We start from the raw sequence: 115,343 nt of genomic DNA on the forward strand, positions 1-115,343 counted from the left end.
CGGGCCGGTGTTCGCCGGACTGCATCGCGTCTGGCAGGTGGATGACCGGCTCGCGGCCGAGGTGGCCGTACCAGAGCACGCGAACGCCGAGGCCTTCGGCTTGCACCCCGCGTTGCTGGACGCCGCGTTGCACACGATCGGCCTCGCCGGGCCGACGGAGGACAGGCCGGTGCTGCCGTTCGCGTGGTCCGGGGTGTCGCTGCACGCCGGTGGCGCGTCGAGCCTGCGGGTGCTGATCTCCTCCGACGTCGAGAACACGGTGTCGCTGACGGCGACCGACCCGAGCGGTTCGCCGGTGCTGAGCGTCGAAGCGCTGGCGCTGCGGCCGATCGCCGACGACGCGTTCGCGCCGGCCGAGCGCTCTGCGGTGGACGACTCGCTGTTCCGTGTCGAATGGCCGGCCTGGTCCGGTGAGCCGGCCGCCGCCGTGACGTCGGCGGTGCTCGGTGAGGACGTCTTCGGTCTCGGTGGACAGTCTTTCGCGGACCTCGAATCACTGGTCGCCGGGATCCGTGGTGGCGACGCGGTCCCGGACGTGGTGTTCGTGCCGTTTGCCGAGCCCGAGGAGGCCACGCCGGCAGGAGCACGCGAAGCCGTGTACCGGCTGCTGGCGCTGGCGCAGGCGTGGGTCGGGGAAGAAATGCTGGGTGCGTCGCGGCTGGTCGTCGTGGCGCGCCGCGCGATCGGCACCCGCCCGGACGAGGCCGTGGCCGACCTGACGCACGCGGCGCTCTGGGGTGTCGTGCGGACCTCGCAGCTGGAGTACCCGGACCGGTTCATGGTCGTGGACCTGGACGACGGACCGGTGCCGGTCGCCGAGGCCCTCGGGGCGATGTACGCCGACGAGCCCGGTGTGGCCGTGCGCGACGGCCAGGTGCTCGTGCACCGGCTGGCCAAGTTCGTGCCGGCCGAAAAGCCGGTGCACCTCGACGGAACCGTGCTGGTCACCGGGGCGACGGGCGTGCTGGGCAAGCTGATCGCGCGGCACCTGGTGACGTCGTACGGCGTGCAGGACCTGCTCCTGACCAGCCGACGGGGACTCGATGCGCCTGGAGCGCGGGAGTTCGTGGCTTCGCTGGAGGAGCTGGGAGCTTCCGTCTCGCTGGTCGCGTGCGATCTGGCTTCGCGGGCCGCGGTGGTTTCGCTGCTGGACGGCGTTTCCCTGTCCGCGGTGATCCACACGGCCGGTGTGGTCGACGACGGCGTGCTGCTGTCACTGACTCCGGAGCGGATGGACGCGGTGCTGCGGCCCAAGGTCGACGCCGCGTGGCACCTGTCGGAGCTGACGGCGTCGATGGACCTGGCGGCCTTCGTGCTGTACTCGTCGGCCGGCGGCACGCTGGGCGCGGCCGGTCAGGCGAACTACTCGGCGGCGAACGTGTTCCTGGACGCGCTGGCGCAACACCGCGTCGCGGCCGGGCTGCCGGGCGTTTCCCTGGCCTGGGGCCTGTGGTCCGAGGGCGGCATGTCCGGCGAGCTCGGCGACACCGACCTCATCCGCATGGCCCGCTCCGGCGTGTTCGGTCTGTCCTTTGCGGACGGTCTGGAGCTGTTCGACGCCGTCTTCGGGACGACGGAACCGGCGTTGGTGCCGGTGCGGCTGGACATGTCCGGGCTGCGAGCCGACGCGCACAGCGTGCCGGCGATGCTGCGGGGGCTGGTCAAACGGTCGACGCGGCGTCGGGTCGAGGTGGTCGACGACTCATGGGGCCGCATTTCCTCGCTGCCCGCCGGAGAACGTCCGCGGGCCGTCGTGGAGCTGGTCTGCGGGACCGCCGCGGTGGTGCTCGGACATGACAACGCCGGTGCCGTCGACCCGCGCAAGGGCTTCATCGAGCTCGGCTTCGACTCGTTGACGGCGATCGAGCTGCGCAACCGCCTCGATGTGGTGACCGGGCTGCGGCTGCCGGCCACGCTGATCTTCGACTACCCCTCGGTGGAGGTGCTGGCCGAGTTCCTCGCGGAGTCCGTGGAGGACGGCCCGTCCGACGTCGAGGTGCGGGTGGAGGAGCTGGTGGCGGCGCTGCGGAATGCGGACGCCGACGTGCGGGGCAAGGTTCTGGAGCGGCTGAAGACCGTCGTGGGGGAGTTCTCCGAGGACGACGAGGTCGAAGACGCCAGCGCCGACGAGCTGTTCGCGATGCTGGACGAGGAGCTCGGCGCGCGGTAATCAGCCCAGAGAAGCGGGCCGTCCACAGTGGATGCTGTGGACGGCCCGTTTCGTGTGTCCGGGGAGCGGAGCGGCAAGCGCTCGACGCTCGGGGAAGGACGCGGATCGCGGGCCTGGGACCGTGGTGTCCCAGGGCGTTCTGACGCGTCCGGAGGGTGCGGCTTGGAGAAGTGCGACGGCAGCCGCGGCCGCCCTGGTGCTGAGGCCTCGGTGATCAGGCCTCGGTGAGCAGGCCGAGGGAGCACAGCGAGCCGGCCAGCGCGATGATGTCGTAGCGCGTGTCCTCCTCGTCGGTGCCCCACAGGGCGGACAGGACGGCCGCGGCGCGGTCGACGTCACCGTTCTGCTGCTTCAGCGCGATCCACATCGCCGCGGCGACGGGCTCGCACTCGATCTGGCGGCGGGTGGCGCGGCAGGTGAGCTCGAGGTGGCCGTTGGGGAGCATCCGCTGGGTGACGCCGGGAGCGGTCTGGATGGCCATCATGACTACCTCCGAGGGAAGTGGTTCCGGGTGTTTTCTTGATGTACCTAGTTTCGCGGAACCGGGCCTGCCGGACCATGGGGTCGGCACCTGAACGTCAGGTGGGGTTTACCCACCCCTACCGCGGCGCCCGATCCGGGGTTGCGCGCTGCCACCGAGCCAAGGTCGTGGCGACCGAGCCCACGACGCCGTCGAGCTGGCTGTTGAGGTAGAAGTGCCCGCCCGGGAACACGGCGACGTCGCAGCTCGCGGTGGTGTGGGCGCGCCAGGCGCCGGCCTCGTCGAGGTCGGTCACCGGGTCGGTGTCGCCGACGAGAACGTGGATGGGGCATCGCAGCTCGGCACCGGCGTCGTGGCGGTAGGTCTCCACGGCCGTGTAGTCGCCGCGGACGGCGGGCAGCACCATGCGGAGCAGCTCGTCGTCGCCCAGCACCGCGGTGTCGGTGCCGCTGAGCTCCTTCAATGCGGCGATGAGGCCGTCGTCGTCGCGCTGGTGCACGTACTCGATGCGCTGGGCCGAAGGGGCGCGGCAGGCCGAGGCGAACAGGCCGATCAGCTCCGCGCCGCGGGCCTCGAGCCGCCGGGCGACCTCGTAGCCCAGCGTCGCGCCCATGCTGTGGCCGAACAGCGCCACGGGCCGGTCGAACCACGGGCCGAGGTCGTCGGCGAGCGCGTCGGCCATGGCGGCCAGGTCGTCGAAACAGCGTTCGCCACGGCGGTCCTGGCGGCCGGGGTACTGCACGGCGACGACATCGGCGGGCAGCCCGGCCGCGATGGCCGCGCGGGAGAACGGGAAGTAGGCGGTCGCCGAGCCGCCGGCGTGCGGCAGGCACACCAGCCGCACCCGAGCGTCCTCGACCGGGTGGAAGCGCCGGACCCAACGACTGGTTCTTTCGTTCACGGCAGTCACAGTTCAGGAAGTGTTCGGGCCGGTGCGCGCGCGGGCAACCCCTACCGCCCCGGGAAGTGGTTGGGGGGCAAGGAAACCCGCAGCAACAGAACGTGACGTGATCACCCCTTCGGGTGACTTTAGATCGGGGTTGGTTGCCCTTAGGGGGTCACTGCGAGTCTCGGAGTCGCAGGAAGATGACCAGTGGGTCGAGGAGCTTGCGATGGGCGTGAACTGGGGGCAGAACCGCCGAACCGATCCGCAGGAGGCAGTGGGGTTTCTGGAAGGCCTGCTGATCGAATGCGACGCCGGTGCGGGGGAGACCGTGCTGGTGGGCGGCGGTCCGGCCAGCGGCAAGACACAGGTGCTGAACCAGGTGGTGGCACGGGCGAAGGAGCTGGGCATCCTCACGCTCACCGCGACCGGCGCGGCCGACGAGCGTGAGGTGGACGGCGGCGTGATCGACCAGCTGCTGGCCGGTCCCGCGCTGCCGAAAGCCGTGGCACGACAACAAGACAAGATCACCGAGCTGTGCGGCGCGCTGCACAGCGTGGCCCGCGAACGGCCGGTGCTGGTGGCCGTCGACGACCTCCACCACGTGGACGAGACGTCGGCACGGCTGCTGCTGAGGTTGCAGCGGCGCACCCGTTCGGCCGCTTTGCTGCTGGTGCTGACGCAGCCGGACACGTGGTACGCCGACGGCGGCCTCGAGTTCGCGTCGCAACCGCACCGCCACGTGCAGCTGACACCGCTGTCGATCGCGGCGATCGCGGAACTCGTGTCGGAAGACGGACCCCGTGCGCATGACGGGCTGCCCGAGCAGATCCACGAGCTCAGCGCGGGCAACCCGTTGCTGGTCACCGCGCTCGTGGACGCGTTCCGCAGCAGCACCGACTCCGGCTCGGCCTACTCCGAGGCCGTGCAACGGCTGCTGCACCGCTACGGCTCACCGATGCGTGAGGTCGCGACCGCGATCGCGGTGCTGGACACCGACGTCACCACCGAAGCCGTGGCCACCGTCGCCGGCGTGGACCCGCTCGACGCCGAGACGTCAGCAGGGCTGCTGGCCGAATCGGGCCTGGTCGCCGGTGTGCGGTTCCGGCAGCAGCCGGCCGCGGCCGCCGTGGTCGGCGGGCTGCGCGGCTCGGAGAAGGTGCGGCTGCATGCCCGCGCCGCCGAGGTGAAGCACGCCCGGGGCCTGCCGGCCGCCGACGTCGCCCGCCACCTCGTGGCCGCCGACGAGGCGAAACCCGAGTGGGCGCTGCCGGTGCTGGTGGAAGCGGCGGAGCAGGTGATGCTCGGCGACGACGTCGAGTTCGCGACCCGCTGCCTCAAGCTCGCGGCGTCCGTGACCACCGCCGCGTGGGAGCAGCAGACGATTTCCCAGCTGCTCGCGAAGATCACCTGGCGCGTCAACCCGGCCGCGGCGGCGCCGCATCTGGCTTCACTGCGCGCGGCGGGCGACGCGCTCGACCTGTCCGACCGGATCGCGCTCGCGCGGCAGTCGCTGTGGTTCGGTGAGCGGGACACCTTCGAGGGCGCCTTCGCGGCCCTCGACGCCGACGTCGAACCGCTCGACCCGCGCACGGCCGCCGAGCTGACGTTGGCCGGGCACTGGCACTACGGCGTCGCCCCGGCGGCCCCGAGCGCCGACGACCCGTGGCTGCACACCGCGAACACGCTCGCCTCCGTGTGGCACACGGGCGCGACCGAGGCGACGTCGGCGTGCGCGGAGCAGATCTTGCAGAACTGCCGGCTTTCGGACACTTCGCTCGAAGCGCTGGGCACCGCGATCGTCGCGCTCGCCTATGCCGACAAAGCCGACCGCGCCGAAGGCTGGTGCACGTCGCTGAGCGAAGAGGCCGAATACCGCGGTGCGGTGACGTGGAAGGCGATGCTCGACGCGCTCGGCGCGAGCCTGGTGCTGCGCCGGGGTGACGTCGCCGCGGCGACGGACCGGGCGAACCGGGCGCTGGCCCTGCTCGACGCGCCCAACTGGGGCGTCGCGATCAGCTACCCGCTCGCCACGCTGCTCTCGGCGCACACCGCGGCCGGCGCGTTCAAGGCCGCTGCGGCCGTGCTTCGGCAGCCGTTGCCGGAGGCGGTGTTCACCACGCTCGGCGGCGTGCGTTACCTGCGGGCCCGTGGCCAGTTCCACCTGGCCACCAACCGCGGTCTGGCCGCGGTCAGTGATTTCCAGCAGTGCCAACGGATCCTGCGTGAGCAGGAGCTCGACCTGCCGACGGTCGTGCCGTGGCGCACCGACCTCGCCGAGGCCAACCTGAAGCTGGGCAACCCGACGCTCGCCGTCGAGCTTGCCATGCAGCAGCTCGCGAGCGCGGCGCCGACCGACGCGTACTCGCGCGGTTCGGCCTTGCGGGTACTGGCTTTCGCCGGTGATTCCGCCGGCCGGGCGGGGCTGCTCAACCGGGCCGCCGAAGCGTTCAAGGCTTCGGGCGACCGGCTGGAGCTGGCCCGCACCACGCGGGCGCTCAACCAGCTCGGCCAGCGCGCGGAACGCTCCGCGGGCCTGGTCAAGCCGGTGCACGTGCCGCGCCAGGCCACGCGGGCGGTGACGTCGAGACCCGTGCCGCCCCGGCCCGTCGCCCCGCGCACGGAGGTGACGCCCGCGCAGACGACGCTCAGCGAAGCCGAGCTGCGCGTTGCCGAGCTGGCGGCCCACGGGCGCACCAACCGGCAGATCGCGGAGACGCTCTACATCACCGTGAGCACGGTCGAGCAGCACCTGACCCGGGTCTACCGCAAACTGGGCGTCGCCGGGCGCGCCGCACTGGCCGGCGAGCTCGCCGGCGCCGACAGCGGGCAGTGAGGGATCCGGTGGTGCTGACCGAGATCGAGCTGCTGGTGGCGGACCTTGCCGCGCACGGCACGAGTGTCCCCGCGATCGCCCAGCTGCTGGGAGTCTCCGCGAACGCGGTGGCCGACCACCTCACGGCCGTGTACCTCAAGCTCGGGCCGGCGGTGGCCTGAACTTCACGTGGGGGTGAGCGGGCCTCGGCCGGATAGGGTGAGGCGGTGCTGGGAGTGGTCGAGCGGCTGTGGCGGTATCCGATCAAGTCCACCGGAGGGGAGCGGCTGGACCACGTCGTGGTCGAGTCACGAGGATTCGCGGGTGACCGCGGGTGGGCCGTGCGGGACGCCGACGGGAAGTTCGGGTCGGGCAAGAACACCCGCCGGTTCCGCCGCATGCCGGGGCTGCTCCTGCTGGGTTCCCGTTGTCCGGAGGGGCTGGGCGAACCGCGCCCGCTCGACCCGGCCGGACAGCCGGTGACCGACAGCGAAGCGTTTCTGCGGGCGTACCTGCGCCGTGACGACGTGGTGCTGGCACGGGAGGGGGAAGTGTCGCATTTCGATGAGTTGCCGCTGAGCGTGCTGACGACGGCGACCCTCGACTGGGCCCGACGGGCTCTGCCGGGTGTGGCCGTCGACGAGCGCAGGTTCAGGCCGAACATCCTGGTGCGCACTCCGCCCGGTACCGCGCCCTTCGTCGAGGACGAGTGGCTCGGCAAAACCGCCGTGCTCGGCGGAGGAACGCTGATCGAGTTCGTCCGCTCCAGCGAACGCTGCGTCATGGTCGACGAGGCCCAGCCCGACCTGCCGCGATCCTCCCAGGTGCTCAAGACGATCGCCGCCGTGCACGACAACCGCCTCGGCGCGCTCGCCCGGGTACTCACCTCGGGCCGGGTGGCGCTCGGCGCCCCGCTCGCGTTTGCCTGACGTCGCGCACGTGAACGCGACGAAGGCCACCAGGTGCGGAACCTGGTGGCCTTCGGTGCTGGTGAGTGGCGTGACGACGTGGGTCAAGCAGTGCGGTCGGCGACAACCGCGGCGATGATGTCGTCCAGCGTGCGGGTGGGGACGAAACCGATCTGGTTGTACGCGCGGGTGCAGTCGGGGATGCGGCGCTGCATGTCCTCGTAACCCTCGCCGTAGGCCTGCTCGTACGGGACCTTCGCGATGGTGCTCGTCGAGCCCGTCGCGGAGATCACGCGTTCGGCCAGCTGCGCGATGGTGGTCTGCTCGTTGCTGCCGAGGTTGAACACCTTGCCGTACGCGGTCTCGTCGGCGAGCAGGTCGATCAGGGCGGGCACGACGTCGTGCACGTGGCAGAAGCAGCGGGTCTGCTGGCCGTCGCCGAAGACGGTGATGGGCTCGCCGGCCAGGGCCTGCGTGACGAAGCGCGGGATGACCATGCCGTAGCGGCCGGTCTGGCGCGGGCCGACGGTGTTGAACGGGCGCACGATCACCGTGCGCAGGCCGTGCTCCTTGGCGTACAGGTACGCGAACGTCTCGTCCAGCGCCTTGGCTTCGGCGTAGGACCAGCGGTTCTTCAGCGGCGAGCCGATGATGCGGTCGTCCTCTTCGGACAGTCCGTCGGCGGTGTTCTTGCCGTAGATCTCGCTCGTGGACGTCACGAGGATCGGGACGTCGTGGCGCAGCGCGGCGTCGAGCAGGTTCTCGGTGCCGTGCAGGTTGGTGCGCAGGCTCTCGAGCGTCTTGTCGAGGATGGTGAACACGCCGACCGCGGCGGCGAGGTGGAACACCGCGTCGACGCCGGCCATGCACGATTCGACGGCCGACGGGTCGGTCACGGAGCCGCGGACGAAGCGGAAGCCGGGGTGCCCGGCCACGGCGGTGAGGTTGTCGAGGGTGCCGGTGCTGAGGTTGTCCAGGGCGACGACCTCGTCGCCGCGGGCCAGCAGGTGCTCGGTGAGGTGGGAGCCGATGAAGCCGGCGCCGCCGGTGATCAGGTAACGCACGTCAGGAGTCCTCTCAGTTCGCGAACAGCGTGCGGTCGAAGCGGTAGGTGGCGTCGATTACGGTGCCGCACTGGGCGAGCCACTCGTAGGAGTGCCCGGGCTGGATCGTGTGGATCAGGGCGACGTCCCAGTCGCCGCCGTTCGGGTCGATGACGTTGTCGAGCGACCCGCCCGTCACGCGGACGTTCGGAACGAGCGGGTCGTGGTAGCCGACCTTGGCGCCCTTCGCGGCCAGCAGGTCCAGGATGTCGAGCGCGGACGACGAGCGCACGTCCTGCACACCCGGCTTGTAGGTCACGCCGACGACGAGCACGCGGGTGCCGGACATGCCCTTGCCGTCGCGGGAAAGCGTGTTGAGCACGCGGTCCACGACCTGCTTCGGGCGCTCGGCGATCGCGTGCATGGCCTGCGTGACGAGCGGCGCGTTGCTCTGCGTCGCGCGCAGCTGCCACAGCAGGTAGTGCGGGTCGCACGGGATGCAGTGGCCGCCGACGCCGGGGCCGGGGTGGAAGGCCATGAACCCGTAGGGCTTGCTGGCGGCCGCGTCGATGACCTCGATGGGGTCGATGGCGAAGCCGTCGCTGATCTCCGCGAACTCGTTGGCCAGCGCGATGTTCACCGCGCGGAAGGTGTTCTCGAACAGCTTGGTCATCTCGGCCGTCTCCGGCGAGCTGACGCAGTGCACGGCCGGGGTCAGCACGTTGATCACGCGCTGCGCCATCGCGGTGCACACCGGCGTGACCCCGCCCAGCACGCGCGGCGTCTCGGCCTGCGTGTGCGTGACGTTGCCGGGGTCGATGCGCTCGGGGCTGGACGCGACGAAGATGTCACGACCGACCGTGAAGCCCTTGGCGGTCAACGGCTTCACCAGCAGCCGCTCCGCCGTGCCGACGTAGCTGGTCGAGGTGAGGATCAGCGTCTGGCCGGGCCGCGCGTGGGAGATCAGGGCGGCGCACGCGCTCTCCAGCGGGCCAAGGTCGGGCATCAGGTACTCGTCGAGCCCGGTCGGCACGCACACCAGCACCGCGTCGGCCTCCGCCATGCGCGCGGAGTCGGCGGTGAGCTGGAAGTCCTCCTGGTGCACGGCCTTCTCGAGCCGGCGGTGGTCGGACTCGATGAGGTCGACCTCGCACGAGCGGATGGCGTCGAGGCGGTTCTGCGACAGGTCGATGCCGATCACCTCGACGCCGCCGGCGTGCAGGCCGAGCGCCGTCGGCAGCCCGACGTAACCCATGCCGATCACGGCGACCGACGTCAGTTTGGTGAGATCGGAGGTGGTCCGGAATTCAGCGACAGTTGTGGTCATTTCTCGTCACCCGTTTCTTGCAGGGCAGGGTAAAGGCAGGAAAGAAAGCTGGGGAAAACGCGCTCAATGCACGATCCGCACGATTTCGAACGCCTCGGCGAGCCCCGCCGAGACCTGCGAGCCGCGGTATTCGGCCAGGGCGCGTACGCCGCGTTCGCTGCGGGGGCTGGGCCACGGCTCGAGCTCCTTGCCGTAGGCGCGCAGCGCGTCGATCTTGCGGTCGAGGTGCGACTCGTCGAGTAGCTGCCAGTAGTTCGGGCGGAACGCGTTGGGCAGCCCCGAAGCTTCTCCGACATCGGTGGCGGAGCGGATCTCGAACGTGCGGACCTCCTTGACCGGGCCGCGGCCCGGCCGGCCCGCGACGCGAGCCGCGCGGCTGACCAGCGCGTGGTCGGTGGACAGGTCGCACATGCTGGTGGCGAACACCGTGTCCGGCTCGAACTCCCGGACCTCCTGCTCGACGACGCGGTTGAGGTCCAGGTGCCGTTCGGTGTCGAGGCGGTTGTCGCCGAACTCGTGGATGCTCACGCGCTCGATGCCGAGCGTCTTCGCGGCCAGCTCGATCGCGGCGGTGCGGTCGACGACACCGGTGCCGCTCACCGACCGCGAACCGTCGTCGTTGGTCAGGATGCAGAGCGACACGACGACGCCTTCGTCGGCGAGGCGGGCGATGGTGCCGCCGGCGCCGAGCGTCTCGTCGTCGCCGTGGGCCCCCACGACCAGAAGCTTCCGAATCTTCCTGTGCATAACCGATCCCCAGTCTCAGTCCAGCGGGCGAACCTCGGGCGAAAACGAGCGAGAGAATTGCTGTGAACGTGGGGAAATCTGTCACCCGGCCGCCGCGACCGACAACCCCTAAAGACCGTCTAAAGCGGACCTTGGTGCCCGGCGGAGAGCCTGGTGCAGGGGCTCTTAGGGGTGGGTCCGGCCGCGCTGGCGCTTCTATCGTCGGCCTGTCTGGCCTTACCGATCCGGCCAAAAGTGGGCGGGGACTCGGCCGGGCGTTGCCGCATCGGGCAACTGTTCCCGCTGTGACTGTGGCCGGATCGGTACCAAACAACACAGCGTCACCGGGAAGGAACGAGGACACGTGGGCAACTCCGAAGAAAAACTGGTCGGTGCGCTCCGAGCCTCGGTGAAGGAAACCGAGCGGCTGCGCGAGAAGAACCGCCGGCTCACCGAGGCCGCGCGCGAGCCGATCGCGATCATCGGCATGACCTGCCGGCTCCCGGGCGGCGCCGACACCCCGGAGGAGTTGTGGCGGCTGCTGGCCGGCGGCGTCGACGCCATCGGCGAGTTCCCGGCCGACCGCGGCTGGGACCTCGAGCGCCTCTACGACCCCAGCGGCGAACGCCCGGGCTCCAGCTACGTGCGCGAAGGCGGATTCCTGCACGACGCGCTGGACTTCGACGCCGATCTCTTCGGCATCAGCCCGCGTGAGGCCCTGCTGATGGACCCGCAGCAGCGGCTGCTGCTCGAGACGTCGTGGGAGGCCTTCGAACGCGCCGGCATCGCGCCGCACTCGGTGAAGGGCAGCCCCACGGGCGTGTTCGCCGGCACGATGTACCACAACTACCAGGGCAGCTACGGCTCGTCGGGCGTGATCTCCGGGCGCTTGGCCTACACCTTCGGGCTCGAAGGACCCGCGGTCACGATCGACACCGCGTGCTCGTCCTCGCTCGTCGCGCTGCACCTCGCGGTTCAGGCCCTGCGCAGCGGCGAGTGCTCGCTCGCGCTGGCCGGCGGCGTTTCGGTGATGTCGACGCCGCGCACCTTCGTGGAGTTCTCGCTCGACGGCACGCTCGCCCGCAGCGCGCGCTGCCGCACGTTCGCCGACTCCGCCGACGGCACCGGCTGGTCCGAGGGCTGCGGCATGCTGCTCGTCGAGAAGCTCTCCGACGCGCGCCGCAACGGCCACCCCGTGCTTGCCATCGTGCGCGGCACCGCGATCAACCAGGACGGCGCCTCCAATGGCATGACCGCGCCCAACGGCCCGGCCCAGCAGCGCGTGATCCGCCAGGCTCTGGCCAACGCGCGGGTGAGCCCCGACGAGGTCGACGTGGTCGAGGCGCATGGCACGGCCACCAAGCTCGGTGACCCCATCGAGGCGCAGGCGCTGCTCGCGACCTACGGCCAGGACCGCTCCGAGCCGCTGTGGCTGGGATCGATCAAGTCGAACGTCGGGCACACGCAGGCCGCTTCCGGTGTCGCCGGGGTGCTGAAGCTGGTGCTGGCGATGAACAACGGCGTGCTGCCGAAGACGCTGCACGTCGACAAACCGACCCGGCACGTCGACTGGAGTGCCGGGCGCGTCGAGCTGCTGACCGAATCTCGGCCGTGGGAGCGAGGGGACCGGCCGCGTCGGGGTGCGGTGTCGTGCTTCGGACTGAGTGGCACCAACGCACACGTGATCCTCGAAGAGGCGCCGGAGCCCGAAGCCGCCGACGGGCCTTCGCGTGATGACGCGGCGGTGCCGTTCGTGCTGTCTGGGCGCACGCCGCAGTCGCTGCGGGATCAGGCCACGCGGCTGGCGGAGCACCTCGTGGAGAACCTCGCGTTGCCGTTAGATGCGGCGCGCACGCTGGCCGTCGGCCGGACGCACCTCGACCACCGCGCCGCTGTGATCGGGCACACGGCCGACGAGCTGCTGGCGGCGTTGACCGCGCTGGCGAACGGCGAGCTCGGTGGCGTCAGCGGTCTGGCGCGGGGTGAGGCGACGCTCGGGTTCCTGTTCTCAGGTCAGGGTTCGCAGCGCGTCGGCATGGGCGCTGAGCTTGCCGCGAAGTTCCCCGTGTTCGCCGAGGCTTACGCCGCCGCGTGCGAGGAGCTGGACCGGCACCTGAACCGGCCGATCCGCGAGGTCGTGGCCGGTGACGCGGACGCGTTGGCACAGACGGGGTACACGCAGGCCGCGCTGTTCGCGTTCGAGGTCGCGTTGTTCCGGCTGGTCGAGTCGTGGGGTCTGGCGCCGTACGCGGTGTGCGGGCACTCGATCGGCGAGCTGGCGGCCGCCCACTGCGCCGGCGTGTTCTCGCTGGCCGACGCGGCGAAGCTCGTCGCCGCACGGGGCAAGCTGATGCAGGCGCTGCCCGCCGGCGGCGCGATGGTGGCGATCGAAGGCACGGCCGACGAGGTCGCGGAGCACGATCCCGAAGGGGCGGTCGACGTCGCCGCGGTGAACGGGCCGCGGTCCGTGGTCATCTCCGGGGCGGAGGATGCCGTGCTCGCCGTGGCGGAGAAGTTCGCCGGGCGTCGCACGACGAAGCTGAAGGTGTCGCACGCGTTCCACTCGCGGCTGATGGAGCCGATGCTGGCCGAGTTCCGCGCGGTGGCCCGGAGCATCACCTACACCGAGCCCACGCTGTCGGTCATTTCCAGCGTCACCGGCGGTGAGGTCTTCGCCGAGCTGACGGATCCCGAGTACTGGGTGCGTAACGTGCGCCGGCCGGTGCTGTTCGCCGACGCCGTGCGCGCGCTGTCGGCCGAGGGCGTGAACCGGTTCCTGGAGCTGGGCCCGGACGCGCCGCTGACGGCCGTCGTGCCGCAGTCCTCTTCGGACAGTTCCGTCGCGGTGGCCGCGCAGCGTCGGGACGTCGCCGAGGACGTCGCGTTGGTCACGGCGCTCGCGACCCTGCACGTCCGCGGGATCTCGCTCGACTGGGCTGCACACTTCGCCGCTCGCGGCGCGGAGCGCGCCGACCTGCCCACCTACGTCTTCCAGCACCAGCGCTACTGGCTGGAGGTCTCGTCCGACTCCGGTGACGTGACGTCGATGGGCCTCGACCCGGTCGACCACCCGCTGCTGGGCGCGGCGACGCTGCTCGCCGACGCCGAAGGCCTCGTCCTGTCCGGCCGGATCTCGGCGACCACCCACCCGTGGCTGAACGACCACGTCGTCGGCGGCGCGATCCTGTTGCCCGGCACGGCTTTCGTGGAGCTCGCCGTGCGCGCGGGCGACGAGGTCGGCTGCGGCCGTGTCCGGGACCTCACGCTGCACGCGCCGCTCGTCCTGCCGGAGAAGGGCGCCGCTCGGATCCAGATCCGCGTCGGCGCTCCTGACGCCGACGGTACGCGCCCGATCAGTGTCCACTCGCGACCCGACGACCTGTCCACGGCCAGCGCGTGGACCCGCCACGCCGACGGCACGCTCGCTCCGAGTTCCGCAGGCGCCGCGTTCGATCTCAGCGCGTGGCCGCCGGCCGGCGCCGAGGTGATCGACCTCGACGGGATGTACGACCTGCTCGCCGACCACGGCATGGCCTACGGCCCCGTCTTCCGTGGCCTGCGTGCCGCGTGGCGCAGTGGTGACGACGTCTTCGCCGAGGTCGCGCTGCCCGAGCAGGACCGCATGAGCGCGGAGGCGTTCGGCCTGCACCCCGCGGCGTTCGACGCGACCCTGCACGCCGTGGGCCTCAGCAGCGCGGCCGGTGAAGGCACGACGCTGCCGTACGCGTGGTCCGATGTGGAGCTTCACGCCGCCGGCGCCTCGGCGCTGCGGGTGCAGGTCCACCCGACGGGCGAGCAGACCGTGGAGCTCCGGCTCGCGGACACCAGCGGCGCGCCGGTCGCCCGCGTCGGCGGCCTGACGCTGCGCAGGATCAGCGAGGAGCAGCTCGCGGCCGCGCGCTCGACGCCGAGCAGCACCGACTCGCTGTACGCGCTCGACTGGGTCTCCACAACGCTGCCCGAAGCGAGCAGCACCGACTACACCGTGTACGAAGCCGGCACCGGCAACGACGCGGAGAGCGCCCGGACGGCTGTCCACAATGCACTGATGGCGCTGCAGTCGACGGCCGAGGACAAGCTGGTCGTGGTGACTCGCGGCGACCTCGCTGGTGCCGCGGTCGCCGGCCTCGTCCGCTCGGCGCAGGTCGAGAACCCCGGCCGGATCGTGCTGGTCGAAGGCGAGCCCACCCCGGAGCAGCTCGCCGCGATCGCGGTGGCCGACGAGACGGCCGTGCGCGTGTCCGGCGACGACGTGCGCGTGCCGCGGCTGGCCCGCGCGGTGCCGGAGCCGGCCGAACCCGTGGACTGGGCAGCCGGGACGGTGCTGCTCACCGGCGGCACCGGCGCGCTGGGCCGGATCGTCGCGACGCACCTGGCTCAACAGGGCGCGAAGAAGCTCCTGCTGGTCAGCCGCCGCGGCAAGAAGGCGCCGGGTGTTGCCGAGCTGGTCGCGCGGCTGGCCGAGCTCGGTGCCGAGGCCACCGTGGCCGCGTGCGACCTCGCCAGCGCGGCCGCCGTGAAGCGGCTGCTGAAGAAGCACCCGGTCCACGCCGTGGTCCACGCGGCCGGCGTCCTCGACGACGGCGTGCTGCCCTCGCTCACGCCCGAGCGCATCGACGGTGTCTTCGACCCCAAGGCTCTCGCCGCCTGGCACCTGCACGAGCTGGCCGGCGACGTCGCCGCGTTCATCACGTTCTCCTCGGCCGCCGGCGTGCTCGGCGCACCCGGCCAGGCCAACTACGCCGCCGCCAACGCCTTCCTCGACGCCCTCGCCGCCCACCGCCGCGCCGAAGGCAAGCCGGCACACTCGCTGGCCTGGGGCATGTGGGAGTCGGCCGCGGGCATGGCCGGCGAGACGCACGGCAAGCAGGGCAGACACGGCCTCGGCGCGTTCACGGCGGCCGACGGCCTCGCGCTCTTCGACGCGGCCGTCGGCTCGGCCGGCGACGTGTTCGTGCCGATCAAGCTCGACCTGCCCGCGTGGCGCGAAGCCGGCGGCGTGCCCGACCTCCTGCGCGGCCTCGTCCCGGCGGCGCGGCGCACGGTCTCCGACCGCGAGGCGGGCGCGGACTCCCTGCTGGGCAAGCTGATCCGGCTGCCCGCGGACAAGCGGCTCGACCACCTGCGTGAGCTGGTCATCGCCCACGCGGCCGCGGTGCTCGGGCACGGTTCGGCCGACGTCGTCGACGCCGACCGCGCGTTCAAGGACCTCGGGTTCGACTCGCTCACCGCGGTCGAGCTGCGCAACACACTCAACGAAGCCACCGGGCTGAGCCTCACGGCCACGCTCGTCTTCGACTACCCGACCGCGGGCGATCTGGCCGCGCACCTGCACGAATCACTGCTCGGCGACCTCAGCGACGCTGCCGAGTCCGAGCAGACCGTAGTCGCCGTCGGTGCCGACGAACCCATCGCCATCGTCGGCATGGCCTGCCGCTTCCCCGGCGGCGTGCGCACACCCGAGGACTTCTGGCAGCTCGTCGCGAACGGTGGCGACGGCACGTCGCGCTTCCCCGAGGACCGCGCGTGGGACCTCGACTACTGGCTCGGGATGTCGGCGGCCGCGGGCAAGGAGCCCAACGGCGGCTTCGTCACCGACGCCACCGACTTCGACGCCGGCTTCTTCGGCATCAGCCCCAACGAAGCCGTGATGATGGACCCGCAGCAGCGCATGCTGCTCGAGGCCGTGTGGGAAGCGTGCGAGTCGGCGGGCATCAACCCGTTGGCGCTCAAGGGAACCGACACCGGCGTGTTCGCCGGCGTGATGCAGTCGGACTACGACCCGGGCCCGCTCGGCACGCTCGCGCACAACGGCCTGTTCCGCGGCTCCGGCGCACTCGGCAGCGTGGTCTCGGGCCGCGTCGCCTACACCTACGGGCTGGAGGGCCCGGCCGTCTCGGTCGACACCGCGTGCTCGTCTTCGCTGGTGGCCCTGCACCTCGCGATCCAGGCGCTGCGCCAGGGCGACTGCTCACTCGCCCTCGCCGGCGGCGTGTCCGCGCTCGTCTCACCGGAACCGTTCGTGCACTTCGACAACAGCGGTACGGCCTCCGACGGGCGCACGAAGGCGTTCTCGGCCGCGGCCGACGGCGTGGGCTGGGCCGAGGGTGTGGGCCTGCTCGTGGTCGAGCGCCTCGCCGACGCGCAGCGCAACGGCCACGAGGTCCTGGCGGTGGTCCGCGCGAGCGCGGTCAACCAGGACGGCGCGTCCAACGGCCTCACCGCGCCCAACGGTCCTTCTCAGGAACGCGTGATCCGCCGCGCGCTCAAGCTCGCGGGGCTGACCGGCGCGGACGTCGACGTCGTGGAGGGCCACGGCACCGGCACCACGCTGGGCGACCCGATCGAGGCCAACGCGCTGCTCGCCACCTACGGCCGCGAGCGCTCGGCCGACGACCCGCTGTGGCTCGGCTCGGTGAAGTCGAACATCGGGCACACGCAGGCCGCCGCGGGTGCGGCCGGGGTCATCAAGATGATCCTGGCCATGCGTCACGGCGAGCTGCCGATGACCCGCCACGGCGACGACCCGTCGCCGCACGTCGACTGGTCGCCGGGCACCGTGCGGCTGCTCGCCGAGACGATCCCGTGGCCCGAGCGCGACCGTCCGCGCCGCGCCGCCGTTTCGGCCTTCGGGTACAGCGGCACCAACGCCCACGTGATCGTGGAGCAGGCGCCGCCCGTCGCCGAGCCCGAGCCGGTGCGGGCCGCCGGTGAGCGTGGCTCGGCTCTTCCGCCGTGGCTGCTCACCGCGCGCACGCAGGAAGCCTTGCCGCTGCAGGCTGCCGCTCTGCTGGCACACCTTGAAGAGTGTCCGGACCTGGACCCGCTCGACGTCGGGTTCTCGCTGGCCGTGCGCGAACCGGCGCTGTCCTACCGCGCGGCCGTGGCCGGCGACAATCGGGCCGACCTGGTGGCGGGCCTCGCCGCGCTCGCCGCGGGGGAGGACTCGGCGGCCGTCGTGCGCGGCATCGCCCGCGGTGGGGCGACCGCGTTCCTCTTCCCGGGGCAGGGCACGCAACGGCCGGGGATGGGCCGTGAGCTGTGCGCCGCGTTCCCGGTGTTCGAGCATGCGTTCAGCCAGGCGAGCGTGCTGTTCGACGACCACCTCGGCCGCTCGCTGCGTGAGGTGATGTTCGCCGAAGAGGGTTCCGTCGACGCGCAGCTGCTCGACCGCACGGCGTTCACGCAGGCCGCGCTGTTCACCATGCAGGTGGCGCTCTACCGGCTGGTCGAGTCGTGGGGCCTGCGGCCAGGGGTATTGCTGGGCCACTCCGTCGGCGAGATCGCCGCCGCGCACGTGGCCGGCGTGCTGTCGCTCAAGGACGCGGCGAAGCTCGTCGCGCACCGGGGGCAGCTCATGCAGGAGCTCTCCGGCGGTGCGGTGTTCGCGGTCGAAGCCGACGAAGCCGAGGTGACGCCGCTGCTCACCCCGGCGTGCGGGATCGCCGCGATCAACGGCCCGCGCTCGCTCGTGGTCTCCGGTGCCGAAACCGACGTGCTGGCCATCGCCGAGCACTTCCAGGCGGAAGGCCGGCGCACCAAGCGGCTCGCGATCAGCCAGGCCATCCACTCGCCGCTGCTCGACGAGATCCTCGACGAGCTGCGCGAGATCGCCGAAGAGCTCACCTACGAGCCGGCCCGGCTCCCCGTGGTGTCCACCGTGGACGGTGCGGTCGTGGACCCGGAGCGCTGGTGCGACCCGGAGTACTGGGTGGCGAACTGCCGCCGGTCCGTGCGGTTCCTCGACGGCGTGCGGGCACTGGAGGAGTTCGGTGCCGCGCGGTACGTGGAGCTGGGCACCGACGGCACGCTCGCCGCGATGACTCAGACCTGCCTCGCCGGCGACCCGCGTGACGTCGTGGTGATCCCGCTGCGCGCCAAGGCCCAGGGCGAGCTGCGCGGTGCGCAGCTGGCCGCCGGCCGGTTCTTCGCGCACGGCCTCGGTCTCGCGCCCGCCAAGCTGTTCCGCGGCGCCGAGCAGGTGCAGCTGCCGCCGTACGCCTTCTGCCGCACGCGGTTCTGGCCCGAGGTGGACATGGAGGCCCTGCACGCCACCGGTGACCTCGTGACGACCGGGCTCGACGCGACGGAGCACCCGCTCGTGGCCGCGTCGCTGACGGTGGCCGGTTCCGCGCAGGTGGTGCTGACCGGCCAGGTGTCGGTGCACACGCACCCGTGGCTGGCCGACCACACCGTCGGCGGCGCGATCCTGTTCCCGGGCGCGGCTTTCGTCGAGCTGGCCGTGCGGGCCGGAGACGAAGCCGGCTGTCCGCGGATCGACGAGCTCACGCTGGAGGCGCCGCTCGTGCTGCCCGAGCTCGGCAAGGTGCGGCTGCAGGTGGTGGTGGACGAGCCGGACGGCTCGGGTCGCCGCCCTGCGTCGGTGTTCTCGCAGGCCGACGCCGCCCAGCCGTGGGTGCGCCACGCCGCCGGGGTGCTCGCTCCCGAGACGGGGGCTGAGCCCGCCGGGCTGTCCGTCTGGCCGCCGGCGGGTGCGGAACCCGTTGAGCTGGACGGGTTCTACGAAGGCTTCGCGGCCGCGGGCCTGGGTTACGGACCGGCGTTCCAGGGGCTCACGGCCGCCTGGGTGTCGGGTGACGAGGTCTTCGCGGAGGTTGTGCTGGAGGACCCGGCCGCCGAGCGGTTCGGGTTGCACCCGGCCGCGCTCGACGCGTCGCTGCACGCCATCGGGCTCGCCGAGAGCGTGACGGTCGAGGGCGGGCTGCCGTTCGCGTGGACCGGCGTGCGGCTGCACGCGGTGGGCGCGAGCCGGCTGCGGGTGCGGATCACACCGCTGGGCGCGGACTCCGTGGCGATCGAGCTCGCCGACCAGACCGGGCGTCCGGTCGCGTCGGTGGACTCGCTGGTGCTGCGGGCGGGTGCCGGTGGCACGACGGTCGCGCGGGCGCCGGAGTCGTTGTTCGGCTGGGCTTGGCTGCCCGTGCCGGTGGCCGGTGGTGCGGACGTGCCCGTGCTGTTCCCGAGCCTGGACGCGGTGCTCGCCACCGGGCCGGTGCCGGACGTCGTGGTGCTCGATCGCCGTGCCTCGGCTGTTGTCGGCGACGCGCTGGAGGATGTGCAGAACTGGCTTTCCCGGCCGGAGTTCGCGGCGGCCACGCTGGTGGTGCTCACGAGGGGCGCGGTGGCGCGCGAAGGTGAGGACGTCACGGATCTCGCCGGGTCCGCGCTGTGGGGCCTGGTGCGCGTGGCGCAGTCGGAGAACCCGGGCCGGTTCGTGCTCGTCGACTCCGACGAGGCTTCGCTGGCGCTGCTACCGGGTCTTCCCGGCTCCGGAGAACCGCAGTTCGTGCTCCGCTCGGGCGTTGCGTACGCAGGGCGGCTCACGCGGCCGGCACCGTCGGCCGAGCCGGAGGCCGCGTTCGGTCCTGAGGGGACGACGCTCGTCACCGGGGCGACCGGTGCGATCGGTTCGCAGCTCGTGCGGCACCTGGTGACCGAACACGGCGTGCGGCGGCTGGTGCTCGTGAGCCGGCGAGGCTCGGCTACCGGCCTGGTCGACGAGCTGACCGAGCTGGGTGCTTCGGTGACCGTCGCGGCCTGCGACGCCGCCGACGAAACCGCGCTGGCCGACGTGCTCGCCGCGATCCCGGCCGAGCACCCGCTGACCGCAGTGGTGCACCTGGCCGCCGTCGTCGACGACGCGACACTGCCGTCGCTGACCCGCGAGCGGCTCTCGGCGGTGCTGCGGCCGAAGGCCGACGCGGCGCTGAACCTGCACCGGCTCACCGAAGGCCTGGATCTCTCGGCGTTCGTGCTCTTTTCCTCCGTCGCCGGGCTGCTCGGCAACGCGGGCCAGGGCAGCTATGCCGCGGCCAACACGTTCCTCGACGGCCTCGCCGCGCACCGGCGGTTCCGCGGGCTGCCCGCGCAGTCGCTCGCGTGGGGTCTGTGGGAGGACGCGGGACTCTCCGAAGCAGACCGGGACCGGTTGGTGCGCAACGGAATCTCGCCTCTGTCCACCGAGGAAGGAATGGCGCTGTTCGACGCCGCCCTCGCGCGGCCGGAGGCACTGCTCGTGCCGATGAAGGTGCTCGCCGGCGAATCCGAGGACGTGCCGCCGGTGTTCCGCGCGCTCGTCACGCCTTCACGGCGCACGGCGTCGCGGGTCGCGAGCGACGCGGAGGGGCTGAAGCGGCGGCTCGCCGGACTCGAACCGCTGCAGCGCGAACGGGCCGTGCTGGACCTGATCCTGGACCGGACGGCGGCGCTGCTCGGGTACGCCGGCGGCACCGCGATCGACGCGTCGCGGCACTTCCTGGAGTCGGGTCTCGACTCGCTCACGGCCGTCGAATTGCGCAACGGCCTCAACGACGACACGGGGCTGCGCCTGCCGGCCACGGTGGTGTTCGACCACCAGACCCCGGCCGGCCTGGCCACGCACCTGCTGTCCGAACTGGACACCACGGTCGCGGCTCCGGCGCAGGACGACTCCCTGCAGGAGCTCTTCGCCGACGCGGTCCGGGCCGGCCGGGTGCAGGACGGGCTGAGCATGCTGGGCGCGGTCGCGAACCTGCGTCCCGCGTTCACCTCGCCCGCCGACGTCGACCGGCTGCCCGCACCGGTGCGGCTGAAGGAGGGTTCGGCGGCCACGCAGCTGTTCTGCTTCGCGACGCCGGTCGCGACGGGCGGGGTGTACCAGTACGCGAAGCTCGCCGCCGGCTTCCCCGGCGACCACGAGCTGCACGCGGTGCCGATGCCGGGCTTCCTGCCCGGCGAGGCGCTGCCGTCGACCCCGGAGGCGATCGTCGAGGTCCTCGCGGAGAGTCTGCGCAAGGCGGCGGGCGATCGTCCGTTCGCGCTGCTGGGCTACTCGTCGGCGGGCATCCTCGTCCACGCTGTCGCGGAAACTCTGGAACGCACGGGCACCCCGGCCTCGGGCGCCGTGCTCCTGGACACCTACGTGATCCACGAAGGTGCGGGTGAAGACGTCCGCGCCAGCGAGGAGGCCGCCGCGGACCTCGCGAAGGGCATGCTGCGCCACGAATCGCAGTACGGTTCCTTCGACCGCACGAAGCTCACGGCGATGGCCCGCTACATGGACCTGCTGCCGCAGATCACCGTCGCGGACCTCGCCACGCCGTCTCTGCTCGTGCGGCCCACGGATCCCTTCGACCCGGCCGCCACGACGTGGCAGACCACCTGGTCCCACGCGGGCACCACCCGCACCGTCCCGGGCCACCACTTCACCCTCATCGACACCGACGCCCCGACCACCGCCCACGCCGTCTCGGCCTGGCTCACCGACCTCGCCTGACCCCCTGCTGAAAGCACCCCAATGCGGCGTTGGTTGCGCTGAGCGCACCGAACGCCGCATTGGGTGCGTTGAGCGCAACCAACGCCACATTGGGGTGGTCAGCGGGTCTGGGCGAAGCCCGCCACGCCGGCGACGACGTGGTCGAGGCCGGCCTCGAGGAAAGCTTCCGCCTCCGGTTGTGTTGCGGGGTACTGGCCTTCCTCGACCAGGCCGGCCAGGTGCGTCGAGCCGAGGCGGTCGAGGTGGGGCAGCAGGTGATCGCGCACAGCGGCGGCCTCCCCCGGGCCCGCCGGGGTCGCGAGGCGCGCGGCGGCGGCGTGGGCGAAGCCCGTCACCATCGTGACGCAACCGAGGAGGTGTCCTTTGTGGACGCCGGCGCGGGTGAGGGCGGCCAGGAGGAGCTCGGTCCACGCCAGGCGGTTGGGCGTGATCGCGTCGCCGCTGCGCGGCAGGTCCAGCAGCCACGGGCGGGTCAGCAACCGGTCGACGACGGCGCGAGCCCAGGCCCGTACGTCGGCGTGCCAGTCGTCGGAGGCGACCAAAGCCGGCGGCGGTGGGCCCCAGCCGGCGTCGGCGAGCAGCACCGTCAGCTCCTCTTTCGAGCTGACGTAGCGGTACAGCGCGTTGGTCGTCACGCCGATCTCGTGCGCTATGTTCGGCAGGGAGGCGCCCGCGGCGCCCTCGGCGTCGGCGAGCTCCACGGCCGCCGCGACGATCTGTTCGACGGTGTGCGCGGGCCGCGGTCCGCGCCGCGGCGGCGGGGCGCCGCCCCAGGCGAGTGTGAGCCCCGGGGGCCGTTCGGGTGTCGTGTCCCTGTCCAGCATGGTCCGCATCTTCCCTGGCGAGTACTCCGGCAGTAAACTGTGAGAGTCTTGCACTGATTCGGGCGGAGGGCGAGCGGACGTGATCGAGACCAAGCCGGTGGCTTCGGCCATCGGCAGGCTGCTGTGGCCGGAGCGTACGCAGGTCACCGAGCTGGACCGCAAGCTCGCGGTCACGCGGATCGAGCACGCACGAGATGAGGGGCAGTACGACGAAGCCGAGGCGGCGCAACGGCTCGCCCGGGTCGAATCGGCTGGTGACCACGCCGCGTTGACCGCCGGGGTGGCCGGCCGCGCGGAGGCTGCGGTGCCGGCGATCCTGCAGGCCGCGCCGCGGGTCGCTGCTGCCGTGTGGGCCGTGGCGAGCGTGGTCAACGTGCTGGTCTACCTGATCCTCGGCCTGGTCAGCGGCCACTGGGACGGCCCGTGGCCGATCTGGCCCGTGCTCGGCGGCGGCCTGATCGTGCTCGGCCTGTGGTCCACCCGTGAGCGCGACCGCCGGATGCGCCTCGCCGGCGAGTGACGCGCAACCCCTGACCTGGTGAAAAGGGTCCTGGGTTCCCCTTGGCGAACTGGTCCGCTAAACTGTGCAAGCCATACACAGTTCAACGATCGGGGGCCGAGATGGCCGAAACGACAGACAGTTCGACGGCCGGGGGGCGCACCACCGCTCTGAAGGTGGTGGCGATCGTGTGGCTGGTAGCCACCGGTGTGCACCTGCTGATCTGGCTGATCATGTGTGCCGTCACGCTGAGCCTGAACCACTCGCCGTTCTTCATCTGGCCGCTCATCGGCGGCGCCGTGATCGTGGTGCCCTGGTGGCTCGCGGTCCGCGGCCGGTCGAAGGAGAGGGCCACTCGGTCATGACGACGATGACGGCCACCGGGTCGCCCGTCCGGCTCGACTCGGTGAAGAAGACCTACGGGCGCGGGGAGAACGAGGTCGTCGCGCTCGCCGGCGTCAGCGTCGACTTCCCGCGCGGCAGCTTCACCGCGGTGATGGGCCCGTCGGGCTCCGGCAAGAGCACGCTGCTGCACTGCGCGGCGGGCCTCGACCGGCCCGACTCGGGCAGCGTCACGCTCGTCGGCACCGACCTCAAGGGCAAGAGCGAGACGCAGCTGACGGAGCTGCGGCGCGAGCACGTCGCGTTCGTGTTCCAGTCGTTCAACCTCATGCCGGCGCTCAACGTCGAGGAGAACATCACGCTGCCGATGCTGCTCGCCGGTCGTGAGCCGGACCGGGCGTGGATCGCGCAGGTCGTGGGGCGGGTCGGGCTCACGCACCGCGTGAAGCACCGTCCCGGTGAGCTTTCCGGCGGCCAGCAGCAGCGCGTGGCGATCGCCCGCGCGCTCGCGGGCCGGTCGGAGGTGACGTTCGCCGACGAGCCGACCGGCGCGCTCGACACGAGCACCGCGCTCGAGGTGCTCGGCCTGCTGCGTGAGCTCGCCGACGCCGGCCAGACCATCGTGATGGTCACCCACGATCCGGTCGCGGCTTCCTTCGCCGACACGGTTCTGTTCCTTGTGGACGGTCAGATCGTGACGCGTATGGCCGCCCCGGCCGTGGAAGCCGTGGCCGGCGAGCTGGCGCGCCTCGGCGCCCAGGCCAAGCTGGCGAGGGGGCAGCAGTGAGCCCGCGGCGCGTGGTGCTCCGGATGGCGCTGGCCAGCCTGCGGTTCCGCGCCGCCGCCTCGCTGGCGACGTTCGTCGCGATCCTCGTCGGCTGCTCGCTGCTCATCGCGTGTGGCGGCCTGTTCGAAACCGCGCTGACGCTCGACGCGCAGCCTCAGCGCCTCGCCGCGGCGCCCGTGGTGGTCGGCGGTTCGGCCGGGTTCAAGCTGCCCGACGAAGAGTCGCAGGTCGTGCCCTACAGCGAACGCGCCGGGGTGCCCGCGGACCAGCTGACGCGGCTGGCCGGCGTGCCCGGGGTGCGCCAGGTCGTGCCCGACGTCTCGTTCCCGGCAGTCCTCGTGACCGCGGCCGGGCCGCAGGCGGGCGGCGACGCGCTCGCCGGGCACGGCTGGGAGTCGGCCGCGCTGGCGCCGTACACGCTGGCGAGCGGCACGCCGCCGCAGAACACCGGACAGGTCGTGCTGGACGCGACTTCCGCCGCCGGGGTCCAGGTCGGCGGCCAGGTGGCCATCGCCGTGGACGGCGCGCAGCCGCGTGATTTCGTGGTCACGGGCATCGCGCACTCCGACGTTTCGGGGCCCGCGCTGTTCTTCTCGGCCGGTGACGTTCAGCAGTTCGCCACGCACCCGGGCACCGTCGACCTCGCCGGCGTGTTCCCGGCGCCCGGCGTCGACGCCGACGACCTGGCCGGGCGCCTCGCCGAGCAGGTCCCGGGGCTGACCGTGCTGACCGGCGCCGACCGCGGTTCCGCGGAGTTCCCCGGCATCGAGGCCGCCCAGCTGCCGCTGATCCTGCTCGCCGGCGTCTTCGGCGGCATGGTGCTGGTCGTGATGGCGCTCGTGGTGTCGGCGACGATCAGTCTCACTGTGCGGCAGCGCCAGCAGGAGCTCGCGTTGCTGCGGGCCACCGGCGCGACGCCGAAACAGGTGCACCGCATGGTGCTCTCCGAGACGATGGTGGTCGCGGTGCTGGCCGCGATCGCGGGGGTGTTCCTCGGCCGGTTCGTGGGCACGCGGATCTTCGCGATCACCACCGAGGACGGCGTTCTGCCGCCGCAGCTGGAGTTCAGCCAGGGGATCATCGCGTTCGCGGGCGGCTTGCTGCTGGCGCTCGGGATCTCGTTCGCCGCCGCGTGGTTCGCCGCGCTGCCGGCCGCGCGGTCCCGTCCGCTGCAGGCGCTCGCGGAGGCCTCGATCCCGTCGGCGAAGGTCAACGACGTGCGCAAGTTCGGCGCGAAGATCTTCGCCGGGTTCACGGTCCTGCTGGCCGTGGCGACGCTGTTCCTGCCCGTGGACATCGCCTCGGCCGCGTGCGGTCCGGCGGTGCTCACCGGTTCGATCGCCGTCGCGCTGATAGGCCCGGAGCTGATGGCCTACGTCGCCACGCGCTTCGGCCCGCTGATCCGGCGGGTCGGCGGCCGCGACGCGACGCTGGCCGTGATCAACTCGCGCACGCGCGCCGTGGCGTTCGCCGCGGTGCTCACGCCGATCACCCTCGCGACCGCGGTCGCGCTGGGCAACGTGTACGCGGAAACCACACAGCAGCACGCGATTGTCGGCGCGTACGCCGAGCAGCTGCAGGCCGACGCGGTGGTCGACAGCGGCACCGGGGCGGTCTCGGCCGACCTGGTGCGCGCCGTGCAGCAGGTGCCGGGCGTGGGCACGGTTTCGCCGCTGGTCACGAGCCAGGGCTGGATCGAGGAGCCCTACGACGGCAACGGCAGCGACCCGGGCCGGCTGCTCGGCGTCGACGCGGGTGACACCAGCGTGCTCGCCACTCCGGTCACGTCGGGGACGCTGCGCGACCTCACCGGCGACACCGTGGCGCTGCCCGAGGACATCGCGGACGACCTGGACCTCAAGCTCGGCGACACCATCACCATGCGCCTGGGTGACGGTGGCCAGGCGCACGTGCGGATCGTCGCGCTGCTGGACAGCCCTTCGGGGTACCCGAGCATCGTGCTGCCGGCGGCGTTGCTCGCGCAGCACACGACGTCCGGGGTCGCGAGCCGGCTGCTGGTGCGCGCGGCGGACGGGCAAGACGCCTCGGCCGTCGTCTCGGCCGTGACCGCGGCCACGCACAACTGGCCCGGGGTCGTGGTCGGCGACTCGGACACGCTGACGGAGAGCTTCGCCGCCAGCGCCGACGTCGAGGCGATGATCCACTACCTGCTGGCCGTGCTGGCGATCGCGTACGCGGCCATCGCTGCGGTGAACACCCTTGCGGTGGCGGTGCTTTCGCGGCGGCGGGAGTTCGGCGTGCAGCGGCTGGCGGGCGCGGGGAGGCGTCAGGTCCGGTCGATGCTCATGATCGAGGGCGGGATCCTGGCGGTGCTCGGGGTTGTGCTCGGCACGGTGATCTCGTTGTTCACCATGGTGCCCATGGCGATCTCGTCCGGGACCATCGTGCCGGTCGGGCCGATCTGGGTGTTCTTCGCGGTGATCGCGGCGGTGTTCGTGATCGTGTGGCCGGTCACCGCGCTTTCGGCCCGGCTCGCCATGCGGCGCAGCCCGATCGAGGCGGTGTCGCTGCCCGGGCAGTGACGTTTGTAGGGGTACGCGGGCCGGTTCCGGGTGGATAGTCTCGAATTCGACTATCCGCACCGGGCCGGCCCGGTTTCCCTTTTCTGGAGTGGATTTCCATGCGAGTACTCCTGGCCGCGCCGTCGTCGCCCGCCCGTCTGCGCACGCTCGTCCCGCTCGCGTGGGCGCTGCGCACCGCGGGGCACGATGTGAAGATCGCCGGACGGCCCTCGTTCGTCGAGGAGATCCTCAGCACCGGCTGCGTCGCCGTGGACCTCGAAGAGAGCGACGGGGAAACGCTCGCCGAATCGGCCGCGCTGGTCGAGTTCGTGAAGCTCTGGCGGCCCGAGGTCGTGGTCTCCGACGCGCTGGCTCCCGCCGGCACCGCCGCCGCCCGCGCGGGCGAGGCCGTGGCGGTGCGGCTGCTCGGCGCCGGTGACGAACCGTCCACTTCCGACGCGGACACCACGTTCGACGTTGTGCCTCCTTCGTTGCGGGACAACAGTTCGGGCGTGCGAGCCGTGCGGCACGTGCCGCACTTCGGCCCCGTCGTGGTGCCGAACTGGTTGCGCCGCAAGGCCCGGCGGGCCCGGATCCTGCTTTCACTCGACGACACCTCGCTGTTCGGCCCGGTCTTCGACGCCGTCGCCGCCGTGGACGTCGAGCTGCTGTGCGCGGCGGGCGCCGACGCGTTCGGCCCGGGGACCACGGTTCCCGCCAACGTGAAGCTCGTCGACGTGGCCCCGCCCGCCGCTGTGCTGCCCACCTGCGCCGCGGTCGTCCACGACGGCGATCCGGCCCTCGCGCTCGCGGCGGTGGCCCACGGCCTGCCGCAGCTTTCCCTGACCGGCACGGCTTTCACGACTCGCGTGGCCGAAGCCGGCGCCGGGTTCGTCGGGGCCGCAGGCCGGCTGGCCGACGTGATGGCCGACGACGCGGTGCGGGCCAAAGCCGTGGCGCTGCGCGAAGAAATCGCCGCGCTGCCGGCCGCGCACGCCGTGCTCGCCGAGCTGACGCGGTGATTGTGGGGCCGCCCCGGCCCCGTTAGGGGTGGGGCGGCCACCAGGGCCTCGGTAGCGTTTTCGACGTGGCACCTTCCACCCCTTTCCGCGGTTAGGTGGGTCGAATCCGTGAGTACCGAAAGCCCGTCCGGTGAGAACGAGCGCAAACTGCTCGGTTATCTCAAACGCGCGACGACGGAACTGCGCGAGACCAAACGCGCCCTGCAGGAATCGCGCGACCGCGACAGCGAACCCCTGGCGATCGTCGGCACGGCCTGCCGCTACCCGGGCGGGGTCCGGACGCCGGAAGACCTGTGGCAGCTGGTCGACACCGGCACCGACGCCATCGGCGAGTTCCCGGCGGACCGCGGCTGGCCGCTCGACACCCTGCACGACCCGACCGGCGAACGCCCCGGCACCACGAACACACGCGAGGCCGGTTTCCTCTACGACGCGGCCGAATTCGACCCGGAATTCTTCGGCATTTCCCCGCGCGAGGCGCTTTCCATGGACGCGCAGCAGCGGCTCATGCTGGAAACGGCTTGGGAAGCGCTGGAACGCGCAGGAATCGTGCCGGAAACCCTGCGCGGCAGCAGCACCGGCGTGTTCGCCGGCGTGATGTACCACGACTACGCGGGCCACGCGGCCGCCGGCAGCGTGGTGTCCGGCCGGGTCGCCTACACGCTCGGGCTGGAAGGTCCCGCGCTCAGCGTGGACACCGCGTGTTCCTCCTCGCTCGTCGCCCTGCACTGGGCCGGCCAAGCGCTGCGCCGCGGCGACTGCTCGCTCGCGCTCGTCGGCGGCGTCACGGTGATGGCGACGCCCGAGACGTTCGTGTACTTCACCGAGCAGCGCGGGCTGTCCGACGACGGGCGCTGCAAGGCGTTCGCCGCCGCGGCCGACGGCACAGGCTGGGGCGAGGGCGCGGGAATGCTCGTGCTGGAACGCCTTTCCGACGCGGTTCGGCTGGGCCACCCCGTGCTCGCCGTGGTCCGCGGCAGCGCGGTGAACTCCGACGGCGCGTCGAGCGGCTTGACCGTCCCCAATGGACCGGCACAGCAGCGGGTGATCCGCAGCGCGCTCGCGTCGGCCGGCCTCACGCCCGCCGACGTCGACCTCGTCGAGGGCCACGGCACCGGCACTAAGCTGGGCGACCCGATCGAGGCGCAGGCCCTGCTGGCCACCTACGGCCAGGACCGCACGGAACCGCTGTGGCTGGGTTCGCTCAAGTCCAACATCGGCCACACCCAGGCCGCGGCGGGCGTCGGCGGCATCATCAAGGTCGTCGAGGCCATCCGGCACGGAGTGCTACCGAAGACGCTGCACGTGGACGCTCCTTCGCCTCACGTCGACTGGGCTTCGGGCGCGGTCGAGCTGCTTACCGAAGCGCGCGAGTGGCCCGAGACCGGGCGGCCGCGGCGGGCGGCGGTGTCGTCGTTCGGGATCAGCGGCACCAACGCGCACGTGATCATCGAGCAGGCGGAAGAGCCGTCGTCAGTGTCGGAACTGACGGAGCCCGAGGTGACGGTGCCGGTGGTGGCATGGCCGCTGTCGGCCGATTCCTCGGACGCACTGGACGCCCAGGTACGGCACCTCGCCGAGCACCTCGACCCCGCGCTGTCGATCACCGACGTCGGCTTTTCCCTGGCCACAACCCGGTCCGCGCTGGACCACCGTGCCGTTGTCGTCGGCGCGAACCGCGAGGAACTTCTGGCCGGCGGTGGTGTGCGTGGCGTCCGGGGCACGGGCCGCACGGCGTTCGTCTTCACCGGCCAGGGCGCGCAGCACGCGGGCATGGGCCGGGAGCTCGCAGCCGCCTATCCGGTGTTCGCCGAAGCCTTCGACCAGGTGTGTGCGCTGCTCGACGCCGACGTGAAGGCCGCTCTGGACGACGGGGACCTGCTGGAGCAGACCGGATACACCCAGCCCGCGTTGTTCGCGTTCGAGGTGGCGCTGGCCCGGTTGCTCGAACACTGGGGCGTGCGGCCGGACTACGTGCTGGGCCACTCGATCGGTGAGCTGGCCGCGGCACACGTCGCCGGGATCCTGTCCCTTGAGGACGCTGCCACGCTCGTCTCGGCCCGCGCCAAGCTCATGCAGGCGTTGGCGTCCGGAGGCGCGATGGTGGCGGTGCAGGCGACCGAGGACGAGGTCACGCCGCACCTCACCGACGGGGTGAGCATCGCCGCGATCAACGGCCCCGGCTCAGTCGTGCTTTCCGGAACCGAAGACGCGGTCACCGCAGCCGTCGCGAACTTCGCCGACCGCAAGTCCACGAGGCTCAAGGTCTCGCACGCGTTCCACTCGCCGCTGATGGAGCCGATGCTGGCCGAGTTCGCCACCGTGGCGAAAAGCCTCACCTACACGAAGCCGCGGATCCCGATCGTCGCCACGGCCGGCGGCGATCCGTCCACTCCGGACTACTGGGTCCACCAGGTCCGCGCCGCCGTACGCTTCCACGACGGCGTGCAGACGCTGACCGGCCACGGCGCCACCACGTTACTCGAAGTCGGCCCCGCCGCGGTCCTCAGCGCGCTCGACGACACCTTCGTCCCCGCACAACGCAAGGGCCGGCCCGAAGCACACGCGCTGGTCACCGCCGTCGCGACGCTGCACACCCGCGGCGCCGACGTCGACTGGGCCGCGTTCTACGCCGGTGCCCGCCGCGTCGACCTGCCGACCTACGCCTTCCGCCGCACCCGCTACTGGCTGCCCGCGACCACCGCCTCGGGCGACCCGGTCGAGCACGGCCAGGAGCGCGGCGAGCACCCGATGCTCAGTTCCGTGGTGCGCGTGGCCCACAACGGCACGCTCGTGCTCACCGGTCGTCTGTCGGCCACCGGCTGGATCGCCGACCACGTCGTGCTCGGCTCGACGCTGTTGCCCGGCACCGCGTTCGTCGAGCTGGTCCGCCGCGCCGCGGACGAGGCCGGCTGCGGCACCATCGAGGAGCTGACTCTCGAAGCCCCGCTCGCGTTCGCCGAGCGCGGGGGAGCCGCGATCCAGGTGACCGTCGAGGCCGCCGACGAGCACGGCCGCCGCGCCGTCGCCGTGCACTCGGGCTCCGACGGCGAATGGCTCCGCCACGCGACCGGCTTCGTCGTGACGTCGGCCGCGGCTCCGGCGTTCGACCTCACCGCGTGGCCGCCCGCCGGCGCCACCGAGGTCGCGCTGGACGATCCGTACCTGACGCTGGCCGACCTCGGTTACCACTACGGCGAAGCCTTCCGGGGCTTGCGCGCGGTGTGGCGCCAGGGCGACGACGTCTACGCCGAGGTCACGCTCCCCGTCGGCCCGGAAGCCCGCGACTACGGCCTGCACCCCGCGCTGTTCGACGCCGCGATGCACGCCCAGCTGCTCGGCCCCGCACCCGAAGGTGACACGGCGCCGATGCTGCCGTTCGCGTTCTCCGGCGTCACACTGCACTCCGCCGGGGCCGCCGCGGCGCGGGTGCGCGTCTCACCGACCGGGCCGGACACGATCACGCTGCAACTCGCCGACGCCACGGGCGCGCCCGTGCTCACCGTCGACGCCCTCGCCGCGCGGCCGATCTCGCTCGACAAACTCGCCGGGGACTCGCTGTTCCGGACCACGTGGGAACCGGCCACTCCGGGGGCCGTGCTCGACGGCGTACGGGTGCTCGAACTGTCCACTCCGAACGGTCCCGCGCCCGCCGCGGCCCGCGCCATCGCCCGCGAAGTCCTCGCCGCGATCCGGGAAACCCTCGACGGCACCGACCGGCTGGCCGTCGTCACGCGCGGCGCCGTGTCCGTCGCAGGGGAGAACTCGCACCCGGCGCTCGCCACAGCGTGGGGCCTCGTGCGCGCCGCGGAAGCCGAGAACCCGGGCCGGTTCCTCCTCGTCGACGGCGACCCGATGGCTCTCACCAACGAGCCCGAGATCGCCTTCCGTGGCGGGCAGGCCTTCGTGCCCCGCTTCACCGCCGCCACGCCGGAACCGGGGGAGCTGGGCTGGACCGGGACCGTGCTCATCACCGGCGGCACCGGTGGGCTCGGCGCGGTCGTCGCTCGGCACCTCATCACGAACCACGGCGTGCGCAACCTGCTGCTCACCAGCCGCCGCGGCGCCAACGCACCCGGCGCCGCCGAGCTGCGCGACGAGCTCACCGCCCTCGGCGCCCACGTCACCATCGAAAGCTGCGACGTCACCGACCCCGACTCCGTGCGATCACTCCTCGACGGCACCCGCGTCACCGCCGTCGTCCACGCCGCCGGTGTCCCGTCGGCCGGACGCGTCGAAACCCTCACCGACGAGGAGACCGACCGCGTCTTCGCCCCGAAGGTCGACGGCGCCTGGAACCTCCACGAGCTGACCGGCGACCTCGACGCCTTCGTCCTGTTCTCCTCCGCCGCGAGCTCGGTCCTCGCCGCCGGCCAGGCCGGGTACGCCGCCGCCAACGCCTTCCTCGACCAGCTCGCCGAACACCGCCGGGCGCAAGGCAAACCCGCCACCTCCCTCGCGTGGGGCGCCTGGGCCGAGGACGGCGGCATGGCCGGCGAGCTCGACGCCGCCGACCTGCGCCGCCTCCGTCGCCTGGGCACCCCGCCGATGGCGACCGACGAAGCGCTGGCCTTGCTCGACGCCGGTCTCACCGCCGACGACGCCGTGCTCGCGCCCGTGCGCCTCGACCGCGCGGCGCTGAAGGCTCGCCGGGACGCGCTCCCGCCCGTGCTGCGCAGCATGGTCCGCCCGGCCGCGCCGAAGCGAGCGGCCCGTTCCGACGGCGCCGTCGCCGCCCGCCTGGCCACGGTGCCGGATGGCGAACGCGAGGCCTACCTGCTGGAGGTCGTGTCCGAGCAGGTCGCCGCGGTCCTCGGCTTCACGAGCGCGGCCGCGGTCGAGCCCGAGCGCGCGTTCCAGGAGATGGGGTTCGATTCCCTCACCTCCGTGGAGCTGCGCAACCAGCTCGGTGCGCTGACCGGCCTCAAGCTCACGGCCACGGTCGTGTTCGACCACCCGACGCCGGCCGCGCTCGCGCGCCGGCTGCACGACCTGCTGGGCGAGGGCCGCGGCCCGGCCGACCCGGTGCTGGCCGAGATCGACCGGCTCGAGGCGCTGCTTTCGGGCGCCGCCGGTTCGCTCAACGGCTCGACCGGCAAGGTCACCGCCCGCCTCGACGCGCTCGTGCGCAAGTGGGCCGACGCGCACGCCGGCCGGGAAACCACCGCCGACCTCGGCGAAGCCACCGACGACGAGCTCTTTGCCGTGCTGGACGACGAATTGGGCATCGGATGAACAGGCAGACCATGAGCAACGAGGACAAGCTCCGCGACTACCTGAAGCGCGCCACCGCGGACCTGCAGCAGGCCCGCCGGCGGGTGCACGAGCTGGAGGCCCGGGACACCGAGCCCATCGCGATCATCGGCATGAGCTGCCGCTACCCCGGGGGCGTGCGCACGCCGGACGACCTGTGGGACGTCGTCGACGAAGGCCGCGACGTGATCGGCGAGTTCCCGGCCGACCGCGGCTGGGACGTCGAGGGCGTGTACGACCCGACACCGGATCGGCCGGGCAAGACGTACACGCGCCACGGCGGTTTCCTCTACGACGCCCCGGATTTCGACGCCGACTTTTTCGGCATCAGCCCGCGCGACGCGCGCCGCGCCGACCCGCAGCAGCGCATCCTGCTGGAAGCGTCGTGGGAGGCGTTCGAACGCGCCGGGCTCGACCCGCACTCGCTCAAAGGCAGCCCCACCGGCGTCTACGCGGGCGTGATGTACCACGACTACAGCGGCGGCAGCCCCGACGGCAGCCTCGTGTCCGGCCAGGTGTCGTACACGCTCGGGCTCGAAGGTCCGTCCGTCTCGGTGGACACGGCGTGCTCGTCTTCGCTCGTCGCGCTCCACATGGCGGCGCAGGGCCTGCGGCGCGGCGACTGCACGCTGGCGCTGGCCGGCGGCGTGGCCGTGATGGGCACGCCCGAGATGTTCGTGGACTTCTGCAGCCGCCGCGGTCTCGCCGCCGACGGGCGCAGCAAGTCGTTCTCCGACGACGCCGACGGCACCTCGTGGGCCGAGGGCGTGGGTGTCCTCGTGCTGGAGCGACTGTCCGACGCACAGCGCAACGGCCACCGTGTGCTCGCCCTCGTGCGGGGCTCGGCGGTGAACCAGGACGGGGCCAGCAACGGCTTTTCCGCACCCAACGGTCCTTCGCAGGTCCGCGTGATCGAGGCGGCGCTGGCCGACGCCGGACTGTCGGTGTCCGATGTGGACGCCGTCGAGGCGCACGGCACGGGCACCGCGCTCGGCGACCCGATCGAGGCGCAGTCGCTGCTGGAGACCTACGGCCGGCGTACGTCGGGTGAGCCGCTGCAGCTCGGGTCGATCAAGTCGAACATGGGCCACCCGCAGGCCGCGGCCGGCGTCGCCGGGGTGATCAAGATGGTGCAGGCGCTGCGGCACGGCAAGCTGCCGCGCACGATCCACCTGGGCACGCCGTCGAAGCACGTCGACTGGACGTCCGGCGCCGTGGAGCTGCTCGCCGAACCGCGCGACTGGCCCGAAGTGGCGCGGGCGCGACGGGGTGCGGTGTCGTCGTTCGGGGTCAGTGGCACCAACGCGCACGTGATCCTGGAGCAGGCCCCGGAGACCGAAGCCGTCGAGCCGGCTGAGGCTCCGGTGTACCCGCTGGTGCTGTCGGCGAAGAACTCGGCCGCGCTGGCCGATGCCGCCGGCCGGCTGGCGGCGCACGTGGACGCCGGGCTCGCCGGGGTGGCGCACACGCTGGCGACCGGCCGGGCTCGGCTGGACCAGCGGGCCGTGGTCCTGGCGCACTATCCGGAGCAGGCCGCGGAGTCACTGCGGGAGTTCACGTCCCGGTCCGATGTCGTCACCGGTACCGCCGACGTCCGCGGCAAGACGGTGTTCGTCTTCCCTGGCCAGGGTTCGCAGTGGACCGGGATGGCGACGCGGCTGCTGAAGCAGTCGCCGGCCTTCGCCGAGCGCATGGCCGAATGCGACGCCGAGCTGCGCAAGTTCACCGACTGGTCGGTGCTCGCCGTTCTGCACGGAGAGCCGGGCACGCCGCCCGCGGACCGTGTGGACGTGGTACAGCCGATGCTGTGGGCCGTGATGGTGTCGCTGGCCGCGGTGTGGCGTGCGCACGGCGTCGAGCCGGACATGGTCATCGGCCACTCGCAGGGCGAGATCGCCGCCGCGAGTGTCGCGGGGGCACTGTCTCTTGAGGACGGTGCTCGCGTGGTCGCGCTGCGCAGCAAGGCCATCGGAGAGATCCTCGGCGGCTGCGGCGGCGGGATGCTCGCCGCGGGCCTGGCCGTGGCCGACCTCGAAGCCCGCCTCGGCGCGTGGGACGGCCGGATCTCGGTGGCCGCCGACAACGGCGCCACCTCCGCCGTGCTTTCCGGCGACGGTGACGCGCTCGATCAGCTGCGCGACCAGCTGGTTGCCGAGGGCCTGCGCGCCAAGCGCGTGCCGGTGGACTACGCGTCGCACTCCGCGCACGTCGAGCACCTGTCCGACCGCCTGCTGGCCGACCTCGGCCCGATCAGCCCGCGCCGCGGCGCGGTCGACATGACCTCCACGGTGACGCTAGAACCTGTCGGCGATTCCACTGTGGACGCCGCCTACTGGTTCGCCAACCTGCGCCGGACCGTCCGGTTCGCGCCGGTTGTCGCGCAGCTGGCCGCCGCCGGCTACACGCGGTTCGTGGAGATCAGCCCGCACCCGGTGCTGGCCATGAGCATCCAGGAGACCCTCGACGAGGCCGGTCACGCCGGTGCCGTCGCCGGGACCCTGCGCCGCGACGAAGGCGACCTGACGCGGTTCGCGACCTCGCTCGCCGAGTACTGGGTGCGTGGCGGTTCGGTCGACTGGCCCTCGTTGCTCCCGGCTGCCGGGATCGTCGACCTGCCGACGTACCCGTTCCAGCACAAGCGCTTCTGGCACGAGGACGAAGCCGCGACCCAGCCGACGACCACGCCGGTCGCCGACCAGGAGTTCTGGCAGGACATCGCCACGGGTGACGTCGACGCGCTGGCCGCTCGACTGGGTCTCGAGGCGCGGCCGCTCGCCGAGGTCGTGCCGGCCCTGGCCGCTTGGCACGGCCGCCGCGCCGAACTGTCCACCGTGGACTCCTGGCGCTACCGCGTGTCGTGGACGCCGATCGGCGGCGTCACCGGCGGCCTGACCGGCACGTGGCTGGTCCTCGCCCCCGCGGGCACCACTGAGCTGGCCGACGCCCTCACGGACGAGGGTGACGTCGTCCGCGTGTTCGTCGAGAGCACCGACGACCTCGCGACCCTGGTCGCCGAGGCCACCGCGGTCCGGCCGTTCGACGGCGTGCTCTCGCTGCTCGCCCTCGGCGCTGGCAACCCCGCGCTCACCACGATCGGGCTGCTGCAGGCCCTCGGCGACCTCGACGCGCCGGTCTGGGTCGTCACGCAGGGCGCCGTCGCCGTGGACGCGTTCTCCGACGCCGACCCGGCCGCCGCCATGGTGTGGGGCCTCGGCACGGTCGCCGCGCTCGACCGCCCCGGAACCTGGGGCGGCCTGGTGGACCTCACCGGCCCCGGCGACGCGGCGAAGCTGGCTGCCGTCGTGTCCGGAGTGGACAACGAGGACCAGGTCGCGATCCGCCCGTCCGGCGTCTTCGCCAAGCGCATGGTCCACGCGCCGCTCACCGGCGACGCTCCCGAGTGGACACCGCGCGGCACCGTGCTCATCACCGGTGGCACGGGCGCGGTCGGCGCGCACGTCGCTCGTTGGCTCGCCGCGAAGGGCGCCGAACACCTCGTGCTCACCAGCCGCCGCGGCCTCGACGCGGACGGCGCGCGCGAGCTGGTCGAGGAGCTGTCCGGTACCCGCGTCACCGTCGCCGCCTGCGATGTCACCGACGCGCAAGCGCTTGCGGCCCTGCTCGAAGAGCACCCGCCGACTGCCGTCGTTCACGCCGCCGGGGTCCTCACCCGCGAACCTTCCCTCGACGACGTCACGCCCGAGCAGTTCACCGCAGCCCTGGACGCGAAGGTCTCCGGCGCCGCCCTGCTCGACGAATTGCTCGGCGACACCGAGCTCGACGCCTTCGTGCTGATGTCGTCGGGTGCGGCGGTCTGGGGCACGTCAGGCCAGCCCGCCTACGCCGCCGGCAACGCCTACCTCGACGCCCTCGCCCGGCGCCGCCGCGCGAACGGCCGCACCGCCACCGCCGTCGCCTGGGGTTCCTGGGGCGGCGGGGGCATGGTCGACGCCGAGGCGAGCGACCTGCTGCGCCGCATGGGCCTGGCCGAGATGGCGCCGAAGCTCGCCGTCGAGGCGCTGGGCCAGGCACTCGCCCACGACGAGACGCACCTGGTCGTCGCGGACATCGATTGGGCCGCGTTCGCGCCGGTCTACCAGCTGGCCCGGCCGCGGCCCCTGCTGCGCGCGCTGCCGGAGGTCACCGCCGACGAAGCTCCGGTCGAGTTCACCGGCGACCTCGCCGGGAAGCTCGCCGGCCTGACCGCGCCCGAACAGCGGCGCACCCTGCTGGACCTGGTGCGCGGCGAGGTCTCGGCCGTCGCCGGCTACGACGGCGCTGGTTCGGTCGAGCCGGCGCGTGCGTTCAAGGAGCTCGGCTTCGACTCGGTGACGGCGGTCGACCTGCGCAATCGGCTCGGCGCCACCACGGGCCTGAAGCTGCCCGCGACCGTCGCGTTCGACCACGTGAACCCGCAGGCGCTCGCCGAGCACCTGTGGACGCAGCTGTGCGAGAGCGACGCCGAAGTGCCGCTGGAGGTGGAGCTCGACCGCCTGGAGGCCGTCGCCGCTTCGCTCGACGCCGCGGAGATCGACCGGTCGCGCATCGTCGCGCGGCTGCAGGCGATGGTCACCACCCTGCACAAGACGTTGGCCGGCAGCGGAGGTGGCGCGGAAGCCGCACTGGAGGCCGCGACCACCGACGAGCTGTTCGCCCTCATCGACAACGAGCTCGGCGCCTGACACCCGCCCACTGCAGCGACAAGAGGAATCTGGCGATGACTGACGAAAACAAGCTGGTCGACTACCTCAAGCGGGTGACCGCCAACCTCCAGGAGACGCGCGAGCGGCTGCGTGAGGTCGAGGCCGCGGGCGCCGAGCCGATCGCGATCGTCGCGATGGGCTGCCGCTACCCGGGCGACGTCCGTTCGCCCGAGGACCTGTGGCGCCTGGTGGCCGAGGGCCGCGACGCCATCGGCGGGTTCCCTGCCGACCGCGGCTGGAACCTGGACACGCTCTTCGACGCCGACCCCGACAGCCCCGGCACGAGCTACGTCAGCGAGGGCGGCTTCGTCGCCGACGCGGGCGAGTTCGACGCGCCGTTCTTCGGCATCTCGCCGCGCGAGGCCCTGGCCATGGACCCGCAGCAGCGGATCGTGCTGGAGCTGGCGTGGGAGACGTTCGAACGCGCCGGCATCGCGCCGCACTCGCTCGCGAAGCAGCAGGTCGGCGTGTTCGTCGGCAGTGGCGGGCAGGACTACTACGACGAGCTGCCGGCGTCGGTGCTCGCCGGTGAGGTCGAGGACTACCTGAGCACGGGCAACGCCGGCTCGGTCATCTCGGGCCGCATCGCCTACGCGCTGGGTCTGGAGGGTCCGGCCGTCACCATCGACTCGGCCTGCTCGTCCTCGCTGGTCGCGCTGCACCTCGCGGTGCAGTCGCTGCGGCAGCGCGACTGCTCGCTGGCGCTGGCCGGCGGCGTGATGGTGATGTCGCGGCCGGGGCCGTTCCTCGCCTTCAGCCGCCAGCGCGGCCTCGCCGCAGACGGCCGCTGCAAGGCGTTCTCCGACAGCGCCGACGGCACCGGCTGGGCCGAGGGCGCCGGAACCCTGTTGCTGGAACGGCTTTCCGACGCTCGCCGTAACGGTCACCCGATCCTCGCCGTCGTGCGCGGCTCGGCCGTGAACTCCGACGGCGCGTCCAACGGCCTCACCGCACCCAACGGTCCCTCGCAGCAGCGCGTGATCCGGCAGGCGCTGGCCAACGCGCAGCTTTCGGCGTCCGACGTGGACGCCGTCGAGGGTCACGGCACCGGCACCACGCTGGGCGACCCGATCGAGGCGCAGGCCGTGCTCGCCACCTACGGCCAGGACCGGCCGGCGGGCAAACCGCTGTGGCTGGGCTCGATCAAGTCGAACATCGGCCACGCGCAGGCGGCGGCCGGTGTGGGCGGCGTGATCAAGGTCGTGCAGGCGTTGCAGCACGGGCTGCTGCCGAAGACGCTGCACGTCACGGAGCCGTCGACCGAGGTCGACTGGGCTGCCGGCGACGTCGAGCTGCTGCGGGAGGCGCGTCCGTGGACGGCGGACGGACGGCCGCGCCGGGCGGGGATCTCGTCGTTCGGCGTGAGCGGCACCAACGCGCACGTGATCGTCGAGGAGGCTCCCTCGATCGAAACAGCCGAGGTTGTCGTGCCGAGCTGGCCGGACGGTGTTGCCGTGCCGATGCCGCTGGCCGGGCACGGGGCGGCCGCGTTGACGGCGCAGGCGGCTCGGCTGTCCGAAGTGGACGGAGTGTCTGCGCTGGATCTCGGGTTCTCGCTGGCCACGTCGCGGTCGCCGTTGTCGCACCGGGCTGTGGTGCTGTCCGAAGACCCGGCGACGGCGATTGCCGCACTGGCAGTGGGGAAGACCGCGCCGGGAGTGGTCACCGGTTCGTCGGCGGAGGGGCAGACCGCGTTCCTGTTCTCCGGCCAGGGTGCGCAGCGCGCGGGGATGGGTGCCTCGCTGGCTGCCGCGTTCCCGGTGTTCGCATCGGCCTTCGACGAGGTGTGCGCCGAGCTGGACCGGCACCTGGACCGTCCACTCAAGACGGTCGTGCTCGAGAAGCCGCGCTTGATCAACCAGACCGGGTACACGCAGCCGGCGTTGTTCGCCATCGAGGTCGCGCTGTTCCGGCTGCTGCGGTCGTGGGGCATCAAGCCGGACTACCTGCTGGGCCACTCCATCGGTGAGCTCGCCGCCGCGCATGTCTCCGGCATCCTGTCGCTGGCCGACGCCGCCACGCTCGTCGCCGCTCGCGCGAAGCTCATGCAGGCCTTGCCGGCGGGCGGCGCGATGGTCGCGCTGCAGGCGACCGAGGACGAGGTCACGCCGCACCTGACCGATTCCGTGAGCATCGCCGCCATCAACGGCCCCGACTCCGTCGTGCTGTCGGGCACCGAGGACGCCGTCGCCGCCGTGGTCGCGCGGTTCGACGGCCGCAAGTCCTCGAAGCTCAAGGTCTCCCACGCGTTCCACTCGCCGCTGATGGAGCCGATGCTCGCCGAGTTCCGCGCGGTCGCCGAGCAGCTCACCTACGCGCCGCCGGCGATCCCGATCGTCTCCACCGTCGGCCCGGATGTCGACATGTCCACTCCGGACTACTGGGTCGGCCAGGTTCGCGCCGCCGTCCGGTTCCACGAAGGCATCAGCACGCTCACCACGCACGGCGTCGGGCGGTTCGTCGAGGTCGGACCGGACGGCGTGCTGTCCGCGCTCGTCCGCCAGACCAGCCAGACCGGTGCCCTCGCCATCCCGGTGCAGCGTAAGGATCGTGACGAGCCGCAGGCCGCGCTCACGGCGCTGGCCGAGCTGTTCGTCAGCGGCCTCGAGCCCGACTGGGCCGAGGTCTTCGCCGGCCGGGGCGCGAAGCGGGTCGACCTGCCGCCGTACGCGTTCCAGCGCAAGCGGTACTGGCTCGCCGCCCGTGCCAACCGCGACGAGATCACCGGCGCCGGTCTCACCGCGGCGGGTCACCCGCTGCTCGGCGCGGCCGTCGCGCTCGCCGACAGCGACGGGGTCGTCCTCACCGGGCGGCTGTCCGTCGAGACGCACGCGTGGCTGGCCGAACACCGGCTCGGCGACGTCGTGGCTGTGCCCGGCACCGCGTTCCTGGAGCTGGTCGTGCGCGCCGGCGACCAGGTCGACGCCGGCCGCATCGAAGAGCTGACGCTGGGCAGCCCGCTGGTGCTGCCGGCTCGCGGTGGCGTTCAGGTGCAGGTCACCGTCGGTGCGGCGGGGGAGCACGACGTCCGCACCGTCACCGTCCACTCGCGACCCGAGGAGGGTGACGAGTGGACGCTGCACGCGTCCGGCACCGTTGCCCCGCAGCCCGTGCGAGGCGGCGCGAAGCTGACCGACTGGCTGACCGAGTGGCCGCCCGCCGGCGCCGAGCCCGTCGCGATCGACGGGATCTACGAGGGCTTCGCCGACACCGGCCTCACCTACGGCCCGCTGTTCCGGTCGCTGCGCGCGGTGTGGCAGCGCGGCCGCGAGGTGTTCGCCGAGGTCACGCTGCCCGAGGACAGCGACGCCGAGCGGTTCGGCCTGCACCCGGCCGCGCTCGACGCCTGCACCCACGCGCTGCGCGTCGCCGGCGGCGGTGACGGTGGTGTCGGCCGCGTCCCGTTCTGCTGGACCGGCGTCGAACTGCACGCCACCGGTGCGTCCGCGCTGCGCGTCCGCTTCACCCCGACCACGGACGACGGCTTCGAGGTCGTCCTGGCCGACACCACCGGTGCCCCTGTGGCGACGGTCGCCGAGACCGTGTTCCGCGCGTTCACCACCCCGATCGCGGCCGAGCAGGCCGCGCCGCTGTACCGCGTGGAATGGCAGCGGGTGGCGGTTCCGGAGTCCGAGATGGACACTGTGGACACCTCGGGCGTCGAGATCTTCGACTGCACCGCCACTACCGGTGACCTGCACGAACCGACCCGCCGCGTGCTCGCCGCGGTGCAGAGCTGGCTCGCTGAAGGTCACGAGGAGCACGAACGCCTGGTCATCGTGACCCGCGGCGCCGTCGCGGCCGGTGGCGATGTCACGGACCTCGCCGCGTCCGCCGTGTGGGGTCTCGTGCGCTCGGCGCAGGAGGAGAACCCCGACTCGTTCCTGCTGCTCGACCTCGATCTCGAAACCCAGGCCGAGGACGTGCTCCCGCAGGTTCTGGCCTCGCGTGAGCCGCAGGCCGCCGTCCGCCTCGGTGTGATCCTTGCGCCGCGCCTGGTGCGCACAGCGCCCGAGCTGGAGCGCCCGTACTTCTGCCCCCATGGCACGGTGCTGGTCACCGGCGCGTCCGGCGCGCTGGGCGGCAAGCTCGCCCGGCACCTCGCCGCCGAGCACGACGTGCGCCGGTTGCTGCTCGTCAGCCGCCGGACCACGCCTGAGCTGGAGCAGCTGGCCGCCGACCTGCGTGAGCTCGACGTCGAGGTGCGGCTCGCGCGCTGCGACGTCGCCGACCGTGCCGCGCTGGCTCAGGTCCTCGCGGACATCCCGGCCGAGAACCCGCTGACCGCCGTGGTCCACGCGGCCGGCGTGCTCGACGACGGCGTCGTCACCGCGCTGACCCCCGGCCGCGTCGACACGGTGCTCGCGCCCAAGGTCGACGGCGCCGTGAACCTGCACGAGCTGACCCGCGACACCGCGCTCTCGGCGTTCGTCCTGTTCTCCTCGGTCTCCGGCGTGCTCGGGGCGCCCGGCCAGGGCAGCTACGCCGCCGCGAACGCGTTCCTCGACGCTCTCGCCGCCCACCGCGTCGCCCACGGTTTGCCGGGCCTCTCGCTCGGCTGGGGCCTGTGGGGCGAGGTCGGCGGCATGGGCGGCACACTCACCGGCGAGGAAGTGACGCGGCTCGCGTCGAGCGGCATCGTGCCACTGTCCACTGCGGACGGTCTCGCGCTGTTCGACCGCGCGCTCGCGGTCCGGCAGCCGACCGTGGTCCCGGCGAAGCTCGATCTGCCGGTGCTGCGCAAGCTCGACCGGATCCCGCGCACGCTGGAGCAACTCGTCGGCCGCGCGGCCCGGCGCGTCGCGGCGCACGCCGAGGCGACCGAGGACTCGTTCGCCGGACGCCTGTTGCGGCTGCCCGAGGACGACCGGCGCGACGCCGTGCTGGAGCTGGTGCGCGGCCACGCCGCCACCGTGCTCGGTTACGGCGGTGCGCACGAGATCGAGCCGGCGGCCCAGTTCCAGTCGCTCGGCTTCGACTCGCTGACCGCGATCGAGCTGCGCAACGGCCTGACCGCGGCGACCGGTCAGCGCCTGCCCGCGACGCTCATCTTCGACCACCCGACCCCGTCGGCCCTGGCCACGCACCTGCTGGCCGAGCTGGCCGGCACCGCGCAGGAGGTCGTCACGGTCGCATCGGGGACCTCCGACGAGCCCATCGCGATCGTCGGCATGGCCTGCCGCCTGCCCGGCGGTGTGACCTCGCCCGAGCAGCTTTGGGAGCTCGTGGCCGAGGGCCGCGACGCCATCGGCGACTTCCCGGCCGACCGCGGCTGGGACGTCGCGGGCCTGCTCGACCCGACCGGCCGCCGCCCCGGCACGACGTATGTCGCGCGCGGCGGGTTCGTGTACGACGCGGGGGACTTCGACCCGGCGTTCTTCGGTGTCTCGCCCAAGGAGGCGCCGGCCATCGACCCGCAGCAGCGGCTGCTGCTCGAAGCGTCGTGGGAGGCACTGGAGCGCGCGGGCATCGACCCGGTGTCGCTCAAGGGCAGCCCGACCGGCGTGTACGCGGGGGTGCAGTACCACGACTACGTGGGCGCGAACAGCGCCGGCTCGATCGTCACCGGGCGGGTGTCCTACACACTCGGGCTGGAGGGTCCGTCGGTCAGCATCGACACCGCGTGCTCGTCTTCCCTGGTCGCGATGCACATGGCGGCCCAGGCCCTGCGCGGCGGCGACTGCTCGCTGGCGCTGGCCGGTGGCGTCACGGTGATGGCGACGCCGGAGACGTTCGTCGAGTTCAGCCGTCAGCAGGGGCTCGCCGCCGACGGCCGGTGCAAGGTGTTCTCCGACGACGCCGACGGCACCACCTGGTCCGAAGGCGTCGGCGTGCTCGTGCTGGAACGGCTCGCCGACGCGCGGGCCCACGGGCACCCGGTGCTCGCGGTCCTCAAGGGCAGCGCGGTCAACCAGGACGGCACTTCGAACGGCCTCACCGCTCCCAATGGTCCCGCGCAGCAGCGCGTGATCCGGGCGGCGCTGGCCGATGCCGGCCTCGAACCGTCCGAAGTGGACGCGGTCGAAGCGCACGGCACCGGCACGAAGCTCGGCGACCCCATCGAGGTCCAGGCGCTGCTGGCGACCTACGGCACGCAGACCTCGGCCGACCGTCCCTTGTGGATCGGCTCGGTGAAGTCGAACATCGGTCACACGCAGGCGGCGGCCGGTGCGGCGGGTGTCATCAAGATGATCCTGGCGATGCAGCACGGTGAGCTGCCCGCGACCTTGCACGTCAGCCGTCCGTCCACCGAGATCGACTGGTCGACCGGCGCGGTCCGGGCGCTCGTCGAGCCGGTGAAGTGGCTGCCGAACGGCCACACGCGCCGCGCGGGCGTCTCGTCGTTCGGCGTCAGTGGCACCAACGCGCACGTGATCCTGGAGGAAGGCGACCGGCGCGAGGTCGTCTCCGGCGGCGGGGTGCCTGAGCACGACGGCCCGGTCGCGTGGCCGGTGTCCGGCCGCGGTGCCGCGGCGCTGCGGGCGCAGGCCGAGCAGCTGATGTCCTACGTGGACGAAGAGCCCGAAGGCAGCCTCGCGGACATCGGCCTTTCGCTGGCCACCGCCCGCAGCGCGTTCGATCGCCGGGCGGTGCTGATCGGCAGCCGATCGCCGCAATTCGTGCGGGGGCTCGCGGCGCTGGTCGACGAAGAGGAGGCCCGCGGCGTCGTCAGCGGCGTCACCACCTCGGGCCGCACGGCGTTCCTCTTCGCGGGCCAGGGTTCGCAACGCGCCGGCATGGGGAAGCGGCTCGCCGAGCAGCAGCCCGCGTTCGCCGCCGCGTACGACGAGGTCTGCGCCGAGCTGGACAAGCACCTGGACCGCCCGATCCGTGAGGTCATCGATAGCGGCGAAGCCCTCGACGAGACGCGGTACACGCAGCCGGCGCTGTTCGCACTGGAGGTCGCGCTGTTCCGCCTGGTCCGGTCGTGGGGCGTGAAGCCCGACGTGCTGGCCGGGCACTCGATCGGCGAGATCGCGGCGGCTCACTGCGCCGGCGTGCTCTCGCTGGCCGACGCGGCGAAGCTCGTGGTCGCCCGCGGTGCGCTGATGCAGGCGCTGCCGGACGGAGGCGCGATGGTCGCGATCGACGCGACGCCTGAAGCGGTGCGCGAAGCCGCGGACGGCACGGTGGACCTCGCCGCGATCAACGGTCCGAGCTCGGTCGTGATCTCGGGTGCGGCCGACGCCGTGGCCGCGGTCGCGGCGAAGTTCGAGCGCACCAAGCAGCTGCGTGTCTCGCACGCGTTCCACTCGCGCCTCATGGAGCCGATGCTCGCCGAGTTCCGCGCGGTGGCCGAGCAGCTGACCTACGCCGAGCCGCGGATCCCGGTGATCTCGACCGTGACCGGCGAGCCGGCGGACCTCACCTCGCCGGAGTACTGGGTGCGGCAGGTTCGGGAGAGCGTCCGGTTCCTCGACGCGATCACGCGCGCCGCGGCCGACGGCGCCACGCGGTTCCTCGAGCTCGGCCCGGACACCACGCTCACGGCGATGGCCACGGCGTGCCTCGACGACCGACCGGAAGGCCTGGTGCTGGCCGCCTTGCTGCACAAGGACCAGGACGAGGCGGTCACCGCGTTGACCGGGCTCGCCCAGCTGCACGTGAGCGGCCTCGACGTCAACTGGACCGCGGTCTACGAGCCGACCGGCGCGCGCAAGGTCGCGCTGCCGACCTACCCGTTCCAGCGGCAGCGTTACTGGCTGGAGAGCACCGCGTCGGCGCCGGGCCAGGAGGACCACCCGCTGCTCGGCTCGGCGCTGGAACTGGCCGACGCCGGCGGGCTCCTGTTCTCCGGCCGCGTCTCGGTGGGCACGCATCCGTGGCTGGCCGACCACGTTGTCGGCGGCTCGATCCTCTTCCCCGGCACCGGGTTCGTCGAAATGGCGATCCGCGCGGGCGACGAGGCCGGCTGCCCGCGGCTGGACGAGCTGACGCTGGAGTACCCGCTCGTGGTGCCCGAGCGCAGCGGCGTGCGGATGCAGTTCGCACTCACCGCGCCCGACGCCACCGGCACGCGGACGTTCACCGTCCACTCACGACCGGAGGGCGACGGGACCGCGTGGACCCGCCACGCCACCGGTCGGCTCGCCAAGGCGGACAAGGCCGGGAAGTTCGAGCTCGGACAGTGGCCGCCCGCCGACGCCGAGCAGGTGCGGCTGGAGGGCACGTACGAGGAGCTGGCAGAAGACGGCCTGGAGTACGGTCCGGCGTTCCGCGGCCTGGTCGCGGCCTGGAAGCACGACGGCGAGGCGTTCGCCGAGATCCAGCTGCCCGCGTCGGTGTCCGAAGTGGACCGTTACGGCATCCACCCCGCGGTGCTCGACGCGGCCCTGCACACCATCGGCGTCTCCGGTGCCCTCGGCAGAGAACCGATGCTGCCGTTCGCGTGGGAAGGCGTGCGGCTCCACGCGGTCGGCGCGACCACGCTGCGGGTGCACGTGAAGCCGGTCGGCACGGGGGCTGTCGCTCTGGACATCGCCGACGGCACGGGCGCGCCAGTCGTCTCGGTCGAGTCGCTGCTGCTGCGCCCGATGTCGGCGGTGCCGCAGGCGGCCGAGCCGAGTGGCGGGGACTCGCTGTTCCGCATGGTGTGGGAGCCGGCGGAGCTCGACGCCGTCGCGGAGGTCACCGACTGGACGCTGGTGGGTGCCGACCCATTCGGCCTCGCCGGCGAGCTCGGCGCGGAGACCACAGTGGACTTCGCCGACGCGTCCGGCCTGCTCGTGGTGTCGGCGGGCGGAGACGACGTCCACGCAGAGCTGCACCGCGTTCTCGGCATCCTGCAAGAGTTCCTGGCCTGTCCGGACGGTTCGCTGCTCGTGGTCACCCGTGGTGCGGTCGCCACGGAGGCCGGGGAGAACCCGGATCCCGTCGGGGCGGCCGTGGCCGGCCTGGTGCGTTCGGCGCAGGCCGAGCACCCGGACCGCATCACGCTCGTCGACCTCGGCACCGGCACGCCGACCGGCCGCACGCTGGCCGCGGTGTCCGCTTCCGACGAGCCCCAGGTCGCGTTGCGCACCGGTGCCGTGCTCGTGCCGCGGTTGCGTCGGGCGACCGACGCCGCGGCCCCGCCGGTGTGGCGGGCCGAGGGCACCGTGCTCATCACCGGCGCCACCGGCGCGTTGGGCAGCGCCGTGGCCCGGCACCTCGTGACCGAACACGGTGTGCGGAGCCTGCTGCTCGTCAGCCGTCGTGGTGCGGACGCACCGGGCGCGGCGGACCTGCGGGAGGAACTGGCCGGCCTCGGCGCCGACGCCACGCTCGCCGCGTGCGACGTCGCCGACCGGGACGCGGTTTCCGAGCTGTTGCAGGGAGTCGAGCTACAGGCGGTGGTCCACGCGGCCGGCGTGCTCGACGACGGTGTGCTCACCTCGCTCACCCCCGAGCGGCTGGACAAGGTGCTGCGGCCGAAGGTCGACGCCGCCGCGACCCTGCACGAGCTGACCCGCGGCGCGGACCTCACGGCGTTCGTCCTGTTCTCCTCGGCGGCCGGCGTGCTCGGCGCACCGGGCCAGGGCAGCTACGCCGCGGCCAACGCCTACCTCGACGCACTGGCGGCCCGTCGCCGTGCCGAAGGGCTCACCGGCACCTCACTCGCGTGGGGCCTGTGGGAGGGCGGCATGGGTGACGCCGTGCAGGACGCCGACGCGCACCGCATCGGCGAGACGGGCATCACCGCATTGTCCACTGAGGATGGTCTGCGGCTGCTCGACTCGGCCGCGGGTTCTGCGGAACCGCTGCTGGTGCCGATCGCGCTCGACCCGCGCGTGCTGGCGGCCTCGAGCGTCGAGGACCTCCCGGCCGTGCTGCGCGAGTTCGCCGACGCGCCGGGCCGCCGGGCGGCGCAGGACGCGGCGGACGACACGGAGTCGCCGGCGCAGAAGCTCTCGGCCCTGCCGGTGGCCAAGCGTGTACCGACGATGCTGACGCTGGTGCGCACCCACGCGGCCGCCCTGCTCGGCCACGCCGGGCCGGAGGCGGTGGAGGCGGACCGTTCCTTCAACGAGGTCGGCTTCGACTCGTTGTCCGCCACCGGGTTCCGCAACAAGCTGAGCCTCGTCACGGGGCTGAAGCTGCCCGTGAGCCTCATTTTCGACTACCCGACGCCGCGGATCCTGGCCGAGCACCTCGTCGGCGAGCTGGCGCCGCAGGGGGCCGAAACGCCGGTGCCCGAGCCTGAGCCCGAGGACGAGCAGCCGGCGCTGGACGCGTCGGCGATCGACGAGCTCGACGCCGATGCCCTCATCAGCATGGCGATCGGGGGAAGCGACGACGACTGAGGCGCAGTCGACCCCTAACTCCGCTTCACCCGGCCATTATTGCCGCTGAGAAGGCGCCTGTGGCCCACTGGTACGGACAGTTCACCGGGCTCCCGGCCGGTGTCCGAGAAGAGAAGTCTTCATCGATCTTGACCCGAACGAGGAGAGGTAACCGATGGTCACCGGCTACGCAATAGAAGCACGGGGGCTGCGCAAGTCCTATGGCGACGTCGACGTGCTGGAGGGCGTCGACCTCAGCGTGGAGCGGGGCACGATGTTCGCGCTCCTGGGCCCCAACGGCGCCGGCAAGACCACGACCGTGCGGATCCTCAGCACGCTCCTGAAGGCCGACGGCGGCACGGTGACCGTCAACGGCCACGACCTCGACGGCCCCAAGCGCAAGGTGCGCGAGCAGATCGGCCTGACCGGGCAGGACACCGCGGTCGACGAGCTGCTCACCGGGCGCGAGAACCTCGAGATGATGGCCCGGCTGTTCCACCTCTCGACTGCTGACGCGAAGGCGCGCGCCACGGAGCTGCTCGCGCAGTTCGACCTCGTGGACGCGTCGACGCGGCAGGTCAAGACGTACTCCGGTGGTATGCGCCGCCGGCTGGACCTCGCGATCAGCCTCATCACGTCGCCGCCGGTGCTGTTCCTCGACGAGCCGACCACCGGACTCGACCCGCGCAGCCGCTCGGCGATGTGGGACGCGATCCGGCAGCTGCTCGACGGCGGCACCACGATCCTGCTCACCACCCAGTACCTCGAGGAAGCCGACCAGCTCGCCGACCGCATCGCCGTGATCGACAAGGGCCGCGTGGTCGCCGAGGGCACCGCGGCCGAGCTCAAGCGCCGCGTCGGCACCGAACGCCTCAAGCTCACCTTCGCCACCCCCGTGGAGGCGGAACGCGCGCACACCGTCGTCGAGGGCGTGCTGCTCGGCACGACGGTGAGCATCGCGATCGACAACCCCGCGCAGGTCCGGCGGGTGCTCAACCAGGTCGCCGACGCGGGACTCGAGACCACCGGTCTCGAGCTCTCCGAGCCGACCCTCGACGACGTCTTCCACACCCTGACCTCAACCGCGGGAGAGAAGTGAGATGACCCAGACCCTGTCGAGGGAGACGGAGGGGACCCAGATCCCCGCCACTCCCGCCCGTTCGGCGCTCTCGCTCGCGGTGTCCGACTACCGGGTGCTGATCGGGCGCAACATCAAGCACATCACCCGCAACCCGGAGATGCTGATCCAGGCGGTTTCGCTGCCGATCGTGCTGCTCCTGCTGTTCCGCTTCATGTTCGGCGGCGCGATCAACCTGCCCGGCATGAACTACATCGACTACCTGGTGCCGGGCCTGATCGTGATCAGCGTCGGCTTCAACTCCACGTCCACTGTGGTCGGTGTGTCCGCCGACCTCACCAACGGCCTCGTCGAACGCTTCCGCTCCATGCCGATGGCCGGCTCGGCCGTCCTGGTCGGCCACGTGGTGTCCGGCGTGCTGCGCAGCATGCTCTCGCTCGTGGTGATGGTGGCCGTCGGACTCGCCATCGGCTTCCGCCCCGGCGGCGGCGTCCTCGGCTGGCTCGGCGCGGTCGGCCTGCTGGTGCTCTTCGCGACCGGCGTGTTCTGGCTGGCCACCCTGCTCGGCTCGATCGCCAAGACGGTGGAAGGCGCGAGCGGCCTGGGCATGATCCTGGTCTTCGTGCCCTACGCCACCAGCGCCTTGGTCCCGACGTCGTCGATGCCGAGCGTCCTGCGGGTCATCGTCGACAACCAGCCGGTGACGGTCCTGATCGACGCCGCCCGACACCTGATGAACGGCTCCGCGCTCGGCGCCACGGGCTGGCTCGCACTGGCCTGGTGGATCCCGATCACGGTGCTCGCGGCGGTCCTGACGGTGCGCAAGTTCCACCAGCGCGCGACGGTCTGAGTCTGTCTCCTGGGGGCGGCCCGCCTGGTGCGGGCCGCCCTTCCGTCGTGTGCAAGGTCGACTTTAGGTCGGTCGGGCACGCTGCGTTGAGCAGCCAAGACCAGTGCGTGAAGTGAGGTGGCATGATGCCGACCCGCATCGACGAATTGCCGGCCGACGTCCTCGACGTGTGGCTCGCCCCGCTGGCCGACGACCCAGCCGGAGCCGTGGCATTCCTTGCCGAGGTGACCGATCGGGTCGCTCGTCGGCGCGGGGATGGGCGGGTGCTGGTCCTGGGTGGGGGGCCGGTTGCGGACGCGTTGGCTGGGGAGGGTTACGCGGTCGCGGTTGCTTCTCTTTCTCGGGAACTGCCGTCGGGGGCGCGGTTTGACGCGGTTTTTGTCGGTGGGGATGCGTTGTCGCGATTTTCGGGGCAGCGGGAGCAGGTGCGTGCGGTTCGTTCGCTGGCGAGGGTGTTGCGGTCGGGTGGGGCGTTGGTGGTGCAGGGGCAGCAGCCGGATCCGGGGCGGTGGGCTTCGGATGTTTGGGTGCGTGAGGTGGATTGTGTTCGGCAGATTGTGGTGTTGGATGGGTCGGAATTGAGGTATGTGTGGCCGGCTGAGTTGGATTTGATGGCTGAACTGGCGGAGTTGGCGTTGGATTCGCGGTGGGGTGGGTGGTACGGGGAGCCGGTTGAGTGTGGTGGGCCGGTGGTTTCTGTGTACCGGAGTTGAGGTCTCGGTCTCTCGGCTCGGTCCGGCTCGGCGTGCTGCGCACACCATTGCCGGGTGCCGGGTGTGTGGTGGGGAACCCCGATTTTTGATTGTTACGACGGTTGGGATCGGCTTGTCAAGGCGGGAAAGCGTGCATTGACAAGCCGATCCCAACCGTGTTGGGGAAAGCATCGGGGGGCCGGGCGGGGGAAGGGTTCGGGGAGGGGTTGGTGAGGTGGTGAGTTGGCTGGCCGGCCGGCGGTTGGGGCGGTGGGGCGCCGGAGTCAGGTGGGGTCGGGCTGTGTGGGCGGCCGGCAGTTGATGACGGGCCAGAGCGCCCCAATGTGGCGTTGGTTGCGTTGAGCGCACCCAATGCGGCGTTCGGTGCGTTGAGCGCAACCAACGCCACATTGGGGGCGGTAGCGGTATTCCGTCGGCCGGCGTGTGCTGGTGCGGCGGAACGAAAGTATTGCGGGCGAGCGAAGGAGACCGAGCAACAGGAAGCCCGGCTACTGCAACGAAAGCAGTAGCCGGGCGTTCCTTGCTGTGCGGAATCACACCGCGTCGGACAGTTCCCCCACCAAGATGCTCTGGTGCAGTTTCCGTAGGGACACTCCGGGTTCGATTCCCAGCTGCTGAACCAAGTTCTGCCGTGCGGAGGCGAACGTTTCGAGGGCCTCGGCGCGGCGGTTGGACCGCAGCAGTGCCGTCATGAGGTACTCGTAGAAGGTTTCCCGCAGGGTGTGTTCCTTGGCCAGCGCCGAGAGTTGGCCCACGACTTCGCGGTGGCGGCCGATGAGCAGCTCGGTCTCCATGAGCAGCTCGAGGCACTCCAGGCGCGTCTCCTCCAGCAGGGTGGCGTACGCCTGCACGTCAGGCGAATCGGTGAAGCCGCCGAAGGCGGGGCCGCGCCAGAGGTCCGCGGCGTGGCGCAGGACGGTGGCCGCCTGGCCGTAGCTGCGGTCCCAGTGCAGGGCGCGGCCCTCCTGGTAGAGGCGGGTGAAGCGGTCGGCGTCGAGCTCGTCGATGCCGACGTGCAGGGAGTAGCCGCGCGGGCTGGTGACCACGGGGCTGTCCTCGGCGTCGGCCGGGGTGCCGCGCAGGAGTTTGCGCAGCTGGGAGACGTAGACGTACAGCGCGGCGCTCGCGCGCGCCGGGGGGTTTTCGCCCCAGATCTCGCCGATGAGGTGCTCGGTGGTGACCACCTGGTTGTTCTTGGCCAGCAGTGCGGCGAGCAGCGTCTCGATCTTGCGTGCCCTGGGTGCGCTGACACCGGGCCGGCCGCTGACTCTGATCTGCCCCAGAATTTCGTAGTTCATATGAACGCCCTCCGGTGTCCGCGTCGTCGGGGGGCCGGCATCGGCGGCGCCCCCAGCGCCCCTGCCTGCCGGACTTGCCTGGCCCCACGTGAGCAACTTACCAAACCGGGAGGTCGGTTTTCAAGACAAAACCGGGAGGTCGGTCTGTTTTGATCAAGGAAATGAGCCTCGGTCCAGGTAGTAGCCCTGAATTGTGCCCGGAATCCTTGTAAACCGGGCGGTTGGTATCTTACTCTGAACAGGTCGGGACGGATGTGCCGGCCGGAGTGGATGGGGACGACGGTGACGAAGCAGGCGCGAGCGGAGCAGACCCGGCTCTTGTTGCTGGACGCTGCCGCCGAGCTGCTGCACCGCGACGGCTACGCGGCCACGAGCATGGTGGACATCGCGCGCCAAGCGGGCGTCACCAAGGGTGGCCTGTACTTCCACTTCTCCTCGAAGGACGAGGTCTGCGACGAGGTCCAGGGCGCCGCGGTCGCCGTACTCCAGGAGCACGTGGACCGCGTCGATCGCACGAATGGCGCACCCGCGCTGCGCAGGCTCGCCGAACTCAGCCGGGCCCTCATGCACTGGCTCGGCGTCGATCCCAAGGTCGGCGCCAGTTTCCGGCTCACGCGGGAGATGGGTTCGAAGGACGCCCGCTACGTCGCCTTCACGCGCGCTTGGCTCGCCCAGGTGCGGCGCTACATCGCCGAGGCGCACGACGCAGGCGAGCTCAGCGCGGAAGTGCTGCCCGACATGGCGACGCTGCTGGTGGTCGTGACCTGCGTCGGCCTCGAGTCGGTGGTCGCGAGTGGCACGATCCCGGCTGACACCGACCTCTCGCGCACGCTTTCCGAGCTCTGGCGCGTGATCGAGCTGGCCGAGCCGGTGCCGAGCACCGTGCGATGAGCCGGCTCAGGCGGGCTGCTCTTCGAGGTCACCGGCCGGGTTGAACCTGTGCAGCCGGCGCGGCGGCACGATCGACGGCAGCAGCGTCGTCCACATGAACGTGACGCGCTCGCGCAGGTCGGTCCGGCCCGTGAGCACCTGCGAGCTCAGCTGGATCCCCGTGAACGAACCGATGGCGTACTGCGCGAGATCGTGCGTGTTGATCTCCTTGCGCAGGTCACCCGCGGCCTTGGCGGCGAGCAGGCACGCGTGGACGAGGTCGATCCACTGCTTGTAGGCGTTGCTCGCCGGTGTGACGAACGAGCCCTGCTCGATCACGAGACGGATGCTGGCGCGCACGTGCACATCGTTCTGCAGACCCGCGGCCAGGCCGTGGCTCCAGTCGATCATCGTTTGCAGGCCGGGGTTCTCCAGCACCGGTGAGGAGTCCAGCACCGCGAACTGTTCCTGCATCAGCGCGTCGGCGAGGTCTTCCTTCGACTTGAAGTGGAAGTAGAGCGCGCCCTTGGTCACGCCCGCCTCGGTCAGGATGTCGGACAAGCTCGCACCGAGGAAGCCGACCGCGTCGAACCGCGAAGCCGCGGCGGTGAGGATGGCCTTCCGGGTCTGCTCCGCGCGTTCCTGGCGAGCCACGCCCAACTCCTTCGTGCACAAGGGGACCTGGTCCGTCGTGGACCGGTGCAAGCGACCAGTGTACCGGTCGGCGGGCCGTAGAGCCAGCGAAAAAAACCGGTAGGTAGGTATGGTTTTGCCTGTCGGATTCCGCTAGAAATTGAGCGGGGGAGTACTGGGGAAACTGGGGAATTTCTTTCTGGGAGGTCCGACATGGTCGGCACACTGCTACCGGAGACAGTAGGAAGATCATCCACCGAAACGATCGGTGAAATCCCGGCGAAGAGACGGATCGACTTCCAGCAGACGATCCCGCGCAGCCTCGTGCACCGCGCAGCCGTCTCCGAAGTCTTCGTCACCGATCTGAACATCCTCGCGCCGGGTCGCTTCGAGCTCGGTGCGCAGTGGCCGCGCCGCCACGGCTTCTTCGGCCCGCGCACGCCGTCTTCGCACGACCCGTTGCTCTACGCGGAAACCTGCCGGCAGGCCGGGATGCTGGTCGCCCACCGGGCCTACGGCATCCCGCTCGGCTACAACTTCCTCTCCGACCACAAGGAGTACGAGGTCGACGAGGAAGGGCTGGCCACCGAAAGCCGGCCGGTCGACGTGGTGCTGCAGATCAGCGCGCACGACGCGCGGTACCGCGGCAAGAACATCGGTGGGATGCGGTTCGAGTTCGACGTGTTCCGCGACGGCAAGCACATCGGGACGAGCTCGGAGCGCTGGCGGTGCGTCTCGTCGGCGGTCTACCGGCGGCTGCGCGGCGAGCACTTCGCGGCGACGCCCTTTCAGGTCAGGGTGCTGCCCACCGTCGAACCGGCCGAGGTCGGGCGCAACCACACGCAGGACGTGTTGGTCGCGGCCACTTCGGAGAAGGGCGTCTGGGCGCTGCAGTTCGACCCGGACCACGCGGTGCTGTTCGACCACACGGTGGACCACGTGCCGGGCATGGTCATGGTCGAGGCCGCGCGGCAGGCCGCGTTGCTCACGGTCGGCGACCCGCACGCGCTGCCGCTGCGGGCGGAGATCGAGTTCCACGCCTACGTGGAGTTCGAGGCCGAATGCCGGGTCGTGGCCACGGAGCTGGATCCGGCGGAGGACGACTGCCGCCTGGTGCGCGTGGAGTTCGAGCAGTACGGCAAGACCGCGGTGACGACCACGCTGGCGATGCGTCTGTCATGACTGCCGACCTGGGGGCGGTCAGTACGACAGACATCCTGGTCACCGGCGCGACCGGCTTCATCGGCTCGGCCGTGGTGCGGGAGCTCGTCGCGAGCGGGTGCGGCCCGCGCGTGCGGGTCCTCGTGCGGCGGCCGCTGTCCGATGGGACGGCGGCGTGGCTTGCCGACGCGGGCGTGCGGCCCGTGGCGGGTGACCTCGCCGACCCGGCGAGCCTGGCCGGGGCGTGCGCGGGCGTCACCACGCTCGTGCACCTCGCGGCGCAGGTCGGTGGGGACGAACAGCTGTGCACTGCCGTCAACGAGGACGGCACCCGCGCGTTGCTCGCGGAGGCGGCGCGCGCCGGCACCACGCGGGTGCTGCACCTGAGCACCTGCGCGGTCTACCGCGACGGCGATCACCGCGGTGCGTCGGAGTCAGTGCTGGTCACGGGTCCGGCATCGGCCACGAGCCGCAGCCGGCTCGCGGCCGAACGGCTCGTCCGCGCGGCCGGTGGTGTGGTCCTGCGGCCGCACCTGGTCTACGGCGTCGGCGACCGGCACGTGGTCCCCGCGCTGGTGCGGTGGCTGCGCGCGGTCCCGGTGTGGGCGGCGGGCGGCGACGCGCGGACGTCGGTGGTCTCGGTCACGGATCTCGCGGCGGTTGTCGTCGCGTTGATCTACCGGCCGGGCCTGCCGGGGGAGGTCTTCCACGTGGCCGACCCGCGGCCCGTGCGGATGCGGCGCCTGGTCACGGCTGTGTGTGACCTGCTCGGCGAGCCGCTGCCCGCGGCGGACCTGCCGCTCGGAGAACACCGTGAGCGGACGCGGGAAGCGTTGCCGTGGCTCAGCGATCACCAGTATTCCCTGCTCACGCGGGACCACTGGTACGAGAGCAGCCGCGTCTGGGCGCGCACGGGTGTGCCGACGGGGCCCGGCCTCGTCGCGCGTCTGGCCGAGGCGGCCCAGTACTACCGCGAAACGCTCTTCGACCGCGTCGGCGGAATATGACGCGATTCGAAGATCGAATAACGCGGAAAGTGCCCGCTTGAATTCGCACAGCAATTTAGATCATGACGGCCACCCGGAATGGACCGGGTGGCCGTCCGCTTTTCCCGGCGGCCGGTGATCGTCGAAGATGGGCGGCATGTCACGACGTGAGCTCGTGGTGCTCGGGTCGGCGAGCCAGACGCCGACCCGGCACCGCAACCACAACGGGTACCTCCTGCGTTTCGACACCGACGGCGTGCTGTTCGACCCGGGGGAGGGCACGCAGCGGCAGATGACCCACGCCGGCGTGGCCGCCGCGGAGCTCACGCGCATCTGCATCACCCACTTCCACGGCGACCACAGCCTCGGCCTCTCCGCCGTGCTGCAGCGGCTGTCGCTCGACGCCGTGCCGCGGCCCGTGCGCTGCCACTACCCGGCCTCCGGCCAGGCGTTTTTCGAGCGCCTGCGCTACTCCACCGTCTACCACGAGCGCGCCGAGGTCGTCCCGCGCCCGGTGCTCGCCGACGGCTGGACCGACGGCCCGATGTCCGCCCACGTCCTCGACCACCGCATCGACTGCTTCGGCTACCGCTACACCGAACCCGACGGCATCCGCATGCTCCCCGACCGCCTCGCCGCGGCCGGCGTCCGAGGTCCGGACATCAGCCGGCTGCGGCGGGAGGGCTCACTGGAGGTCGACGGCCGCACTGTTCATCTCGCCGACGTCAGCGAGCCGAGGCCCGGACAGGTTGTGGCGTTCGTCATGGACACGCGCCCGTGCGCGGGAGCCCTGGACTGCGCGCGCGACGCGGACCTGCTGGTCGCCGAGTCGACCTTCCGCGCCGCCGACGCCGACATCGCCACCCGCTACGGCCACCTCACCAGCACCGACGCCGGCCGTCTCGCCGCGGCGGCAGGCGTGCGCAAGCTCGTGCTGACCCACTTCTCGCAGCGCTACCCCTATTCGGAGGCCGACGCGTTCGGGGAGGAGGCGGCGGAGGTCTTCGACGGGGAGATCCACGTGGCGCGCGACTTCGACGTGATCCCGCTGCCCCGCCGGCGGTGACGGCTCACCGGCCGTGACCTGGGCCGTCGGCGTGTCGGTGCCCGGGGTGGGCGGGGCACGCGGGCGGTCGTGCCAGACTTCCGGGCGATGTACACGCCGTCCGATCTCGCCGATCTGCTCGAGTGCGAGCACCGGAGCGTCCTCACGCAGGCGCTGGCAGCGGGGCTGCCCGGCACGCCGAGGCCCGGCTCAGGACCTGATCAGCTGGCCGTGAAGCACGGGCGCGCGCACGAGGAGGCAACGCTCGGGCGGCTGCGGGCCGAACGCAAGGTCGTGGAGATCGAGGAGCGTGATCCGGTCGTCGCCGCGAAGGCGACGGAGGAGGCGCTGCGCGCGGGCACGCCGGTGGTCTACCAGGCCGTGTTCCACGACGACGAGTTCACCGGCCGCGCCGATTTCCTGCTGCGCGACGACGAAGGCCGCTACGAGGTCTACGACACCAAGCTCGCCCGGCACGCCAAGCCGTCCGCGGTTGTCCAGCTGACCGCGTACGCCGATGCGTTGCGCCGCGCGGGGTGGCCGGCTGGTCCGGACATGCACCTGCTGCTGGGCGACGGCACCACGCGCACGCTGCGCGTCGACGACTTCCTCCCGCTGCTCGATCGCCTGCGCTCGCGGCTGCGCGACCGCCCGGCCCGGCTGCCGCTGCAGCTGTGGGCCGACGAACGGCCGGCGTGCGGAGCCTGCAGGTTCGCGCAGCACTGCTCGACGGCGCGGGAGGCGGACCGCGACCTGTCGCTCGTCGCGGGCATGCGCGGAGACCAGCGGCGCAAGCTCGTGACGGCCGGGCTCGCCACGATCGACAAGCTCGCCGCCGCCGGGCCGGACGACCGGCCGCGCGACATGTCCGCGACCACGTACACGACGTTGCGCGCGCAGGCCGCGATCCAGGTGCGCCAGGACGAGACGGGCGAGCTCGCCTACGAGGTGATCGACCCCGTCGCGCTCGCCCAGCTGCCGCCGCCGAGCCCGGGCGACGTCTTCTTCGACATGGAAGGCGACCCGTACGCGTTGGCGGGCGCCGGGCTCGAGTACCTGTTCGGTGCGGTGACGGACGACCCGGACGCCCCCGGCGACACTGACGGTCAGCGGTTCACCCCGTTCTGGGCCCACTCCCGGGCGCAGGAGAAGCGCGCGTTCGAGGAGCTCGTGGACTTCGCCACCGCGCGGCTGGCCGAACACCCCGGCGCGCACGTGTACCACTACGCGCCCTACGAGGTCACCGCCATCAAGCGTCTCGCCGCCGTGCACGGCACGCGCGAAGAAGCCGTGGACGAGCTGTTGCGGGGCGGCGCGCTCGTGGACCTGTACGCGGTGGTGCGCAAGGCGTTGCGGGTGGGACAGCGGTCGTACTCGATCAAATACCTCGAGCCGCTCTACATGCCCGCCGCGCGCGACGGCGACGTGAAGACGGCCGCGTCCAGCATCGAAGCGTACGAGGATTACCTCACGCTCACGGCTGCCGGCGAGTCCGAGCGAGCCGAGGAAGTGCTGCGCGGCATCGGTGAGTACAACGAGTACGACTGCGTGTCCACCCTGCGGCTGCTGGAGTTCCTGCATCGGGTGCGCGTCGAGGAGGGCATCGACCTCGTCGAGCCGGCGCCGGAGTCCGATGTGGACGCTCTGCTGCGGGAGACCGAGGAAGACGTCGCGGCGCAACGGCGGGCGGAGCGCGCGGCCGCGATGGCGGCGCTCGTCGACCCGTTGCTCGACGGCCTGCCCGACGATCCGGCGGAGTTCACCCCGGACGACCACGCCCGTGCGCTGCTCGCCGCGTCCGTCGGCTACCACCGGCGTGAGACGAACCCGGCGTGGTGGGAATTCTTCCGCCAGCTGGCGGCGCCGCTGGGTGACCTGGAGATCGACACGACATGCGCGGTGCCCGTTTCAGTGTCCGTCGGCGAGTGGGTGCCGCCGTCCGGCCGGCTGCGCACGGCGAAGCGGACGCTCGTTTTGGCGTGCGACCTGGACCGGCCACACCCGTTCGCGCCGGGCGACGACGTGCGCCTGCGTTACGGCGCCGAAGCGCGCGACGCGAAGGTGGTGGCTTCCTCGGCGGTCGAGCTGACGCTGGAGGAGAGCAGCGCGCCCGACGCGACGTCGAACGACCGCCCGGCCGCGGTGCTGCCCGGCAGCCCGGTGCGGCCGTCGCCGAAGGACGAGGCCGTGGCCGATCTCGCCCGGCTCGTCGGTGAAACCCTGCCGGTGCTGCCGAAGCACCCTGGTGTGGACCTGCTGCGCCGCACGGCGCCGCGGTTGCGGACCGGCGGCGCGTTGCCTGCCGCGGGTGAGGATCTGGTCGCGACGGTGATCGAGGCCGTCGACGCGCTCGACGGTTCCGTGCTCGCCGTGCAGGGCCCGCCGGGTGCGGGGAAGACGTACCTGGCGGGCAAGCTGATCGCGCACCTCGTGCGTTCGGGCCGGACGGTCGGGGTCACATCCAACAGTCACAAGGCCGTGGAGAACGTGCTGTCCGCCGCGCTGGGCAACGATCCCTCGCTGGCGTGCGCCAAACGCGCGAAGCGGACGCCGGACCCCTCGGCGCCCTGGGAGCAGCCGAAGAACAACAACGCTCTGGTGCGCTGGCGCGAGGAACACGACACCGGGCACCTGGTGGGTGGCACGGCGTGGACGTTCGCCAACGCGGCTGTGCGCGCGGAGCCGTTCGACGTGCTCGTGATCGACGAGGCCGGCCAGTTCGCACTGGCCGACGCGCTGGCCGTGTCGACGTGCGCGAAGAACGTGGTGCTGCTGGGTGATCCGCAGCAGTTGCCGCAGGTGGTGCAGGGCACGCACCCGGCGGGCGCGGAGGCCTCGGCGCTGGGGCACCTGATCGGCGACGCCGACATCATGCCGGCGCACCTGGGCTACTTCCTCGACCAGACGCGGCGCATGCACCCGGAGGTGTGCGCGCCGGTTTCGCGGCTGTCCTACGCGGGGTTGCTGCACTCGCACCCGTCGGCGTCGCGGTCGGTCGACGGGTTCGCGTCGGGGCTGTACCTGGCGTCGGTGGAGCACCGGGGGAACACGACGCGTTCGGTGGAGGAGGCGGCCGAGGTCGTCTCGGTGATCTCGGCGCTGCACGGGCGCACGTGGGAAGGCCGTCCGCTGACGGACGCCGACTTCCTCGTGGTGGCGCCCTACAACCTGCAGGCCCGCGTGGTCACGCGCGCGCTGGCCGAAGCCGGCTTCGGCGACGTCCGCGTGGGCACGGTCGACCGGTTCCAGGGCCAGGAGGCGCCGGTGGTGGTCACGACGATGACCTCGTCCTCGGCCGTCGACCTCCCGCGCGGGCTCGACTTCCTCCTCTCGCGCAACCGGCTGAACGTCGCGCTGTCGCGGGCGCAGTCGGTGGCGGTGCTGGTGTGTTCGCCGCATCTGCTGGAGGCCGACATCCGCACGGTCGAGCAGATGCGGCTCGTGTCGGGGATGCTCGGGCTGCTGCAGGACGCGCTGCCCTGGCCCGGCTCCGCGCCTGGCCCCGGATAGGGGCGTGCCCCCGGTCCCGTCGCTGCGGAGGGGGAGTTCGCGCGGACAGGGAGCGGGGGCACTGTTTCCCGCCTCGGGCGCCGCGCCGATGGGGGGATCGGCGGGTGCGGGCGGGAGCTTTCTCTTCGAGTGGCTTGCGTCGGTACGGCGGGGTCGCCTCTCGGCGAGTGGCGCGACCCGGCGTCTTACGACGGCCCGGGAAGGCAGTAGGTGAGGCCCGGGGACACCCGCTCCTACCGACACTCTGTACAACGCCTGGGCGGGGCCGGTGTTCCGGATTTCCCTTGTGACGCAGGTCGCTCAGGTGATTTTCATGATCCTGATTTTCATGATCCACTGTGGACGTTTGGATGCCCCCGCTCCCGCCGCGGCAGTGGGTCCGGCGACAGGAGCAGGAGCACATGAGCCCGCCCCGCGCTGCCTCGGGGCAACTGTGGCGCAGCGGGGTGGGGTGGTCTGAGGGGGTTGGGTTTCAGGCCGGTGCGGGGGTCGCCTCTCGGCGGTTGGCGCGACCCGGCGTCTGTGCGACGGTCCGGGAAGGCAGTGGGTGGAGCCCGGGGACACCACCGCACCGGCAAAGGGTTGTAACTAATGCCGGTGTGGAGGTATTCCCGATGATCCACAATGGAGGGTGCTGAGGGTGCTCCCGCTCCCGGCTCCGCCGGCTGGGGGTCCGGCGAGCGAGAGCAGGAGCACTGGCGCCCGCCCCGTGCCGCGTTGGGGGAGCGCGGGGCAGCGGGGAGGGTGGACTTACGCCGGCACGGGGGTCGCCTCTCGGCGAGTGACGCAACCCGGGGCCGGCAAGCCGGCTGTCCGGGAAGGTGAGTTGTGGAGCCCGGGGACCCCTCCGTACCGACAGTCAGTACAACGCAGGCGGCCACCGAATGTTCCACGGCCCGCGAGTGATGTGGATCGCGACCGTTCGGGTGACGCCCTCTGTTGAGCTACCGGCGTTGCCGCTCGCGTGGGAGATGTCTGTCGGTCAGCTGCATCTGCCGGCCGATGAGGGGCGGCTGGACGCGGAAGTCGCGGCGGCAGAGGGGAAATGAGCGCCGGCAAACCTTCGCCAGGCGTTGCGCCAGGTGACTCCGATTGGCGAAGGTCGCTCAGGCGCCACGCCGCTCGGGACCATCGACGCGCGCCGGGCCCGCGTCGCAGCCGGCAGCGGGAGGGCGCGCCGCGCGTGGTCCAGACCGCAGCCGGCAGGTGGCTCACCTTGCTGCCGAAGGCCGGTGACCGCGGGTGGCAAGCGCTCTCCTTCGGGGGTGAGTGAGGGTGGTTGTTTGTGTGGCCCCCTGGGCGCGGAAGGGGGACTACCAGGGGGCCTGGCCCGCCGCCCGGTCGGGGGAATGTCGAGGCTGAGCGGGTTGTCGGTGACACTAGCGGTAGAAGTCGATCTAGGATCAGTCCACGAAACGGTGAATCGATCATGGTGAACACTTACTCTTGGTGATCATGTGTGGTGAGGCGGTTTCGGCCTGTTTCGGGCGCGTTCCCGGGCTTCGCGGAACGCCGCTGCGAGGGCTTCGCGGACTGTGGTCGGACCACTTGGTGGGCCGAACGTGGTGGGCCGAACCATGTCGTGAGGGCTTCGCGGAGGCCGGCCGGATCGGCGGCCGAGTCGAGCGGCGCGGCCCATGCGATGTGCGCGTCCGGGCGGAGGAGGAGGGCGTCGGCCGGGCGGAGGTGGGTCTTGGCGGTGTGGAGGCCGACGCGGGGAGCCCAGGGTTCGGCGACCGCGCGGAGTTCCGGGCGGCCGGCGAGGTCGACGAACACCGGCCGGCCCGGGCGTACCAGCGAGACGAGAGACGACGGGCCGTCGTCGGTGGTCAGGGGGAAGTCGCGGGCGAAGGTGCCGGCCAGAGGGTGGTCCGAACCGGGGGCCGGGTAGCGCAGGTCGGTGCCGCCGATGGTGGCGGCGAGGCGGCGCAACGGTTGTTCTTCGGTGAGGAGCTCCTGGAACAGCGCGCGAAGCGCGTCGGCGGCGGGGTCGTGGCCGCGGCGCAGGGCGGCCTGCGCGCTGGTCTGCAGGAGGGCGCGGGAGCCGGCGTGGTGGCGTTCGGCGTGGTAGCTGTCGAGCAGGCCGGGCGGCGCCCAACCCTGCACGGCCGCGGCGAGCTTCCACGCCAGGTTGACCGAGTCGAGCATGCCGAGGTTGAGCGACGCCCCCGAGGAAGCCAGCAGGTGCGCCGCGTCGCCGGCCACGAAGACGCGCCCAACCCGGTACCGGGGGACCTGCCGGCCCTGCCACTGGTAGCGCGACAGGCGCCGCACCTCGCCAAGCGGCAGCGAACCGCCGAGCACGCGGCGGATGCTGGCCTGGAACTCGGCCTCGGTCATCGGGCTGAGGTCGTCGTACTCGGTCGCTTCCTCCTCGACGGTGTTGATCAGCAGAACCTCCGGCCCGATCGTGCCGAACGCGAAGACCCCGCCGTCAGTCCGCGTGAAACCCTGGCGCAGCAACCCCAGTCCGGGTACGTCCAGGTCACCGTTCTCCAGTCGTCTCACCGCGTCCGGCACCGTCGCCTCGACGAGCCGGTTCACCTCCGGGTACGTCGTGCCCGGGAACGGCAGGCCCAGCAACTCGCGGACCCGGCTGCGGCCGCCGTCGCATCCGACGACGTAGCGAGCAGTGAGCTGGTACGGCCCGTCGGGACCACGCACGTCCACTGCCACCGCGGCGTCTTCACGAAGGCCGACAACCTCGTGCCCCTCCCGCAGCTGCACCCCGAGCTCCGCCGCGTACTCGGCGAGCGTGCGTTCGAGCACCGGCTGCGGGATGCTCAGCGCGTAGTACACCGGCTCGGCCAGGTGCGAGAGGTCCAGCTGCGTCCCGCCGAACGGCAACGACGGCGCCGCGTGCACCGGGGAAGCGGCAGCTTCGAGCCGCTCCAGCACCCCGCGGTAGCGCAGCAGTTCCACGATCTGGCCGCCGAGACCGTTGGCCCGCGGCACTTCCCGGCGTCGCGGCTGCCGTTCCAGTACCAGCGGCCGGACCCCGGCCAGGCGCAGCTCGGCGGCCAGGACCAGGCCGGCCGCACCGGCGCCCACGATGATCACGTCGTGCACTTCGTACCCCCATTTCGCTGACGGCCGCCGATTCTGCGGCACGACGGGGGTCTTGCGGCAAGCCCCGGGGTGCGCTATAGCTTGAGAGTGGGAGACGTCCAGTGTGGACGGATCCCCTCACGCCACCCGGACCTCGACGCCGGCTTGGCGAAACCGTTCCAGCGCCTCCGAAGGCGCCTCGGCGTCCGTGACCAGCACGTCCACGTCCTCCATACCGCACACGGTCGCCAGCGCGGTGCGCGAGAACTTGGCACTCTCGGCAACTAGCACCGTGCGCCGCGAAGACCGCTTCGCGGCGCGCTTCACGGCGGCGTCCTGCAGGTCGTGGGCGGTCACGCCGTCGTCGGGCGACAGGCCGCAGCACGTGAGCACGAAGGTGTCGAACCGCAGCGCCGCGAGCGCGGCCTCGGTGATCGGCCCGACCATCGAGCCCTCGCCGAAGCGCGTGGTTCCGCCGGGCAGCAGCAGGTTCACCGACGAGCTGGCGGCCAGGACCGTCGCGCTCGGCAGGGCGAGCGGCATCACCGTCAAGCGCCGGCCGGCAAGCGCGCGGGCGACCGCGAGCCCGCTCGTGCCGCTGTCGACGACCACGGCCTCGCCGTCGCGCACCAGCCCGCCCACCACCGCCGCGATCCGGTCCTTCGCCGCCGCGGACTCCACCTCGCGCAGCGCGAACGGCAGCTCCTCGCCGCGCATCAGCAGGCTCACCGCGCCACCCCGCACGCGGCGCAGCGTGCCTTGCTCGGCCAGTGAGTCGAGGTCGCGCCGGATGGTCACCTCCGACGTGTCCAGCTCGCCGGCCAGCTCACCGACGTCGACGCGGCCGTCGCGCCGGAGCCGCTCGAGGATGCGTTCGTGCCGGGGGTTGCCTCGCATGACTGCCGAACTTACCTCCCTTTCGTTCGAAAGGCCTGGGCGTCTGCGACGACGAACATGTTCGTTACGACCTTGTTCGGAACGAACATGTTCGTTATCATGAAATCATGACCGCACCACGCAGCCGCCGGGAACGTCCGGCGAAGCCGGCTCTCACCCGGGCCGGAATCATCACCGCCGCGCTCGCGATCCTGCGCGCCGAAGGCCTGTCCCGGCTGACGATGCGCCGGCTGGCGCAGGAGCTCGACACCGGTGCGGCGTCGCTGTACGTCTACGTCCGCAACACCGTCGAGCTCCACGCCGCGGTGCTCGACGAGCTGCTCGGTGAGGTCGAGCCGGCTCCGTCGGCCGGGACGTGGGCGGAGCGGCTCGAAGCTGTGCTGGGCTCGTACACGGCGGTGTTGTTCCGCTATCCCGGGCTGGCGCAGTCGGCGCTCGTGGCCCGCCCGCGCGGGGACAACTACCTGCGGCTGGTGGACACGGTGCTCGCGTTGCTCGGCGAGGGCGGGGTGCCGAGCGCGCAGGCGGCGTGGGGTGTCGACCTGCTGCTCCAGCTCGCCACGGCGACGGCGGCCGAACACGCCGACGAGCGCCCCGAAGACCGCGAGGAATGGCGGGCACTGGCGGCCGTCATCCACGACGCGTCACCCGAGAAGTACCCGCACCTGGCCGCCGCCGGGTCCGACTTGCTGTCCGGCGAGCCCGGGCAGCGGCTGTCCTGGGCGTTCCGCGCGCTGATCGCAGGAATCGCCGCCACCCCACGAACCTGAAGGAGAAAGACCATGAAGATCACCGTCATCGGAGCCGGCCTCGGCGGGCTGACGCTCGCGTCCGTGCTCCACCGCAACGGCATCGAGGCCACGGTTTTGGATCTCGACGCGTCGGCATCGGCCCGCACGCAGGGCGGGATGCTCGACATCCACGAGGAAACGGGCCAGGCCGCGTTACGTGCGGCCGGCCTGTACGAGGAGTTCCTGCCGCTGATCCACCGCGGTGGGGAGGCCATGCGCGTGCTGGACCGGCACGCGGTGGTGCGAATGTCCGAAGAGGACGATGGCCAGGGGACCCGGCCGGAGGTCGAACGCGGTGCTTTGCGCGACCTGCTGCTCTCGTCGCTGCCGGAGGGCACCGTCCGCTGGGGCGCCAAGGTGGTTTCGGCCCGTCCGCTGGACGATGGCCGGCACGAGGTCACCCTGGCCGACGGTTCGACGCTGGAGACCGACGTGCTCGTCGGGGCCGACGGAGCCTGGTCGCGGATCCGGCCGCTCGTCTCGGCCGAGGTGCCCGCGTACACCGGGATTTCCTTTGTGGAACTGGATCTGCTGGACGTCGCCGCGAAGCACCCGGAGAGCGCGGCGCACGTCGGCGGGGGAATGTTCATGGCACTCGGACTGGGCAACGGGATTCTGGCGCACCGCGAGCCGGACGGCAGCGTGCACGTCTACGTCGCTCTCCAGGTGCCTGAGGGCTGGGTTTCCTCACTCGACTTGTCGGACGCGGCTGCGAAGCTGTCGCAAGAATTCGCCGACTGGGCCCCGGTACTGAAGGCGCTGATCGAGTCGGCCGACGGTGAGCCGGTGCCGCGGCCGATCCACGCGCTGCCGGTGGGCCACGAGTGGGCGCGCGTGCCCGGCGTGACGCTGGTGGGCGACGCGGCGCACGTGATGTCGCCGTTCGCCGGCGAGGGCGCGAACCTGGCGATGATCGACGGTGCGGAGCTGGCGTTGGCCCTGGTCGAGTTCGACGGGAACGTCGAGGCGGCCCTGGCGCAATACGAGAAGGCGCTGTTCCCGCGCAGCGAGGAAGCCGCGCGGGGTTCGGCGGAGAACCTCGTGACGTCGTTTGCCGAGGACGCGCCCGACGGCGTGCTTGCGGTGTTCGAAGGGCACTGAAATTCCGTCGACCGCGGCCGTGAAGATCGTTACCCTCAGGGGCTCGTCCGACCCGGGGGGATGATCTGGCGTGCGGAGCCGTGGTGGGGCGGTGCTGCTGGCGGCCCTGGTGGTCGACTCGGTGGGCAACGGGTTGTTCCAGCCGCTGTCGGTGTTGTTCTTCGCGAAGCTGACCACGGTGCCGTTGGCGCTGATCGGCGTGCTGCTCAGCGCGGCGAACGCGCTGACGCTGCCGGTGCCCCTGATCGCCGGGCGGCTGGCCGACCGGATGGGTCCGTGGGTGCTGGTGGTCGCCGCGCAGGGTGCGCAAGGCATCGGGTTTCTGCTGTTCACACGCGTTACCGGGCCCGTCGGCATCTTCCTCAGTGCCGCGTTCGTGGCGATCGGGGTGCGGTTCTTCTGGTCGTCGGTGTTCACCGCGGTGGCGGATTTCGTCGACGGCAGCGAGAAACCACGGAGCAAGGACTCCTGGTTCGCGTGGATGAACGTGACCCGCACGGCCGGGCTGGCCATCGGCGGCCTGATCACCGGCGTCGTGGTCACGATCGGCACCCCGGAGGCGTATCGCGCGATCGCGTACGGCTCAGCGGCCTGTTTTCTCTGCGCGGGCGCGGCGATCGCGGTGCGCGTGCGGGCGCCGCGGCGCGCGGAGGGTGACGCCGGCGGGTACCGGGGGATGCTGCGGGCGCGGCCATTCCTGGCGTTCACCGGGCTGAACGCGGTGTTCGCGTTGACCAGCATGATGCTGGCGCTGGGGTTGCCGGTGTTCGTGACCGTGGGGCTGCACGGTCCGCCGTGGCTCGCACCCGCGATGCTGGTGGGGAACACCGTGCTGCTCACGGTCCTCACCGCGCCGGCGGTGCGGCTGGTGTCGCCGCTGCGCAGGACGCGCGTGCTGATGGCCTCGGCGATGCTGTGGGCGGCGTGGTGCCTGGCGTTCGCGCTGCTGGTGCCGGGGCAGCTCGGGTGGGTCGTGCCGGTGCTGCTGGGCGCGACGTTCCTGTTCACCGCGGCCGAGACCGTGCACGGTCCGGTGTCGCAGTCACTGGCCACGGAGTTGTCGCCGCCCGGCGCGCGAGGGCGTTACCTGGCGGTGTTCCAGTACTCGTTCACGGTCGCGAGCCTGGTGGCGCCGGCGTTTTTCACCACGTTGTTCGAGGTCGGGTACTGGCTGCCGTGGCTGGTCTTGGGCGTGGTGAACGTGTTCGCGGCGGTGGCCATGCGGTTGCTGGAGCGCGTGATCCCCGTCGCCGCTACTACTTAAGGATTACGCGGGACGAGCCGTCGAGCCGATTCGGGCGGGCGACGGGCGCTCTCATACTGGACCCATCGCGTCCGATGTGGACCGACGAGAACCAGGGAGAGGACCGATGACCATCCCCACCGCGCTGGCCGCCGCAGCCCAGGACGGCCCTCACGCCGCGAACATCGCCGTCGGAGTCGGGATCATCGCGTTGATCCTGATCCCGGTAGTGTTCTTCCTCGCCGCGCTCGTCAGCGTGCTCGGGAGCCCGCTGAGCGGCGGGATGAAGCTGGTGTGGGTCGTGTTCGCGTTCTGCGCGCCGTTCCTCGGACCGCTGCTGTGGTTCCTGGTCGGGCGGCGCAGCGCGGAGGCCGGGGCGTATCGCTGAGTCCCTTGTAGACGGCAGCGGCGGACGGGTTTCCAAGCCCGTCCGCCGCTTTCGTCAGCTCACCTGCAGGTCGACGCAGGAGTAGAACGCGTTCACCGTGTCGGCGATGTTCCAGATGGCCAGCACGGTCTGGCGGCCTGTGCGGTCGCCCAGGTTCACCGAGTGCGACACGGTGGCCGGCGGCACCTGGTTGTTGCCGCTGAAGCTCGCGATGCGCGTGTTGCCGATGTAGTACTCGTATGTGCTGGTCTTGTGCCGGGCCGTGAACGTCCAGTTGAACGTGACCGTGCGGCCGGTCGCGGTGGCGCGCCAGGGCTTGCTGTTGTCGTTGAGTTCGGCGAAGCGCGCGACGCCGCCGTTGCAGGTGCGCTGGCCCTTCGGGCCTTCCACGCTCTGCGGTTCCCACTTGATGTCGCCGCAGGACACGATGTTCTGCGCGCATTGCGCCTGCCGGCTCGCGGGCGCGTTGACGTAGCCGTGGGCGCTGGCCGTGCCCACAGGGCCGACCAGCACGATCACGGGCGCGATCGCCGCACCGGCGAGGGCGGCCACGAGCTTGCGGTTCGTTTTCATACCGGGCTCCTTCGACAGCGGTGCCCGCTCCCACGGATGGCCTTTGAGGGCGCGATCGAGCCGCCGCGTGGGAGGTGCGCGGGCGGGGAAAGGGGGAGAATGTGGTCTAGACCATACTGGGAACCGGGCGTTTCGGTCAAGAGGTAGCAAACCTCTGGGGTAGTCGGACGACCTTCGCCGGGCTGGTGCATACTGTATGCAATTTGGTAGCCTGAGTGCGTCCGACCGCTTCGTTCCGTCGAACACGGAGGCTCTCGCCGCGATGTACACCGTCACCGACCCGGCCACGGGTGAACTGATCGAGCAGATCGAGAACTCCACCGACCAGGAGGTGCGCGACGCGATCGCCCGCGTCCACCGCGGCTACCTGTCCTGGCGGGAACGCCCGGTCGCCGAACGCGCCGAGATCGTCGCGCGCGCGGGTGAGCTGTTCGCCGAACGGTCCGACGAGCTCGCCGCCATCATGACCCTCGAGATGGGCAAGCGCGTCAACGAGGGCCGCGGCGAGGTCGGCATCGTCGTGGACATCTTCTCCTACTACGCCGAACACGGCCCGTCCCTCATCGCCGACGAGCCGTTGAAAATTCAAGGCGGCGACGCTGTCATCCGGAAAGAGCCGATCGGCGCCCTGCTCGGCGTGATGCCGTGGAACTTCCCCATGTACCAGGTCGCGCGCTTCGTCGCACCGAACCTGGTGCTGGGCAATACGATTCTGCTCAAGCACGCGTCCATCTGCCCGCGCTCGGCCGTCGCGATCGAGCAGGTCCTGCGCGACGCCGGTGTGCCGGAGGACGCGTACGTCAACGTTTTCGCCTCGTCGCGCCAGGTCCCGTCGATCCTCGCGGACCCGCGCATCGTCGGGGTTTCCCTGACGGGCAGCGAACAGGCCGGCATCTCGGTGGCGGCCGAGGCGGGGCGGAACCTCAAGCGCTGCGTCCTCGAACTGGGCGGCTCGGACCCACTGATCGTCCTCGACACGGACGACCTGGACGAGACGGTGAACGCCGTGGCCACGGCCCGCATGCGCAACTGCGGCCAGTCTTGCAACGCGCCCAAGCGGATCATCGTGGTGGGGGAGCTGTACGACTCGTTCGTGGAGAAGCTGACCGCGCGGGTGGCTGCTTTCTACCTGCCGGGCGACCCTTCCGACCCGTCGACGAAGCTGCCGCCCCTGGCCTCGGTCTCCGCCGCCGACGAGGTTTTCGAACAGGTCTCGACCGCCATCGCCCAGGGCGCCGTGCTGCGCACCGGCGGCCACCGCGTCGACGGCCCGGGCGCCTACCTGGAGGCCACCGTCCTGACCGACGTGACCCCCAACATGGACGCCTACCGCGACGAAATCTTCGGCCCGGTCTTCTTGCTGTTCCCCGCCTCCTCCGACGACGAGGCCATCTCCATCGCCAACGACTCCCCCTTCGGCCTCGGCGCCAGCGTCTTCGGCACCGACCCGGCCCGCATGCGCACCGTGGCGAACCGGATCGAGTCGGGGATGGTGTATTTCAACAAGTCGGGTGGCTCGCAGGCGGACCTGCCCTTCGGCGGGATCAAGCGCTCGGGGATGGGCCGGGAGCTGGGTCCGCTGGGGATCGAGGAGTTCATGAACAAGAAATCTATACGCCTCTGACCTGCTGTTTTGCTTTGTCAGGCGCCCTCGGGCCGTCGCTGGGCCGTCACGGATCCGGTGGCGGCCCGACGCGGGGCGAACACCTTGTCGGCGGCGGCCCGAGCGCGCTTGTGGCTCGACGGCACGAGGTGGGTGTAGATGCGGAGGGTGTAGCCGGGATCGTGGTGGCCGAGGTATTCCGCAACTTCCTTGATCGACACGCCCTGTGCGAGCAACGTCGAGGCGAAGAAGTGGCGCATCGCGTGCATTCCGTCGCGTCGGTCCACGTAGTCCAGCCCGGCCGCAGAGAACGCGGACTTCCACTCGGTCTTGGTGAAGTTCGAGCCCTTGATGATGTGCCATACCGGCTTGCTCCGGTACTGGCGTGAACGCCGAAGAACCCGACTGATCAGCAGCCGCACCGTCTCAGGACGGCCGCCGGGTTCGAGCCAGGGGAGCGTGAGCTGGACCGGCTCGCACATCGCCATGTGGCCGTCGATGCTGTCGAGTACGCCCGCCCCGAGCGGGACCACCCGCGTCTTGCCGCCCTTGGGTGGGGAGAACACCGGCACGCCGCCGATCCACCGGATCTGCCGCTGAACGTTGACGATCATCTCGTCACGGTCGACGTCGTCCGGGCTGAAACCGAAGATCTCCATCTGCCGCAGCCCGAGGCCGGCGCCTAACGGAACCACCACGGTGTACTCCGGCGGCAAGGCGAGTTGAACCGCGTGCACACGTGACTCAGACCAGGGAATCACCTTGCGCTGTACCGGCTTCGGCCGCTTGATGCTCTTGGCACGGCAAGGGTTCGCCCGGATTTTTTTGTCGTCGGCCGCAGCCTGGAGGATCGCCGAGACCGTGTCGAAGAGGATCGCGCGGTAGGACGCCATGAGGCCCCGGCCGCCCTCCTTCTTCGGTCGCTCCAGCCAGTCGAGCCAATCGCGGATCGTGTCGGTCTTCTCGACCAACTTCAGCGGCTTGTCGCCGAGGAACGGGAAGATCCCGGTCTTCAGGTGGCTGTTGACCGTCTGGCGGGTACCGGCGTCGGCAGACTGTCCCTTCTGCCATTGCGCGGTGTACTCGCGGAACTTCTCGTCGCCGGACTCCGGTGTGATGTACTCACCGGTCAGCACGTCGTGCTGCATCTTGGTCAGGAAAGCGCGAGCCCGCGTCAACTCCTTGTCCGGAAAGGACTTGGAGCGTTCGTTGTCCTCCGCGTCGAAGTACCGAACCTTGTAGCGATCTCCTTTGCCGAAACGTTCAGTCTTCTCACGGACCACGTGCCCTCTGGCGTTCAAGACCGGATTGCCGTTCTCGTCCGTCTTCGGCCGCCACCAGCGGTCCTGTACGTGACCTTTCATGCCACCTCCTCAGTTGTTGGTGAACACGGCCCTCCCCACGCCTCACGGTCGAGACGCGGGGAGGGCCATCGCAGTCGGCGGTTACGCGGCTTCTGTTGTTTCGTGCCGGGTTTCGAGCCATCGACGCACCGTCTCCGGGCTGTACCGAACGTGCTTCCCGATCTTCATCCAGGACGGGCCGTAGCCCTTGAAACGCCAGTCCCGCAACGTCTTCGGTGGAATTGCGAGGAAGGTGGCCAATTCGTCCGGCGACCACAGACCTTCCACACTCACCACCGTGACTTGTGCGCTCATAGAACCTCCCTTCGTCAGGCCGCTTGCAGAGTTGCCGAAGTTTCGGGCGGTCCCTGAGCGGCAAGTAGCGCCCGGTCGTATTCGGCCTTCCACGTGATGCGTTCGGCGATCCCGCGCATCACGAGGTGCTGTCGGGGCGGCACTTGTGGGTCTGCGGAGTCGACCTTGCGCCAGACGAGCCGGCCTGGATCAGGTTGGGGTTTCTCGATTCCGACCGCGGCGAGGGCCTGCATCACGAACGCCTTGCGGTCGGCTTTGTGGTCCATCAGGGTCTTCCCGGACCACTTGCGCGATACGAGCACCCGCCGGCCCGGCAGCCCGAGCGTGGTTCGCCGGTGCGCGCGTCCCTTGCAGTGCCCGGGGGTGAGCTTTCCGCTAGCGCCCTTGGGTTGGATCCCGTAGAGCAGCCAGACCGAGCACCGCGGCGAGCACGGAGTGACGGCCAGCTCGGCGTGCAGCCGGTCGTGGTGATCGGCCAGTGCCGCCGTGTCGGCCTCGACCACTTCCCCTGTGGATTTGGTCAGGTACTTCGTGAGGTAGCCGATGTGGCGGCCTGCCTCGTCGGTGCCGCCAAGGATGCCCTTGGAGTGCACCTGCCGGCCAAAGGTCACCACATGCGCCGGTGTCTCGACCTGGTCGACCGCGTCGTCCCAGCTCGTCAATGGTTCCTGGGTCCCTGGGTCGACAAATCCACGTTCCGGGCCGTCCCAGAGAGGGAGCCGGTCGGTGTAGACGATCTCGTCATGGTTGGGCCACCACACCTGGTGGTAGGTGGCTTCGGTGACCTGCCTGATTACTTCGTGCGGCACTGACCCGCGGATAGCGGTGTGCAGGTGAGGAGCGGTCCGCTTCTGCGGCTCCACCGTGGCGAAGTACTGCACATCCCAGCCGACGACCCGCCGCAGGTTTTGCCACCACCGATCCACCAGAGCGGAGAAGTGCACCGCGTCGCGAGCCGCCCGCCGATAGTCGTAGGTGGCCGGGTTGACCGGGGCTCCGTCGCCACGGACGGGCCCGTAGGTGTCGCAGGTCAGAGTGACGAACATCGACGGTCGGAATCGGCCCGCGTATTCGCGTCCCACAGTGGTTTTGGTGACCTTGCGACGCGGCAGGTTGGGTGAGTCCTGCCGCCTCTTCGTGGAGCGTTTTAGGGGCCGTTTCGTGGGCGCGTCGATCGACGGGAGACGCCCACGGACGCCGAGTTGCCGAAGTTCTTCGTCGACGCCGCGGATCTCGTCCCGCAGTTCCTCCGCCTCGACCTCGTCGCGCTCGACGACCTCGCGATACGAGGCCACAAGATCAGCTCGATAGGTGAACAGCTCCGTCTGATCTTCGGTCGGTTTGTCAGGGGCGAGGGCGGGTTCCTCGGTCATGTGCCAGCCTTCGCGGCACTGGACCTGACGCAACGCCTTGGCCTTGCGAGCGCATGGCAGGCACACGGATTCCACAGTGGACCCGCAGGGCACCGGGACGTACCGGAGTTCGCCGGTGTCGGGGTCGCCGACCTCCATCGTGAACGGCCGCACGCACACCCCATGCTTTTCTGCGGTGGCGCGGATGACGTCCTCGGCCAGGGGAGCGCGCATCCGCTCCGCTCGTGTCTCGCTCATCAGGCAGCCACCTCCCCAGGTGCCGCCCAGCCCCGCAGCAGATAGACCGGCATCGATTGCTTCGCGCCGGCCGGAAGATCTGGGAACAACTCCGCGCCGAACGGGACGCCGCCGTAGACCCGCACCGGGATTCCGCACGGGGTGCGACCGATGATGGACAGATGTACCAAGTCGCCGTGCGGCATTCGCCACAGCGTCGCGGTCACGTCGTCGAGGGTGTTCGCCCAGACCAACAGAGCCCCGGCGACCTCGACTAAACCGTCCACGTCGAGCTGCACCGTGATCGGCCGGGACCACGCGGTGACATCCAGCGACGCGACCGGCGGTAGCTGGTGCAGGTCCAGGTGGTCCCGGATCGCGTCGAGGAAGGTCATCAGCTGGTTCATACCGTCGCCCCCTGCACCCGGGTGCGCAGATCAGCGCGGCCGCCGTTGGTGACGTACTGCTCCAGAGCCTTCACTGTCTCGTCCGACACCCAGCCCGCCCGCACACGCAGCGGTTCGCGGATGCCCTCGCCCCACACGTAGCCGACGCCGGCCTCCGAGTCGCCGATGCGGTTCGCCCAGGCACCTCGCTCGAAGGCGCCGTCGCCGAGGACCATCCCGACGTGCGTCTTCGAGGTGACGCGCAGGCAGACGCGGCGCGTGAACAGCTCTCGCACCGGGACCGTGTCCTTGGTGGGCTCCTGCACGTAACCGCGGACCGAGATCCCCAACGCCCGACCCTGCGTGGTCAGCAGCGCGACGCGTTCCACGATCGCGTCCCGAGTCTTGCGATCGGTGTACTTGGTGAGCGCGCCGATCTCGTCGAACTCCAGTAGCTCCAACGGGTACTGCGTCGACACCGGGATTGTCCGCACCCGTCCGGCGAACGCATGCTTCCTGTGCTCCATCTCACCGACGAGCGCGTCCAGGACCTCCAGCGCGTCCTTACCGGACACTGCGTAGCGGGCGAAGATCCCGCGCCCGTAGGCGAGTTCCATCCCCTTCGGATCGATCCCGGACATCCGGACCACGCCCGACCGGATCGCCGACGCGGCCGAGACCAACGGGCACCACATCACCGAGTTCTTGCCCGCACCCGACGCACCAGCGGTGAGAATGTGCGCACCTGCACCAAGCAGCGGAACCTGCCACGGCTTGCCGTACTCCGTGCGTCCGGCCCACACCTTCCGCAGATCAACGCCCGTTCGCTCGACCGACGCCACATCCGGAACAGGCAGTGACTGCACGACCGAGCCGAGCAGGTCACGACGCTGGTAGTCAATGGAGACGATGTTCGGTTCCAGCTCCCGCACCTGACACCGCGAGACCTTCCGCGCCACCGCCAACGCCCGCGCGGCCTCGTCGAAGTCCTCTGGCTTCTGGCCAGCCACCAACTCCACCCGCACTTCGTCCCATGACGGACCCGAGCGCACCTTCAGCACCTTGGGGACCTGCACCCCGGCGCGATCGGACGTGGAGCGGGAGACCGCACGACGACGGCCGACGAGATTGACGTTCACCACCACCGGCAACGCTTCGTCCCGCACCGACAGGCCGCAGGCGTGCAGCCAGCCCGGGAGCTTGCGGGCGTAGACGAACCAGCGTGCCCACCACGAGCGCAGGAATCGCCAGCACCGCTGATCGAACGAGACCACGTCCACGAGCCGCCACGCGGCGAGCACGACACCGATTCCGCTGAGCGTGGCCGCCAGCGAGATCCAGCCCAGAAGCTCGCACCAGACGAGCAGCCCGATCACGGTAAGGCTCGTCCGCCAGCGCTTGACGACCTGAGCCACCAACCAGAACACGCCCTTGCACAGCCACCACAGGGCGACGAACACGATTGCGGCCGCTGCCAACGCTTCCGCCACTGAGGCGAGCGCACGGCCGATCTTGTGCAGGACCCAGACCACGAGGCCGAGGCCGGCAAGGGAAACCACGAGGAACCCGGCAGACACATGCATCACCGGTCACCCCGCTTGACCGACAGGTCCAGTGGCAGGACGCCCAAGCACGCCGCGCACTTGGTCTCGTCGGGCAGGAGCTTCGCGAATCGCTTACAGGAACTGCAGCGCGTCCGGGTGACCCCCGTTGACACGCGTCGCTTGTCATCGTTTAGCGTTGTCATTGTTCACTTCCGCTGGTTGTGGACAGCGCAGGAGCGGCAAGGTTGGTAGCCAGGTTCCGCTTCTGCGCCTTACGGATCGCAGCACCCGAATCAGGACGTGTTTCATCGCCACACGTCCGAGCGCGCGTTTTTTCGTTCTTTATTGATTTTTTGGTCGTCTACATGCGACTAGTTGTGCTTCGACTTCTCCGCTTGCAGCCGCGTCGACACCTCACCGGCCTTCTTGGTCTCGTAGCCGGCCCAATACAAGGCTTCGTGGTGGTGCCACCGATCCACGTCCGCGACGGCCTGATACATCCGCGCGTTCGACTGGTGGAAAGCCAGCCACGCCGACAGGTTCGCGTCCGGTGCTGGTCGACGACCACTCGCCGCGTCATGCGCCGCCCGCAACGTCTGAGGCTCAGTCCTGGTATTCATCGTTTGCCCTCAGTTCCGTCGCGCGAGCATCGAGCAGCGCCGCCATCTCGTCCGCGTTGTCCCGTAGCTGCCGCAACAGCTCCGCGCATCGATGCCACGCGCTGAAGTCATCGGGCGGGCTCAACGTGAGCACGCACCGCGCACCCGACAGCACCAGCAGCGGCGGGCGGGCCGGGTCGGAACTGCTCTCCTGCACCGTCAACTCCGCATCCGGCCCCACGACCCATTTCAGGCTCAACCCCTCGCCTCGTGCCGATCCCACCGTGTCCACCAGTCTCACGCGGCCTTCGGTGACTCGGCCGCCGAGCTGGATCGCGCGGTCTTCGTGCCCGAACCATTTGCCACCGCGCGGAAGCCCGTCGCGCGGAAGACGTAGGACTGGTACTTGAATTCGCCCTGTCCAGCGACCTTCGGCTCCGCAGTCAGGCCTTCCAACTCGATCGGCCGCATGCCGGGCAGCACCTCGCTCGTCGTCGGCACCGGCTGGACGTCCGCGAGAAGAGTGATCTCGAACGACGCCCGCTTCGCGCGGGTTTCCGCCGGGTCGGTGACCATGGCCTTCCACTGCCGCTTGCCCGTCACCTCGTCGATCCGCTGACGCGTCGGCCGTCCCGCGGCCCGATCCTCACGCGACTGGTACTCGTTGTCCGGCGACACCTCGCCCACCATCACCAGGCCCTGCGTGAACGCCTCGTCGAAGCCGATGCCGAACCGGTATCCCTTGTCGATAGCCATGCTGATTTCCTTTCTGCTCTGTGTTTTCGGGCGCGCTCAGTCGCGCTCTTCTGCCCACTGGTCGCCGAGAGGGGAGGCGTACGTGCGGGTCCGGTTCTGCGTCTCACACCAGTCGCCGAACTCGTTGGCGGCTTCGGCAAGGCTCCGCGCGAACCGAGCGGTGTCCAACAGCCCACCGATCCGCGCCGGTACCTGGATCGTGATCGCGCTTTCGTCGCTCCCGGCCACCAGCTGGCGAACCCCCGGTGAAGGCGACACGACGGCCGCGCCGTATCCGACGAGGGGCTGAATCACCACGTGAATGCCCATGTGCTCTCCCGATGTCTCGGCTTCCGCACACCCGATTTGGCGCGCTGAGACCAGGAGACACCCGGGTGCGGACGATCACCCGGACAAACTGTCCGGGTAGGTTTGAGCAGGGCTTAGACCACTACGACCGAGCCTGCCTACGCCGGACCGATCGGGATGAGGTGAATGCTGGTGGGCTACAAAGATGCAGTCTGGAAGCTGTTCGACGGCGACGACGTCGTCGGTACACTCACTGTTACTGGAAGCGACTTTCCCTGGCTCAATGCCACGTTCGATCCCACCGAAGCCTTCGACAAGTGGCGTCCGCTCTTTGAGCACGAGCTGCGGCTACTCGAAACGATCGACGAGAACGTCGATGAGTGGGAGGACACCTACCGGCGCATCGCCACTGGGCTGACCTTGCATAACTCCGCCGGCGAGCCGGTCGCCGAGTTCCTCCTGCACGTCGAGAACGGTCACGCGAGGTGGCGCTGGAGCGACGAACCGTTCGACTTAGACGAGTAGCTTGCTCAGCCCCGACCGGCACCCCGACAAGCAGCGGCTCCAGGGCCAACGTTCGCCGGCATCTGAGGCCAGGTCGCTTGACGGCCCACGCGGCACAGCGCGACGGCATCAGCGCGATCGTCAGCGCTGATTCCCACTCCGAGTAGGTGCGACAGTCCTAGCGCCCGGCTGGCACAGCCATTTCGATCGCGTCGAGCATCGATGACCAGGGCAGTTCCCGCCCTGGAGCACTGCGCGGCTCATGCAGCGGCCACACGTCATCGCCGTAGAGCAGGTGCACGCCGACGCGGCGAAGGTTCTCGATGTGCACGTCCCAGAACGGCTGACGCGCGTGCGCGGCGTTGACCCGCGGGAACACCACCACGGGCAGATTGCGGGTGCCCATGGCCTCGTTGACCTGCGTCAACGCCTGGTTGTCTGCGATCCCGAGCGAGAGCTTCGCGACCATGTTTGCCGAGGCCGGCGCCACCAGGTAGCAGTCCGGCGCTGGGTGGGGGCTCGTCTGCGACGGAGAACGCGGCTCGACCCGCACCGGATAGCCCGTGGCCGCTTCAATCTCGGCCAGCGCGCCAGACTCCGCCAGCCACCCGCCGGCCGTTGGCGTGAGGGTGACCGCGACCGTCCACCCCGCGGCTTGAGCAGGACGGATCAGCTTCGGAAGAAGGTCTTCCACTCCACCAGCACCCGAGCCGACCAGCCCGAGAACGCGCGACGTCATCCGCCTACCTCACCGCGCCGCAGCGCTCAGCCAGCGCGAGTAGCGCCGAGGATTTCTTACCTGCCGATGCCGGAGCGCGCCGGTACATCGACCGCACGACCTCTCGCACCATCGTGTTGTGCCGGACGATCGTCGGGGCTTTCGTCTCGGCTTCGAGCAGCACTTGCAGCGCGTCGTCATCCTTGGCGACCAAGCTCAGCGCCCGCGCGAAGTCGATCAGGTGCGTCACCTGCCGCTCAACCGGCAGGTGGTCGACGTTGATCCGGGGCGCGGACTCGATCACCTGGCTCACGTCGCCGAGGTCCAGAGCAGCGGACAGTCGGTGCAACTCGACGTTGGCCGGCCCGAACCCGGTCTGCCAGTAGTTCGCGTCCACGCCGAGCTGGTCTGCGGCCCGACCGGCGTGACCGAGGAGATCATTCGCCGTCGACCGGTCTTGGTGGCGAGCCGCCGCCACAGCGGTGCGCAGGTAGAGCATCCCGTAGAGACTCAGCGCGCCCGGATCACCTTCCGCCATCCTGGGCAGCAGCCACTTAGCTGCGACGTCCCCCAGCTCAAGCGCATCGTCGAACCGGCCCACGGCCAGCAGCGCGTGCGTTCCTGAGCGCGCAGCCGACGCCAGCACCAGCGGATCATCCGCGTCGTCCGCGGCTTGCATCGCCCTTTCGGCCGCAATCCACGCAAGGTCGGCTTCACCGATCTTGCTCAGCGTGGTCGCCGCCAGGTGATGCACCCGAGCCGAGACAGCAGCGCACGCCCGCTTGTACGCCGCGTCATCCGCGGAAGCGGCCTCCATCGCCTGACTCGTCTTGATCAGCCCAGGCAGGGCCGCGACGACCCGGCCCAGCTCGCCCTTTTGGTAGCTCGACCAGGCACCTTCCACCAGCTGCGCAACCGGCGCTGGGTCGATATACTCGGGCGACATCGCCGAGGAGAAGAGCGTCCGCGACAACCGACGGGGTGCCATGAGCGCGTCCCGGATGGCCGGCACATCGTCGTTCTTCTCCTGGTCCTCCATTAGGACCGGTTCGCCAAGCAGGTCACCGAGCGTGACCCTAAGCGCTTGCGCGACCTCCGCCAGCACATCCAACCTGCGGATATCCCGCTCACCGCGCTCGATCTTGCTTAACCAGTCCTCGGAGCGGCCCACCAGGTCAGCAAGCACCGCCTGCGACAGCCCACGCCTCCGCCGGTAGAAGGCAAGACGCTCCCCGATGCTGAGCTGGTCCCCTGCTCCGCGCATGGCTCTAGGCTAACAGCCGGCCAGTGATACCACACGGCTATGCCGCTCAGGGCGTGAATGCTTTTCCTTGCGTAATCTGCAACCCTGCTCGATAGAGCATGGGAACTTTATAGTTGGTGCCAACCGGCTCAAGGAAGCCTACCGTGGTCAGGAATTCGACACTCGAGTTGTAATTTTCGCCCAATAGTTCGGTTAATGTGCCTCGATTGTGTTCCGCTTTGCCATTTCGAAATTTCTCAATGAGGTGGGCATGCTCTCCCGCTTCAGCGAGAAGGGTGTCGATAACGCGTTCTTCACTTAGTCTTTCGAGGCCGCGTTTTAGCGCGTCCGGGCTGATTAGTGGTGTTCCGGGCACATACTCGCGCTGCTCCCTCTCCTCTTCTCGGAGCTGTTCTTCGACTGTCTTGAGCACGAGATCGATGAGGTTCCTTGGTGGGCGCACCCGGTTTCCATCCGCGATCCGACTCAGCATCCAGTTCCAGGTAGTGGGCTTGGCGTCGCCCTGATCAACCTGCTTGGGAAAAACAGCATAAAAAATCGAATTTGCTGACGTGTCGTCCAATTGAAGCGAGCGCACGAAACTTTCATTCTCAAGGAACCGCTTGTGCAGTAGATCAAACAGGTCAAGATCGTACCAAATTATCTCGACCTTGCGTGCATTGACGTGCGTCAAATTGACGAAACCGCCGGAAGTTATTCTTCGAAACAAGTCACGTCTAACAAACAGTTTGAGCTTGACTCGGCTAAATTCCTGCATGTCAAGATATGCTCGGAACAGGGCGCGAAGTACGGGCTTTTCAAAGTCGGGTCGCCCTTGGAACGCCTCGTCCAATCGGTCGACCGTGAGCCATATGGTGACATCCATGTCAGCGAGAATTCGATCAAGCAGGCGAAGGTAGTGATCATGCTCCACTTCGTCCGAGTCATGACGTGTCGGATCGAACACCAACGCAACCTTTGCGGATATCTCAGCCGGCCCAGCTTTGCCCGTACCGCTGACTTCGGCGCTATTGACAGACAATTTCAGCTTAGAAAGAATTTTCGAAAAGACGCCGCCTGGGGTGTCGTCCTTGGTACGCACTCGAAGCTCATTGAGAAGTTCGTCGAGTTTCCTCATCGTGTCCGTGTAGTCGCCGTCAGCGAATTCCAGTATCCAGTTTCCGGCCAGCGCCAAGAAGTATGTTTTCCAGATATTAATATAGCTCTGCTCGGAAAGTACCTCGCCCTCGGCAAGACGTTGAAAAACTGGTGTTCCGAGCGTATTGAAGGCTGACACGACTTCGATGAGATTCATCTCCGGGATCTGACTATACCTTTTGCCCAGGATAGTGTATAGGGCACTCTTGCCAGTGCCCTTGTCTCCGGCGATTACATCGTGCTTGTCACGAACAACGCTTCGGAAGGGCTCCGTCTCGACGAAGTAACGTTCAAGCATCTTGTCCTGCTCTGCCACCGAGGAGCCAAGGTCCAACTCTCGGAGTATTTCGCGAACAAGCATGGCCAATTCCCTTGGTGTGTTTGTGGTAGCGAACAGGGAGATCGTCAGTGCAGTGCAACTTGTTACATTTCGTTGCCATAGAGTCGCACATTCCTGCGCGGGTCTACGTGGCGCGTTCTGCCGAACTTGGCTCTATGGGATCAAGGCGCCGCCGCCGGCGGCGCGTGGTCGCCACGCGTTCGGCGGGCTCGCCCCAGTGCGGCACGGACGGCCTGCCGCTCCGCTTCGGCCGCCGGCCGCGGGCGGCCCGCCGGAAGGAGCGTCGCGAGGCGCGCCGCCGCCGACGGCAGGGGATCCGTAGAGGTGCATACCGGCATATACGGCCGATGCGCTCAGCGCGTTACAGGCCGGTGCACGATCGTGACCGTCCGCTTCCTCGTCGTTGATCGTTTAACACCGGCACGCCGCCATCAAGGGCGCCTCCGGCGTCGCTGCGCGATGGCCGCAAGCGTCCACCCTTGACACCGTCGAACCGGTGCTAACGGGGGCGGGGACGAGGACGACGGGGGAGGCTGGGCGCGGCCGAGAGGGCGGGCGCGCGAATCAGGGCTGGGCCGTCGTGGGGCCGTCAGACGTCAAGATCGGTCCGGACGCGACCGGACGGGATGAGACACAAAACGGCAGGTCAGAGGTGGTTTACTAGGGATCGCCCCGAGGCGGACTAGACCCCCCGGATAGTTCATGAACAAGAAATCCATCCGGCTGTGAGCTGCCGGGTGGTGATTCGTGGCCTGGTCAGGCCGTCGCGTATTCGTCCGGGGCGGCCTGACGGGGGGCGTGAACCGCTCGAGCTGCCTGCGGTGCCCACGCTTTCGGGGGCGCAGCGCGTCACGGGAGAGTGCACGGAGTTCATCACTGGTCGGGTGAGCTCTGTCGTCGGGAGAGAGTGAGCCTGCGTCCCCCTTTGTCGATCTTGGTGACGACGACCGTGATTTCGTCACCAACCTGAACGACCTCTGCCGGGGTTTCCACGGGCGTCCAAGCAAGCTCTCGCAGAGGGACCAGCCCCTCGATTCCGTGGGCGACTTCGACGAAGGCGCCGAACGGGGCCAGCTTGGTGATGCGTCCGTGCAGTTTGTGCCCTACCGGGTCGCCTTCGGCGAACGCCTGGAAGGGATCCGGCTGCAACGCTTTCAAGGACAGTCTGGCCTCCAGGTTCCGCGTGTCGAGCTGGAGGAACTCACCTGAGACGCGCTGTCCGACTTGCACGACTTCGGTGGCGGCTTCGAAACGCCCCCAGGACAGCTCGGCGAAGGAGACGAAGCCGACTCCGGCGAAGACCGGGTGAACGGGACCCTCATCCAGCGCCACGAACACGCCGAAACGTTCGATACCTGACGTGCGTCATCTGGCCTAGGAAACTCGAGGTCTCAGCGGCCCAGGTCGATGCCTCGTGAACCGACGGGCTGCTGACAGATCACCGACGTGGTAGCGCTACCTGCACTTGATGTTGGGCGTCGTAATGAACGCCGTGCCCGACGTTCAGGAACCCGAGCCGTGCTGCGAGCCGGAGGCTGGGCGAGACAAGCCCTCCGCGGCGCGGCCGCATTCCCGGTCGACCCGGCCGACGCCATCCAGACCATGCGCGTCATCGAAGCCGCCCGCCTGGCCGCCCAGCCCCACCGAATCGTCCGCCTGGCCCCGGACGCCTGACCGGCGTCCACAACGGACACCATTTTTGTGACTATGACTTCACTGATAATTGAAACCAACCCCCACGCCGTGCGGAGATCACCTTTACGTTGCAGTGACTGAACAACCAGCCCGGGCGGCTATCCTGAGGCTCGTGCGCCAGGTCGGCGCCGGGGGTGGGTTGTGGAGGTCGGCATGAGCAAGAGCGGAAGACAGCCGGAGGCCGCCGATCCCATGATCATGATCGCCGAGGCGCGGCGCGCGTTGTGGGTGATGGTCGGCTTCCTGGCCCTCATCTGGATCATCCAGATCTTCAACGCCGTCGACAGTTACCAGCTCAGCCAGCACTACGGCATCCGCGCCCGCGACGTCACCTCGCTCCCGGACATCATCAGTGCCCCGTTCCTGCACTTCAGCTGGGCGCATATCGAGGGCAACTCCGGCCCGCTCTTCATCTTCGGCTTCCTGTCGGCCTATCGCGGCGTGCGGAAGTTCTTCTGGGTGACCACATTGATCGTCGTGGTCGCCGGACTCGGCGCCTGGCTGACCAACGAGCCGAACTCGGTCGCGGCGGGTGCAAGTGGCGTGGTGTTCGGTTACTTCGGGTATATCCTCGTGCGCGGGCTGTTCGACCGGCACCTCATCGACATTGTCCTGGGCCTGGTCATGGGCCTGTGCTTCGCCTACCAGTTCACGGTCCTGCTGCCGACCGACGGCATCGACTGGCAGGGCCACGCGTTCGGCTTCGCCGCCGGCTTGGCCGGTGGCTGGATCTTCCGGGATCGGCGCAAGCGGCAGGTCAAGGCCGCGGCTCCGACTCCGGTGATCGCCGCCGTGCCGGTGATCGAGCCGTCGACGACCACGATCGAGACCCCGGCCCCGGCCACTACCGAAATGCCCGCGCCGAGCAAGGCCCCCAAGGTTGATCCGGCCGACCGGCTGGCCCAGATCCGCAAGGAAATGGGCCAGTGACCGGCGCTACACGATGATCAGCTGATCGCGCGGCCCGGTCCGGCGCCAGGCCACGACCAGGAACGCGATCAACGGCACGAACGGCAGCGACCTGACGGCCCAGCTCAGCGCCAGCGGCGGTCCGGGCTGGTTTAGCACGGTGAGGTCGTGCAGCGTCCCGGTGCCTTGGCCCTGCGGGCCGTTGATCACGAACCCGATGCTGTGCGCGCCGGGACTGTCGAACGCCCTCACGTCCAGCCCAGGTGTCGAGCTTGCGGGGGTGCTCGGCCAGCGGGGTGACGTGCTCGTCCGGTTTGACGCCGGGACCGTTCAGCAGCAGCGATCCGGACTTGCCCGTGATCCCGCCGTCCGGTGCGAAGGTGAAGTCCAGCGAGCGCATCGCGCGGATCTGGTGTGGGTACTGGACGTCTGACAGCCGTCGATTTGACGGCTCGCCCACCTGTTCGGCGGGGTCGATCACCGATTCACGGCCAGCACAGCCGCGAGGCCCTCTTGGAGATCTTTGACGAAAAACTCGGGGACCTCCAGCGACGGGAAATGTCCCCCGCTTTCGGGCGAGCTCCATCGGACGATCTGCCGGTACCGTTCCTGTGCCCAGGGGCGCGGAGACTTCTCGGGGTCGCGGGGGTACATAGTGATTGCCGACGGGACGTCGACTCGAAGTTCGGGATCGAGCGAGTTGTGGCTTTCGTAGTAAATGCGGGCCGATGATGCGCCGGTGCGTGTCAGCCAGTATAGGGTGACGTCGTCAAGAATGCTGTCTCGAGAAATCGTCTCGAACGGGCTGTCTTCGGTGTCCGACCACTCGGCGAACTTGTCGAGGATCCAGGCGAGAAGCCCGACCGGTGAGTCGACGAGCGAGTAGCCGATGGTCTGCGGCCGGGTCGCCTGCTGCTTCGCATATGCCGCGTGGTGGTGCCAGAAATCGCGGGTTTCCTCGGCCCACTTGCGCTCGACCGTCGTCAGCCCGTTCGTTGTCAACCCGGGCGGTCCCTCCGCGAACGTTGTGTGGATGCCGAGAACGTGCGCCGGGAACCTGCCGGCGAGTACCGTGGTGATATTGCCTCCCCAGTCGCCGCCATGTGCTGCGAACTGGCTGTAGCCGAGCCTTCCCATCAGTTCTACCCATGCGGCCGCGATCTTTTCGGTTCCCCACCCGGTGGTGGCCGGCTTGTCGCTGTAACCGAAGCCTGGTAGCGACGGAACCACGACGTGGAACGCAGGTGCGTCTGCATCTTTCGGATCTGCCAGCTCGTCCACTACATCGATGAACCGAGTAATGCTGTCCGGCCAGCCGTGCGTCAAGATCAGAGGAGTGGCATCTGCGCGCGCGGATCGGCGGTGCAGGAAGTGGATTCCCAGATCGTCGATAGTCGTGCGGAACTGGCCGATCCGGTTGAGGCGCTCTTCGAACGACCGCCAGTTGTACCCGGTGCGCCAGTAGTTCACGACATCGACGAGGTCGGCCAGCGGAACGCCCTGTTCCCATCGGCGGGGGTCGGGCGCCGCGCGATAGACCGTCTCGGCCTCCGGCAGCCGCGCCGCGGCCAGCCGCGCGCGCAGATCGTCGAGGTCGGCGTCAGGTGCGTGGGCTTCAAATGCTTGCACGTCGCTGGTTGGACGGGGCATGAGACCTCCTGGCCATCGCGGAACCGGCTTAGATGGTTCTAGCACGTCGCCAGGTCGGCGTGCAACCGGCTAAGGTGGTTCCATGCGTGCTGCGTTCCCCGACTTTCGCCTCGGTACCGTGCTGGCGACCAGCTTCACGGCGACTCTGACGGAGCGTCGTGGCGACGCCGTGGAGCGCATTCCCACGCCGCACCGGCTCGTCGACTGGCTGGCGGTGAACGGCCTCGCCGTGGACTCCTGCACCACCGTCCAGCTCGACCTCGCCCGGGAACTGAGGGAGTCGATTCACGCCGCCGCGACAGCGGCCGCGATCCAGGACGCTCTCCCTGCCGCTGCTGTCCAAGTCATCAATGACCGCAGCGCTCAGGGCCGGGCCGCGGCGATCCTGACGCCCGAGGGCAAGCGGCGATGGCAGCTCAGCGCGGCTTCCTGCGTGGAAGATGCCCTCAGCGTGATCGCCGCCGACGCGATCAGCATCATCGCCGGCGAACGAGACGGAAAGCTGGCGTTGTGCGCATCGCCGACCTGCCAAGCCGCCTTCTTCGACACCAGCCAAAGCCGCACCCGCAAATGGTGCGACATGAACACGTGCGGGAATCGTGAGAAGAAGGCGCGCTTCAATGCCAGCCGGCGCAAAAATCCCAGATCAGTGGAGTGATCGTTGCCTCGGTAGACCGTTCCCCGAACGGTGCCAGGTGGGTGAATTGAGAGACTTATGTCGAGGGATGGGAATTTTCATGGCGTGGATGAGTTCGGAAGCCGCTCGAATGGCCGGGTCGGACTTTTTTGACGCCCTCAGGAAAAATGACGTAGTCGTGGAACTTCGTGGAGTGATAGAACGCGGCTGGATCACAGTGGATGGTGCCCATCTACTCGAGGCGTGGTATCGAAGTTACTTCGGCGACCGGGACCGCTTCTCCGAAGTCATCGACTACGAGGCGGCGGTCAACGGCCGCGGTATTCCCGATCTTGATCTGACTGAAATCGGCGAATCGCTGGTTTCACTCCTGCTTGGCAGGGGGGTGGCGTTCGCTTGGGCCGCCCTCCATCAACAAAACGACGATTTGCCGGCCGTCTGGATGGCTGCGTATATCTCCGCTGGACCGACACTGTTCGACCCCGATAAATTCACGGGGAACGTGACGTTCTGCACCGTCCCTCTCGGGCGGCCGGGCTATATCGACGCCCTGAAGGTGACGAAGGAGGATATTGTCGTCGCGCTATTCAGCGAGGACTGCCGACATCCTCTTCCTGCAACTTCCTACCGGTGATCAGGCCGCAACAGAGAACCCAGCCAACCCGCGAAAACCACCTGCGTCTCAGCCAGCACGACAGCCTGATCCGAAGCCGAAGCGATCATCCTCGCCGCCTCCATCACCGCGCTCAAAATCAGCTGCGCCAAAGTACGAATAGGCATGTCCACGATCAACCCCGCCGCGTGCGCCGAAGTCAGGGCCGACACCAGCAACCCCAGCCCGTACTCGCTCTCCATCTCGCGCCAGACGTCCCAGCCGAGCACCGCGGGGGCGTCCGCCAGGCAGATGCGCTGGACCTCCGGCCGAAGACAGGCCTCCAGGAACGTCCCCAGCGCCGTGGTCATGCCGACCAGGGGATCGGCGGACGCTGTCATCACCGCGGAGACCTCGGCTGTCAGTTCGCGTTCCACCGCTTCCACCACGGCGCGGAACAGGCCCAGCTTGTCACCGAAGTGGTGGTAGAGCGCGCCGCGGGTGACGCCGGCCGTGCGGGTGATCTCTTCGGCCGGCACGTCGTGGTAGCCGCGCGTGCCGAAGAGTTCGCGGGCGGCGCCGACGAGGGCTGCGCGCGTGCTGTCGGACCGTTCCTGCTGAGTGCGTCTCACCCGGCCTAATCTGCCATGACGCTCGCGAACTCGACGATGTGCCCGGCGAGCACGTCGGGCTGGTCCTCCGGGACGAAGGTGTACGAGTCGGCGATCTCCACAACGCGAGCGTCCGGCAGCAGTTCGGCCAGCCGGTAGGCGAAGCGGACGGGGAACAGCTTGTCTTCCGAAGCCCAGGCCAGGAGAACGGGCGGCGAAAACGACCGCAGTTTCTCCGCGGCCGCCAAGGTGTGCCGGGGGTGCACCGAGCGCAGCAGCTTGCGCAGGTCGCGTCGCACGCCGGAAGACCCGCGCAGGCGAAGAAGGTAAGACTCGGCCACGGAAGAAGGCAGCGGCTTCTTCGTCACCAACCCGAACAACAGCGGCAACGGCCACAACGCCCGAACCCGCAACAGCTGCCCCAGCACCGCCATCGAACCCGGCACCTTCGCCACCACCGGCAACGGCTTGAAGATCGGCGGGAAGAAGTACTCGAAGCTGTCCGACGGCGTCAGCACCACCCGCGCGACGCGCGACGGGTAGCGGGAAAGCAGGATCTGCGTCACCGCGCCGCCGGTGTCGTTGGCGACGAGCGTGACGTCGTGCAGGTCGAGGGTCTCGAGGAAGTCGCCGAGCAGGGTCGCCATGCCCGGGGCGCTCAGGTCGGCGTCGGCGCGCATCGGGATCTCGTGGGCGCCCATCGGCAGATCCGGGGCCAGGCAACGGAATCCGGCCTCGGCGACGGCGGGCACGACCTTGCGCCACAGCAGCGCGTTGGTGAGCACCCCGTGCACGAAGACGACCGGTCGCCCGGCGCCGCGTTCGTAGTAGCGCACCTCGCCCTGCGGCAGGCGGATGCGGTGGTCCTGTCCGAGTGAGGAAGTCATGCGACCAAGATACATACGTACAGTCTGTATGTAAATGCGAAGGGGACATGACTGTGCCCGCCGCACCCGGAAGAGGGTGCGACGGGCACAGGGGGATGGGTCAGGAAAGTTCAGCTGCCAGCTGCGAAACGCCCCAGCGCAGGTCCTCTTCGGACACCACGAGCGGCGGCGCCAGCCGGATCGTGCTGCCGTGCGCGTCCTTCGCCAGCACGCCACGGCGAAGCAGGCCTTCGCAGACGTCGCGGCCCGTGCGGTCGCGCACGTCGATGCCGGCCCACAGGCCACGCACCCGCACCGCGTCGACCGCCGACGAAGGCAACTCGGCCAAGGCGGAAGCGAAGACCCGGCCCAGCTCGTCGGCCCGGCGCTGCGGCTCGCCGGTCTTCAGCTTCCGCACCACCGCCGTCCCGACAGCGCACGCGAGCGGGTTGCCGCCGAACGTGCTGCCGTGCTCGCCCGGCCGGAACACGCCCAGCACGTCACGGCTGGACACCACGGCCGACACCGGCATGATGCCGCCGCCCAGCGCCTTGCCCAGCACGTAAATGTCGGGCACGACGTCCTCGTGGTCACACGCGAACGTCCGCCCGGTCCGGCCGAGGCCCGACTGGATCTCGTCGGCGACGAACAGCACCCGAGCGGCAGAGCAAATGGCGCGAACCTCACGCAGATATCCCGAAGGCGGCAGCACCACACCGCCCTCGCCCTGGATCGGCTCGATCAGCACCGCCACCGTGTCCTCGTCCACCGCGGCCCGCAACGCCTCCGCGTCGCCGAACGGCACGGTCACGAACCCCGGCGTGAACGGCCCGTGGTCGGCGGTGGCCTCGGGGTCGTCCGAGAACCCGACGATCGTCACCGTCCGGCCGTGGAAGTTGCCGCCCGCCACGACGATCTTCGCGCGCCCGGCCGGCACGCCCTTCACGCGGTAGCCCCACTTGCGCGCCGTCTTGATGGCCGTCTCCACGGCCTCGGCGCCGGTGTTCATCGGCAGCACCATCTCCATGCCGCACAGCTCGGCGAGCTCGGAGGCGAAGGTGCCCAACTGGTTGTGGTGGAACGCGCGGCTGGTCAGGGTCAGCCGGTCGAGCTGGGCGTGGGCGACGGCCAGCAGCTCGTCGTCACCGTGGCCGAAGTTGAGGGCGCTGTAGCCCGCGAGCAGGTCGAGGTAGCGCCGGCCTTCGACGTCGGTCACCCACGCGCCCTTGCCTTCCGTGAGCACCACGGGCAGCGGGTGGTAGTTGTGGGCCAGTGCGGCTTCGGCGCGTTCGATCTCTTCGCCGGTGATGGACATTTCTCTCCGCTTCGAAAAATCAGACGAGGGTTCCGGCCGGCTGCGAGGCCGCCGGCTCGGGTTCGGGCTCCGGCGCCGGCCGGTCCGGGCGGCGCCGGACCTTCTTCGGCCGGTCGAGCAGCTCGGCGACGCGGGAGAGCCCGAAGTTGATGACGATGTAGATGACCGCGGTGAACGCGTAGGTCTGCACGAAGTTGGCGTTGTACTCGCCGATCACCTGCCCGTCGCGCAGCAGCTCCGGGTAGCCGACGACGTAGCCGAGGCTCGATTCCTTCAGCGTGCGGATCACCTGGGTGACCAGCGCCGGCCGCAGCGACCGGAACACCTGGGGCAGGACGACGAGCACCATCGTCTGCCCGCGGCGCAGGCCGATCGCCGCGGCGGCGTCGAACTGGCCGCGGTCCAGCGAGTTGACGCCGGCGCGGACGATCTCGGCGAAGACCGCCCCGGCGTGCAGCACGATCGGGATGGTCAGCACCCAGAACGGCGGGAGGTTCCAGCCGAACATGGGCAGGCCGATGAGGAAGAAATACACGAGCAAGATCAGCGGGATCGCGCGGAAGAGCTCGATCAGCCCGGCGCACGGGATCGAGACCCACTTGTGCGTGGACAGCCGGCCGAGGCCCATCAACGTGCCGAACACCAGGGAGATCGCGGCGCCGGTGAGGCCGACCTCCAACGTGGTCAGCAGGCCCTGCAGCAGGTAGCGGATGTTCGACCACTCGATGAGCGGCGCCCACAGGCGTGCGGTGAGCTGCTGCACGTGGGCGAGCTGGGCGATGGCGCCGCCGACGATGCCGATCAGCGCGACGATGGCCACGACGGTGGCGATCTTCAGCCGCTTCTGGCCTCGGGGCCCGAGTTCGTCGAAAAGGGCGGGGGAGCGCGACTTCATCGTCGGATGCGAACCTTCCGTTCGACGACGCCGGTCAGCTGGCCGATCGTCAGGGTGATCAGGAGGTAGCCGATGACCGCGGCGATGAAGGTCGGGATCGGCTGGGCGAAGTCGAGGTTGAACTGACGCGCCGAACCGGTGAGCTCCTGCACGCCGACCGCCGCGCCGAGTGCCGAACCGAGGCACACGTTGATCAGGATGTTGCCCAGTGGCTGCACCATCGACCGGAACGCCTGCGGCAGCACGACCTGCCGCAGGACGCCGGTGAACGTGAGGCCGATGGCGCGCGCCGCCTCGATCTGGCCGAGCGGTACGCCGGCGATGCCGGAGCGCACCGTTTCGCAGATGTAGGCGCCGAAGTACAACCCCAGCCCCAGCACGACCGACCCGAACAGCGGGACGGTCGCGCCGAGGTAGGGCAGGCCGAAGACCACCATGACCATCACCAGCAGCATCGGCGAGTTGCGCAGGCAGTGCACGTAGAACCCGGCGGCCGCCCGCAGCGGCCCGATCGGGCTGACGCGGCAGACACCCAGCAGGGTGCCGATCACCAGCGCCAGCGGAAACGCGATCGCGGCCAGCTCGAGGGTCGTCAGCAGACCGGTCAGCAGCTCACCGAGGTGCGCGAAGAGCACGGACATGGGGTCTCCGATTTCGGGGTTCGGGTCAGACGCCGGGGACGGAGCCGAGCTTCGGCGGGGTGGGCGGCGGGGTCTTCAGCAGCTTGCCGACGGTGCCCTGCCAGAGCTTGGTCCAGGTGCCGTCGGCCTCGATCTTCTGCAGGAACTCGTCGACGACCTGCTTGAACACCGGGTCGTCCTTGGGCTCGCCGATGCCGAACGGGTTGGAGCCGAACGTCGCGTCGAGCAGCTTCACGTCCGAGCGCGTCTGGATCGCGCCCAGCAGCGAAGCGTTGTTCAGTGTCACGGCGTCGGCGCGGCCCTGCTCCACCGCGGCGATGCACTGCGCGGTGGTGTCGAACAGCACCGGCTGCGCGGTCGGCACCTCGGTGACCAGAGCGGTCTTCGCCGCGCCGGACTCGGTGGCCACCTTCTTGCCGGCGAGGTCCTTGGCGGTCTTGATCGTGGTGTCCGTGGACTTCACGATGATGCCGCTGGCGGCCATGTAGTACGGGCCGGAGAAGTTCACCAGCTTGGCGCGCTCGGGCGTCATCGTGTACGTCTGGATCGCGACGTCGATGGTGTGGTTGCCGAGCAGGCCCTCACGGGTGTCGGAGCCACCGCTCTGCATCCTCGCCGAAGGCTTGCCCAGCAGGTACTTCGCGAGCAGGTCGGCGATCCCGGCGTCGAAGCCGGAGATCTTGCCGGTGGCCGGGTCGAGCTGCGAGAAGCCCAGCGTGTTGCGGCTGCCGGCCCATACCAGCTCGCCGCGCTGGCGGATCTTGTCCAGCATCGGCGAGTGCGGCAGGTTCTGGCCCACCGGCGCGCCCGCGACGGCATCGTCCTGGCTGATCATCTTGGCGACGTCGGCAGCGGCCGGCTTCGGGGCGGCGCCGCCGGGGGCCGTGGCCGGGGCGCTGCCGCACGCGGCGAGCAGCGCGCCCGCGACGACCACCGCGCCCACGGCGGCGGTCATTCTGGTCAGCTTCATTGCTTTCTCCTTGTCACGGTGCGGAATTCAGTGCTGGAGGACTAGTGCTGGAGTGACTAGTGCTGGAGGACTTTGGACAGGAAGTCCCGCGCCCGGGCGGTGCCGGTGCGGTCGAAGAACTCTTCGGGGGTGCCTTGTTCGGCGATGCGGCCTTCGCTCATGAAGACCACGCGGTGGGCGGCGCGGCGGGCGAAGCCCATCTCGTGCGTGACCACGACCATCGTGGTTCCCTCCGCGGCGAGTGAGGTCATCACGTCGAGGACCTCGCTCACCATCTCCGGGTCGAGCGCGCTGGTCGGTTCGTCGAACAGCACGATCTTGGGGTTCATCGCGAGCGCCCTGGCGATGGCCACGCGCTGCTGCTGGCCGCCGGAGAGCTCGGCGGGCAGTTTGTCGGCCTGGTCGGCCACCCCGACTCGGTCGAGCAGCCGTCGTGCGGTCGCTTCGGCCTCACGCTTGGGAATCCCGCGGACGCGGATCGGCCCGAGCGTCACGTTCTCGAGCACGCTGCGGTGCGCGAAGAGGTTGAACGACTGGAAGACCATGCCGACGTCGGCCCGCAGGCGCGCCAGGTCGCGCCCCTCGGCGGGCAGCGGCTTGCCGTCGAGCGTGATGGTGCCGGAGTTGATCTTTTCCAGGCGGTTGATGCAGCGGCACAGCGTCGATTTGCCCGACCCGGACGGGCCGAGGATCACCACGACCTCGCCCTGGTGGATGTCGAGGTCGACGTCGTACAGCACCTGCACCGCGCCGTAGCTCTTGTTCACACCGCGCAGGCTGGCGAGCACGGGTCCGGTCATCAGTGACCTCCGGGGCCGTCGTAGAGCTGCCAGGGCAGCAGTTCGTAGTCGTTCTCACAGGGGTTGCCGACCGCCACGCGGTACTCGCCGCTGGTCAGGTCGACCAGGCTCGAGGCGATCGTCTTGTAGCGCTGCAGCGGGGTGGCGCGCGGATCCACGTGGGCGCACACGCCGTCGGGGTGGCCGACGTGGTCGCTCATCGTCGCGGCGACGACCTTGCGCACCTCGGCCGAACTGGTGGCGTTGCGCGCGGCGGTGAGCCCGCGTTCGATCACCTGCACGCGGTAGAGCGAGTCCACCGGGCGGACTTTGTGCGTGTCGGCGATCTGCGGGGGTACGCCGTACTGGTAGTGGTTGCCGTGCACGAGGATCCCGTTGTGCGGCAGTCCCCAGCGGTGCACCACCGGCGTGGTCTCGTAGTCCACGGCGACCCCGCCGCGGTGGGTCACCAGCAGGTTGGTGGCGATGTGCTGGTGCACGTCGAAGGGCACCTGCAGGGCGCTCTTCAGGTAGTCGTGGTCGAGGATCAGGCGGCGCAGCACCGGCTGCGGGATGCCGATCGGGGTGCCGAAGCGGCCGTTGAGCCCGTTGGCGTTGAGCGCGATGCCCGCGGAGTTGGCGCCGTGGCGGCCGATCTGGCCGGCCTCGACCTGCATGATGATCGTGGGCTTGGGCGGCTGGACCACGCGCACGAGCACCACGGAATCCTGCGTGCCCTCGCGCCAGTCCCAGTTCTGTCCACAGTAGACGTGACCGTCGCCGGTCGCCTCGGGCAGCAGCGCGAAGGAGGAGCAGCCGTCGGCGGGCTCCTCGTCTTCGGCGACGGCCGGATTGAAGCCGCTGTCGTTGTTGCGGACGATCTCGCCGCGCGCGTTGAGCGCGAGGATCTCGTCCTGGTGCACGCCGGCGCCGTCGGCGATCGCGTCCATCTCTTCGAGCAGGTGCGGTGCGACGGCGGCGACGGGTGCGCGCCAGCGCCGGGCCGAGGCCTGCACGTCCGTCCACTCCAGACCCGACGCCAGCCGGAAGGCGTCGCGGTAATAGGCGATCGACGTGCGGATCTCCGCCCTGGCGGCCTCTCCGTAGGCGAGTCCCCGCTCACGGGGGCCACCTTCGATCTGGACCAACCGGACTGCCATGAATACCTCTTTCCCGGTGCTGGCGATTCGTTGAAGGTTTGCGCTACATTCATCAGGAACTTGTAGTGGCAGCTACGGATAAGATAGACCGTGCTACGAAGTTGTCAACACCTGTCGTCGTTACTACATGGTTACGACGGTGCAGGACGGTCCCACGCCATGCCAAGGAGAACCGCTCCATGACGAGCCCCCAAGCGACGCCCGACTCCGCCCGAGTCCTCGACCCGACGGAGTTCTACTACGGCGGGCCGACGCCGTTTTTCGCGCTGCAGAGCGACCAGCGCTTTTCGTACTGCCTCTACGTGCCCAGCGCCCACCGCACCTCCGAGACGCCGCTGCCGCTGCTCGTCCTGATGCACGGCACCCAGCGCACCGCGGAGCGTTACCGCAACGACTACCGCGAGTTCGCGGAGGAGAACGACACCATCGTGCTCGCGCCGCTGTTCCCGGCGGGCATCGCGCAGCCGGGTGACCTGCACGGCTTCAAGCGCCTGAGCTTCGAAGGCATCCGCTACGACCTGATCCTGCTCGACATCGTCGCCGAGGTCGCCGCACGCTTCCGCGTGGACACCGAGCGCTTCTACCTGCACGGCTTCTCCGGCGGCGGGCAGTTCGCGCACCGCTTCGCCTACCTGCACGCCGACCGGCTGGCCGCGTTGTCCATCGGCGCTCCGGGCCGCGTCACGCGGATCGACCCGGACGTCCCGTGGTGGCTGGGCACCGCCGACGTGCGCGAGCTGTTCGGCACCGACGTGCAGGTGGAGACCCTGCGCAAGCTGCCGGTGCAGATGATCGTCGGCGGCGAGGACAAGGACACCTGGGAGATCGCGGAGCCGGGGATCGACGCCGGTGGTGACACGCGCATCGAGCGGCTGACCACCTTGCGCAAGAATTTCGAGAGCAACGGGATCGACGTGCAGTTCGACGTGGTGCCCGGGGTCGCGCACCGCGGGCTGCTGATCCAGCCGGTGGTGAAGGCCTTCATCGCCGGGGAGCTGGCGCGCCGGCCGTAGCGCGTGACGGGTTCACGGGGCACGGCCGCACCGTGGCGGCCTTCCCGTGGGCACGTGGATCGGGAAACGAGGGTGGGATGGGGAACGAGGAAGAGTCGCTGCGCGCACGGATCGCGCGATGCCTGCCGAAGATGTCGCGGGCCGAGCGGACCGTCGCGGAGTACCTGCGCGACCACGGCCGCTACGCCATTTTCGCGACGGCCGAGCAGATCGGCGGCGCGACGGCGACCAGCGACGCGACCGTGGTGCGCACCGCGAAGTCCCTGGGGTTCGCGGGGCTGATGGACCTGCGGCGCAGCCTGGCGCGCGAGGTCGCGCTGGAGACCAGCCCGTCGCACCGGCTGCTGACCGAGCTGCCCGACGGCGCCACCGCGGGCGATGCCGTGGTGGACAAGGTCTTCACCGACGCGACCGAGCGGCTGGCCGCCACCTGGCGGCTCGTGCAGTCCGACGAGTTCCTGCACGCGGTCGACCTGCTGGACGACGCGCGCGAGGTCCTCAGCTTCGGCCTGGGGGCCTCGAGCCTCGTCGCGCGGTACCTGACCATGCGCCTGGTCCGGATGGGCCGACGTGCGCGTTCCACGGGCGCCACGGGGTTCCAGCTGGCCGACGACCTGCTCGGCCTCGGCCCGGACGACGTCGTCGTGCTTTACATCCCCGGCCGGATCCTCGGCGAGATCGAGGTGCTGCTCGGTCACGCCGAGGACGTCGGTGCGAGCGTCGTGCTCGTGTCGAGCTCGCTGGGGCCGTTGTTCGGCTCCCGGGTGGACGTCTCGCTCACTGCCCCGCAGAGCGCCAGCAACTTCACCGGCGAAATGCTGAGCGCGGAGGTGCTCACCGACGCGTTGGTGCTGCGCCTGGCCTCCCGCGACGAAAACCGCGCGACGAAGACGTCGGAACTGCTGACTTCGCTGCGTTCCGACCTGATCAACGGCGATCTGCGTGCAACGCGACTGCCGCGCGGCGACGGGGTCGCTTAACCGGGACTGGCGGTTTTCTCCACGCTGACGGTGGTGAGGTGCCTCCGCAGGTACTCCGCCGCGTCGGCGGTCCGGCCGGTCAGCAGCAGGTCCGCGATGTCGACGTGCTCGCGGCAGCGCACCGCGGCCCGGTCGCGCGGGAGCGTGCGCCGATACTCGATCAGGCGGCGCAGGTTGTCCACGCGGCGCAGCGAGTCGATGAAGAACGTGTTGTGGCTGCACGCCACCACGGCCTCGTGGAAGGCGCGGTTGCGGGCGAACAGCTCGGTGTTGGTCACGGTGTGCGCGGCGCCCTCGGCGAGCTCGAGTTGTTGCGCGCGAACGACTTCGATGGCCGCCTGGTCCACGGCGAAGCCGGGTTCCAGCAGCGCCGCGGGCTCGAGCGCGAGACGGAAGCGGTAGCTGTCCTCATAGGACTCCTGCGACGTCAGCATCGGCTGGAACTCCCAGCCGTAGCCGGGCAGCCGCTCGATCCAGCCCTCGCCGGAGATGCGGCGCAGCACGGCCGTCACCTGGGCCGGCGTGAGGGCGTAGCGGCGCGCCAGCTCGCTCTCGCTCACGCGGTCGGGCAGCTCGCCGTCGAGCCGGTCCGACGCGATGCGCAGGTACTGCTCCTCGTCCTCGTCACCGAGCTCACCGGCTTCGACGGTGAGCTCGGTGACGGGGCGGGCCACGGTGTGGCCGCCGCCGGGCTCGGCGACGGCCACCACCCCTTCGTCCGCCAGCAGGCGCAGCGCCGCGCGCACAGGTGAACGCGAAACACGCAGGTGCGCGGCCAGGGTGCGCTCCACCAGCCGCGTGCCCGGCTCGGCCGCGGTCTCGCGGATGTAGCCCACGATGCGCGCCGCGACCTGCCGGGTGAGCGGGGTCGGGGTCTGTTCCACTTACCCAGGCTAGCGCCGGTGCTCGGCATCCACCCGGGTGGTGGTGCCGGTCGCGACGATCGTGCGGGTGGCCTCCACCGAGGCGTAGGTCCAGAGGATCCGCATCGGCGCCGTCGCCGAGGCGTTGCGGAACCGGTGCGGCACGCCCGCGTCCACGTAGGTGGTGTCCCAAGTGGACAGGTGGTGCTCGGCGCCGTCGATCTCCACGATCGCCTCGCCCTCCAGGATCACCACGCTCTCGGGGCAGTTGTGCGTGTGCAGCGGGATTCCCGCACCACCGTCGAAGAGCGTCTGGCCGTTGAGGAACACCTCGGCGCCCAGTGCCTTGCTCACCAGCGGGATCGTGCGCGCGCCGCCGCCGCGGTCGGCCGCGGACAGCTCGGCCGGCCGCAGCACCACGGACGGGAACGGCTTCTGCTCGCTCATCGGGTTCCTCCGAACCACACGGTCTTCACGTTCACGAACTCGCGGATCCCGTCCGCGCCCAGCTCCCGACCGTAGCCGGACTTCTTGATCCCGCCGAACGGCAGGCGTGGGTCGGAGGCGACCATGCTGTTCACGAACACCGCGCCGGCCTGCAGGCCCTTGGCGAAGCGCTGGGCGCGTTCCGAAGACCGCGTCCACACGGCGGCGCCGAGGCCGAACTCGGTGTCGTTGGCCAGTGCCAGGGCCTCGTCGTCGCCCGAGACGCGCACGATGGCCGCGACCGGCCCGAACGTCTCCTCGTCGAAGGCCGCCATACCCGGCTTCACGCGGTCGAGCACCGTCGGCGCGTAGAAGTAGCCCGGCCCGGCCACAGGCTCACCGCCGGTCCGCAGCACGCCGCCGGCGGCGACGGTGCGGCGCACCTGGTCGTCGAGCCCGTCGCGCAGGTCCTCGCGCGCGAGCGGTCCCACGGTGGTGCCCGCCTCGGCCGGATCGCCCACCCGAAGCCGTTCGACCGCCGCGGTGAAGGCTTCGGCGAACTCGTCGGCCACGGCTTCGTCCACGATGAACCGCTTGGCGTTGACGCAGCTTTGGCCGTTGTTCAGGAACCGCGCGCGCACGGCCGTCTCGGCCGCGGCCGGCACGTCGGCGTCGGCGAGGACCACGAACGGATCCGAGCCGCCGAGCTCCAGCACCTGCTTCTTGAGCGCGGCGCCGGCCTGGCTGGCCACGAGCGCGCCGACGCGCGTCGAACCGGTCAGCGTCACGGCGGCGATGCGGTCGTCGGCGATGAGCTTCGCGACCTCGCCGACGTCGACGAGCAGCGCCCGCACCAGCCCGGCGGGTGCCGAGGCCTTGCGGAACACGTCCTCGATGGCGAGCGCGCAGCCCGGCACGTTGGTGGCGTGCTTGAGGATCGCGCCGTTGCCCGCGGCCAGCGCCGGGGCGGCGAACCGGAAGAACTGCCAGAACGGGTAGTTCCACGGCATCACGGCGAGCACTACGCCGAGGGGCTCGGCCACCACGGACGCCTCGGCCAGCACCGGGCGCTCGGCCAGGTACTCCGCGGCGTGCTCGGCGTAGTGCACGCAGTTGAGCGCGCACTTCTCGATCTCGGCCTCGGCTTCGGCGAGCGGCTTGCCCATCTCTTCGGTGATCAGCCGCGCGTACTCGGCGCTCCCGGCGCGCAGCACCGCCGCCAGCTCGCGAAGCAGCTCCACGCGTTCGGCAAGCGGTTTCTCGCGCCATTCGGCTTGTGCGGCCACGGCCGCATCCAGTGCGGCGTCGACCTCTTCGGCCGTGTGTAAGTCGTAAGTGGACAGTGACTTGCCCGTCGCCGGGTTCACGGACTGGATCATCGAGCACCCACCGGAAGGCCGGTGACGGACTCGGAAACCGCGCCGGCGAACGCTTCGGTGCCGAGTGTTCCGCCGACGTCCGCGGTGCGCGTCGCCGGGTTGTCGAGCACGGTGTCCACCGCGCGGGTCACGAGCTCCGCACCCGCCAGGAGTGCGTCGTTGCCGTCGCGGCGGCCGCGCCAGTCGAGCAGCATCGCCGCGGACAGGATGAGCGACGCCGGGTTGGCCACGCCCCGGCCCGCGATGTCGGGGGCCGAACCGTGCTGCGCCTGGCCGACGCAGACGTCGTGCCCGGCGTTGATCGAGCCGCCGAGGCCGAGGCTGCCGGACAGCTCCGAGGCCTCGTCGGAGAGGATGTCGCCGAACATGTTGGTGGTCACCAGCACGTCGAAGCGCTCCGGGTCGCGGATCAGCAGCGCCGAGGCGGCGTCCACGATCAGCTCTTCCAGCTCCACGTCGGGGAACTCCTGGGCGACCGCGCGCACCTCGCGCAGGAACAGGCCGTCGGACAGCTTGAGCACGTTGGCCTTGTGCACCGCCGTCACCTTGCCGCGGCGGCCGCGGGCGAGCTCGAACGCCGCCCGCGCGACGCGGGCGGAACCGCGCGCGCTCACCTTGCGCACGGACAGCGCGAGGTCGGGGTCGGGCATGAACTCGCCGGTCCCGGCGAACATGTTGCGGTCGGAGTAGAAGCCCTCGGTGTTCTCGCGCACGATCACGAGGTCCATGGGCTTGCGCAGGATGCTCAGGTCCTCGCGCGAACGGCACGGGCGCACGTTGGCGAACAGCTCGAACGTGGTCCGCAGCGCGGCGGACGGGTTGATCCCGCCCTCGTCGCGCGGCGGGTACTCGTAGTGCGACACCGGGCCGAGCAGCGTGCCGTCGACCTCGGGCACCCGCTCGAGGACCGAGGACGGCAGTGTGGTGCCGTCGGTCGCGAGCGAGGCAAGGCCGATGTCGCGCACCTCGAAGCTCAGGCCGAGCCCGAGCCGCCGATCGGCGGCGCCGAGCACGTCCAGGGTCGCCGCCGTGATCTCCGGGCCGATTCCGTCGCCGGGCAGGACGAGGACTTTCACGGACACTCCTTCCGACTGCGGATTTTCCGACTCTGGTTTTTCACTCTAGCAATATACCATCAATGTAGTGGCTGCTTCAGTCTTCACATCTGTTGTAGGATCAGCTACCTTTCACCGCCAAGAGCCTCCCCGCCTGTCCGGCTCAGGTCCCCCGCTCGAGGAGATGGCTGACAATGTCGTTGCTGCTCGCCCAGGCCGTGTCCGCGGCCGAAGCAAACCCGACCCCCGAGGTGTGGCGGGTCATCACGAAGATGGCGTACTTCGCCGGCCTGATCGGGTCGGTAGGCGGTTGCATGCTGTACCTGATCGTGCTGCGGCCCGTCTTGAGACGACCTTCGGTCGACCCGGCCGACCGCGCGGTGCTGCAACGCCGCGCCGGCATCTACTACGCGCTCGTCGGCACGTGGTTCCTGGTGGCGCTGTACTTCCAGATCGCCGGCAAGGGCGCCCGCGTGAAGGGCAAGGAAATCCCGTTCGGCGACGCGCTGTCGCCGGCGGCGATCTGGCGCTTCATCTCGGTGCCCGGCAAGAAGGGCGACTGGATCTCCAGTGGTGCCGAAGCGCTGATCCAGTACGCGCTGTGGGGTCTCGCGGCGATCGTGCTGATGCTGGCGTTCTCCCCGCGGCTGCGGGAAAAGCTCGGCGTGCTCACGCTGACGTCGCTGATCGTCAACTTCGTCGCGTACCAGGTCACGTTGCTACCCACGAACTTCTCGAAGGCCACCTTCGACACCGTCGCCAACTCGCTGCTCGACCACCTGCACGTCTTCTCGATCTCGACGTGGGTCGGCGGCATCGCGGGCCTGGTGATCCTGGCGTTCTCGCGGCGCAGGCTCTCCCTCGGTGCCGGCGACGTGTTCGCGCAGATCTGGACGCGGTTCTCGACGCTGGCGATGGTCGCCGTGGGCTGCATCCTGATCACGGGCCTGTGGCTGGCCTACTCGCTCATCGGCAGCCCGTCGGAGCTGTTCACCACCAGTTTCGGGCGCTTTCTCGTCATCAAGGTGTCGCTGGTGTTCACGATGATCTGCATCGGCGCGGCCAACGAGTTCGTGATGATGCCGCGCATCGCCCGTGCCCGGGCGGCCGGTGCCGAGGGTTCCGTGTTCCGCCTCGCGCTGCGCACGTTCCCGGTGCTGGTGTCGATCGAGGTGCTGCTCGCCGTCGGCGTGCTGTTCGTGCTCTCGTTCCTCACCGGTTCGGCCCGGGTCGAGGCGGGCGACGTCGAAGACCCGACGCTGAGCGGCAGCGTGATCGGCATCGGCGTGGTGCTGGCGATCCTGATCGCGGTCTCCTTCGTGACCACTGCGAAGGTGTCCGACCGCCTCTCCCGCTCGGCGGCGCGTGCCGACGAGGTCGAGCAGCGTGAGGCCGTGGCCGCGGAGAGCTGAGCGTCAAGGGCTCGTCAGGGATTCTCGTTGGCGTGTCAAGCCTTCGTCGTGCCCATGCCCGCCCCACCGTCGTTCGGGAGACCTTGAGGGTCCTGAACGAAAAGGTGGTGGCGGGCATGGGCACGGTGGTTTCCGCGGTGGTGCTGATCGGTCTTTCGGCGGTGCTGGCGCTGGCGTTGCGCGTGTCTTCGCGGAGGTGAGCGGTCAGCTCTCGCGATGTTCGCGGATGAAGTCGCGGATGGCCGGGAACGCGGGCTTGGGCGAGTAGTCGTCCCGGAGCAGGCCGAAGCCACTGGTCCAGCCGGCGTCGGAGCGGGTGTCGCGGAGGCCGAAGAGTTCGTACGCCGCAACGCCGACGTCCGAGTCCACAATGGCCTGGGCGACGGTTTCCAAGACCACGCGCTGAGTGGCTTCGTCGCGGTCGTCGCCGGTGGGCCAGCCCGTTTCCGTGATGTGGAGGGGCGTGGTCGCGGGGACGCCGACCTCGGTGGTGACCGAGCGGAATCCCGTGAGCAGGAATGTCACGGCGCCGGCGAGCTGCTCGTGGGGGATGCGGCGGAAGACGTCGGGGAAGACGTCCAAGCCGAGGAAGTCCAGGCGCGCCAGGTGGTTCGGGCCGATCGCCGCGGCCAGCCGTCCCCAGAACGCGGGATCGGCGGGACCCGCGGAGTTGACCCCGATCCCGACGTCGACGCCGAGGCGCTCGCGTTCGTCGAAGGCCGCGGCGACGCCGGCGCCGACGGCCTCGAAGCAACCCGGGCTGCCGCCGTCGAGTGGGGCCGGCACGTTGAGCTCCTCGCCGACCTGCACCTTGCCGCCGCCCCACGCGGCGACGTCGCGGACGGCCTGGCGCACGAAGTCGGCGAAGCCCTCCGGGTCGGGTTCGCGGGTCTGGTAGCACGCGACCAGGTCGATCAGCCGGCCCTCGCCCGCGTAAAGCTCAGGCTGCTCGGGCGTGCGCGACCACTCGTTCCCGAAGTGCCGGTAGCAGCGGACGTAGAACTCCGGCGCTTCCCCTTGGAGTTCCTTCAAGGCCGCCAACGTCGCGCCGGGGTCTTCCGGCGGGCAGGGCAGCGGCTTCAACTCGACCAGGTCGGCGTCGACGACACCGGGCCAGATCCCGAAGATCACAGGTACCTCCTCATAGCCGTATACGGCTAACCGTATACGGGCAATGGGGTAATGTTCAAGCGTGCCCAAGAACGCGCTCGACAACCCGCTGGTGCTGCCGATCCTCGGCCTGCTCGTGGAACAACCGCGCCACGCGTACGCGGTGTTCAGCGAGGTCCGGAGCCGCTACGGCTACCTCGAAGTGCGCAACGCGACCGTCTACACGCTGCTGGACCGGCTCACGGCCGAGGGGTGGGTCGCCGCGACGGGCGGGGCCGAGCGGGACGTGCTCGCGGTGACCGACGACGGCGTCGCCGCGCTGGCGCAGCGCGTGCGCAAGCAGCTCGGCGCGGATCTGACCGGTGGGCCGCCGTTCGTGACGGCGTTGGCGTACCTCGGGATTCTGCCGCCGTCAGAAGCACAAGCCGTGCTGCGCGAGCGGATCGGGCTCGTGCGCGAGGAGATCGCAGGGCTCGAAACCGCCACGCGCGAAGCGGCCACGCTCGAGGTCCACATGATCGAGGCGCACTACCTGCTGTCGCGGCTGCACCACGACGTCGAGTGGCTGGGGCGCACAGCGGACCGCATCGGCGACGGCGAGCTCGCCTGGCCTCAGTGAGCGGCGCCCGTCAACGCGATCGTGCGGTCGGTGTGCGCGGCCAGCAGCGGATCGTGGCTGGCGACGAGGACGGCGGCGCCCGCGTCGGCGGCGGTGCGCAGGCGGGCGAGGACGACTTCGGCGTGGGTGCGGTCCTGGTGTGACGTCGGTTCGTCGGCCAGGACGAGGGTGGGTGCGGTGGCCAGGGCGCGGCCGACGGCGGCGCGTTGTTGTTCCCCACGGCTGATCTCGGTGGGGAGGCGGTCGGCGAACTTGGCGAGATCGAGCGTTTCCAGCAGCTTGGCGAGGTCGGCGTTGCCGCCGGTGCGGGCGGCGAAGGCGAGGTTGTCGGCGACGGTGAGTTCGTCGAACAAGCCGATGGACTGCGGCACGAAACCCAGGTGCTGCCACGGCATTCGCGCCATGGGGACGTCCGGCAACGACGACCCCGGCGTGACGCTGCCGGTGTCCGGGGTCTCCCAGCCGCCGGCGATCATCAGCAGCGTGCTTTTGCCGGAGCCCGAAGGGCCGGTCAACGCGACGAGCTCGCCGGGGTGCAGCTCGAAGCTGATCGGGCGCAGCACTTGGGTGCGGCGATAGCTCTTCGAGACGTCGGTCAGGGTGAGCACGGTCATCGGATGCGTCCGTCCACGAGTTCGATCACGTCGTCGGCCACGGCGACCAGTTCGGGGTCGTGGGTGGCGACCACCACGGCGTGCCCGAGGGCCGCCAGCCGGCGAACGGCGTCGCCGACGAGGTGGGCCGACGCGCGGTCGAGCTGGGCCGTCGGCTCGTCGGCGAGCAGCGCGGCGGGATCGCCGGCGGCGGCGAAGGCGAGGGCGACGCGTTGCTGTTCGCCCCCGGAGAGGCCGCTGGGTTTGCTGTCGCCGCGGTGCCCGAGCCCGAGCGTGGCGAGCAGCTCGCTCGACGGGGTGCCGGTGCCGCGCAGGCGGGTGGCGAGTTCGAGGTGTTCGTCGACGGTGAGGTAACCGAGCAGGTTGTCGACGGGGTTCTGGAAGACGTAGCCGAGGCGCCGGCGCCGGAGTCCGCGCCGGCCCCGGGCGGACAGGGCGGTGGCGTCGATGCCGTCGATCTCGACGCGGCCGCGCACAGGGCGTTCGAGGCAGGCGAGGATCCGCAGCAGGCTCGATTTGCCGGAGCCGGACGGTCCGACGAGCGCGGTGACCCGGCTGCGGGCGGCGGACACGGAAACCTCTTGCAGGGCAACGACGTCGTGGGTCGCGGTCTGGTAGGTCTGGTGCACGTCTTCGCACCGGAGTGCGTCAGTTCGTGTCACGCAGCACCTCCGACGGGCGGGCGCGCGAGACGGCGCGCTGGGCGGCAAGGGTGGCGAGCACGGCGGCCAGCAGGGTCGCCGCGGCGAGCCGGGCGGTGAGCGACCACGGAGTGGCGATCAGGGTGCCGGGCGCGGCGGCGGGGTCGAGGTCGTAGCCGGCGCTGGTGATGGCGACGGCGATCGCGGCGAAGCCGAGGCCGGCGACGAAGCCGGTGGCGAGCAGGCCGCCGACTTCGTAGAGCAGGGCGCGCCAGTGTGCGCGGGGTCCGATGTCCATGCGCCGCAACAACAAGTACGCACTGCGCCGCGCTCGTGCCCGCGAGTTCAAGTACAGCAACAGCCCCACGAGCACGATCGCCCCGGCCAGCACGGACACCGCGGTGAGGAACAGGAACGTGTAGGTGATGGCCGCGTAGACACCGTTCGCGGTCACGTCCTGGGCCTGGCTCAGCGTGCCGACGGGGATGTGGCCGGCGGAGAGCGCGGGGACGATCCGTGCCGGGTCGCCGCGCAACCACAGCTCGTGGTGCAGGTTCTCGCCGGCCAGCCGGGCGAGCACGTCGCGGCGGACGAACATCAGCGGGAACCCGGCGCTCTTCCCGGGCAGCTGCGCGACGCTGGTGACGGAGAACTCGACGGTGTGGCCGTTGATCTCCACCTGCGTCCGCCCGGACGTGCCGGGGATCCCGGCCAGCACGCCGGCGGGTGCGCCGGGTGCGTTCAGCCCGGTGATCAGGTCGTCGAGGGCCGGGCCGGGCAGGAGGTTGTCCCAGAAGGCGGTGCTGGTGAACGTCGCCGGGTCGACGCCGAGGACGTTGACGGTGGTGTGGCCGATGGTGCCGGAGTCGTAGCGCTCGACAAAGCTGGACGGGAACCCGGGCGGGGCCTGCGCGGGCCCGGTCAGGTCGACGACCACGTCGGTGCCGACCACGAGCTGGCCCTCGGCGTGCAGCGTGCGCTCGACCGAGCCGGTGACCGTGGTCGCGTACACCGACAGCGCGATCGGGATCGCCGTCGCGCCGATCAGCACGGCCGCGGCGGCCGGCGCGGATGCGAGCCGCCGCCAGGACAAGAAGGCGACCGCCCGCGACAGTGGCACCGGCCGCAGGCGTACCACGGAGAACCGCACGACGCGCGCGGCCAGCAGCGCCAAGCCGATCACCAGCAGCAGCGGCACCACGATCAGCCGAGGCGGGATCCGCGCGACGGTCCCCGACGCACCCACACCCGCTTCCGGATCGTCACCGAGCACGAAATAACAGACAACCGCCGCGCCGAGCGGCAGCAGTTCCCACGGCCAGTTGCGGCGACGCGTGGTGCGCGCGTCGAACAACGCGGTGATCCGGCGCCCGCTGGAAACGGCGATCGCCCCCAGCGTCACCGGCAGTGCGGCGGCGGCGCCGAGTACCGATCCGACCAGTGCGCCGGGCGTGACGAGCGGGCTCGGCCCCAGCGCCGCCACGAGGTAGCGCGCGAGGAACCAGCCCGCGACGCTGCCGAGCACCACGATCGTGCCGACCTCCAGCACCGCTTTGCCCACCAACGCGAGCGGTCCCACCCCACGCGACGACAACACCGCCAGCTCGGCGCGGCGCCGGTCCACCCAGAACGACCCCGCCGCCGCGGCGATCACCAGACCGGCCAGCGCGCCCACCGCGCCCATCGGCACGACGGTGGTGGCCAGCTGCGTGGTCACCTGGTCGGCACGGACCACCATGCCGCCCAGCGAAGACGTGTACTCCGTGCTGCCGAAGCGGTGGAACGCCTGCCCGAGAGGATCGCCGGGGTTCTCGGTGCGGGCCCGGACGTGCTCCAGCCCGGCCACCACGGGCGGCGCGCTCGCCGTGGTCAGGCCCGTGGTGTCGACGGAGCTCTCCACCAGGTTCTGCACGCCGGAGTTCTGGGTGGCGATGTGGAAGAAGTCGTCCGGCGACACGAGTGCCACCGGGTACGTGCCGGTGTTGGAGAGCGGACTGCCGCGGTAGAGGCCGACGAGGCTGCACCAGTACTGCTGGTCCGGCAGCGAACGCAGGTCGCGGTAGATCCCGGCGACGCGCATCGTCGACGTGCTGCCGCCTTCCGGCGCGGTGGCTTTGCCGGCGGGCTTGAGGTCGTTGCGAGACCCGCCGCGGACGGTCACGAGGTCGCCGGCGTGGAGGTTCTTGAGAGTGGCGAACTGGTCCGGCAGCCAGATGCCCGGTCCGGTCCCGCGCTGGACCACCTGGATGTGGCTCTGGAAACCGGTGCGCGAGATGAGGTTGACGACCGTCTGCTCGGGGTGCGACGGCGTGCCCGTCGCCGTTTCCACCGACGCGCCGGAGACCACGGTCGACACCGGCGCCGAAGCCCGCGGCACCTCGGCGGTGGCCTGACCGGCCAGCTTCGCGCGCGTGTCGTAGAGGCTCTTCCCGACCTGCTCGGCCACGGCGGGGTCGCTCTGTTGCATCGGCAGGCCGCCCTGCCACTGCGCGCCGACCGCCCATTCACACGCCAGCGACGTCTGCTGCTGCAGCGTCGCGTTGCCCGCCGCCGAAAGGAACAACGCGACGGCCGTGGCGGGCAGCGCCACCAGAACCGCGGCCGAAGCGACGGCGATCACCACCGCCGGATTGCGCCACCCCGTCCGCACTGCCCGCGACCACGGCGTGGGCAACCCCCTCCTCGGCATGTCGAGGAGTTTCACACAAGCGTTTGCCGGTCAGTGCGCGCCGAGATCGTTTCGAAACGGCACGCTGGCCGACCGCACCCGAGCGACGACGGGCTGTGGCGGAATCCCGCTCAGCGGGCCGGTTCGAGGTGCGCGTGCCCGTCCGGAGCGCAGTGTGAGCACACGCCGGTGAGGATCGGGGCGCTCGTGCCTTCGGCGGTGCCGACGGAGTCGAGGCGGCCGCAGTTCGTGCACAGCAGGTGGCCGTGTTCGGGCCCGATCAGCTCGTAGCGCTGGGCGACGCCGACGGTGTCGAAGCGGCGGACGAGCCCGGCGGACACACCGGTGGCGAGGACGTCGTGGATCGCGCGGGTGGAGGCGAAGCGGAGGCGGTCGCGGACGTGGGGGAGCAGCTCGGCGACGGTGGTGTGCGGCTGCTCGGCGAGGGTTTCGAGCACGACCTGGCGGGCGGTGGTCACGCGCAAGCCGGCCCGGCGCAGGCGGGCGCCGGCGTCGATGTGGCCGGGCGACGGCTGGGGGAGCGTGGGAGTCGTGGGCACAAGACCTTTCTAGTGCCTAGAGTTGATGGAGTCAATTGTCAGATGGAGTCAAGTGTGGGTTGCGCAGCGGCGTAAGGGCAGGTGGGCAGGGGTTCGGCGAGTGATTTGTGAGCTTCTCCACGCCAGAGTTGATGCAGTCCATTCTGGGGTACCCTGCGGGCATGGATGCGTTCGGGGTGCGGTTGCGCCGGGTAGGGCTGCGCAACACGGCGCAGCGGCGAGCGGTGCTGGCCGCGGTCGAGCGGCACCCCCACTCGACGGCGGCCGAACTCGCCGTGGACCTCGAAGCCGACGGCGTTGCCGGCGGGCTCTCCCGGCAGGGTTTGTACAACGTGCTCGAAGACCTCGTCTCGGCCGATCTGCTGCGTTCGCTGGAACCCGCGGGCTCACCCGCGCGCTTCGAACCGCAGCGGCACGACAACCACCACCACCTCGTCTGCCGCGGCTGCGGGGCGATCCAGGACGTGCCGTGCGCCGTCGGCGCCCCGCCGTGCCTCGAACCGGTCACCGCGCCGGGCTTCCGCGTCGAATCGGCCGAGGTGACGTGGTGGGGCGTGTGCGACGCGTGCGCTTCCGCTGCTGAGTGACTTCCGTCCACAACGGACTGACGGCCGCCGGGCGGCGGCTCTAGTCGTCCGGCTGCGCCCGCAGGTGGCGGCGCAGCGTCTCGTCACTGCCCAGACCACTGCGCCGCGCCGCCGCGGCCACGGTCTCGCCACTCATCACCAGCGCGAGCGCCGCTTCCCGGCGCACGGCGGCGACGTAGGTGGCCGGCGTCTGGCCCGTGCCTTCCTTGAACAGCCGCGAGAGGTGGCGCGTGCTGAGGCCGGCGCGCTGCGCCATGCTCGTGAGGCAGTGGTCGCCGGCCGGGTCGGCGGCGACCTCGTCGCAGAGCGCGCGGACGATGTCGCGGCGCGGGCGCGGGGTGCGGGCGGGCACGGAGAGCTGGGGCTGCGCGCCGCGGCGGCGCATGAAGACCACCAGCTCGCGCGCGATCTCGTGGGCCAGGATGTCGCCGGCGTCCTCCTCCACCAGCGCGAGCGCGAGGTCGATGCCGGAGCTGACGCCGGCGGAGGTGAGCACGCGGCCGTCTCGGACGTAGATCGCCTCGGGGTCGACCTCGACGGCGGGGTAGCGCTCCTGCAGCGTGTCGGCGTGGCGCCAGTGCGTGGTGGCGCGGCGGCCGTCGAGCATGCCCGCGGCGCCGAGCGCGAAGGCGCCCGCGCACACCGACGTCACGCGCCGGGCGCCACGCGCGAGGTGCCGGATCGAGGTGAGCAGCTCGGCGTTCGCCCCGGGTTTCACGAGGCACTCGCCGCCGGGCACGACCAGCGTGTCGACGCCGGTCATGTCGGCCGCGGCCCGGTCGACGCCCAGGCGCAAGCCGCTCGACGTGGTGATGTCGCGCCCGTCCGGGGAACACATCGTGACGACGTAGCCGGTGCCGAGCTCGGCGGCGACGTCGAACACCTCGAGCGGCCCGGTCACGTCGAGCAGCCGGACGCCGTCGAACACGAGGACGGCGATCGGGACATCCGGTCTCGACAGGCCCACCCGGGGAATCTACGGCGGCCCCCGGTCACAGGAAAGGGCCGGATGTGTGGGCTGCGTGTCCGCATGCGGTCGGTTACCCGGTGTTAGCTTTTCCTCGGTCGACGCGAAGGCGGTGCCCAGGATGAAGCTGCAACACGGTCTCGGCGGTCTCGAAGGCCTCGAGGGTTTCCCGTTGGACTACGAGAAGCGCGTGTTCGTCGAAGACTGGGAGAAGCGCATCTTCGGCATCCACACGGCGATGATGGGCCTGAGCGCCTCCTTGCGCGATTCCGTCGCCGGCTACGACCTCGACGCGGTGCCCACCACGTTCCGCACCACGTGGACGTGGGCCCACCTGCGCTCGGGCGCGGAGGCGATGCACCCGTTCGAGTACTTCAAGTTCCGCTACTACGAGAAGTGGCTGGGCGGCATCAGCGCGTACCTCGTCGAGCAGGGTTACCTGACGCAGGAGGAGCTGGACGCCGCCACGGAGCGCTTCCGCGAGCAGCCGCAGGCGCAGCTGCCGGACCGCGCCGCCGAAGCCGTCGACGACCAGGTGCTCGACTATCTGCGCCGCGGCGACACACCGAGGCGCGGCCCGGCCACGCCGGCGTTCGCGGTGGGCGACGAGGTCGTGGTGCGCAACCCGCCGGCCACGGAGCACACGCGGCTGCCCGGGTACCTGCGTGGGCACCGTGGCCGGGTGGAGCGCGTGTTCGAGGGCAACTACTCGTACTTCGTCTCGACCGGCGGCGACGGGCTCGGGGAGCCGATGTCGGTGTACATCGTGCGGTTCGAGCCCGAGGAGCTGTGGGGCGAGGAAACCGAACGCGCGGCCGGCCCGCTGTATGCCGAGCTGTACGAGACCTACTTGTCCGCCGGATCGACGAGGGACGGAAACCGATGAGCGAGCTGTTCGCCTACCCCGAGGACCGCGAGGAGGCGAGCGCCGCGCAAGTGAAGGCGCTCGAGGCGCTCCTGATCGAGAAGGGCGTGATCACCGGGTCCACTGTGGACAAGGTGCTCGGCTACTTCGAGTCGGAGATGACGCCGCTCAACGGCAAGAAGATCGTGGCCCGCGCGTGGGTCGACCCGGAGTTCGCGCGGCTGCTGGCCACGGACACCCCGAAGGCGATCGCGCAGCTGGACCTGCCCGAGGGCATGGCCGGCGCCGAGGGCGAGCACATCGCGGCCGTGGTCAACGAGCCCGGTGTGCACAACCTGGTGATCTGCTCGCTGTGCTCGTGCTTCCCGTGGCCGGTGCTGGGGCTGCCGCCGTATTGGTACAAGGACCCGGTGTTCCGTTCCCGCGCGGCGCGCGAGCCGCGGGTCGTGCTGGCCGAACTGGGTGTGGAGCTCGACGACGACACCGAGGTGCGCGTGTGGGATTCCAGCGGGCACTCGCGGTGGTTCGTGGTGCCCGCCCGGCCCTCTGGCACGGAGGGCTGGAGCGAGGAACAGCTCGCCGAGCTCGTGACGACGGAGTCGATGATCGGCGTGGCCCTCGCGGGCCCGGCGGCGTGAGGAGGCGGGCGTGGCGATCGACATCAGCACGCTGAACTACGACGAGACCGGGCACGTCAAGTTCCACTCGTCGTGCTCCACGGACCTCGAGCAGCCCGTGTTCGACGCGGAGTGGCAGCGGCGCGCGTTCGGCCTGGCGGTGGCGCTGTCGGAGTTCGGCCACTACGCGTGGGAAGACTTCCAGCGCGAGCTGATCGCGGCCATCGGCTCGTGGCAGTCCGCACCCGACGACGAAAAGGGCCGCTGGGAGTACTACCGGCACTGGGTGACGGCGCTCGACACCGTCATCCGGCGCCACGGCCTGCTCGAAGAGGGGTACGTCAACCCCGAGGACCGCGACTGAGGGTGAGCGCGTTCACCTAGACTTCCTCCTCACCGGGCGAGCGGCTCGCCGGGGCGACGCGGAGGAGGCGGCAGGGTTGGTCAGCCGGGCCGAGAAGAACGAATCGAACCCCGACCTGGGCGTCCTCGCCGGGCGGCTGCTGTTCGCCGTGCAGCACGAGCTCTTCACCTCCCTGGCCGCCCAGGGCTTCGCCGACCTCCACCCGCGCCACGGCGCCGTGCTCGCCTACCTGGACACCGAGGGTGTCCGGGCAACCGAGCTTTCGCGCCTTTCGGGGCAGCACAAACAGGTGATCGGGACGATGATCGACGAGCTGGAGGCCCTCGGGTACGTCCAGCGCCGCCCGGACCCCGCCGACCGCCGCGCGAAGCTGATCTGCCCGACCGAGCGTGGGCTGGCCGAGATGCGCGCGGCGGGCCGGATCATGACGGCTTTGCAAGAGCGGCATGCGCGCCGGTTGGGGCGTGAGGTTTATACGCAGTTCAAGGCGGTGCTGTTCGATGTGGTGGAGCATCAGCGCAAACGCACTGTGTGACGCGGTCAGCCGATCCGGTGTGGGCCGGGCTCGGTCCAGCCGGGGTTTCCTCGGGCGATGAACGAAACCCACGCGTTGTGGGTGCTTCGGGCGAGGTCTGCGGGTGGTTCGCCGGGGCCGAGCAATGCGTGTTCGCCCCGCAGGCCGGGTAGGTCCAGGCAGTCGAAGACGAAGGGCAGCTCGACGCAGTGACACGCGCCGAGGCGGCCGTCGAACGCGGGTGAGCGCCAGCGGAAGTCGTAGGTGTATTCGCCCAGATTTTCGTTGGCTTCTCTGAAGGCGTCGGTCATCAACCGGGTGAGGAGCTGCTCGGGGTTGTCGTGGGGGTGCGTTTCCCGGCACCGCGCGATGCGGGCTTCGGGGTCGGGGAAGCGTCGTCGGGCTCCCTTGCGGAGGCTCGCTTCGGTGGTGTCGAACGCGAAGGGGATCGAGTAAAGGTTGGCTTCGTCGGCGTTGGTGCCGGCGAGGAGGTCGACGTCGCCGCGGACGCCATCGGCGGGTTGGCGTGTCAGGAGTTCGCCGTCGAGGACGGGTTTGAAGGGGCTGCTGCCGAGCGACGGGTCGAGGAAGTCGGGCTCCGGCTCGAGGTGCCCGGTCAGGTCGAGGATGCGCTCGTCGCTGAGGTCTGCCAGCGCGGCGGCCGTGGCCGGCTGACCGAGGGCTGCCCCGAACGCTCGCGTCGTGACCGCGGCGCGTTCGGGCGGGTAACAGCACAGGGCGTGACCGCTCTGGCTGATCCCGCGACGGAACAGGTCCGTGGGCGTGGTCATCAGCGCCAGCACGAGGATGGCGCCGGCGGACTGCCCGCCGAGGGTGACGTTCCCGGGATCCCCGCCGAAGTTCGCGATGTTCTCGTTGATCCACCCGAGAGCGGCCAGCACGTCGAGCAGCCCACGATTGGCGGGCGCGTCGGGCAGATCGAGCCAGCCGATCGCGCCGAGCCGGTAGTTCACGGTCACCAGCACGATCCCGTCGCGGGGGAAGGCCTCGGTGGCGTACACGGGCGCGTTGCCGGTCCCGGTGGTGAAGCCCCCGCCGTGCAGGAAAACGAGCACGGGCAGGTTCCTCGTACCGGGATCCGGCGTGGAGACGGTGAGGCTGAGGTAGTCGCCTCGTGCCGTGGTCGTCCCGAGAACCGGCGACAGATCAGCCCGCCCGAACGGCCGCATCCGCTGCGGCGCGGTGGCCCTTGCCGTGCCCCTCACGCCGTCCCACCTCGGCGGCGGCCCCGGCGCGGCAAATCGCCGCGCCCCGACCGGCGTCGGCGCGTACGGAATCCCGGCGAACGTGACACCGTGCGCGCCTCGGCGGCCGAGCACCTTGCCTGAGCTGGTGCGCACGCTGGTCACCGGGTCCACCGGGTCGCGTCAGCGCAGCGCGTCCTGGAGCGCCGCCAAGCCCACCGGTCCCACCGCGAGCGCGTCGTGGTGCCATTGCCGCAGCGAGAAGTCCGGGCGGGAAGCCGCCTCCGAGCGCGCCGCGAGCCAGGAGCGTTCGCCCAGCTTGTACGCGATCGCCTGGCCCGGCCAGCCGAGGTAGCGCACCACCTCGGGGTGGACGCGGTGCTCGGCCGCCAGCCCGCGTTCGTGGAGCACGCGGCAGGCCGTGTCGAAGTCCCAGCGCGACCCGTCGGGCAGTGGCAGGTCGAGGTGTGCGCCGATGTCGATGACGACGCGGGCGGCGCGCATGGCGGAGCCCGCGAGCATGCCGAGGCGGGTGCCGGGCTGGGTGTACCAGCCGAGTTCGTCGGCGAGGCGCTCGGCGTAGAGCGCCCAGCCCTCGGCGTGACCGCTGACGGAGTGCACGCGCGCGAAGCGGCTGACGCGGTCGGCGGCGAGCTTCGCGGTGCCGATCTGCAGGTGGTGACCCGGCACGCCCTCGTGGAACACCGTGGTCAGCTCCGACCACACGGCGAAGCGAGAACGTCCGCCGAGCGGCCACCACGTGCGGCCCGGGCGGGTGCCGTCTTCGCTGGGGCCCGTGTAGTACGGCGCGCCCGAGGCCGAACCGTGAGCGAGGGTCACGTCGATCGCGCGCAGGGGTTCCGGGATGTCGAAGTGGGCGGCGGCATCGGCCATCGCGCGGTCGTGGGCGGCGCGCAGCCAGTCCACATAGGCCGGTTCACCGTCCACAAAGTACTTCTCGTCGAGCAGTGCCATGGCCTCCGTGACCGAAGCACCCGGACGCACCTGGGCCGCCTCCGCTGTCAGCTCCTGCTCGATGCGCTCCAGCTCGGCCCAGCCCCACTCGTACGCCTCGGCCAGGTCGATGTCCGCGCCCAGGCTCAGGCGCGCGCCGGCCGCATAGCGTTCGGCGCCGACGCCTTCGACAGAGGTCGCGCGCGGTGCGTAGTCCTCGCGCAGGAAGCGCGCGAGCTCGGCGTAGCCGCGGTGGGCGGCGTCGGCGGCGGAGCGCAGGTCGAGGGCGAGCGGGCCGTCGCCATACGCCTCCACCAGGGATTCGTGGACGCCGGCGAATCGGTCGGCCTGCGACGCTGCTTCCAAGGCCTGCCGGCGCGCGGCGACGAGGCCGTGGTCGAGGCCCGCGCGCAGGGACGTCTGCCAGGCCGCCAGCATCGTCTCGACGCCGGCGAGGCGCACGCCGATCACGTGCCAGTCGTCGTCGCCGGTGCGCGGGAGCATGTCCACGGTGTCGCGCAAGGAAGTCAGCACGCCGAACTGCGCCTTCACCGTGCGCAGCGGCTCGCCGAGGTCGTGCCACGCGAGCTGAGCCTCGAGCCGTTCCTTCAGGTGCGCGCCCGCGATGCGGTCCTCGCCCGACTCGGGCGTGAGCGTGGCCAGGGTCGCGAGCGTCCGGCGAGCTTGGTCGGCGCGAGCGTCGAAACCGTCGGGCGAGAAGTCGGTGAGCGTGGCGGGGTCGGGGGTGGTGATCCCGCGCATCGTCGCGGACACGGGGTCCAGGGCGGCTTCTGCGGTCACGTGCTCGTCGGAGAGCTGGAAGATCGGCGTCACGCGGCTCACGCTATACCCGCGCCGCGAAGCCGGTGTGAACTTCGGGAAGTCACACTGCTTGGCGAGAACACCGGTGACCACTAGAATCCCGCCATGCACTCCGTGGTGATCCTCGCCTTGGACAAGGTCGTGCCGTTCGACCTGGCCACGCCCATCGAGGTGTTCACCCGCACGCGCCTGCCCGACGGCCGGGCCGCCTACCAGGTGCGCGTCTGCGGTCCGGCCGAGGAGATCGACGCCGGCGCCTTCACGATCCGGCCGCGGCACGGCCTCGAAGCGCTCGCCGAAGCGGACACGATCATCGTCCCCGGCCGCGACGAGCTCGAAGAGGTGCCTGCCGACGTCGTCGATGCCCTGCGTGCAGCCGCGGCGAAAGGCACGCGCATCGCGTCCATCTGCTCTGGTGCGTTCATCCTCGCCGCCACCGGCCTGCTCGACGGGCAGCGCGCAACTACGCACTGGGTCGCCGCGCCGCAGCTCGCCGCCCGCTACCCGGCGATCGAGGTCGACGCCGACGTGCTCTACGTCGACAACGGCACCATCCTCACCTCGGCCGGCGCCGCCGCGGGTCTCGACCTCTGCCTGCATCTCATCCGCTGCGACCACGGCTCCGCGGTCGCGGCCGACGCCGCCCGCCTGTCCGTGATGCCGCTCGAACGCGAGGGCGGCCAGGCGCAGTTCATCGTCCACGACCAGCCGCCCACCCCGCGTGGCTCGGTGCTCGAACCGGTGCTGCGCTGGCTCGACGAGAACTGCGCGAAGGACCTCACGCTCGACGACATCGCCGCCCACGCCGGCATGAGCAGCCGCACGCTCAACCGCCGCTTCCGCGAACAGACCGGCACCAGCCCGCTGCAGTGGCTGCTGCGCGCCCGCATCCGCCAGGCGCAGCACCTGCTGGAAGCCACCGACCACGGCGTCGACCGCATCGCGGGTCAGGTCGGCTTCGGCTCGCCGACGTCGTTCCGCGACCGCTTCAAACGCATCGTGGGCACCAGCCCGCAGGCCTACCGCGGCAGTTTCCAGCGGAGCCGTTGAACACGGACGTCCGCTGGACCGTCCACGCGGCCGACTCGGAGTCCACCCAGGAGTACACCCCGTTCGAGGGCTTCGACATGACCGCCAAGGTCACCGACACCTTCGTCCGCGGCCACCACGTCTACGCCGACGGCAAGATCACCGGCGACCCGATCGGCCGCTACCTCAAGCGCGGTCGCTGACCCAACCCGTTCGTGGGCCCTTCGTGCTTCGGCACGGAGGGCCCACTTTCTTTCACCACCTGGAAAACCGACGACCGAAAATCAGCGACCGCTGGTGTCGCCCGAATCGCGGAGCCAAGCCCAGCTGTGCCGTATCTCGTCCGCAGCATCACGAACCAACACCCGATACCGCCCCACCGCCTCCGGCGTGAACCGATACTGCGGCCCGCAAATACTGATCGACCCGTGAATCTCCCCATCCGGCCCGAACAGTGGCGCCGCCACCGACCCCGCCCCCGGCTGCCGCTCCCCAAGCGAAACCGCAACCCCTTCACGAGCAGTCTCCGCCAGCACCGCCCGCAAATCATCCGCCGCCGTGATCGTCTTCTCCGTCAACGCCGGTAACTCCCGCCCCAGCACCGCCGACTGCCGCTCCTCCGGCAGAAAGGCGAGAATCACCTTCCCGGAAGACCCGGCGTGCAACGGAAACCGGCGCCCGATATCGACAGTCATCTTGATCTCACGAGGACTCTCGAACTGATCGAGATACACCCGCTCATCGCCGACCAACCCGGACAACGTCGTGGTCTCACTCGTCTCATCCCGCAACCGACGCAACACCGGCGTAGCGACGGTCCGCGCATCGAACCTCCGCAACGCACTCGCCCCCAACGCCACCGCCGCCGGCCCGAGCCGGTAACCGGCCACACCAGGGTCGGTGGCGAGCATCTCCCGCGAGACGAGCGACTGCAGGATCCGGTGCA

The 115,343-nt window shown here is 70.5% G+C and carries 89 protein-coding genes (2 of these 89 running past the window's edge); 42 read left to right on the forward strand and 47 right to left on the reverse strand.

Annotation, left to right across the window (positions count from 1 at the left end; all coding sequences use genetic code 11):
• A protein-coding gene (locus ABZU76_RS20685) for a type I polyketide synthase (RefSeq protein WP_354871806.1) crosses the window boundary here: on the forward strand, nucleotides 1-2,170 show its final stretch. 3,134 nt of this gene lie to the left of the window's left edge; 2,170 of the gene's 5,304 nt are visible here — the last part of the coding sequence; its start codon lies off the left edge, out of view; it ends in the stop codon at nucleotides 2,168-2,170.
• A 214-nt stretch (nucleotides 2,171-2,384) separates the two neighbouring features.
• On the opposite strand, the gene ABZU76_RS20690 is transcribed toward ABZU76_RS20685, so the two are convergent.
• Both ABZU76_RS20690 and ABZU76_RS20695 read right to left on the reverse strand, forming a co-directional pair.
• Nucleotides 2,385-2,651, reverse strand: coding sequence for a hypothetical protein (locus ABZU76_RS20690; RefSeq protein WP_255638370.1), 267 nt, complete (start codon nucleotides 2,649-2,651; stop codon nucleotides 2,385-2,387).
• A 118-nt stretch (nucleotides 2,652-2,769) separates the two neighbouring features.
• Nucleotides 2,770-3,552: an alpha/beta fold hydrolase gene (locus tag ABZU76_RS20695; protein WP_354871808.1), complete on the reverse strand. Its 783-nt coding sequence runs from the start codon at nucleotides 3,550-3,552 to the stop codon at nucleotides 2,770-2,772.
• A 211-nt stretch (nucleotides 3,553-3,763) separates the two neighbouring features.
• On the opposite strand from ABZU76_RS20695, the gene ABZU76_RS20700 reads away from it, so the two are divergent.
• The 3 genes from ABZU76_RS20700 to ABZU76_RS20710 are packed head-to-tail and all read left to right on the forward strand — an operon-like array spanning nucleotide 3,764 to nucleotide 7,278.
• Complete coding sequence (locus tag ABZU76_RS20700) at nucleotides 3,764-6,370, forward strand: LuxR C-terminal-related transcriptional regulator (RefSeq protein WP_354871810.1); 2,607 nt, start codon at nucleotides 3,764-3,766, stop codon at nucleotides 6,368-6,370.
• Between the two features lie 11 nt (nucleotides 6,371-6,381).
• Nucleotides 6,382-6,531: a LuxR C-terminal-related transcriptional regulator gene (locus ABZU76_RS20705; protein ID WP_354871812.1), complete on the forward strand. Its 150-nt coding sequence runs from the start codon at nucleotides 6,382-6,384 to the stop codon at nucleotides 6,529-6,531.
• Between the two features lie 45 nt (nucleotides 6,532-6,576).
• Nucleotides 6,577-7,278, forward strand: coding sequence for an MOSC N-terminal beta barrel domain-containing protein (locus ABZU76_RS20710; protein ID WP_354871814.1), 702 nt, complete (start codon nucleotides 6,577-6,579; stop codon nucleotides 7,276-7,278).
• Nucleotides 7,279-7,361: 83 nt separating this feature from the next.
• On the opposite strand, the gene ABZU76_RS20715 is transcribed toward ABZU76_RS20710, so the two are convergent.
• From ABZU76_RS20715 to ABZU76_RS20725, 3 genes are all read right to left on the reverse strand, one after another.
• Nucleotides 7,362-8,321, reverse strand: a complete 960-nt coding sequence (locus tag ABZU76_RS20715) for an NAD-dependent epimerase/dehydratase family protein (protein WP_354871816.1) — start codon at nucleotides 8,319-8,321, stop codon at nucleotides 7,362-7,364.
• 13 nt (nucleotides 8,322-8,334) lie between these two features.
• The gene (locus tag ABZU76_RS20720) at nucleotides 8,335-9,627 is read right to left on the reverse strand and encodes a nucleotide sugar dehydrogenase (protein ID WP_354871819.1); all 1,293 of its coding nucleotides are present in this window, start codon (nucleotides 9,625-9,627) and stop codon (nucleotides 8,335-8,337) included.
• 63 nt (nucleotides 9,628-9,690) lie between these two features.
• Nucleotides 9,691-10,374, reverse strand: a complete 684-nt coding sequence (locus ABZU76_RS20725; RefSeq protein ID WP_354871821.1) for a PIG-L family deacetylase — start codon at nucleotides 10,372-10,374, stop codon at nucleotides 9,691-9,693.
• Nucleotides 10,375-10,717: 343 nt separating this feature from the next.
• On the opposite strand from ABZU76_RS20725, the gene ABZU76_RS20730 reads away from it, so the two are divergent.
• Nucleotides 10,718-21,628 carry a type I polyketide synthase gene (locus tag ABZU76_RS20730; RefSeq protein WP_354871823.1) on the forward strand — a complete coding sequence of 3,637 codons (10,911 nt, stop codon included), beginning with the start codon at nucleotides 10,718-10,720 and terminating at the stop codon, nucleotides 21,626-21,628.
• Nucleotides 21,629-21,726: 98 nt separating this feature from the next.
• On the opposite strand, the gene ABZU76_RS20735 is transcribed toward ABZU76_RS20730, so the two are convergent.
• On the reverse strand, nucleotides 21,727-22,452 hold the full coding sequence (locus tag ABZU76_RS20735) for a TetR/AcrR family transcriptional regulator (RefSeq protein ID WP_354871825.1): 726 nt from the start codon (nucleotides 22,450-22,452) through the stop codon (nucleotides 21,727-21,729).
• A 79-nt stretch (nucleotides 22,453-22,531) separates the two neighbouring features.
• On the opposite strand from ABZU76_RS20735, the gene ABZU76_RS20740 reads away from it, so the two are divergent.
• From ABZU76_RS20740 to ABZU76_RS20790, 11 genes are all read left to right on the forward strand, one after another.
• Nucleotides 22,532-22,972: a hypothetical protein gene (locus ABZU76_RS20740; protein WP_354871828.1), complete on the forward strand. Its 441-nt coding sequence runs from the start codon at nucleotides 22,532-22,534 to the stop codon at nucleotides 22,970-22,972.
• Nucleotides 22,973-23,073: 101 nt separating this feature from the next.
• Nucleotides 23,074-23,316 (forward strand): hypothetical protein, encoded by a 243-nt coding sequence (locus ABZU76_RS20745; RefSeq protein WP_220243477.1) that lies wholly within the window; start codon nucleotides 23,074-23,076, stop codon nucleotides 23,314-23,316.
• A gap of 5 nt (nucleotides 23,317-23,321) precedes the next feature.
• Nucleotides 23,322-24,080 (forward strand): ABC transporter ATP-binding protein, encoded by a 759-nt coding sequence (locus ABZU76_RS20750; RefSeq protein WP_354872166.1) that lies wholly within the window; start codon nucleotides 23,322-23,324, stop codon nucleotides 24,078-24,080.
• On the forward strand, nucleotides 24,077-26,623 hold the full coding sequence (locus tag ABZU76_RS20755) for an FtsX-like permease family protein (RefSeq protein ID WP_354871831.1): 2,547 nt from the start codon (nucleotides 24,077-24,079) through the stop codon (nucleotides 26,621-26,623). Before ABZU76_RS20750 ends, ABZU76_RS20755 begins: the two co-directional genes overlap by 4 nt.
• A 98-nt stretch (nucleotides 26,624-26,721) precedes the next feature.
• Nucleotides 26,722-27,624 carry a nucleotide disphospho-sugar-binding domain-containing protein gene (locus tag ABZU76_RS20760; RefSeq protein WP_354871833.1) on the forward strand — a complete coding sequence of 301 codons (903 nt, stop codon included), beginning with the start codon at nucleotides 26,722-26,724 and terminating at the stop codon, nucleotides 27,622-27,624.
• 108 nt (nucleotides 27,625-27,732) lie between these two features.
• The gene (locus ABZU76_RS20765) at nucleotides 27,733-32,859 is read left to right on the forward strand and encodes a type I polyketide synthase (protein ID WP_354871836.1); all 5,127 of its coding nucleotides are present in this window, start codon (nucleotides 27,733-27,735) and stop codon (nucleotides 32,857-32,859) included.
• Nucleotides 32,856-37,559, forward strand: a complete 4,704-nt coding sequence (locus ABZU76_RS20770; RefSeq protein WP_354871838.1) for a type I polyketide synthase — start codon at nucleotides 32,856-32,858, stop codon at nucleotides 37,557-37,559. The genes ABZU76_RS20765 and ABZU76_RS20770 overlap by 4 nt, the downstream gene beginning before the upstream one ends.
• A 35-nt stretch (nucleotides 37,560-37,594) precedes the next feature.
• The gene (locus tag ABZU76_RS20775; RefSeq protein ID WP_354871840.1) at nucleotides 37,595-47,863 is read left to right on the forward strand and encodes a type I polyketide synthase; all 10,269 of its coding nucleotides are present in this window, start codon (nucleotides 37,595-37,597) and stop codon (nucleotides 47,861-47,863) included.
• A gap of 154 nt (nucleotides 47,864-48,017) precedes the next feature.
• A complete protein-coding gene (locus ABZU76_RS20780; RefSeq protein ID WP_354871843.1) occupies nucleotides 48,018-48,941 on the forward strand; it encodes an ATP-binding cassette domain-containing protein in 924 nt (307 codons plus the stop codon).
• Nucleotide 48,942: 1 nt separating this feature from the next.
• On the forward strand, nucleotides 48,943-49,770 hold the full coding sequence (locus tag ABZU76_RS20785; protein WP_354871845.1) for an ABC transporter permease: 828 nt from the start codon (nucleotides 48,943-48,945) through the stop codon (nucleotides 49,768-49,770).
• Between the two features lie 125 nt (nucleotides 49,771-49,895).
• Nucleotides 49,896-50,483: a hypothetical protein gene (locus ABZU76_RS20790; protein WP_354871848.1), complete on the forward strand. Its 588-nt coding sequence runs from the start codon at nucleotides 49,896-49,898 to the stop codon at nucleotides 50,481-50,483.
• A 533-nt stretch (nucleotides 50,484-51,016) separates the two neighbouring features.
• Here ABZU76_RS20790 and ABZU76_RS20795 read toward each other — a convergent pair.
• Nucleotides 51,017-51,781 carry an AfsR/SARP family transcriptional regulator gene (locus tag ABZU76_RS20795; RefSeq protein WP_354871851.1) on the reverse strand — a complete coding sequence of 255 codons (765 nt, stop codon included), beginning with the start codon at nucleotides 51,779-51,781 and terminating at the stop codon, nucleotides 51,017-51,019.
• 282 nt (nucleotides 51,782-52,063) lie between these two features.
• On the opposite strand from ABZU76_RS20795, the gene ABZU76_RS20800 reads away from it, so the two are divergent.
• The gene (locus ABZU76_RS20800) at nucleotides 52,064-52,672 is read left to right on the forward strand and encodes a ScbR family autoregulator-binding transcription factor (RefSeq protein ID WP_354871854.1); all 609 of its coding nucleotides are present in this window, start codon (nucleotides 52,064-52,066) and stop codon (nucleotides 52,670-52,672) included.
• 6 nt (nucleotides 52,673-52,678) lie between these two features.
• Here ABZU76_RS20800 and ABZU76_RS20805 read toward each other — a convergent pair whose 3' ends face one another.
• Nucleotides 52,679-53,305 carry a ScbR family autoregulator-binding transcription factor gene (locus ABZU76_RS20805; RefSeq protein WP_354871857.1) on the reverse strand — a complete coding sequence of 209 codons (627 nt, stop codon included), beginning with the start codon at nucleotides 53,303-53,305 and terminating at the stop codon, nucleotides 52,679-52,681.
• 192 nt (nucleotides 53,306-53,497) lie between these two features.
• On the opposite strand from ABZU76_RS20805, the gene ABZU76_RS20810 reads away from it, so the two are divergent.
• From ABZU76_RS20810 to ABZU76_RS20825, 4 genes are all read left to right on the forward strand, one after another.
• The gene (locus ABZU76_RS20810) at nucleotides 53,498-54,466 is read left to right on the forward strand and encodes a ScbA/BarX family gamma-butyrolactone biosynthesis protein (protein ID WP_354871860.1); all 969 of its coding nucleotides are present in this window, start codon (nucleotides 53,498-53,500) and stop codon (nucleotides 54,464-54,466) included.
• Nucleotides 54,463-55,452 carry an NAD-dependent epimerase/dehydratase family protein gene (locus ABZU76_RS20815; protein WP_354871862.1) on the forward strand — a complete coding sequence of 330 codons (990 nt, stop codon included), beginning with the start codon at nucleotides 54,463-54,465 and terminating at the stop codon, nucleotides 55,450-55,452. Before ABZU76_RS20810 ends, ABZU76_RS20815 begins: the two co-directional genes overlap by 4 nt.
• A gap of 136 nt (nucleotides 55,453-55,588) precedes the next feature.
• Nucleotides 55,589-56,497 (forward strand): ribonuclease Z, encoded by a 909-nt coding sequence (locus ABZU76_RS20820; RefSeq protein WP_354871863.1) that lies wholly within the window; start codon nucleotides 55,589-55,591, stop codon nucleotides 56,495-56,497.
• 87 nt (nucleotides 56,498-56,584) lie between these two features.
• Nucleotides 56,585-59,986, forward strand: coding sequence for a TM0106 family RecB-like putative nuclease (locus ABZU76_RS20825; protein ID WP_354871866.1), 3,402 nt, complete (start codon nucleotides 56,585-56,587; stop codon nucleotides 59,984-59,986).
• 1,440 nt (nucleotides 59,987-61,426) lie between these two features.
• Here the strand turns inward: ABZU76_RS20825 and ABZU76_RS20830 are convergent.
• Nucleotides 61,427-63,055, reverse strand: a complete 1,629-nt coding sequence (locus ABZU76_RS20830; RefSeq protein WP_354871868.1) for an FAD-dependent monooxygenase — start codon at nucleotides 63,053-63,055, stop codon at nucleotides 61,427-61,429.
• A gap of 117 nt (nucleotides 63,056-63,172) precedes the next feature.
• Nucleotides 63,173-63,931, reverse strand: a complete 759-nt coding sequence (locus tag ABZU76_RS20835) for a DeoR/GlpR family DNA-binding transcription regulator (RefSeq protein ID WP_354871870.1) — start codon at nucleotides 63,929-63,931, stop codon at nucleotides 63,173-63,175.
• Between the two features lie 107 nt (nucleotides 63,932-64,038).
• On the opposite strand from ABZU76_RS20835, the gene ABZU76_RS20840 reads away from it, so the two are divergent.
• The 4 genes from ABZU76_RS20840 to ABZU76_RS20855 all read left to right on the forward strand — a co-directional run bounded on the left by ABZU76_RS20840 (nucleotide 64,039) and on the right by ABZU76_RS20855 (nucleotide 67,454).
• Nucleotides 64,039-64,701, forward strand: coding sequence for a TetR/AcrR family transcriptional regulator C-terminal domain-containing protein (locus ABZU76_RS20840; protein ID WP_354871873.1), 663 nt, complete (start codon nucleotides 64,039-64,041; stop codon nucleotides 64,699-64,701).
• A 12-nt stretch (nucleotides 64,702-64,713) separates the two neighbouring features.
• On the forward strand, nucleotides 64,714-65,823 hold the full coding sequence (locus ABZU76_RS20845) for an NAD(P)/FAD-dependent oxidoreductase (protein WP_354871876.1): 1,110 nt from the start codon (nucleotides 64,714-64,716) through the stop codon (nucleotides 65,821-65,823).
• 70 nt (nucleotides 65,824-65,893) lie between these two features.
• Nucleotides 65,894-67,087: an MFS transporter gene (locus tag ABZU76_RS20850; RefSeq protein ID WP_354871878.1), complete on the forward strand. Its 1,194-nt coding sequence runs from the start codon at nucleotides 65,894-65,896 to the stop codon at nucleotides 67,085-67,087.
• 106 nt (nucleotides 67,088-67,193) lie between these two features.
• Complete coding sequence (locus ABZU76_RS20855) at nucleotides 67,194-67,454, forward strand: PLD nuclease N-terminal domain-containing protein (RefSeq protein ID WP_354871881.1); 261 nt, start codon at nucleotides 67,194-67,196, stop codon at nucleotides 67,452-67,454.
• 54 nt (nucleotides 67,455-67,508) lie between these two features.
• On the opposite strand, the gene ABZU76_RS20860 is transcribed toward ABZU76_RS20855, so the two are convergent.
• On the reverse strand, nucleotides 67,509-68,027 hold the full coding sequence (locus ABZU76_RS20860; RefSeq protein ID WP_354871883.1) for a lytic polysaccharide monooxygenase auxiliary activity family 9 protein: 519 nt from the start codon (nucleotides 68,025-68,027) through the stop codon (nucleotides 67,509-67,511).
• Nucleotides 68,028-68,289: 262 nt separating this feature from the next.
• Here ABZU76_RS20860 and ABZU76_RS20865 point away from each other — a divergent pair, with 262 nt between their 5' ends.
• Nucleotides 68,290-69,651, forward strand: a complete 1,362-nt coding sequence (locus tag ABZU76_RS20865) for an NAD-dependent succinate-semialdehyde dehydrogenase (protein ID WP_354871886.1) — start codon at nucleotides 68,290-68,292, stop codon at nucleotides 69,649-69,651.
• Nucleotides 69,652-69,668: 17 nt separating this feature from the next.
• Here ABZU76_RS20865 and ABZU76_RS20870 read toward each other — a convergent pair whose 3' ends face one another.
• The 9 genes from ABZU76_RS20870 to ABZU76_RS20910 all read right to left on the reverse strand — a co-directional run bounded on the left by ABZU76_RS20870 (nucleotide 69,669) and on the right by ABZU76_RS20910 (nucleotide 76,471).
• Nucleotides 69,669-70,913, reverse strand: a complete 1,245-nt coding sequence (locus tag ABZU76_RS20870) for a tyrosine-type recombinase/integrase (protein WP_354871888.1) — start codon at nucleotides 70,911-70,913, stop codon at nucleotides 69,669-69,671.
• Nucleotides 70,914-71,075: 162 nt separating this feature from the next.
• On the reverse strand, nucleotides 71,076-71,288 hold the full coding sequence (locus ABZU76_RS20875) for a helix-turn-helix domain-containing protein (RefSeq protein WP_354871891.1): 213 nt from the start codon (nucleotides 71,286-71,288) through the stop codon (nucleotides 71,076-71,078).
• Nucleotides 71,289-71,302: 14 nt separating this feature from the next.
• A complete protein-coding gene (locus ABZU76_RS20880; protein WP_354872169.1) occupies nucleotides 71,303-72,898 on the reverse strand; it encodes a replication initiator in 1,596 nt (531 codons plus the stop codon).
• On the reverse strand, nucleotides 72,898-73,284 hold the full coding sequence (locus ABZU76_RS20885) for a hypothetical protein (protein WP_354871894.1): 387 nt from the start codon (nucleotides 73,282-73,284) through the stop codon (nucleotides 72,898-72,900). The genes ABZU76_RS20880 and ABZU76_RS20885 overlap by 1 nt, the downstream gene beginning before the upstream one ends.
• The gene (locus ABZU76_RS20890; RefSeq protein ID WP_354871897.1) at nucleotides 73,281-74,846 is read right to left on the reverse strand and encodes an FtsK/SpoIIIE domain-containing protein; all 1,566 of its coding nucleotides are present in this window, start codon (nucleotides 74,844-74,846) and stop codon (nucleotides 73,281-73,283) included. Before ABZU76_RS20890 ends, ABZU76_RS20885 begins: the two co-directional genes overlap by 4 nt.
• A 332-nt stretch (nucleotides 74,847-75,178) precedes the next feature.
• On the reverse strand, nucleotides 75,179-75,427 hold the full coding sequence (locus tag ABZU76_RS20895) for an AMED_5909 family protein (protein WP_354871900.1): 249 nt from the start codon (nucleotides 75,425-75,427) through the stop codon (nucleotides 75,179-75,181).
• Entirely contained in the window at nucleotides 75,411-75,707 is a 297-nt protein-coding gene (locus ABZU76_RS20900) for a hypothetical protein (protein ID WP_354871902.1), read from the reverse strand. Before ABZU76_RS20900 ends, ABZU76_RS20895 begins: the two co-directional genes overlap by 17 nt.
• Nucleotides 75,704-76,162, reverse strand: coding sequence for a hypothetical protein (locus ABZU76_RS20905; RefSeq protein ID WP_354871905.1), 459 nt, complete (start codon nucleotides 76,160-76,162; stop codon nucleotides 75,704-75,706). The genes ABZU76_RS20900 and ABZU76_RS20905 overlap by 4 nt, the downstream gene beginning before the upstream one ends.
• A 36-nt stretch (nucleotides 76,163-76,198) precedes the next feature.
• Nucleotides 76,199-76,471, reverse strand: a complete 273-nt coding sequence (locus ABZU76_RS20910; protein WP_354871908.1) for a hypothetical protein — start codon at nucleotides 76,469-76,471, stop codon at nucleotides 76,199-76,201.
• A 171-nt stretch (nucleotides 76,472-76,642) separates the two neighbouring features.
• Here ABZU76_RS20910 and ABZU76_RS20915 point away from each other — a divergent pair, with 171 nt between their 5' ends.
• Nucleotides 76,643-76,975: a hypothetical protein gene (locus tag ABZU76_RS20915; protein ID WP_354871911.1), complete on the forward strand. Its 333-nt coding sequence runs from the start codon at nucleotides 76,643-76,645 to the stop codon at nucleotides 76,973-76,975.
• A gap of 157 nt (nucleotides 76,976-77,132) precedes the next feature.
• On the opposite strand, the gene ABZU76_RS20920 is transcribed toward ABZU76_RS20915, so the two are convergent.
• The 4 genes from ABZU76_RS20920 to ABZU76_RS20935 all read right to left on the reverse strand — a co-directional run bounded on the left by ABZU76_RS20920 (nucleotide 77,133) and on the right by ABZU76_RS20935 (nucleotide 81,751).
• A complete protein-coding gene (locus ABZU76_RS20920) occupies nucleotides 77,133-77,693 on the reverse strand; it encodes a flavoprotein (protein ID WP_354871914.1) in 561 nt (186 codons plus the stop codon).
• 4 nt (nucleotides 77,694-77,697) lie between these two features.
• The gene (locus tag ABZU76_RS20925) at nucleotides 77,698-78,936 is read right to left on the reverse strand and encodes a helix-turn-helix domain-containing protein (protein WP_354871916.1); all 1,239 of its coding nucleotides are present in this window, start codon (nucleotides 78,934-78,936) and stop codon (nucleotides 77,698-77,700) included.
• A 46-nt stretch (nucleotides 78,937-78,982) separates the two neighbouring features.
• Entirely contained in the window at nucleotides 78,983-80,434 is a 1,452-nt protein-coding gene (locus tag ABZU76_RS20930) for a hypothetical protein (protein WP_354871919.1), read from the reverse strand.
• 852 nt (nucleotides 80,435-81,286) lie between these two features.
• Nucleotides 81,287-81,751 (reverse strand): S1 RNA-binding domain-containing protein, encoded by a 465-nt coding sequence (locus ABZU76_RS20935; protein ID WP_354871922.1) that lies wholly within the window; start codon nucleotides 81,749-81,751, stop codon nucleotides 81,287-81,289.
• 180 nt (nucleotides 81,752-81,931) lie between these two features.
• Here ABZU76_RS20935 and ABZU76_RS20940 point away from each other — a divergent pair, with 180 nt between their 5' ends.
• On the forward strand, nucleotides 81,932-82,087 hold the full coding sequence (locus tag ABZU76_RS20940) for a hypothetical protein (RefSeq protein ID WP_354871925.1): 156 nt from the start codon (nucleotides 81,932-81,934) through the stop codon (nucleotides 82,085-82,087).
• Between the two features lie 174 nt (nucleotides 82,088-82,261).
• Nucleotides 82,262-83,038 carry a rhomboid family intramembrane serine protease gene (locus ABZU76_RS20945; RefSeq protein ID WP_354871928.1) on the forward strand — a complete coding sequence of 259 codons (777 nt, stop codon included), beginning with the start codon at nucleotides 82,262-82,264 and terminating at the stop codon, nucleotides 83,036-83,038.
• Nucleotides 83,039-83,044: 6 nt separating this feature from the next.
• Here ABZU76_RS20945 and ABZU76_RS20950 read toward each other — a convergent pair whose 3' ends face one another.
• Together ABZU76_RS20950 and ABZU76_RS20955 are read right to left on the reverse strand one after the other, a co-directional pair.
• On the reverse strand, nucleotides 83,045-83,269 hold the full coding sequence (locus ABZU76_RS20950; protein ID WP_354871931.1) for a hypothetical protein: 225 nt from the start codon (nucleotides 83,267-83,269) through the stop codon (nucleotides 83,045-83,047).
• 225 nt (nucleotides 83,270-83,494) lie between these two features.
• Nucleotides 83,495-84,667 carry an epoxide hydrolase family protein gene (locus ABZU76_RS20955; RefSeq protein ID WP_354871934.1) on the reverse strand — a complete coding sequence of 391 codons (1,173 nt, stop codon included), beginning with the start codon at nucleotides 84,665-84,667 and terminating at the stop codon, nucleotides 83,495-83,497.
• An 82-nt stretch (nucleotides 84,668-84,749) separates the two neighbouring features.
• Here ABZU76_RS20955 and ABZU76_RS20960 point away from each other — a divergent pair, with 82 nt between their 5' ends.
• Together ABZU76_RS20960 and ABZU76_RS20965 are read left to right on the forward strand one after the other, a co-directional pair.
• Nucleotides 84,750-85,325, forward strand: coding sequence for a CGNR zinc finger domain-containing protein (locus ABZU76_RS20960; RefSeq protein ID WP_354871937.1), 576 nt, complete (start codon nucleotides 84,750-84,752; stop codon nucleotides 85,323-85,325).
• Between the two features lie 88 nt (nucleotides 85,326-85,413).
• Nucleotides 85,414-85,938 (forward strand): hypothetical protein, encoded by a 525-nt coding sequence (locus ABZU76_RS20965; protein ID WP_354871940.1) that lies wholly within the window; start codon nucleotides 85,414-85,416, stop codon nucleotides 85,936-85,938.
• Here the strand turns inward: ABZU76_RS20965 and ABZU76_RS20970 are convergent.
• The 8 genes from ABZU76_RS20970 to ABZU76_RS21005 form a co-directional block, all read right to left on the reverse strand.
• The gene (locus ABZU76_RS20970; protein WP_354871943.1) at nucleotides 85,929-86,528 is read right to left on the reverse strand and encodes a TetR/AcrR family transcriptional regulator; all 600 of its coding nucleotides are present in this window, start codon (nucleotides 86,526-86,528) and stop codon (nucleotides 85,929-85,931) included. The two genes, ABZU76_RS20965 and ABZU76_RS20970, sit on opposite strands and share 10 nt — an antisense overlap.
• Before the next feature lie 5 nt (nucleotides 86,529-86,533).
• Nucleotides 86,534-87,394 carry an alpha/beta hydrolase gene (locus ABZU76_RS20975; RefSeq protein ID WP_354871945.1) on the reverse strand — a complete coding sequence of 287 codons (861 nt, stop codon included), beginning with the start codon at nucleotides 87,392-87,394 and terminating at the stop codon, nucleotides 86,534-86,536.
• Nucleotides 87,395-87,494: 100 nt separating this feature from the next.
• Nucleotides 87,495-88,688 (reverse strand): ornithine--oxo-acid transaminase, encoded by a 1,194-nt coding sequence (rocD, locus tag ABZU76_RS20980; RefSeq protein ID WP_354871948.1) that lies wholly within the window; start codon nucleotides 88,686-88,688, stop codon nucleotides 87,495-87,497.
• Nucleotides 88,689-88,707: 19 nt separating this feature from the next.
• Nucleotides 88,708-89,583: an amino acid ABC transporter permease gene (locus tag ABZU76_RS20985; protein ID WP_354871950.1), complete on the reverse strand. Its 876-nt coding sequence runs from the start codon at nucleotides 89,581-89,583 to the stop codon at nucleotides 88,708-88,710.
• Nucleotides 89,580-90,224 (reverse strand): amino acid ABC transporter permease, encoded by a 645-nt coding sequence (locus ABZU76_RS20990; protein ID WP_354871953.1) that lies wholly within the window; start codon nucleotides 90,222-90,224, stop codon nucleotides 89,580-89,582. Before ABZU76_RS20990 ends, ABZU76_RS20985 begins: the two co-directional genes overlap by 4 nt.
• A gap of 25 nt (nucleotides 90,225-90,249) precedes the next feature.
• Complete coding sequence (locus tag ABZU76_RS20995; RefSeq protein ID WP_354871955.1) at nucleotides 90,250-91,194, reverse strand: transporter substrate-binding domain-containing protein; 945 nt, start codon at nucleotides 91,192-91,194, stop codon at nucleotides 90,250-90,252.
• A 56-nt stretch (nucleotides 91,195-91,250) separates the two neighbouring features.
• Nucleotides 91,251-91,994 carry an amino acid ABC transporter ATP-binding protein gene (locus tag ABZU76_RS21000; RefSeq protein ID WP_354871957.1) on the reverse strand — a complete coding sequence of 248 codons (744 nt, stop codon included), beginning with the start codon at nucleotides 91,992-91,994 and terminating at the stop codon, nucleotides 91,251-91,253.
• Entirely contained in the window at nucleotides 91,994-93,133 is a 1,140-nt protein-coding gene (locus tag ABZU76_RS21005) for a C45 family peptidase (RefSeq protein ID WP_354871959.1), read from the reverse strand. Before ABZU76_RS21005 ends, ABZU76_RS21000 begins: the two co-directional genes overlap by 1 nt.
• A 179-nt stretch (nucleotides 93,134-93,312) precedes the next feature.
• On the opposite strand from ABZU76_RS21005, the gene ABZU76_RS21010 reads away from it, so the two are divergent.
• Nucleotides 93,313-94,146 carry a PHB depolymerase family esterase gene (locus tag ABZU76_RS21010; RefSeq protein ID WP_354871962.1) on the forward strand — a complete coding sequence of 278 codons (834 nt, stop codon included), beginning with the start codon at nucleotides 93,313-93,315 and terminating at the stop codon, nucleotides 94,144-94,146.
• A 77-nt stretch (nucleotides 94,147-94,223) separates the two neighbouring features.
• Nucleotides 94,224-95,126 (forward strand): MurR/RpiR family transcriptional regulator, encoded by a 903-nt coding sequence (locus tag ABZU76_RS21015; protein WP_354871965.1) that lies wholly within the window; start codon nucleotides 94,224-94,226, stop codon nucleotides 95,124-95,126.
• On the opposite strand, the gene ABZU76_RS21020 is transcribed toward ABZU76_RS21015, so the two are convergent.
• The 4 genes from ABZU76_RS21020 to ABZU76_RS21035 are packed head-to-tail and all read right to left on the reverse strand — an operon-like array spanning nucleotide 95,123 to nucleotide 98,870.
• A complete protein-coding gene (locus ABZU76_RS21020; RefSeq protein ID WP_354871967.1) occupies nucleotides 95,123-96,010 on the reverse strand; it encodes a GntR family transcriptional regulator in 888 nt (295 codons plus the stop codon). The genes ABZU76_RS21015 and ABZU76_RS21020 overlap by 4 nt on opposite strands.
• 9 nt (nucleotides 96,011-96,019) lie before the next feature.
• Nucleotides 96,020-96,436, reverse strand: a complete 417-nt coding sequence (locus tag ABZU76_RS21025) for a cupin domain-containing protein (protein ID WP_220243438.1) — start codon at nucleotides 96,434-96,436, stop codon at nucleotides 96,020-96,022.
• A complete protein-coding gene (locus ABZU76_RS21030) occupies nucleotides 96,433-97,794 on the reverse strand; it encodes an NAD-dependent succinate-semialdehyde dehydrogenase (RefSeq protein ID WP_354871970.1) in 1,362 nt (453 codons plus the stop codon). Before ABZU76_RS21030 ends, ABZU76_RS21025 begins: the two co-directional genes overlap by 4 nt.
• Nucleotides 97,791-98,870 (reverse strand): isocitrate/isopropylmalate family dehydrogenase, encoded by a 1,080-nt coding sequence (locus tag ABZU76_RS21035; RefSeq protein ID WP_354871972.1) that lies wholly within the window; start codon nucleotides 98,868-98,870, stop codon nucleotides 97,791-97,793. The genes ABZU76_RS21030 and ABZU76_RS21035 overlap by 4 nt, the downstream gene beginning before the upstream one ends.
• Nucleotides 98,871-99,043: 173 nt before the next feature.
• Between ABZU76_RS21035 and ABZU76_RS21040 the strand changes: the two genes are divergently transcribed.
• Entirely contained in the window at nucleotides 99,044-100,261 is a 1,218-nt protein-coding gene (locus ABZU76_RS21040) for a CopD family protein (RefSeq protein ID WP_354871975.1), read from the forward strand.
• A gap of 204 nt (nucleotides 100,262-100,465) precedes the next feature.
• On the opposite strand, the gene ABZU76_RS21045 is transcribed toward ABZU76_RS21040, so the two are convergent.
• Nucleotides 100,466-101,392, reverse strand: coding sequence for a hypothetical protein (locus ABZU76_RS21045; protein WP_354871977.1), 927 nt, complete (start codon nucleotides 101,390-101,392; stop codon nucleotides 100,466-100,468).
• 61 nt (nucleotides 101,393-101,453) lie between these two features.
• On the opposite strand from ABZU76_RS21045, the gene ABZU76_RS21050 reads away from it, so the two are divergent.
• Nucleotides 101,454-101,990: a helix-turn-helix transcriptional regulator gene (locus ABZU76_RS21050; RefSeq protein ID WP_354871979.1), complete on the forward strand. Its 537-nt coding sequence runs from the start codon at nucleotides 101,454-101,456 to the stop codon at nucleotides 101,988-101,990.
• Here ABZU76_RS21050 and ABZU76_RS21055 read toward each other — a convergent pair.
• From ABZU76_RS21055 to ABZU76_RS21070, 4 genes are all read right to left on the reverse strand, one after another.
• Nucleotides 101,984-102,604: an ABC transporter ATP-binding protein gene (locus tag ABZU76_RS21055; RefSeq protein ID WP_354871981.1), complete on the reverse strand. Its 621-nt coding sequence runs from the start codon at nucleotides 102,602-102,604 to the stop codon at nucleotides 101,984-101,986. The two genes, ABZU76_RS21050 and ABZU76_RS21055, sit on opposite strands and share 7 nt — an antisense overlap.
• A complete protein-coding gene (locus ABZU76_RS21060) occupies nucleotides 102,601-103,266 on the reverse strand; it encodes an ATP-binding cassette domain-containing protein (protein WP_354871984.1) in 666 nt (221 codons plus the stop codon). The genes ABZU76_RS21055 and ABZU76_RS21060 overlap by 4 nt, the downstream gene beginning before the upstream one ends.
• Nucleotides 103,253-105,934: an FtsX-like permease family protein gene (locus ABZU76_RS21065; RefSeq protein WP_354871986.1), complete on the reverse strand. Its 2,682-nt coding sequence runs from the start codon at nucleotides 105,932-105,934 to the stop codon at nucleotides 103,253-103,255. The genes ABZU76_RS21060 and ABZU76_RS21065 overlap by 14 nt, the downstream gene beginning before the upstream one ends.
• Before the next feature lie 110 nt (nucleotides 105,935-106,044).
• Entirely contained in the window at nucleotides 106,045-106,473 is a 429-nt protein-coding gene (locus ABZU76_RS21070; protein ID WP_354871989.1) for a transcriptional repressor, read from the reverse strand.
• A 161-nt stretch (nucleotides 106,474-106,634) separates the two neighbouring features.
• On the opposite strand from ABZU76_RS21070, the gene ABZU76_RS21075 reads away from it, so the two are divergent.
• Entirely contained in the window at nucleotides 106,635-107,060 is a 426-nt protein-coding gene (locus ABZU76_RS21075) for a Fur family transcriptional regulator (protein WP_354871992.1), read from the forward strand.
• A gap of 40 nt (nucleotides 107,061-107,100) precedes the next feature.
• On the opposite strand, the gene ABZU76_RS21080 is transcribed toward ABZU76_RS21075, so the two are convergent.
• Nucleotides 107,101-108,027, reverse strand: a complete 927-nt coding sequence (locus ABZU76_RS21080) for a DJ-1/PfpI family protein (protein ID WP_354871995.1) — start codon at nucleotides 108,025-108,027, stop codon at nucleotides 107,101-107,103.
• 121 nt (nucleotides 108,028-108,148) lie between these two features.
• Between ABZU76_RS21080 and nthB the strand changes: the two genes are divergently transcribed.
• The 4 genes from nthB (at nucleotide 108,149) to ABZU76_RS21100 (ending at nucleotide 110,408) form a co-directional block, all read left to right on the forward strand.
• Nucleotides 108,149-108,913 (forward strand): nitrile hydratase subunit beta, encoded by a 765-nt coding sequence (gene nthB, locus ABZU76_RS21085; RefSeq protein WP_354871998.1) that lies wholly within the window; start codon nucleotides 108,149-108,151, stop codon nucleotides 108,911-108,913.
• Entirely contained in the window at nucleotides 108,910-109,530 is a 621-nt protein-coding gene (nthA, locus tag ABZU76_RS21090; RefSeq protein WP_354872000.1) for a nitrile hydratase subunit alpha, read from the forward strand. The genes nthB and nthA overlap by 4 nt, the downstream gene beginning before the upstream one ends.
• A gap of 10 nt (nucleotides 109,531-109,540) precedes the next feature.
• The gene (locus ABZU76_RS21095; RefSeq protein ID WP_354872003.1) at nucleotides 109,541-109,873 is read left to right on the forward strand and encodes a nitrile hydratase accessory protein; all 333 of its coding nucleotides are present in this window, start codon (nucleotides 109,541-109,543) and stop codon (nucleotides 109,871-109,873) included.
• Between the two features lie 76 nt (nucleotides 109,874-109,949).
• Entirely contained in the window at nucleotides 109,950-110,408 is a 459-nt protein-coding gene (locus tag ABZU76_RS21100) for a MarR family transcriptional regulator (RefSeq protein ID WP_220243426.1), read from the forward strand.
• Between the two features lie 5 nt (nucleotides 110,409-110,413).
• On the opposite strand, the gene ABZU76_RS21105 is transcribed toward ABZU76_RS21100, so the two are convergent.
• Both ABZU76_RS21105 and ABZU76_RS21110 read right to left on the reverse strand, forming a co-directional pair.
• A complete protein-coding gene (locus ABZU76_RS21105; protein WP_354872006.1) occupies nucleotides 110,414-111,748 on the reverse strand; it encodes a carboxylesterase family protein in 1,335 nt (444 codons plus the stop codon).
• Between the two features lie 27 nt (nucleotides 111,749-111,775).
• A complete protein-coding gene (locus ABZU76_RS21110; RefSeq protein ID WP_354872009.1) occupies nucleotides 111,776-113,380 on the reverse strand; it encodes a DUF885 domain-containing protein in 1,605 nt (534 codons plus the stop codon).
• 93 nt (nucleotides 113,381-113,473) lie between these two features.
• On the opposite strand from ABZU76_RS21110, the gene ABZU76_RS21115 reads away from it, so the two are divergent.
• Entirely contained in the window at nucleotides 113,474-114,418 is a 945-nt protein-coding gene (locus ABZU76_RS21115; RefSeq protein ID WP_354872011.1) for a helix-turn-helix domain-containing protein, read from the forward strand.
• Complete coding sequence (locus tag ABZU76_RS21120; RefSeq protein ID WP_354872013.1) at nucleotides 114,415-114,600, forward strand: hypothetical protein; 186 nt, start codon at nucleotides 114,415-114,417, stop codon at nucleotides 114,598-114,600. Before ABZU76_RS21115 ends, ABZU76_RS21120 begins: the two co-directional genes overlap by 4 nt.
• An 81-nt stretch (nucleotides 114,601-114,681) precedes the next feature.
• Here the strand turns inward: ABZU76_RS21120 and ABZU76_RS21125 are convergent, their stop codons facing one another.
• A protein-coding gene (locus ABZU76_RS21125) for an IclR family transcriptional regulator (RefSeq protein ID WP_354872015.1) crosses the window boundary here: on the reverse strand, nucleotides 114,682-115,343 show its 3' portion. It continues 166 nt past the right edge of the window; 662 of the gene's 828 nt are visible here — the last part of the coding sequence; its start codon lies off the right edge, out of view; its stop codon occupies nucleotides 114,682-114,684.

Source organism: Amycolatopsis sp. NPDC005232 (genome assembly GCF_040607795.1).
Classification (GTDB): domain Bacteria; phylum Actinomycetota; class Actinomycetes; order Mycobacteriales; family Pseudonocardiaceae; genus Amycolatopsis.

Coding starts and splice junctions, on each gene's coding strand:
- ABZU76_RS20690 (WP_255638370.1), bottom strand. CDS start 2,651: ATGGCCATCCAGACCGCTCCCGGCGTCACCCAGCGGATGCTCCCCAAC.
- ABZU76_RS20700 (WP_354871810.1), top strand. CDS start 3,764: ATGGGCGTGAACTGGGGGCAGAACCGCCGAACCGATCCGCAGGAGGCA.
- ABZU76_RS20720 (WP_354871819.1), bottom strand. CDS start 9,627: ATGACCACAACTGTCGCTGAATTCCGGACCACCTCCGATCTCACCAAA.
- ABZU76_RS20725 (WP_354871821.1), bottom strand. CDS start 10,374: ATGCACAGGAAGATTCGGAAGCTTCTGGTCGTGGGGGCCCACGGCGAC.
- ABZU76_RS20735 (WP_354871825.1), bottom strand. CDS start 22,452: ATGCTGGACAGGGACACGACACCCGAACGGCCCCCGGGGCTCACACTC.
- ABZU76_RS20745 (WP_220243477.1), top strand. CDS start 23,074: ATGGCCGAAACGACAGACAGTTCGACGGCCGGGGGGCGCACCACCGCT.
- ABZU76_RS20750 (WP_354872166.1), top strand. CDS start 23,322: ATGACGGCCACCGGGTCGCCCGTCCGGCTCGACTCGGTGAAGAAGACC.
- ABZU76_RS20760 (WP_354871833.1), top strand. CDS start 26,722: ATGCGAGTACTCCTGGCCGCGCCGTCGTCGCCCGCCCGTCTGCGCACG.
- ABZU76_RS20770 (WP_354871838.1), top strand. CDS start 32,856: ATGAACAGGCAGACCATGAGCAACGAGGACAAGCTCCGCGACTACCTG.
- ABZU76_RS20775 (WP_354871840.1), top strand. CDS start 37,595: ATGACTGACGAAAACAAGCTGGTCGACTACCTCAAGCGGGTGACCGCC.
- ABZU76_RS20780 (WP_354871843.1), top strand. CDS start 48,018: ATGGTCACCGGCTACGCAATAGAAGCACGGGGGCTGCGCAAGTCCTAT.
- ABZU76_RS20785 (WP_354871845.1), top strand. CDS start 48,943: ATGACCCAGACCCTGTCGAGGGAGACGGAGGGGACCCAGATCCCCGCC.
- ABZU76_RS20790 (WP_354871848.1), top strand. CDS start 49,896: ATGCCGACCCGCATCGACGAATTGCCGGCCGACGTCCTCGACGTGTGG.
- ABZU76_RS20795 (WP_354871851.1), bottom strand. CDS start 51,781: ATGAACTACGAAATTCTGGGGCAGATCAGAGTCAGCGGCCGGCCCGGT.
- ABZU76_RS20810 (WP_354871860.1), top strand. CDS start 53,498: ATGGTCGGCACACTGCTACCGGAGACAGTAGGAAGATCATCCACCGAA.
- ABZU76_RS20815 (WP_354871862.1), top strand. CDS start 54,463: ATGACTGCCGACCTGGGGGCGGTCAGTACGACAGACATCCTGGTCACC.
- ABZU76_RS20820 (WP_354871863.1), top strand. CDS start 55,589: ATGTCACGACGTGAGCTCGTGGTGCTCGGGTCGGCGAGCCAGACGCCG.
- ABZU76_RS20825 (WP_354871866.1), top strand. CDS start 56,585: ATGTACACGCCGTCCGATCTCGCCGATCTGCTCGAGTGCGAGCACCGG.
- ABZU76_RS20835 (WP_354871870.1), bottom strand. CDS start 63,931: ATGCGAGGCAACCCCCGGCACGAACGCATCCTCGAGCGGCTCCGGCGC.
- ABZU76_RS20840 (WP_354871873.1), top strand. CDS start 64,039: ATGACCGCACCACGCAGCCGCCGGGAACGTCCGGCGAAGCCGGCTCTC.
- ABZU76_RS20845 (WP_354871876.1), top strand. CDS start 64,714: ATGAAGATCACCGTCATCGGAGCCGGCCTCGGCGGGCTGACGCTCGCG.
- ABZU76_RS20855 (WP_354871881.1), top strand. CDS start 67,194: ATGACCATCCCCACCGCGCTGGCCGCCGCAGCCCAGGACGGCCCTCAC.
- ABZU76_RS20860 (WP_354871883.1), bottom strand. CDS start 68,027: ATGAAAACGAACCGCAAGCTCGTGGCCGCCCTCGCCGGTGCGGCGATC.
- ABZU76_RS20865 (WP_354871886.1), top strand. CDS start 68,290: ATGTACACCGTCACCGACCCGGCCACGGGTGAACTGATCGAGCAGATC.
- ABZU76_RS20875 (WP_354871891.1), bottom strand. CDS start 71,288: ATGAGCGCACAAGTCACGGTGGTGAGTGTGGAAGGTCTGTGGTCGCCG.
- ABZU76_RS20880 (WP_354872169.1), bottom strand. CDS start 72,898: ATGAGCGAGACACGAGCGGAGCGGATGCGCGCTCCCCTGGCCGAGGAC.
- ABZU76_RS20885 (WP_354871894.1), bottom strand. CDS start 73,284: ATGAACCAGCTGATGACCTTCCTCGACGCGATCCGGGACCACCTGGAC.
- ABZU76_RS20890 (WP_354871897.1), bottom strand. CDS start 74,846: ATGCATGTGTCTGCCGGGTTCCTCGTGGTTTCCCTTGCCGGCCTCGGC.
- ABZU76_RS20895 (WP_354871900.1), bottom strand. CDS start 75,427: ATGAATACCAGGACTGAGCCTCAGACGTTGCGGGCGGCGCATGACGCG.
- ABZU76_RS20905 (WP_354871905.1), bottom strand. CDS start 76,162: ATGGCTATCGACAAGGGATACCGGTTCGGCATCGGCTTCGACGAGGCG.
- ABZU76_RS20910 (WP_354871908.1), bottom strand. CDS start 76,471: ATGGGCATTCACGTGGTGATTCAGCCCCTCGTCGGATACGGCGCGGCC.
- ABZU76_RS20920 (WP_354871914.1), bottom strand. CDS start 77,693: ATGACGTCGCGCGTTCTCGGGCTGGTCGGCTCGGGTGCTGGTGGAGTG.
- ABZU76_RS20925 (WP_354871916.1), bottom strand. CDS start 78,936: ATGCGCGGAGCAGGGGACCAGCTCAGCATCGGGGAGCGTCTTGCCTTC.
- ABZU76_RS20930 (WP_354871919.1), bottom strand. CDS start 80,434: ATGCTTGTTCGCGAAATACTCCGAGAGTTGGACCTTGGCTCCTCGGTG.
- ABZU76_RS20945 (WP_354871928.1), top strand. CDS start 82,262: ATGAGCAAGAGCGGAAGACAGCCGGAGGCCGCCGATCCCATGATCATG.
- ABZU76_RS20955 (WP_354871934.1), bottom strand. CDS start 84,667: ATGCCCCGTCCAACCAGCGACGTGCAAGCATTTGAAGCCCACGCACCT.
- ABZU76_RS20960 (WP_354871937.1), top strand. CDS start 84,750: ATGCGTGCTGCGTTCCCCGACTTTCGCCTCGGTACCGTGCTGGCGACC.
- ABZU76_RS20965 (WP_354871940.1), top strand. CDS start 85,414: ATGAGTTCGGAAGCCGCTCGAATGGCCGGGTCGGACTTTTTTGACGCC.
- ABZU76_RS20975 (WP_354871945.1), bottom strand. CDS start 87,394: ATGACTTCCTCACTCGGACAGGACCACCGCATCCGCCTGCCGCAGGGC.
- rocD (WP_354871948.1), bottom strand. CDS start 88,688: ATGTCCATCACCGGCGAAGAGATCGAACGCGCCGAAGCCGCACTGGCC.
- ABZU76_RS20985 (WP_354871950.1), bottom strand. CDS start 89,583: ATGAAGTCGCGCTCCCCCGCCCTTTTCGACGAACTCGGGCCCCGAGGC.
- ABZU76_RS20990 (WP_354871953.1), bottom strand. CDS start 90,224: ATGTCCGTGCTCTTCGCGCACCTCGGTGAGCTGCTGACCGGTCTGCTG.
- ABZU76_RS20995 (WP_354871955.1), bottom strand. CDS start 91,194: ATGAAGCTGACCAGAATGACCGCCGCCGTGGGCGCGGTGGTCGTCGCG.
- ABZU76_RS21000 (WP_354871957.1), bottom strand. CDS start 91,994: ATGACCGGACCCGTGCTCGCCAGCCTGCGCGGTGTGAACAAGAGCTAC.
- ABZU76_RS21005 (WP_354871959.1), bottom strand. CDS start 93,133: ATGGCAGTCCGGTTGGTCCAGATCGAAGGTGGCCCCCGTGAGCGGGGA.
- ABZU76_RS21010 (WP_354871962.1), top strand. CDS start 93,313: ATGACGAGCCCCCAAGCGACGCCCGACTCCGCCCGAGTCCTCGACCCG.
- ABZU76_RS21015 (WP_354871965.1), top strand. CDS start 94,224: ATGGGGAACGAGGAAGAGTCGCTGCGCGCACGGATCGCGCGATGCCTG.
- ABZU76_RS21025 (WP_220243438.1), bottom strand. CDS start 96,436: ATGAGCGAGCAGAAGCCGTTCCCGTCCGTGGTGCTGCGGCCGGCCGAG.
- ABZU76_RS21030 (WP_354871970.1), bottom strand. CDS start 97,794: ATGATCCAGTCCGTGAACCCGGCGACGGGCAAGTCACTGTCCACTTAC.
- ABZU76_RS21040 (WP_354871975.1), top strand. CDS start 99,044: ATGTCGTTGCTGCTCGCCCAGGCCGTGTCCGCGGCCGAAGCAAACCCG.
- ABZU76_RS21055 (WP_354871981.1), bottom strand. CDS start 102,604: ATGACCGTGCTCACCCTGACCGACGTCTCGAAGAGCTATCGCCGCACC.
- ABZU76_RS21065 (WP_354871986.1), bottom strand. CDS start 105,934: ATGCCGAGGAGGGGGTTGCCCACGCCGTGGTCGCGGGCAGTGCGGACG.
- ABZU76_RS21075 (WP_354871992.1), top strand. CDS start 106,635: ATGGATGCGTTCGGGGTGCGGTTGCGCCGGGTAGGGCTGCGCAACACG.
- nthB (WP_354871998.1), top strand. CDS start 108,149: ATGAAGCTGCAACACGGTCTCGGCGGTCTCGAAGGCCTCGAGGGTTTC.
- nthA (WP_354872000.1), top strand. CDS start 108,910: ATGAGCGAGCTGTTCGCCTACCCCGAGGACCGCGAGGAGGCGAGCGCC.
- ABZU76_RS21115 (WP_354872011.1), top strand. CDS start 113,474: ATGCACTCCGTGGTGATCCTCGCCTTGGACAAGGTCGTGCCGTTCGAC.